Source organism: Neptunicella marina, from assembly GCF_014270035.1.
Taxonomy (GTDB): domain Bacteria; phylum Pseudomonadota; class Gammaproteobacteria; order Enterobacterales; family Alteromonadaceae; genus Neptunicella; species Neptunicella marina.
This window is the reverse complement of record NZ_JACNEP010000004.1, coordinates 57,672-173,014: the sequence shown is the minus strand read 5'-3', so window position 1 is coordinate 173,014 and position 115,343 is coordinate 57,672. Positions and strand designations below refer to the sequence as shown.

The following is a 115,343-nucleotide window of genomic DNA, read 5'->3' as shown; positions in this document are numbered from 1 at the left end:
TAGGTACTTACCGCTGTTACACCGATAAAAGTAGACCATACTAATGCCGTCCAGATTCGGGGTAGCGCATCGTCTGCCGCACGTTTGTTAAACCAGATTTTCATGCCAGATGTACACAGCAGGGTCAGCATAATACCTAATACAAAATAAAGGACTTTGCCCGCCATGCCGGCAAACTGGCCGAAGTGTAAACGGTAGAGTGAATACACCAACTGTTTGCCCCAGGCTCCTTTTTTATAACCACCGGTACTAATAAAGTTTCCTGCGGCATCAAATCGGAAATTTTCTGAGTACAGCATTCTGCCCGGAATTTCGGTATAGATTTCAATAAACTGCCCTTCCGTACCCGGCTCATGCACCGTCATAAAAATCGGTTTGCCATTGGGCTCCATGGTTAACGCTTGTTCGAAGGCTTTACCCACATTAACCGGCTCTATAGTTTGATGCAGTTCAGGCTCAGGGGTAAAAACCGTATCCATCACCGCCTGACGATCACCGTTATAAAACAGCTGCGCGACAATAACGATCATCACACCGGCAAGGCCAAAATAGGTCCCGGTAATACCGATAATTAAATGAAATGGTGCCGCCCAGACGCCAAAGCGGTTATGCAAATCAATTTGATATTGCTGGCCTGTGCTGCCGGTTCTCAGGCGAAAGGCATCTTTTAAAATACGTTTATGCGCAATAATGCCGCTAATAACCAAGGCACAAATAATCGCACCCAACGCACTGACCAGGATCATGCCCCAGCTCATCGGCAGATGCAGATATAAGTGCCAGTTGACCAGCATTTTGGTGAGTGGTGATTGTTCTTTTTCCAGCAGATTTCCCTGCTGATCGGCAAAATAAGCAACATGATCGTTTTCTACCACTAAGCGGGGAATGCCCGATGTAGGAAACACCACAAAGAAATGTTCGGTGTCTTCCTTGTGTTTAGCGGTAAAATTATCAAACGCCTTTTGCACAGTTTCCGCATTGGTATCTGCCATTTCGAGCACGGCGGGTTGTTCCCAACGCTCCATTTCCTGATGGAATACCACCAAGGTACCGGATAAACATACCCAAAATAACAACGCACCTAAAAACACGCCCATCCAACTGTGAGCAGATAAAGCCTGCTTGGCCAGATTCGTTTTATTGCTCATATCAGGCCTCCTTGTACAGCTAAACCACCGGCGGAAAGCAATCCCACCACCATTTGAATACTAAGGGAGCGCCAGTAAAAACGGCTTTGCAATAACTGATAACTCAATAACGCCCACACCAGCGGCAACAACACTATGCCAAGTGCCATGCGGTTTACGTCTTCAAGTGGTAACAAGTAACAAAAAACTAAGGTTAGCAATAAACTAATTAAGGCCTGAATAATCAGTACAACCAATAATCTTCCCATATGAGAAGCGGCCAGTTTTGCACTGACCTTAGCAGCAGGTGAATGGGGAATGGCTTTGTTTACGCCCAGTGATTTACGTTGTTGCCAAATAAACAGCCACACCAACATGCTCGGAATACACAACGCATAAACCAGACCATATTCCCAACCCGCCGCATACGACCAGCCGATACAGCTCACTACTAATAAGCCAATCGATAACCATAACGCCCGGCTGGCTTGCTGTTTCCAACTTAAATAAAAACCACTTACCGTTGCTAATGACAACAGCGTGGCCAACAGATACATCATAAATTTACCTGAGAACTTAGCTAAATTTGTCCACTTACCGCCAACAATATAAGTACAACAGAACAAAATTAAATACGAATCATTTTTATTAATAGTAACGAAATAATTTCATGTTGCATAGTCAGGCCACAGGCAATAATTGCAATAAATTCAAAAACTTTAGGGAATCTGAGACTTATTAACTTTTTGCAGTGAAAGTTCAGAAAAGTAAGTTTATATACTTTAAAAAGTAATGGATAAATAGAACCAGCTATACCGTTTAATGCGTGTTAATTTTGAACAGAACTCATCCCCCTAAAAATCAACTCGCTGTAAACTCTGCACACTAAAACTTTCGCTGAAGCCAGATAAATAATACGTAAAAATAGTCTGTAACTTACTAATTTATATAAGTTTTGATCTGGGATACAAAAACCGATACATTAGGTTAAAAAATAAGCGAAGATTGTAAGATGACGGACAAAAATCGCATCAATTCCACTGACTTTATACTCGAACTAATTGAAGAAACCTATTCCGCTTCACGCACTGGTCAATGGCAAGGGTTACTGGATAAATTACTGCAGGTCACAGCATCAAACAAAGCCTTCTTTTATTTAACCGAACTGGCTTCAGAAACACCGGCCATACTTGAATACAGCACCACCATTAACGTGCCAGCTAAACTGATACAGGACTATCAGGCACGTCCTTTTGAAGATCCTTATTATTCTGTCAGCAAGGACATGAGCGAAGGTGATGTATTGGTACTGAATCACTATCTGGATTTAACCGAATACCAACACACTGATTTTTACCAAAATGTTATTGTGCCAATGGATTCGGCTCAGGTGATTACCTCCTGCTTGTGTCGGGATGGGAAACACGAAGCTATGCTGGCACTCAACAGAGGTTTTAATGATCCGGATTACACGGTAGATGAAATTAATCTGCTTAAAAAACTGGCACCTCATTTATCGCGAGCAATGCATATATTCAAAGAAATCAATCTGCTAAAACAATATTCGGCTTTGACTAAGCATGTGATTGATCAGTCAACCCAGGCCGTTATCGTTACCGATGAACACGGCAAGATCATTTTAAGCAACGACTTTGCTAATAAACACCTGACACAAGGCATGCCAGTTAGTATTCAGGCTAACCATTTGCTGATTGATACACCGGTTTACCAGCAAATGTTGCTAAACAACATTCAGCAATGTGCACACCAGCAGTTTAGTAGTATTGGTGAGCAGCAAACCTTAATAGTGACTAATGACAATTATCAGGAAGCGCGCATTCGCGTATCTCCACTTCAGCGTGAAAATGGAATTGTCGAAATCAGCACCCCGTGCGCTCTGGTTACCATTAAACTGCAACACACGATTGATTGGGTGCAATTTAATAATGAATACAACCTCACCCCTAAAGAGTTGGAGTTACTACAAGCCTTAAACAATAAACAAACACTCAAAGATATCGCCACGAGCAAAGAAGTCGCCTACAACACCTTGCGGGTGCATCTGCAAAATATTTACCGCAAGATGAATATCAATTCACAAATTGAGTTAATGGCGACGTTGGCGGCATTTAGCCAATAAGCATTTTCACATTATGACCAATTCACACCATTGCCGGTTCACACCGGCTTTTTACTGTTTTTTTATTCAAAAGCGTGAATGGCATGACCGCCTTTATCGCTGTCCCAGGTGACAGAAATCACACACCAGCGACGACCATCATTAAGCAACTGAAAGGAGTTGATACCTTGTGAGTAAGGCGCAGCATTTAAATCATCACGTGATGCATAGTGACTTAATACGGTAGCCATATGCCCCACCTGGAAAATCTGTTTACTGACTTCCGTTTCGTAAAAATTGATGTCTTTAAAAATTTGTTTATTCAGTTCAACAAACTTTTCCACGCTTAACACATCAATTTGAGGTTGCTGTTTTTTATCATGAAACACCGGCACAATCTGACCATTAGGCGCAAACAGCTCAGACATCAGCTGCCAGTTTTTTGTTTCGCCAGCAGCGCCGGACACTATGCCGTACAACGCAGGAATAATGCTGTCTAACTTTAAAGCTGCTTTGGGCACAGTTGGTCCGCAAAAATGCGTGGAAGCCTCATCAGCATTTACCTGAAACTGAGTCAACAAAATAGCTATTGTCGATATTGCTGTAAATATGCCTTTTTTAATTCTCAAACCTTGCTTTATCATTATAAAACCCTTAATCCAATAAATTCACTGGATACAGAATACGCTTTCAGGCACAGTATAAAAATTGACAAATTTAGACATTTAGTTGAATTAATATCAAGTATGAACACAGCTAATCATCTGTCATTTAAACAACTACAACTACTGGTGAGCTTAAACCGTCATCAGCAGCACAGTCGTGTGGCCGATGAGTTAAATATTTCAATTAGTGCCGTTAGCCATCAGTTAAAACGCATTGAACAGCAATGTGGTTTTGCGATTACCGAAAAACACGGGCGACAGTTATTTTTAACTGACAGCGCGAAAAAATTCGCCAGTGAATTAGCACAGCACTTCACCGCCATTGAACAACTAAGTAACCAGTTTACCCAATCTGAACCCGATACCATTCAAATTGGAGTGGACAGTGCACTGGCGATGAATCGTTTTACTCAGGCGCTTAGTTTGCGTGATATTGACGGCAGCCATAGCGACATCAGAGTCAGAATGCTGCAATGTAACGATGATCCTGTGGCTCTGGGTCTGGATATGGTGTTAGGTCAGCGCATTGTTAATCCGCATTACCAAAGTGAGCTGTTACAGCGGGAACAGTATATTGCGGTGTGCAGTCCCGAATACGAGCAAGGACTGCAACAAAACCAACACTGGCTGCCACAAGCAACCTTGCTCACGCTGGAAGATGTGAATGAATGGGATTTTTGGCTTAATCAGTTTTCACCTAACAGCCAGGGTGGCAAACAACGTTATTTCAGCCACACGATTTTATTATTGCAGGCGGTGTTAAATCATCAGGGCGTTGCACTGCTGGAGCAAGCGCTGGTAAAAGAGCAGCTGGCACAAAACCAACTAATCAAAATTGATCCTAACGCCTTAATTGTGCCGGAGCGGGCTTATTATTTATCGGTGCGTAAACCCTTATTGCAGCACAGCGCAGTTAAACAGGAATGCAGCTGGATAAAACGCTGGTTATAACCCCTATTCATTTAAGCCATAAAAAAGCCTGCAAATGCAGGCTTTTACAAAATATTTTGTATTCAATTACTTATAGAATTCCTGATAGGTTTGCCACGCTACATCCTGCAGTTCCCTGGCCGTCTCCACTGGTAACTTCGCAGTGTATGTCAGTCCTGCCGGAGACTGTTGATAAAAGGCAGCATAAAACATGCAGGCAGCCAAATAAGTACCGGCCATTGACGGGTGTTTTTCTACCGGGTGGTATTGCACCTCACCTTTGTCATCAAAGCCTTCTACATCAGCATGATATAACTCAAGCTGTGGTAATGTTTGGTTAGCCTTAGCAAACGCCAATCCCACAGGCACCACGAGTGCATTTAACTGATTGGCTGTTTTTAAATACCCCTGGCGTATTTTAGCGGTCATTTTGGGTTCGCCTTTATATGGCCAGGTCATAAAAAACACCGGTTCAACCTTATGCTCACGTGCTTTTTTAACTAATATTTTGGCTGCTTCATCAAACGCCGGATAACGCTTTTTAGTTGCAGCTTCGTTTGAATGTCCTTGCAATACCACTATGTCCCAGCCTTTACCTTGCGGCTGATCCATTAAATAACTAAAACCTTTGATATGTTCATATAATTTACCGCCTGACAGAGTTTTAAGACGGTAACGATTCTCGCCCTGCGTCCATTTACCTGCTGACTTAATCAGGCTGATAACATGGTTCTGAACACCATTGTTGTAATAACTGAAACTGTTACCGACAAACAACACTTTTTGTGGCTGCAAAGTCGGTTTCACTTTGGGTTGTAACTCGGCATAGGCAGTTGAAAACCCAGCCCATAACACAATCAGTAACACTAATTTTTTCATTTACTTTAATCCTTACAACAAGATGTAGGGCGCCCACCACACGGCAACCAGAGATAATAAAATCATGCCAATAATATTCAGCATTACGCCACTTCTGACCATTTGCGGAATGGTTAAATAACCGGATGCAAATACAATTGCGTTAGGTGGTGTAGCGACCGGTAACATAAAGGCACAACTGGCGGCGAGCGTCACAGGAACAGTCAATAACAGAGGAGATAAATCGGATTGCATGGCAATTGCAGCAACCACAGGTAACAAGGTGGCAGCGGTGGCCAGGTTGCTGGTCAGCTCGGTTAAGAAAATCACCAGACCAGTAGCAGCAATAATTAATACGGCGATGCCAAAAATCGTCAATGGCTGTAAAGATTCACCCAGGAACATTGCCAGACCACTGGACGACACAGCCGATGCCAGACTTAAACCACCACCAAACAGAATTAATACACCCCAGGGCACCATACTCGCATCATGCCAGTTAAGTAACCGGCACTGGCTATTACCGCCTTTAGGCACCAAAAACAACATTAATGCCGCCAGCATCGCAATGCCCGCATCTGTTACACCTGTGATTCCAATCCATTCAGTTAACGGGCGACGTAAAATCCACAGACTAATCACCACTAAAAAGATGATACCAACGCGCTTTTCAGCACTTGACATAACACCCAGTTCTTTACGTAACTGGGCAAAATGTTCACTCACCGAATCATCAACTTTGATATCAACCTTAAACAGTACACGTGTCAGCAACAACCACGCTAACGGCAACATAATTAAACTGATTGGCACACCCACTTTCATCCAGGAGATAAAATCAATTTGCATATGATAGTTTTCGGCTAAAAACGCTGCGAGTAAGGCATTGGGAGGCGTACCAATTAAAGTCGATAAACCACCAATAGTGGTGGAATAGGCCAGACCTAATAACATGGCTATTTGGAAGTGTGTTTTTTGTCTGTCCGTTGCGCTGGTGGAATTGTCGGTGATGACTTTCACCACCGAGATACAAATTGGCATCAACATTAAAGTGGTTGAAGTATTACTCATCCACATCGACAAAAACGCACCCACCAGCATAAAACCGCCGATCAATCGGGTACTTTGAGTGCCTGTCACGCCCAAAATCGCCAGCGCGATGCGTTTGTGCAAATTGCATTTCTCTACAGCAATTGCCAGTAAAAACGCGCCTAAAAACAAAAAGATAATCGGATTTGAGAAGGGCATCGCCGCTTCTTTAAAACTCGCGACCTTTAAAATGTCAAAGGCAACTAAAGGAATAAATGCGGTGACTGGCACCGGTATTGCTTCGGTCGCCCACCATACCGCCATCCATAATCCAACAGCAGCTACCCGCCACGCTTCCTGCGGCATAATCGATTGCGAGCCGTCAAAAAACATAAACAAGGCAAAAACAAGTGGGCCAAGTAATAAACCCACATCCTGATAACGGGCGCGTGTTGCGTCCTCAATATAATTGGTATTTTGTTGCATAATCAGTAAAGCGTCCTGCCGCCGGTAATCAGTTGATTACCGGCAAGCATAGATGATTAGAAATAAGCTTTTAAGTCGAGATAATAATTACGACCCAGATCGGAATGTGCATCCGAGAAATAACCAAAGTAGTCATCGGCTAACGGAGCACGCTCATCGGTGAGGTTTTTGATACCAAAACGTACACGGGTGCGTACATCGCTGATATCAAAACGATAATCTACAGTGGCATCGTAAGTACTCATAGCCGGGATAACATATTTCGTGCCATCTTCCAGCGTTAAATCACTTTGATAGAAACTGCCAATTCGGTTACCGGATAACGAGGCCCCCCAGTCACCATCACGCCACGATAATTTAAAGTGATGACGTTGTTTCTGGTTTCCGTCTTTACCGATTAAATCAGCAAAACCAACCACCGGATAATCCTCGGTAATTTCACCCTGTTGCTGTGCTTCCACTAGCAATAAGGCATCTCCCCCCGCTTTCTGCTCAAATTTTTGCAGGAATGAACCATTGTAATCAAAACGGACCGTACCGAAGGAGAAGTCCTCGTTGTAATACACCCCAACGTCATAACCACTTACCGTACGCTTATCCAGGTTGGTGTAGTTATCGTCAATATACTTGATATCACCAGCAGGACAAATACCTGCCGCATCGTAGATAGCGATTTGGTCATCTGTTGCTTCCACACGGTTAACCGCTGGATTGGTATCACAATTACTGCCACTACGAAGACGATAAACCAAATCCAGAATCGTATGATTTTCCTCTCCCAATAAACCAATGGTATTGTTTTTATCTATGGTCCAGTAATCCACCGTAAAGGTCAGGTTTTTAGTTGGTGTTAACACCACACCCAATGAGGTATTGGTCGAATCTTCCGGTTTTAATTTATCACTACCCTGCGCGATACGTTGAGTAGAGTTAGTACAATCCAGAATATCCTGATCCGGATCGCCACCGTTTTCTGCGGCATAAACACAGGTCCAGTCGGTACGGGTATTGTTACGCGCAACCATATCTTCGTTAATAGTGACCAGATTTGGCGCTCTGAAAGCTTGCGACCATGAACCTCTTAACAAAAACAAATCACTGGGATGCCAGCCAAATGCAACCTTGCCGACAGTGGTATTTTCTACGTCAGAAAAATTCTCGTAACGCACAGCAGCCTGAACATCAAAATCATCCATTAACGGTAACTGCAATTCGGTGAACAAGGCCGTGACTTTACGCTCACCCGAGTTATCCGGTGTAGGGCTTGAGTTAACCACATCGGAAACATACGGATAGGTATCGCCTTCCCAGTCGGTAAACACGATAGTGCCATCTAAACGAGGATCACGATCATCCTTGAAGGTTTCACGACGATAATCCACGCCCACCAGGAAGCTGGCGCTACCACCGGGCAGAGTGAATAAATCGGTATTTGAAAATTTTGCATCCAGCGTGGTTAAGGTGGTTTCGCTATCACGACGCACATCCACTAACGCACGTTCAATATTGCTGTTCACGCCTGCGCTAAATGGATTGTAAGCGGCCGCTGTTGAATCATTTAACGCTTCCTGCATCAGAATGTTTGATACGCGGTTATGTGTTACGTCTTCACGGCTGGCTTTCGAATAGGAAAATGCCGATTCCCAGTCCCAGTCACCTAACTGACCGCGGAAACCTTGTAACACCCTGTAAGTATCAGCATCAACATCAACCACACGTGGCTTTTCAGCAAAACGATAATTATCAATGGTTAACGCCAGACCTTCACAGGGTACATCCGGGATCAAGGCATCAGGCAAACGATTAGGCGAACCACAGGGTCCAAATGGGTTGTAGTAGTTTTCTGCACCAACACGTAGTTTAGAGGTACTGAATGAATATGAGGGATGACGGGTAATATTGGATGACGACTGATAATACGACAATTCGGTAAAGGACTGCATACCATTTTCAAAATCGTGATTAACAAACACAAACAGATTATTACGGGTTAAATCTGAAATCAGGTCACGACCTACCGCATTAAAATCAAAGCGTTCTGTTCCATTACCATCAATGGCACCACAAATTTGCTCGTTAATCGCATATGTACAACGCGCATCACCTGCAGGGAAGGTTTCAAATTCCCCACTACTGTCAGTTAAATGATCTTTTAAACCACTGCTGGTAGCACTTTTGACTAAATCAAACTGACCATATAATGAGTTGGCGCTGTCATTACGAAAGGCTGTATCGCCTTCCCACGGGGAGCCTGCCGGAATGCGGTCACGGAAATCGGAACTTGACCAGCGCGGATCATCCAGTGAACTGACACGTCCACGATCGTAAAAATTATAGTAAGCACTAACATTGGTTCTACCGCCGTTAAAATCCTTACCCCATTCCAGTTTAAGGGTTTTGTCATCTCTTGGCAGATTCTCAAAACCTTTGTAACGCATGCTGACGTTAAACCCGACAAAATCGGTTTTCAGTACGTTGTTCACTACGCCTGCTACCGCATCTGCACCATAAATAGCTGAAGCACCATCGCGTAAGACTTCCACTCGCTCTAAACCAGAAACCGGAATGGTATTAGAGTTAACCGAGTTTACCGGGACAAAACTACCGCCCACTTCTTCGGTTTGATAGGTTGCGGCGTTCACCAGACGACGGCCATTCAAAAGTACCAGCGTGTTGCCCGTGCCCAGATTACGTAAATTATAGGCACCCACGTCACCACGCGCGGCATTGACACCACCACCAATATTGCCGGCTTCATTAAAAAAGTTCTGGCCGTTTTCCGGGATGAGATCCAGTAATTCGTCACCCGAATCAATCCCCAGTTCTGCGATATCCGCAGCACTGATAACGGAAACAGCCAGGGCTTCGCTAACCTGACCCCCACGAATTTGTGACCCCACCACCGAGATTTTTTCTACTGATTCTTCTTCCGGGGTAGTTTGTTTTTCCTGTGCACTGGCGTGTGAGGCAAATGCAACCAGCGCGACAGCAACAGAAATTGAATAGCTGTACTGGTTTGATATGACCTTTGTTATTTTATTAAGCATAAAGGGCTCCAGAGTTGAATTCGTTATTTTTATGGTCCTTATGAATACAAAGACGCCTAAGTCAGAATTTCCCCCTACATCAAATTAACAATTAATTTACATAAAAAGCCTTACCTAATGATTTTATTAGTATTTTTAAGGAAAAATTTTTAAATAGAATAGCCTGGAAAGATGAGATTGTGTTGAATTTTTCGCCATAAAAATGCGATAGATATCAGTTATGCATTACCCTAACAAACCAATAATTAAACCAATGCTCATTAATGCGATAGCGATACCAAAATATCCCCGGGAAGAAGCTGATTGTTGTGAAAGAGATTGATTGGGTATTTGCTCTCCGGGTAGGGATTTATCTTCCTTCAGTGTGGATGTTTTCGCCCAGACCGCAGATAACTCTTCAAACGCCCAACGATGCTCAGGCTGGCTGTCTAGCCACTGAGAGAACTGACGGTATTCACTTTCTTCCATCTCACCGGATTCCAGTTTCACCAACCAGGCAACTGCCTGATCCATGGTATGCTCAGGCAGGCCATAACCCACCCATTCATCTACATTCATCGGTGTTACTTATCCGCTTTCATCCGGTTAAGCGATGTATCGCTTGCAGCAGGCCGGAAGGCAAACAGACAGGCTTTCATGCCTTTAGCTAAATGATTTTCAACTGTTTTGACTGAAATCTGCATCTGCTCTGCTATTTCTTTATGGCTGTAACCATGTATTTTTTTTAACACAAAAACCTGACGGCATACTGGCGGCAGTTGATCTATCGCTGCGAGTAATTTTGCCTTGTGTTGATCATCCGCCATTGAATCCTGCAAATTTTCCTGCGGTTCAATCACGTCAATCTGGTTGATTTCTTTATCCAGAAAACGACGACGTACAGCCTGATTACGTAGACGGCTGATGGCAATATTACGCGCGACTCTGAACACAAACGCCTGGGGATTATCTGGTTTTTGTTGCTTACATTGTTCCAGTAAAGTGACAAAACTTTCCTGAATCACCTCTTCGGCATCGGAGGGAGAGAGAAAACGGCTCAGTGCTTTTTTCAGCTTCCAGTGAGAACTGGAGAACAATTCTTTATAACCATCATCGCTGATGGATTGAGTTAAAGAATCAGGCTGATTATTGTTATGCATTACTGGCCTGCCGCATTTACTGGTGAATAAAAAGTGAATATTTTTCATACAAAATGTTATTACAACGGCGCAACATTACCGCTTTTTTTTTTAATAATCTATTACCGAAGGTGTGAGACAGGTGTGAATATTTAAACACTTCATTGTCCCTAAAAGGATAAAAGCTTTTAAATTCACGCCCTTAGCTTTACTCTACTTGGTGTGAAATTAATCAAAGGAGCGATTTGTGACGCTGGGTAAATGCCGCTTGTGTAACAACAAGCTTAAACACAGTTTTGTTGACTTAGGCATGTCGCCTTTGTGCGAAACCTTTATCCCCCCGTCGCAGCTCAACCAACCGGAAGTGTTTTACCCGCTGCATGCTTATGTATGTGAGCAATGCTTACTGGTACAAGTGCATGAGTTTGTCTCACCGGATGAGATTTATCAGGATTATCCTTATTTTTCATCTTACTCAGATAGCTGGGTTGAACATGCGCACCGATATTGCGAGAACATTGTTCAGCGTCTGGGATTAGATGCTAATTCACAGGTCGTGGAAATCGCCAGTAACGATGGTTATTTGCTGCAGCATTTTGTAACACAGGATATTCCTTGCTTTGGTATCGAACCTGCAACAAATGTCGCCGAAGTTGCACGCAAAAAGGGCATAAATACCGAAAATCTGTTTTTTGGTGCAGATACCGCCCAACAATTAGCCGACAAACACGGCAAAGCCGATTTATTAATTGGCAACAATGTGCTGGCTCATGTGCCCAACCTGCTTGATTTTATTCAGGGTCTGCACGCTATGTTAAGTGATGATGGCGTGCTGACCATGGAGTTCCCGCATCTGCAGCAACTTATTGAACAAAGCCAGTTTGATACCATCTACCACGAGCATTTTTGTTATTTGTCATTGTTGGTAGTAGAAAAAGCCTTTGCCAAACATGGCCTGCGCATTTTTGATGTTGAACAACTTGCCACACACGGTGGTTCACTGCGTATTTACGCCTGTCATAACAATGCTCAACAGCAAACAACAGCAGCGCTGGACGCCTTGCGTAAACAGGAAAAACTAGCCGGATTAACTGAACTCAGCACCTACTTAACCTTTGCCGAACAGGTACAGCAATGCAAAAACCAGTTGCTGAGTTTTTTAATTAACGCAAAAGCACAGGGCAAAAAAGTGGTGGGTTATGGCGCGCCGGGCAAAGGTAATACCCTGCTCAATTATTGTGGAATCGGACCTGATTTACTCAGTTACACGGTGGACAGAAGCCCGCATAAACAGGGCAAATATACGCCCGGCACACGAATTCCCATTTATGCACCGGATAAGATTTTTGCCACACAACCCGATTATGTACTGATTTTACCGTGGAATCTGGCCACAGAAATTACTCAGCAGATGCAGGATATTAAACAATGGGGCGCTAAGTTTGTGCTGCCTGTGCCCACTGCCACCGTGCTGGATTAAGGATTGAAAATGAAAGTCTTTGTTACTGGCACTGAAGGTTACATTGGCACGCGCATGGCGGCGTGGCTCATACAACATGGCCATCAGGTCACCGGACTCGATACCGGCTTTTATCGCGATGGCACCTTGTATCTGGATAACCAGCAACAACCAACTTTGCCTTTTACCTTGTGCAAAGATTTACGCCATATCAGTGCCGATGATCTTGAAGGTTTTGATGCGGTGATCCATTTAGCTGAGTTATCTAATGATCCACTCGGTGAACAAAACCCGGATATCACTTTTGAGATTAATCACCAGGGCTCCATTCAACTGGCACAAGCCGCCAAACAAGCCGGGGTGGAGCGTTTTGTGTATGCGTCGTCCTGCAGCGTGTATGGCGCTGCCGTCACCGACATCGTTGATGAACACTCACCGGTCAATCCACAAACCGCCTATGCCAAATGCAAAACATTAGTGGAGCGCGATTTACAACCGCTGGCTGATAATGACTTTAGCGTGGTGTGTTTACGCAATGCCACCGCCTATGGTCCCTCGCCGCGCATGCGTTTTGATATTGTATTAAACGATTTATGTGCACTGGCCTTTACCACCCAAAAAATCGCCATGATCAGCGACGGCAGCCCGTGGCGACCAATAGTACATATTGAAGATATTTGTGAAGCATTTCGCTGCGCTTTAGAAGCACCGGCACAAAGCATTAATGGTCAGATTTTTAATGTGGGCAACAGCGATGAAAATTATCGTATTCGTGAGATTGCCGCGATTATTGCTGAGGTATTCACTGGCTGTGAATTATCTACCGGCAAACCGAGCGGTGATAACCGCAGCTACAAAGTCAGTTTTGATAAAATCGCCACACAATTACCCGGATATAAAACACGCTGGACCACCAAAGCCGGGGCAGAGGAATTAAAACAACGCTTTGAACGCATACAGATGTCAGCAGATACCTACCAGTTCCGCGCATTTACCCGCTTAAAGCAACTTAACTATTTACGCCAGAGCGGACAACTGGATGACAGACTGTTCTGGAGCCAGTCATGAAAATCATCCCCACCGCACTGGCCGGTGCCGTTGAAATTCAGATTGATCCCATCAGTGACGAACGAGGTTTTTTCGCGCGCACTTGGTGTAGCCAAACCTTTCAACAACATGGCCTACCCAGTGAGTTTGTACAAACCAGCGTTTGTCATAATAAGCTGGCGGGTACTTTGCGTGGCATGCATTTTCAACGCTCGCCCTCTACAGAAGGCAAACTGATCCGCTGCGAACATGGCAAAGTGCTGGATGTAGTTATTGATTGTCGCCCTAGCTCCAACACCTTTTGTCAACACATCAGCATTGAGCTCGATAGCCAACAATTTAACGCGCTGTATGTACCGCCGGGATTTGCTCATGGTTATCAAACCCTCACGGATAATGCGGTGATGCATTACATGATGACCGATGTATTTTCACCTGAATTAGCCGGCGGTTTTCGTTATAACGATCCCGCTTTTGCGATTAACTGGCCGCTGCCAGTAAGCCAGATTGCCGGGCGCGATAGCCAATATGCTGATTTTGATGCGGTGTTGTGCCAACAGTTATTTAACGAGGAAAACTAATGCTGTCATTACTCTCCACTCAATCGGTTAAACAACTGCTGTGTATTGGCGCGCATCCTGATGACATCGAGATTGGCGCAGGCTGTACCATTCGTCAGCTGATAAAACAGCAACCTGAGTTACACATTCACTGGGTAGTATTAACCGGCAAAGGCAGCGCACGCGAGCAAGAAGCCATTAATGGCGCAGAGCGTTTTACCCAGGGCGCCACAAAGGTCACGCTCGAGATAATGGATTTTCGTGATGCCTATTTACCCTGGCAAGGTGAAGCGGTGAAAGCCTATTTTGATGAGTTAAAACAGCGCGTGAATCCCGATCTCATTCTTACCCACTGCGCTAACGATAAACATCAGGATCATCAGTTTATTAATCAGTTATGCTGGAACAGCTGGCGCAACAACAATATCTGGGAATACGAAATTGTGAAATGGGATGGTGATTTAGGACAACCGCAATTGCTGGTGCCGGTAAGCGAAGAGGACGCCAGTCAAAAAGCCGACGACATTTACCAAACCTTTGTCACCCAGCAAAGCAAAAGCTGGTTTAAACCACAAACCTTGCTGGCATTAATGCGTATCCGTGGGGTGGAATGTCACAGCGACTGCGCTGAAGCCTTTTATGTGCGAAAAATGGTGTTTAATCCTTAAGCCAAACCTGCCACGGCATATCCTGCTGACGACAACGCTCATCAAAGGCAAATTTATCTTTAGGTGTGTCCATGCACGCCCAAAAACCCTCATGCGCAAAAGCCAGTAATTGCTGCTTTTCAATTAAGCGGTCAAAGGGCTCATCCACCAGCTCTTCACCGGCCTGCATATAATCAAATATGGCTTGTTTAAAAACAAAAAAACCGCCGTTAATCCAAAATCCCGCCTTGCTCGCTGGTTTTATATGCTTAACCACACCATCGGCAGTAAACGACACCGCATGAAAACTACTGGTCGGTTTGACACTTACAAATGCCGCAGTTTTGTTTTGTGATTGCACATAATCGATATAACGATCTAAGGGTAAATCGGCCAGTCCATCACTATAGTTAGCCAAAAATACCGGAGAATCCGCCAGATAAGACTTAACCGCTAACAGTCGCTGAGCAATGTTGGCGTTTTCCCCCGTTTCCACCAAATTTACCTGCAATGTCGTCCCATCTTCGCAGCAAATATCGACAGTTTCACCCTGGCGGGTCAGTTCAACAAAATCGTCCTCCACCCCCTGAGTAAAATAGTCACGGATCACATCGCCTTTGTAACCCAGACATAAGATAAACCGGTTGTGACCAAAGTGCGCGTAGTAGCGCATTAAATGCCATAACATCGGTTTTTCGCAAACAGGCACCATAGATTTGGGCACTGTATCGGTATATTCACGCAATCGTGTACCTAACCCACCGCAAAATAAAACCACCTTCATTGTTTTATCCTTCTCACCTGTTTGTTACTCCTTTAACAATCCAACCTGTTTTAGCTTATCTGCGGCATGCTCAATATCATGCAAGGCTAAACCACTTTGTTCTGCCATCTCAGCCAGATCATGCTGACCATCGGCTAAATTCAGTACCCAAAGCAAAGCCATTCGCACCGCTTGCGATAAAGGCTTGCCTTTGTCATCATCATACAATCCATATTTAGATAAACAGGGTTCGGCGTAAGGCTGTGAATTAATGTAATAAGGTTGCGACTCCAGTTGCTGCAAGCCTTTAATCACAGCTTGTAACGCGCCTCCAAGTTGTTGTGGTTTTACAAATTGTAAGTCGTCTGCAGATGTGTGGTATTCAGGATAGGTGCCAAATGGCGTGCGCGACAAACGTCCCACCGGCAAGTTAAAACCCGGTGAACAATACTGTCGTTCATCATAGCCATAAGGTGAAAAAGGCTCAGTATTCCCCTGATAATCGTGCACAACTTTCGCCATCACTTTATCAATAGCGGTTTCAGCACTGCGGCTGTTTTTATAGGTTAAAGTTCCGCTGTCACCTAAGCCGGACAATACCAGTCCATGCTGAATACGCCGGAGGTTATCCCCTTGTTGTGCTAACCAGCAAATTGCTCCGATTGTGCCGGGAACAAACACAAACCGGTAGCTATAATGCAACTTATTTATTTTTTGTAAGTAACTGGCTAATGCGGTTGCGACCACGACGCCAGACAAGTTGTCATTGGCCATTGACGGATGACAAATATGAGTGGAAATCAGGATTTCCTGCGTCGATTTTCCTTTTATCAGCAACTCAGCATAATTTAAAACTCCGGGTTTAAGACTGCTATCAATGCAAACCTCATATTGACCCGGTTTAAGCTTTTGCCGCTGCTTATGTGTTAAACAAAATCCCCAGTCAGTTTGGTAATAGCTGGTTTTATAAGGGATCCAATCTGGCTGCCCGGGTATTGAGTGTAAATGAGGCTGCAATTCGTCCAGGGACATGACCCTGTTAACTGGCTGGCTGTAACTCATCACATGCAAATTATGCTGCGTAAAATCGACCACCCGCTTGCCACTAGCATCTTTTATATAGGCATCATTAATTTGCCATTCGTCGGGCACAATCCAATCCAGCACTTTGGTGCCACTGGCAACCGACTTTATCTCAAGTGGAATATGTTGTTGCAACAACGCCAGAGATTCCCGAACACCCGGCCCGGTAATACTGCGGCAAATCGGGTAAAGCTGTAGCATAAGCTGCTGCATTTTCTGCTGCGCAGCAGCTAAATCGGCGTGGGCAAATGGTGGGTTATCATTCATTGCCATAACCCCCACTAAGTTGTTGGCGATAAAAACCGACCGTGTTAGCCAGCCCTTGTGACAGAGTTGTCTGTGGTTGCCAATGTAACCACTGTGCGGTGTGTTTAATATCAGCTACCGGTTCAACTTCATGTTTACGCCCGGCACCTGCGCCAAATTCAGCCGTGATCTCAGTATCTGCTACTGCAATTAACTGCTCGATCACCCCGCGAATAGACTGGCTTTCACCACTGCCTAAATCAAGAGTTTTACCCTCAATGCCATGTTGCAGGCCCATGGTCAGCAACCCGGTTACCACATCCTCCACATAAATCCAGTCCACCAAACGTGTACCGCTGCTGATTAGAGGTGATTTCCCTTTCAACAAACACAAGATGCTGTATGGCACCAGCTTACTCAGATCTTTTTGCCCCGGTCCATACACCATAAAAATGCGCGCCATCACCACTGGTAACTGGTATAGCTGGTAAAACATGTTGCCATAAGCAGTGGCCGCTACTTTTGAAGCGGCATAAGGAGAACAAGGAATAACAGGCTGTGAACCATTAGTCTCACCTGACGAGGAAATCTCCTCTTGTGATTGCGCCAGAATAATTCGCTGACAACCTCCGGCCAGCTCAAGTGCGGTAAGTAAATTAACCGTCGCGACTAAATTATTATGCAGGGTCGAAGTCACATACTGCACATCACGTTTACCATGCACTTCACTGGCCAGATGAAATACAAATTCAGGTTTCACCTCTTCAACCAGATTGTGAACCTGACTCTCATTAGTTAAATCCGTCCGGACACCTTTCACCCCGGCGATATCAATCATATTAGTGCGGTAAACACCGATTACCTGCGCGCCTTGTTCAACCAGATAGCGGCACAGATGTTCACCAATAAAACCACTGGCCCCGGTGACCAAAACCCGTTTATTTTTGTATCGCGCCATAGAATTCATGGCTATCTTCCCGGGATGGCACTGCGTACCAGTTGTTGCATCACTTTATGCCGCAACCAGGTAACCCGTCTAAGTAAATACAGACACACACGGATTTTTTCAGTAACAGAAATCGGAGATGTCAGCGCGCTATAAAAACGATAACTGTGCAAATCAAGCCGCTGACGAATGCTATTACCAAGCGGCACATCTTTTTTAGCCGCGGTTTTCTTACTCATTAGCATGCTTGAGGTTTCATCATCAAAGCGTCTTACAAACAAACGCTCATGCACTTCCACAAACTTACCTAATAAGCTGAGCTCGGCTACCATGCTGATATCCGAGCCTGGCAAAGGCCGGATTAAACTGGTTTGTTTTAACGCAGAGACGCGAATAATGCCGTGCATGACATTATTAATTTTTTCGCGGTTAAGATATTTGATAAAACGCTCGGAGGGGCGCTCATCTTCCAGATTAAAGTCATCAAAATACTCATAAGCGACCTCTTCACCCATTTGATCACGTATCAGCAAAAATGCCTGAGGGTATGCCAGCACCACATCCGGCCGTTGTTCCAGTACCTCAATACATTTCTCAAAAAAGCCCGGTAAACAAAAATCACTATCCGCAGCCCATTTAAAGTACTGACCACAAGACAATTCAAAAGCACGATCAAAATTACGATACAAACCGATATTATGCGGATTACAGTGATATTTAACCCGCTTATCCTTTGCGGCGTAATGCCGGGCAATATCAGCGGTGTTATCAGTAGAAGCGTTGTCCACAATCAGCAATTCAAAATCACTAAAGCTCTGATCCAGCATCGACTCCACGGCACCGGCCAGCCATTTTCCGCCGTTATAAACCGGCAGACCAATGCTGAGTAGTGGTTGACTTGTACTTTGACCTTGGCTCACGTTAAGGGCCCGTTATCCATAACCTTAATTATTGTTATGCTCTAAATAGTAAACAGCCTGCAGGACACTGGCAAGCATTGCTGAAAACCTTCAATATCAAGCAGTTGGCTATTCAAACAATTTCGCCACAAATCGGTTGCATGCTAGTCTATGCAAAATATGCAATCGGCCGCTAATCCATCAATTTAGTACCATAAACAAGGCGTGATAAGGACGATCCATGACTGCGGATATTCGCCCAGTTGAACAGCACCAACTCACAAGGTTAAACCAGACAGCGCAGACTGATGAATGCTTTATTGCCCTGTTTGCACACAATGAAGCGCGTAATATTCACAGTGCGTTACGCAGCATTGAACGAGCGACCCAAAACCTCAATGCGAAGGTGTTTATACTGGCCAACGGCTGTACCGACCAGACTGTTCAGCAGGTACACAATTTTAAAGGAAATATCGGCAATCTGTATTTAATGGAAACCGCGGTTGGTGATAAAGCCAACACCTGGAATATTTTTGTGCACCAATTGCTGGCAGATAAATCGATTCCTGAAAACAGTGCAATTATTTTTATGGATGGTGATGTGACGGTTTCATCATCAACCTTTGATTTGTTGCAGGAAATGCTTAACAAAAACCCTTACGCAGAAGCAGCCGGAGCGATGCCCGCCACCGGCCGGGATCGTGATGCATGGCGTCAGCGTATGGTATTTAACGGTATGCTGGCTGGCAATTGTTATGCACTTCGAGGCAGTTTTGTTAGCTATCTTCAGCAACGCCAAATGCGTATTCCGGTCGGATTTATTGGTGAGGATTTTTTTGTTTCCTGGCTGATTGCGACCAACCTGTGGCGTAATGCCTATTATGAAAATATGGGGCGACGTTGTGTATTTCATGGACGCGCCGAGTTTTCTTTCCGCTCCTTGTCACCTTTTCGCTGGCGCGATTGTATAACCTATCTGCGGCGAAAATGGCGTTACACCTTGCGCGAATTACAAATGCAAATGCTATTGAATTTGATCAATCGCGGCTTATTGTATATTCCCCCAACCGTAGAAGAACTTTACAAAATGGCGCCTATGCCTTCACGTTTTGTGTGGCGCGGACGGGAAACACCAATGCGCACTCTGGCTGTATATCAGATACGTAAAATGCGTTCCTCAAAAAGCCAGTAAGATACAAGCTCTATGATTACTACCTTGCAAAGGCAAAGTATCGATACACAATGGCAGACCAGCCTATCGCTTCTCCAGCCGACTTGATTAAAACTAGTTGTAGTTCATCACAGGAGATACCTATTTATGCAGCCGTCGGACCTTTTACCAGACAACCAGAATTTTGCGCAAATCAATGGCGTTAATGTGCGAAAAGGCACCATAGGTGCATTTATGCTCAATTGTAACAACTGGCTGGATCCCACTATGTCACAGTACCAACGAGCGGAACTTGAACAAGAAATTCGTGACAGCATTCCAGCTTTAAAAGCATTAGGCATATTTGATTTTTTCCAACTGAAGGATCTCAAATTACAGCAATGGCTATACAACGAATTTCACATTCAGTAACCCCAGTATTACTGAATCGTGACAGAGATTTGTGCGTGGTTAATGTCCAGCAAGATTCGCCGCGTAATACCCCACCTCATCATCATAAACTAGGACAGCTTTTTGCGTCCCGAACGGGAGCATTAGCGATTACCAGCGAGCAACAGCAATGGGTTATGCCAGCCGGTTATGCGGTTTGGGTTCCGCCTAATTGTACACATGGTGTTAGTTCTGTTGGTGTTTTTAACGGCTGGAGCCTTTATGTCAGTTATCAGGCAAGCACCGGACTAAGTGATAAAATCCGGGTTATTAAGGTGAGTGAATTATTACTAGCAATTGTTAACAAACTACAAGACGCCTATCACACACTGCCCTTAGCGCACTATCAACCGCTGGCACAGGTGGCAATCAATGAAATAACCCAAGCCGACACTCAAAAATTTCATTTAGCCATGCCACAATCGCCCGCAATGCAGCAACTGACGGATGAGATTCTGAACCATCCGGCCATACGCTATCCGATAGAGCATTGGGCTGCAAAGCTGGCCATGTCTGCGCGCAGCTTTGCTCGCCACTTTCATAAACAAACCGGTTTACCTTTTGCGACCTGGTGTCATCAGGCCAGAATGTTGCTGGCCTTGCAGCTGCTGCCCCATCACAGCGTCAAACAGGTGGCACTCGAACTGGGATACGACAACAACAGTTCTTTCAGCCACAGTTTCAACAAACAATTCGGCATCTCGCCGAGCGCTTATCAGCAGCAGAGCTAAATTTGCAATAAAAATCAAATAGGATTGCGGATGGAGATCCGCTACTTAGGCGAGTAAACTGTTCTTCCTATCTCGCCGTTGTCCCTCGTGAGGAGCCAGTTTGTGAAAACCCTCTGCCAATTACTTAATATTACCTATCCTATTATTCAAGCACCGATGGTGGGCGTATCGACCCCAACGCTGGCGGCCGCAGTCAGTAATGCAGGCGCCCTCGGCTCAATTGGCATTGGCGCAAGTTCGCTAACACAAGCACGCGAGATGATATTGGCCACCCGCCAATTAACCTCACGCCCGTTTAACGTTAATTTGTTTTGTCATCGCCCCGCGGTAGCCAATAGAGAGCAAGAAGCCAACTGGTTGGCCTATTTGGCCCCTCATTTTGCTCGTTTAAATTTGCCAGTTCCAAGCACCATCAATGCGGCTTATGCTAGTTTTGTTGAGTCTCCAGCTATGTTGGAACTGCTGCTTGAATTAAAACCCTCAGTAGTCAGTTTTCATTTTGGTTTAGCCTCCGTCGCCAATATTCAGCAACTACAACAAGCTGGCATTGTGGTACTGGCCTGCGTAACTAATATCAACGAGCTGAGCGCCGCTGAACAGGCTGGCGTAGATGCAGTGGTAGCGCAAGGTGCCGAAGCCGGAGGCCACCGAGGCATGTTTGATCCTAGCGAGCCAGATACCATGCAGCCGCTTAATGAGCTACTTACCCAACTATTACCCGCTAGTTCAATCCCGGTTATCGCCGCAGGTGGCATTATGCAAGGCCAACAGATTACGCGTTTAATGCAAATGGGCGTAGCGGGCGCACAACTAGGCACCGCTTTTATTTTGTGCCCTGAATCAGCTGCTAATTCTGCTTATCGGCAAAAACTGCAAAGCCCGGCGGCGGCAAATACGCAATTTACCAGCTGCATATCTGGCCGCCCGGCACGCGGAATGGTTAATCGTTTGTATCTGGATGATGACCTAAACCGCCCCGACATTGCCGATTATCCAATTGCCTACAGCGCAGCCAAAAAACTCGCAGCCACAGCGATTCAACACAATGACGATAGTTATTCGGCACAATGGGCAGGCCAAGGCGCACCACTGGCACAAGCTATGCCTGCGGCCGAATTGGTTAAACAACTGGTAGCACAAATGGCACGAGCAGATTAAACCGCTTCAAGGCACGAACAATGCCTTATGGTTTTAACATTAGCGAGGTAGCGATAACTTAATTTAAATCCCTAAAGCGTGTTGCCACGTAGGCCGCTGCCGGAGATAGTAGCAATAAAAAAATGGCCACTACGTAGTCACGAACCACAAACAACATGATGCCGCCTGACAAACTCAACACCGCAATAGCTGCCCAGCCCATACACACCATAAACACGGCTTCGCTATTCACCGGATTTTTCCATCTGCGGAAAGACACCAATGAGAAAGCCAACAACATAATTAAAGGATTAAGCGTAAGCAAATCCATTTGCACCTACTTAAATGCTCATAAGGTTAAAACAGGACTAAACAATCAGTACCTTGACATGTTTTTACAATAAAAACAGCAAATTAGCGGATGAAAGGCCATAATAACTACAGGTGTTTGCAATCCGCTTTTTAACAAAGACTCATGTTCTAGTGGTAAGTCTGAACCCGCCAGTTAAGTAATTCACCCACGTAAACAGTACCACTTTTATCTACCGCCAAACCATGTGGGAAACCAAACTCAGACAAACCTTTACCCCAGCGGCCAAACTTTTCTATCACCTTACCTTGCAAATTAATTTTATTGATTTCACCACTACGAGCATCGGTGATAATAAAAGTTTTATCATCGTAGCGCTCCAGCTCGTAGGGGTAACCAATATCGTTCCACTGGGTTAAAAACTGACCATCGGTATTAAAAATCTGGATCCTGCCATTTTGACGATCGGTAACATACAAACGATCTTCCGCATCAAACAGCAAGGAGTGCGGGAAATTAAATTTACCTGCGGTCTCCCCTTTTTCGCCCCAGCTCGATAGCAAATTACCGCTTGGATCAAATTTCACAATGCGATAGTTATCACCATCGGCCACATAAATATTGCCCTTACTGTCCAGAGCCACGTCACTGGGGGCATTGAATAAATTAAGCTGATAGCCGTTATCAAACCAGCCTGAACCGGGGGAGTCTTTTCGCCCTAAAATCAGTTTAATTTTGCCCTGTTGGTCAAATTTAAGCACCTGATGGGTTTCCTGATCTGTGGTCCAGATATAATCCTGTTTATCCACAAATAAGCCATGGGGCACCTTAAATAATCCTAAGCCTAATTCACGCTTAAATTTCCCTTCTTTGCTGAACACCAGTAACGGATGCAAGCCCCGGTTGAATACCACCATGTCACCATTGCGGGTAAATTCCAGCCCGGCTACTTCTCCTAAATACCAGTTGTCAGGCAAAGTCAGGTTAATAATTTTAGCGCGGTTGGTGTCTACCACACCGGCCTGGGATATTGCGCTAACGCCAAGCAATAACAAACTGAGCAATAGATACAGCAACGAATGTCGCACCGATATGAGCGTAAGTGTTGATTTATTGAATTGCATAATACTTTCCTCGATAGTTGAGGCGAGCATTGTGACTGCATTATACTTTCCAAATAACAGCATTTATGGAAAGTTATATTTTCCCAAAAAGAAACAATGGATAAAGAACTCATTTATTTGCTTAGAGTATTTTGTACCGTGGTTGAACAGGGCAGTTTTACGCAGGCAGCAGAAAAATTACATGTACAAACACCCGCTATCAGCAAAGCAGTATCGCGTTTGGAATCTCTGCTGAATAAGCGTTTGTTAAATCGTTCCACACGCTTGATGGAAACATCCGATGCAGGCCTGAAACTATATAAACAGGCCACAGAGCAACTTGCCAGCATCGATGCAATGCTGGCGACGATACGCAATGATCAGGCCGAACCTGAGGGTACACTGCACATTACCGCCACACCGGCAGTGGGCGAGTATCTAAGTAATCAGCATATAGCCGCTTTTTGCCAACAATACCCAAAACTGAATATAGACATGTTGCTCACTAATGATCTGGTCCCTCTGCCATCCCAACAAATCGATATTGCGCTGCGCAGCAGCCACCATCTGGAAGATTCAAACCTGACCAGCAAGTTATTAATGTCAGCTAAACGTATTCTGGTTGCCTCACCGGATTTTATTTGCAACCTGCCGCAACCAATTAATCCCGAACAACTTGAACAACTGCCTTGCTTGCATTTTCAGCACAATAAACGCTTAAGTAACTGGGATTGCACAAAGGGAAAACACCACCTGTCCGTCACCACCACAGGTAATATTGCCTGCAACAGTTACAGCAGTTTAAAACAACTATGTATGCAAGGCATGGGCATTGCGCGTTTGTTTGATTACCAGATTGAGAAGGAACTCAAAAACCATAAACTGGTTCAGGTGCTGCCGGAATATAACTGGGGTGAGCAACATATTTACGCGGTTTATCACGGCAAAATGCAACATACCCCAAAGGTGAAAGCATTTATTGAGTTTATAAAAACGGTCTGAATCAAACCTGAATCAGCTCAAGTTTTGTTGCAGATATAACAGTGCTGAACTTTTAAGGGTGTAACAAACAATATGACCAGGTTTGTTGCGTCTTAGTAAACAATTCTCTTACGTGAAGCCGCGATTTTTTAAAGGTTAAAAACTCGACCTTAACAGGTTCAATTAAATACCCGCCCCAGTTATCCGGCCTTGCTAGTTCCCGCCCGGGATTCGATGCCAGTTCGTTGTCCACTTGCTCATACAACGCGTGTGGATCATCTAAAACATGGCTTTGTTTCGACAATATACTGATAACTCTGGCGCTTTGGCTGCGGCTATTCCAGTATTGGTCAGATGCTTGTACCGAGGTTTTGTGCGCAACACCACTCACCCGAATTTGTATGCCGATATGGTCCCACCACGCAGTAAGCGCAACTTTGTTATTGAGTTCAATGTCTTTGCCCTTGCTGGAATCAAAACGGGTACAAAATACCAGCCCTTGTTTATGCACTTCTTTTAAATCAACAAACCGGCTTTGTGGGAAACCCTGTGGATCAACAGTGCTAATATTGACGGCACTTTTCTGAGATAACGGAGAGTGTTGTTTCGCTTTGTCCCAATAATGGTTAAATTTTTCCAATGGATTTTCAGTTACGGTTTTACTCATTAACCTTCCTTCAGGTGAGTTATAAATTTATTAAGATCAATTGTTTCACCACGTGAATTAACGTAGCTCCCGGGCAATATGCACTCGAATTTAAAACCGAGTTTTTGCGCCAACGCCAGGCTGCGTTGATTGGATTCATGTATCCGACAATAAATGTGTTTTAAGCTGGTATGCTGGCTTAACCATAAAAAAACTTGCTGCACCGCCTGAACCATCAAACCTGCACCTTCGGCCTTACCATCAATAAAATAACCAACTTCTGCGGTATTTGTGTGCCAATCAATGTTTTTTATATCGATAAAACCAATAAATTCACCACTATCGGGCCGTTGTAACATAAACGGGAAATAGCTCTGTTGCTGTATTTTGTATTTTATCTCCACGCAATATTGCTCGGTGTCTTCCAAACTGTTTGTGCGCTTACAGGTACCAGCAAAAAAATCCAGCAGCCTGTCGCGGTTACTGTCAATCAAATCAAAAAACGCCCGATAATCACTCAAGTCCAAAAGTTTAATAACAGGGTTTAACAAGGGAGCAGTCATAAGCAGTTATGTCCTTAAATTCACTGAAATCATGTTAAAACTTGAAAATAATTTTATAAATAGACAATATCGAAATGCTTTTTTTCCAAAATGGAATTAATTGTGGATTTTCTGGACTGTACCAAAGCCTTTTTACTGGTCGCTCAACATAATAGTTTTAGTGCAGCTGCGTCTAAAATGGGGGTATCAGCGTCCAATATCAGTAAAAAAGTGCGTTTTCTGGAATCTCAGTTGAATAGCAGCCTGCTGGTACGAACAACACGTAATGTAAATTTAACCACCAGTGGAAAAATGTACGCGCAAAAAATGCGGCATTTATTAACTGAAATTGATGACACCATTCAGTCGCTTCAGCAATTAACCGATCAACCTAAAGGCTGGCTTCGAATAGGCGCAAATACTTTAATTGGCTCTAAAGTCGTCAGTGGCTGTTTGCCTGCATTTCTTGCCACCTATCCCGATGTTCAGGTTGAACTGGACGTGCTTCCCATTGGTGCGCCGCCCAACTCGAATAATGACATCACCATTACCACCAGTAATTATGAAATTGACTCGCTAAGTTTTCGGCGGGTTCGCCTGGCAAGTTATGAGATAGGCTTTTACGCAGCTCCCGCTTTTATAAAACGTTTTGGTCAGGTTGAAACCATGACGCAACTGGAAGCCTGCCCTTTTGTATTGTCGCTTGCCATGTACCGCAAGGGTTATTTCACCTTATCCGATGGTCAAAAGGTCAAGCTGAAAAAAGCCGTTTTTATATCGGACAATACTGAAGCGCTGTTTCAAAACGCGATTTCAGGAACGGGCATGTTCTTCGCACCCAATATCTTTATGAAAACCTACCTGGAACAGGGATTATTACAACGGGTTGTCCCCCAGTTCAGTGGACCAAGAGCAGACCTGGTGGCCCTGTATACCAATCTGGATTTTATTCCCGAAAAAACAAGATTGTTTTTAGATCATCTAAAACACAATATTGCTGATACAGGCATGTTTTAGTCCTTTCACGCCGTCACGTTGTTAATCGGTAACTTCGGTAACGGTGAAAGAAACCGAGGTAATTTTCCACTCAGTATCCACCTTTACCAAACTCCATGACTCAGTACCAAAGGCTTTCTTTTTACCGTTTTCATGGTCGCTGTAATCAAAGTGCACGCTGGCAAGGTAACCATCGGTTTGCACCTTAATATTCCACATTTTTTCTTCCTGCTCTGCATCGTCGGACAACATTTTGACCGGCGGGCCAAACTTGCCAAAATCGACCACCGCCGGATAATTTGGTTTTTGCTGACGCTTTTGACTTAGCATTTCATCGCTAAAAACCGCGACAAAGGGAATGTTGTCGCTAAAAAATAACGAGCTAAACACCGCCTTATCTTTGTTGATAATACTAATTCGGAATGTCTCGACCAGTTCACGTATTTCTGCTCCAGAATCCACAACATTAGCCATAGCAAACTGACTGGTTAAAAGCGCTGACACAGCAAACAACGCATGTCCCTTTTTCATGTTAACCCTTTTAATTGATGGCGATTTTTAATAATAAAAACAGCAGTATACGGTGTTTAGTTTTTGAAGATATAGCAACATGTAGCAGACTGGTTTTGGCAAAAAAATGGCATGAGTATTTAAAGAACTAAAGCTATTTCGCTTAGTAGATTACAAACCCTGTGTTTCCAGCACATTGCAGTGATTCACAGCTTCAATAAACGCGTTTAAAAACGCCGATATTTGCGACTCACTCTCAGGTAAGTGCAGCAAGGTTTCAATATCTGCTGGTGACTTGCCAACTAACGGTATTTTCAGAAAAATCTGCTCCTGAAACTGTTCACTGACGGTTGATAGCACCAGCCTCAGCGACGCCAGCATATCATCACCACGATGAGATGCATGAGCCAACACCACTGGTTTTCCGATAACTTCAAAGCGCGAGACCAGCCAGTCAATCGCATTTTTCAGACCGCCTGGAATAGCCCGCACATATTCAGGACTGCAGATAATAATGCCATCAGCTTGTGCAACGAGCGCAACGAAATCCTCAACCGAGGCGGGTGTTTCCGCGCCTTCCAAATCAGGTGAGAAAACCGGCAGTAAATGTAATTGCTGAAAAACCTGCAATTCAACGCCTTCGGGAGCCCGCTTTTTCAGTCCCTGTAACAAAGCAGTATTGGTCGAGGCTAGTCTTGCACTTCCGGAAATCGCGAGTAATTTCATAATGATCTTTTACTTATCCTTTAACTGCAATTTAATTTCCATGGCACAGCAAAACGGTCTGTCACAATCGCATAACAAGGTGACCAGAATGTTTTCTGCGGCGGTAAAATGACTTCACCGTGCTCTGCCAGCTTATTATATATATCCTTAACCGCCGACTCCGAAGTTAATCCAAGTAACAAATAAAACCCGCGTGGTTTGTGATATTGCTTAGGCTTTACATCAGCACCGGCCAACTCAATATTGTGAATATTTATATTGGCATGCACAATTTTATCCTGCCATTCACTCGATTCCTGCTGCGCTAAGGGTGAGTCTTTTACCTGCAACATAGTGCCGATTTTTCCCTGCAAATTCGCAGCATAGAATTCAAACGCCTGCTGACAATTTCCATTAAAATCGATATGCAATGACAGGCTCATTTATTTTCTTTCATTTGATTGACACAGACTCCAATTGTTCTCTTGATCAGGACATACGTGTGTTTGTTAGGCAACACTTTCACTATTAGAGATTTCATTAGGCAAACTCTGAGACACCTTAGAGATAGCTTTTTGAAATAATTGAGCGTTACCACAGGAAGAAAGCTGAATTAATTCGTTGAGCCCACTATTACTAGTGAACGCAATGTTTTCGTATAGACACACTGGAATTTGATGATTATCTCTAAATCGGCGGTCTGGCCCCCCGGACTTATTGACATATTTCCAAGTTTGACCCACAACGTCTGCATCTCGAGGCACACTACCATCTTCAATAAACTGCTGCCTTTCTACGTTCAAATTTAAATCGTTGTAGTTAACTGCGCCGACGCCATTGGAATCAAAAACAAATACTCTATCAGGAAAAAAATGTAATGTTTGGCGACCAACTCCAATAGCAACAGACTTGATATTTGTCTTGAGTAAAGGAGGCTCAGAAATAGAAATAGTTGTCTCATTTCTGTTTACTAAGTCACTGGCCCCTGCATGATATTTTTTATCCAAAACACGACCAGAGGCGGCGATATGCCACTTCTTTGAGCATGATTGTAATTTTTCTGCGGCAGACAGAAATGAAGAGTAAGCAGACTCCATTTCTGAGTCAAAATCGTAAAACAATACTGTGGTTTTATTTAGTAGGTCTCGACTATATGTAACGCCAGTTAATAGTGAGCCAACTACACAGATGCTAATACTGGCCCATAAAGGCCATGGTACGCGAAATGAAACAATAACTAAAAATAGGAACAATGCTAAGACAAAAGGCCAAAAGCTGTTTTTTTTCTTTTTGCTATTTAGCTCCTGTAATAGTTCTTCAGAAGATGAATCCACAATTTGGCTAACATCAGCCGACTCAATATCTTCTAAAACCTCATGTGTAGAACTGTTCGAAACAACATGATCACTGTCGAGACTATATTTATTTGTGTTCTGAGAACCTTTACGTTGACTTGGGCTAGTTATGGTTGTTCTATAGTAAAGTCCTTTAGCTCCGATATGAACATAATTTCCTCTAGGACCAGTTCCGACTCTGAATCCTTTAACACCAGCAGAAACACCTACTCCTGATTTAGATAGGTTGAATCGAAACGGACCAACGCTAATGCTTTTCCTTAAATAAAACCCCATATTGCCTCCTGCAAAGAAATTTCAGATTCTTGGCCTAACACTTGAGTACCAAAAGGGTCAGAGTAATTGATTTGGTATAATATCAACAACTCTGACCCCTTTGATTCCTGTTGTCCGGTGTATTTTGCCTGGCTCTCGTACTGCTGTTTGTTAGGCATGGCTATGGATTACACCTAATTCTGAGTTCTTTACGATTGAACCCAGCGTTTTCAGATAACGTTGTATAGCCACTTGGGCATTCCTGCTTGGCTCGATCATGGCACACAGAGAATGACACTGCTGCGCCACATTCAATTAGTATCGCTTGTTTGCCGTCCCTTTCATAAACTGTATTTGCAGTTGTACATCCAACTAAAAATACTAATGGCAATAAATTAGTCCACGGCTTCATATGCTTAATCCTTGTATGCCTACAAATTTAATAGTGAGCAATTGGGTCATTTTTCTACCGCAACCTGTCTCAGACCTAATCCTTTGAACTATAAGTAACAAATTAAAATATTAATTGCTATCCCTAGCTTTTTCTCCCCGCTTCCTTGCGGGGCGAGCCCCTTTCTTATGGATAAGAAAGAGGCGAAAGAATCCTGTACTCCGCCAATTTGCTGATCTTGTTCCGGTATCACTTGTTTTATCGAACCGGTGCGAGGCAGCTATCCGTGCAAAGCACGCACCTCGGGAAAACGTCCTGTTTTCCCGTTCGAACAAGTTTCACCTGCACAAGGCAAATTGGAGTCGCGATTAGCCAAGCTAAAGCTTGTCTGCTATCGCCTTGAAGTTTGACAGTGTTGGTTTTCCTAGTCAGCCAACGGCTGACTTATTTCCCCATCACTGTGACCAATTTAAAATTCAGATTAGCGAACTGCCAGACGAGGCAGGGATGCCGAGTCAGTCGCAACTGAAGGGATGTGGATTTGCGACGCTGGCAGTTTGCCTGAATTTGAAATTGAACTGGCACAGTGTGGGTGCCGGGTGAGTCCAGAGAGGTTGCGGCAGCACAACCTCTCTGGTTGCTGTCGCCAACGCGACGCCCAAACTTTACTTTAATGACAAAAGGTTGGTGCGCAGCAATATTTCCGTATTTTCTAAGCAAACCAATCAGTTATGCAGTTCAGACATTGTTCACTATTAGCAATTAGGTACTGAAATCACCCCAGCTGCTCCAACTTTTGCAGTATTGTTTCTTCCGTTTCAGGTTGGGCAGGATCGGGTTTGACGCAGTCAATCGGGCAACAAGCCACGCATTGTGGCTCGTCGTAGTGACCAATACATTCGGTGCATTTATCCGGGTTTATTTCATAGACCTTTTTGCCCATAAAAATCGCCTGATTAGGGCATTCCGGTTCGCACATATCGCAGTTAATACAACTATTTAAAATTTGTAATGCCATGATTAACCTGCGTATTAATCAACCTGGGTAGCCAGTGGAATCTGGCTGACAAACTGGCTGCGTGTGGTCTGGCTGTGGGGTAAATGGCGCACCACAATGCAAAATTCAGGTTTTACTTCTACAGGCAGTTCAAGCCATACATGATGACCCGAGCCTTTGGCATCGGTAATCACATTGCCCTGTTTGTCCCACATTTGTGTAATGGTCCAGCTGTGGTTACCTGCCGGGCTAATCAGTTCCAGCGTATCGCCAACCACAAACTTGTTTTTGACCTCAACCAGATAGCGGTTGTTTTGCTTTTCGATCACTTCGCCCACCAGTTGTTGGGTATCGCTGACAGAGCTGGCGTAATCGTAGTTTTGTAAATCACCGTGCTGTTTGTGGCGCTTTAAAAAACCATCGGTATAACCACGGTTGGCCAGATGCTCCAGCTCATGCATAAGTGACGGATTAAAGGTTTTGCCTGCCAGTGCATCGTCCATGGCCTGACGGTAAATTTGCGCGGTACGTGCACAGTAATAAAACGATTTGGTACGCCCTTCGATTTTAAGTGAATCCACGCCGATTTTGAGCAGGCGCTCCACATGCTGCACCGCACGTAAATCGCGCGAGTTAAAAATATAAGTGCCGTGTTCATCTTCAAAGGCGGGCATTAGTTCACCGGGGCGACCGGATTCCTGCATCACAAATAATGGCGATGCGCTTTGCTCACCACAACCACCGGCATAATTGCCCGTTGCCAGCACATCACCCGGTTGCAGATTACCCATTTCATCCTGTTCGGCGCTGTTAATTTGATACTGCCAGCGACAGGCATTGGTACAGGTGCCCTGATTAGGGTCACGTTTATTGATATAACCGGATAACAAACAACGGCCAGAATAGGCCATGCACAACGCACCGTGTACAAACACTTCCAGCTCCATATCCGGGCATTGCTGGCGGATTTCTTCAATCTCTTCAATGGATAATTCGCGCGATAAAATCACCCGTGAAATGCCCTGCCGTTGCCAGAATTTTACCGACGCCCAGTTCACCGCATTGGCCTGCACCGACAGGTGAATATTCAAATCTGGATAGGCATCTTTGGCCAGCATAATTAAGCCGGGGTCGGACATAATAAAGGCATCGGGCTGCATTGCGACCACAGGCGCTAAATCATTTAAAAAGGTTTTGAGTTTGCCATTATGTGGCGCGATGTTATTGACCACATAAAACTGTTTGCCCAGCTGGTGTGCCTCGTTAATCGCCAGTGCCAGATTGTCGTGATCAAACTCGTTATTACGTACCCGCAACGAATAGCGCGGCTGACCGGCATAAACCGCATCCGCACCGTACGCGAAGGCATAACGCATATTTTTAAGCGACCCAGCCGGGGACAATAATTCTGGCGATTTCATCACAACCTCATTAGCACAGCAAAAAAGCGCGGCAGGGTAACAAAATGCTGAAAGGGGTTATTTGATCTGGATTAAGTTTTGATAAAAAAAGCCCGGCACAGGCCGGGCACAAGGTTGCAGGACGGTTGTCCTTATCACGCTAATTCGGTTTATTCACTTGCTGTTGATAGTTATACGCGTAATACACCACAGGGATCACTACCAGCGTTAAAATAGTTGAAACCAGTAATCCGAATATCAGCGATACTGCTAATCCACCAAAAATCGGATCATCCAGAATAAAGAACCCGCCCATCATGGCGGCGATGGCGGTTAAGGCAATCGGCGTGGAGCGCACTGCGGCCGCTTCGATAGTGGCTTGTTGTAAATCTTTACCGGCCGCCACCTGCTGCTGAATAAAATCCACCAACAAAATGGAGTTGCGCACAATAATGCCCGCCAGCGCGATCATGCCGATCATCGAGGGCGCAGTGAACTGCTGCCCCAGCAAGGCATGGCCGGGCAAAATACCGATAATGGTCAGCGGGATTGGCGCCATAATAATCAGCGGTACCGAATAAGAACGGAACTGCGCCACCACCAGCAAATAAATCATAATTAGCCCCACCGAATAGGCAATGCCCATATCGCGGAAGGTTTCATAGGTAATCTGCCACTCACCATCCCATTTCAGACTCCACTGGTAAGGGTTAGCAGGCTGCGCGGTATAAAATTGTTCAATGCCGTTGTTGCCAGCTTCAAGCTCAGCTTTATCCAGTGCTGCGGCAATCTCAAACAAACCATATAACGGGCTGTCGGCTTCACCAGCTGCATCACCGGTAACGTACACCACCGGCAATAAATCTTTGTGATAAATCGCCTGCTCACGCTCTGCTTTGACCAGACTGGTCACTTCCGATAACGCAATCAACTCGCCACTGGCAGCACGGATTTTAAGGTTTTGCAGTGCCTGCAAATCACTTTTACTACTGGCGGGCAAAGTTAAACGCACCGGCAGCGGATTTTTGCGCGTTTGGCTATGCAGATAAGAGCTGTCTTCGCCGGCAATTGCCGCCTGCACATCGGCCACAATACTGGCCTGATCCACACCCAGTTTTGCGGCTTTGGCTCGGTCCACCACCAGTGTCCATTTAGCTTGCGCCGCTTCGACGCTGTCATCCACATCCACCACATCCGTGGTTTGGGCAAATACCGTTTTTATTTTCGCCGCGATGGCTTGTTGTCTGGCGTAATCCAGCCCGTAAATTTCAGCCACCAGTGGCGCCATTACCGGCGGGCCGGGCGGCATTTCCACCACTTTAACATTGGCATGGTATTTTTTAGCCGTTGCTGCAATTAACTGACGTGCTTCAAGAGCGATGTCGTGGCTTTTACGCGAGCGCTCAGATTTGTGCACCAGATTCACCTGAATTTCGCCCATATTGGCGCCGCTGCGTAAATAATACTGACGCACCAAACCGTTAAAGTTAATCGGCGCGGCCGTGCCTGCGTATAACTGATAATTTTTCAGCTCGGGCAATACACTTAAATCAGCCGCCAGTTGCTGCATGGCCGCATAGGTTTGTTCCAGCGAGGTGCCTTCCGGCATATCCACCACCAGTTCAAACTCGCTTTTGTTATCAAATGGCAGCATTTTCATGATCACATCTTTGCTCACCACCAGTGCCACCGACACCCCAATCAGTAACAAAATACTCAGCAATAACCCCACACGTTTGCCACGCCCGGCGCGGGCATTTAAAAACGGGCTGAGGATTTTAGTGAATAAAGCCTGATAACGCGGCCCTTTTGCCTGAGACTCTGCGGCCTGATGTTCTTCTGCATGCAGCTTAGCGTTTTTAAATAAACGCAGGAATAACCAGGGAGTAAAAATAAAGGCCACCGCCAGTGAAATTAACATGCCAGTCGATGCATTAATCGGGATAGGGCGCATATAAGGCCCCATTAAACCAGACACAAACGCCATAGGTAATAAGGCGGCAATAACAGTAAAGGTCGCCAGAATAGTCGGCCCGCCCACTTCATCTACCGCTAGTGGAATAGCTTGTTTAAGCGTTCGTCCGCCCATGGTCATATGGCGGTGAATGTTTTCCACCACCACAATCGCATCATCCACCAAAATACCAATGGAAAATATCAGCGCAAACAACGACACGCGGTTAAGGGTAAAACCCCACGCCCACGAAGCAAACAAGGTAATTGCCAGGGTAACAACCACTGCCAGCCCCACCACAAAGGCCTCGCGGCGACCTAAGGCAAACAGCACCAGTACAATCACCGACAGTGTGGCGAAAATCAGTTTTTTAATCAGGGTCTGTGCTTTTTCTTCGGCGGTCTGACCGTAATTCCGGGTAATGCTGATATTGATATCATCCGGGATCACCACGCCTTTTAATTGCTCGATGCGCTCAATCACACCGGCAGCCACATCCACTGCATTTTCACCGGGCTTTTTAGCCACGGTCAGGGTGACTGCCGGATATTGCTGCGCCGGATTTGCGCCCTTATCAGCATGACCAAAAGCCACATATTGCGCAGGTGTGTTGGTGGTGAGTTGTACCCCGGCTACATCACGCAAATACACGGGGGCGCCCTGATAAACGCCAATAACCAGCGACGACACATCATCCACTGAGGTTAAAAACGTGCCGACCTGCAACTGCACGCTTTGGTTGTTTTTGACCAGTTCACCGGCATTGGCCGAGGCGTTGGCACTGGCCAGTGCATGGCGCACATCATCTAAGCTCAGCTGATAAGAACTTAAACGTGCTGGATCAAAATTGACTTTGACCACCGATGATAAACCACCAATCGATTTAATCTCGCGGGTACCTGCCACCCGTTGTAATCCGGCTTCGACGCTGTGCGCCACATTGAGTAAATCGGCAGCCGTCAGACCCGGATTTTCGCTCCACAAGGTCGCACTGACGACAGGCACATCATCAATACCTTTGGGTTTAATCAATGGCTGCATCACCCCAAGGTTGTATGGCAATCTGTCCTGATTGGAATAAAACGCATTGTACAAACGCACGATGGCATCGTTACGCGCTTCACCCACTTTAAAACGCACGGTGAGTACACTGAGCCCGGGATACGTAATGGAATAGACATGCTTAACCCCCACCAGCTCCGAGACAATTTGCTCAGACGGCGTGGTAACCAGCGATTCCACTTCCTGCGCGGTGGCGCCGGGATAAGCGATAAATACGTTAGCGAACGTCACATTAATTTGTGGCTCTTCTTCACGCGGGGTAACAAAGATGGCAAACAAACCGAGCAATAATCCCACCAGTGCCAGCAATGGCGTGATTTCAGTGGTGAGAAAGGTTTTGGCGATGCGACCCGAAATTCCCAATGGCTTTTCAACAGACATAATGGCTCCCTACTGCGCTGCCACAGACGATTGCTTGTAGATGGCTGCTGCCTGAATCACATCGCTGGCGATTTGATCGTTTTCAGCAAGGCCACTTTGCACCACCACCTTATCACCCATGGTTTTACCCAAACGAATATAACGAAACACCAGTTGCTGCTGATTGATGACATATACTGCGCTGACTTCACCGCGCTGTGCCACGGCATTTTTGGGGATCACAAGCTGTTGTTCCGTGCCGGTCACAAACGCCACTTTGGTTAATGAACCAGGTAATAACGACACATTGCTGGCATTTTGCGGGATCTCCACCAGCGTTAAAAAGCTGTGTGAACTGGCATCAGCACTGGGTGAAATACGCAAATCGGTAGATTCAAGCATGCTGCCATCGGCCAGCATAATCTGTGCTTTACGGTATTTACGCACCGCCTGAATACTGTTTTGTGGCACATTAACCCGAATACGCACGTCAGCTAAAGACACACCTTCCAGCAAAGGGGTGCCAGGGGCAACCGTTGCGCCCACATCCACCAGGCGACGCACTAAAATACCACTGTAAGGAGCAATAACCTGGGTATATTGCAAACGCTGTTTTGCATCGCTTAACGCCGCTTCAGCTGAAGTGACTCTGGCCTCTGCACTTTGCTGCGCCGCTTTTACCTGATCAAATTCCGCTTTAGATACCACACCCTTTTTAAACACATCGGCAATACGGGTTAACTGTGCATCGGCTTCGGCAAAACGTGCCCTGGCTTCGTTAACTTGTGCCATTGCAGAATTAACCGCAGCTTGTTGTTCTTCACTGGTGATTTGTGCAATCACATCCCCGGCGTTGACCTGATCACCCACATCAAAAGGCAAAGCGGTTACCCTGCCACTGGTTTGTGCCGATACCACAGCGCGGTTAACCGCTTCTACTGTGCCATCCAGTTCAATTTGCTGTTCTGTGTTTTGGCTGGTGACCGCAACACCAGACAGTCCCGTTAAGTCCATCGGCGTACTTTGCCGGGCTGGAGTTTGTTCACCACAGCCAGTAATTAACAGCAAACTACTTAAAACCAGTGCCAGAGATTTCATTCCAGTTCCTTATTTTTTGTCAGTTGCACAAAATGCCATACCCGGTTTTACCCCGAGTTTACTCAGGATAGTTGCCAGCGGACAGAAACCGGTAAAAGAGGCCTGCAATAAATTCACACCAACAAAGGCGGTAAACCACAGCCAGTTCGCTGAATGCAGTTGTGCCAAAATTAAACTCGCCAGCACAAAAGTACCAGCAAAACGAAACACCAATTTATCAACGTTAGCAGACATAAGATTACTCCTTAATATTGCAATAATGCTGGCGCAGCACATCAATTACCGCAAGCGCAGGTCCAGGCTGAATACGATAAAAAATATTCTGCGCATCACGGCGCGACAGCACTAAGCCATCTTCTCGCATGCGCGCCAGATGTTGTGACAGTGCCGACGCAGATAAAGGCACGGCGTCCAGTAATTCAGTCACCGACATTTCTCCGTCGAAACTTGCCAGAGTGCAAAGCACTGACAAGCGATGCTGATTAGCCAGGTTCTTTAGCAAGCGCACAGCATCGTACGATTGCTTATCAAAAGTGGAAAAATCAGTTTGAACGCCACTTGCCATAATTCACCTGCACACTACTAATAAATATATTAGCAAATACTTAATTAAGATAAATATTAATTAGATTTTACTAAAATACAAATATTATTTTGCTGAAGACTTACCCAAATGCTTAGATCTTTGATAATTATAGAAATTTAATTACAAATTGATTTGAATGTTTAATGCGTAAAAATCTGGTTTAGATAAACTAAACCGTTATTCTGCTTTAGGACTCAATAAATACTCGATGGATATCAGTAGTCAGCTACTTTTCTTTTTCAGTGCACTGGGCGTTTTTAACGGCTTACTTTTGTCTGCTTACCTGTTTTTTAAACCGCAAGCGACTGTATCTAATCGCCTGTTGTCCTTGCTGCTCTTGATGGTGAGCCTGCGTATTGGCAAATCGGTGTTTTTCTATTTTTATCCGGATCTGTCAAAAGCTTATCTGCAAGCAGGGTTGTCAGCCTGTTTTCTGATCGGGCCTTTTCTGTATCTGTATTGCCGATGTGTGCAGGCTCAGGGACATGTTAGTCGTACCACTTACCTGCTGCACCTGATAACACCTGTCGTTGCTGTTGTTGGTTTAGGTATCGCTTTTCCTTACCAAAGTTATCCGCAGCAATGGGGTGATATTGCCTACAAATTCATCAATTACTTTTGGCTGTTTTATATCGTTATGAGCACGGTGAGCTTATGGCCTTTATTACGTGCACGGGTGACAACACAAACCAGGTTGAATCACCAACAAATCCTATTGGTGACGGTATGGGCCGGAACCAGTCTGATTTGGCTAAGCTATTTCACTTCGTCATTTACCTCCTATATTGCCGGTGCACTGAGTTTTTCTTTTGTGTTTTATCTGACGCTAATCATCACATTGTTTAATTTTAAGCAGCCTAAAACAGCAAAATACCAGCATAAGAAAATCGAGATGTCCGACGCGCAAAATATGCTGGAAAAAATGGACAATCTGATGCAACAGCAGACGCTTTATTGTGATGCCAATTTCACCTTGCCCAAACTTGCAAGCTTACTGGGTTTATCTGTGCCCAAAGTGTCGCAGTTGTTAAATGATAATAAACAGGTGAGTTTTAATGACTATATCAATGCCTTGCGCATTGATGCAGCTAAACAGCAATTGTTAGTCAAACCCGCTCTGGGAATGGAGCACATTTACGAAGCCTGTGGATATAACTCGCAATCGACATTCTATACTGCGTTCAAAAAATTCACGGGCACCACACCGGCGCAATTTCGTAAAAATACGCTTAATAACAAGAGTTCAGAGTCTGTAAAAACTTCGGAATTATAATTTCGTAATACGAAAATATAGTGTGATAAAAGCTTTAAAATAAAAGGTTGTAGCCTGTTTTTCTCTTTTTATGATGAGGAAAACACAATGAAAACCTTCACTTTAATTTTGGCTTTTTTTATCAGTCTGTTTAGCCATATTTGTATGGCGCAATCTGACCAGCAAGCCATTAGCGACACACTTAACGATTACATTCAGGGCACCTCTTTTAATGACCAGTCACGGATAAAAAATGCCTTTCAGTCTGATGCCCTATTGCACCTGCAAAAAACCGATCAGGCAAACTGGGTGGTCAAAGCCAGTGACTATATCGGTTGGTTTAAGGAAGAGAACAAAGGCAAATTTAACGGACGTATTGGCGAAATACTCGATATCGATATTGCAGGTAATATCGCCACAGCCAAAGTGGAAATACTGGTTCCGGCAAAATCGTTGCGTTATACCGATTTATTTTTGTTAAAGAAACTGGATAAACGCTGGCAGATCATTAGTAAATCCGCCAGCAGCGATACCAGCAACCGTAACGGTAAACGTATTTTATTTATTGCTTCCAGCGCTTACTTTCACGGTGAAACGCAATTACCCGCTGGCGTGAGTTTTTCTGAAATAGTGATCGCTTACCATACCTTCAAACAAGCCGGTTACACGGTGGATTTTGTTAGCCCCGATGGCGGTGCTTTGCCACTGGCTTATATCAACACCTCAATGCCACTGCATAAACAGTATTTATACGATAGCGACTTTATGTTTGCGATTGGCAACAGCAAAACACCACAACAAATCAATCCGGCAGATTATGTGGCGGTACACTATTTAGGCGGCACTAATGCCATGTATGGCGTCGCCGACAATCAGCAGATTCAGGCAATCAGTATGGCGATTTATGAACGGCACGGCGGCATTATTTCATCGGTGTGTCATGGCACGGCAGGCATAGTGAATTTGCGCACGCAAGATGGGCAATATCTGGTGTCGGGCAAACGCATTAGTGGCTACCCCGAAGACTATGAAAATCAGTCCAAAGCTTATTTTGCCCAGTTTCCGTTTTTAATCAAACAAAGCGTTGAGCTACATGGCGGTACCTTTTTGTATTCCCCCAGAAATACTCCGCATGTGGAAGTGGATGGTCGCATCGTTACCGGGCAAAACTATCTGTCATCACAGGCCGTGGCTGAGCAGATTATTCAACTTCTGGAAAAATAGCCTTTTTCCGGTTCACTCACTGAGCCTGCAATCAACGGCAGATTCAGCAGGTGTCAAAATACGCCGGCCACCAGGTCGGCGAACTCAGGCCAGTAAGCTGATGGTTCTACGAAAACGGGTCAGCGCAATGACAAAAAAGGCCGAGGCAATCAGCAACAGTGCCACCAGCTGTGGCCACACTACATCAATGCCAGCACCGCGGTACAAAATAGCCTGGGATGCCATCACAAAATGAGTATTGGGTGCCGCCAGCATAATGATCTGAATTAATTCCGGCATACTTTCTCTGGGAGTCATACCGCCTGATAACATCTGCAATGGCAGCAATACCAAAATCATCAGCAAGCCAAATTGCGGCATTGAACGCGCAATGGTGGCCATAAAAATACCCATAGCAGTGGTAGCAAATAACTGCAATGCCACACACAATACAAACAACAATTTGGAACCCTCAATCGGTACCTGCAACCATGTTTCAATCACCCCCACCAGGGACAAGCTGGTCGCTAACGTAACAATCAAACCGGTTGACCAGATTTTTGAAATCATGATTTCGCCCGCTGTCACCGGCATCACCAACAGGTGTTCTACCGTGCCATGTTCCTTTTCGCGGATTAATGCCGCCCCGGCCAAAATGATAGAAATCATGGTCACTGCATCAATCAGTTCCATCACCGAACCAAACCAGAATTGCTCTAATCCCGGATTAAAGCGCGCGCGTAACACCAACTCAACCGGCAGAGGCTCATTGCTGCGGTATCCCGCCAGATATTCACTAACCTGCGAACTAATAATTTGGCTGATATAACCATTGCCGGTAAATGCCTGACTCACACGCGTGGCATCCACACTTACCTGCACTGTGGGTTTCCTGCCTGCCATTGCGTCTTTTTCAAAGTCCGGTGGAATATTCACCACAAAAGTATATTCACCGGCATCCAGCACCTTATCCATATCCTGTAATTCAATTAACCTGGGCGGCATAAAATAAGGCGGGTAAAAACCATCAATAATGCGCCCCGAAAGCTGTGAGTGGTCTTCATCCACAAACGCAATCGGTGCTTTGTGCAATGTCTCGGGCAACGCCTTGGCCGAGGTATAAATGTTAAGGGTGAATACAAACAGGATCAGCACCAACATAGTTGGATCGCGCCACAGGCTCCAGATTTCCTTAATACCAAGGTAATAAATATTTTTAAGTTTACGCACCTTAACGTTCCTGTTTAGGTAAAAAGAGTACCGCACAATACATAACCACCGGCACTGAAATCAGAATGGGCACTATTGCAAAGCTGAGATCCTCAAACCCCAGACCTTTGCTGAATACTCCACGACTAACCAACAGGAAATAACTGACCGGGTGAATTTCACCAATCAGTTTACCTGCGCCCTCCAGTGCCGAAACAGGTGTGATCATGCCTGCAAACTGCACCGCCGGTATCATGGTGCCTATAGTCGATAGCAAAATCGCAGCTATCTGACTTTTGGTAAACACTGAGGCCAGCAAACCAAAGCCGGTAGCGAACAAAATAAATACCAGCGCAGTGAGTGATAAAGTGAAAAAGCTGCCAACCACCGGCACTTTAAACAACAATATGGCCATGGCCACCAGAATAAAAAAGCTGATAAACGAGGTAAAAATATAGGGCAGCTGTTTACCCAGTAAAAATTCCAGCCGTTTTACCGGCGTCACATACAGGTTAACAATGGAGCCAAGCTCTTTTTCACGCACAACCGACAAGGCGGTTAACAGCGCCGGAATCATCAGCATCAACATAGGCATCATGGCAGGAACCATGGCTATCAGGCTGACCACATCCGGGTTATAACGATAACGGGTATCGATATTCACCGCGCCAGCTAACGACACCCCGCTATTCATCTGACGTACCTGCTGAGCTAACCATGAACCATGAATACCCTGCACATAGCCCTTGATAGTTTCGGCGCGGGAAGGCATCGAACCGTCAATCCAGGCTGCTACATCAACCTGCAAACCTTTGGATAAGTCGCGGCCAAAACCGGGCGGGATTTCAATCACTAACGACAGCTCACCACTGCGCATACGCTGGTCGAGTTCGTCGTAACTGTGCACTTGGGGATGCTCAATAAAGTAGCGTGAGCCAGACATATTCAGGCTGTAGTTTTGGCTGAGAATGGATTGGTCACGATCAAATACCGCAAAGGACAAATCCTCCACATCCATGGTGATGCCGTAGCCAATAAACACCATCAGTAGCATACTACCGAGAAATGCCATGGTCAGGCGAATTGGGTCACGCAATAACTCCAGTGATTCACGCTTAGCAAAGCTAAGCATGCGCCGCCCACTGAAAAAACGCGATACTCCTGGGCTTCGCTGCGTTTCACTATTTGTCAGAACAGGATTTTGCTCACTGACCGTTTCGTCCTGATGACAAGTGGCATCCTGCAAAAACCCGATAAAAGCCTCTTCCAGGGAATCGGTTTGTTTTTGTTGTTTAATTTCCTCTGGTTCAGCACTGATCAACACCTTACCTTCATGCATTAATGAAATACGGTCACAGCGCGACGCTTCGTTCATAAAGTGGGTGGAAATAAAAATAGTGACGTGATCATTTCTGGCCAAATCCACCATCAATTGCCAAAAGTTATCCCTTGCTACCGGATCGACACCGGATGTAGGTTCATCCAGTATCAGTAGCTCGGGTTTATGCACCATGGCGACCGCCAGTGATAAACGCTGGCGGATACCCAGTGGCAAGTCGGCAGGTAAGGCATGTAAAACATCAGTGAGAGCAAAACGCTGCGCCATCTCATCCACACGCCCGGCGATGGCATGTTCAGCCACGCCAAATAAACGTGCATGCAGCACCAGATTTTGTATCACCGTTAGCTCGCTGTACAGCGAAAATGCCTGCGACATATACCCCACCCGCTTACGGGTATCCACATCATCGGGGTCGAGCTCATTACCAAATAACCACGCCCGGCCCGCTGTTGCCGGTAACAGCCCGGTCAGCATTTTCATGGTGGTGGATTTACCACAACCGTTTGAGCCCAGAAAACCAAATATCTCGCCACGACGAATGCTAAAACTGACATTATCCACCGCGGTAAAATCGCCAAACTTCATGGTTAAACCATCAGCCGCAATAGCAATATCCTGCTCATTTTGCGGATTAAATGGCGGCACCACCACGGGTTTGTAATTAGCACGCAAATTCTGCGGCAACAAATGAATAAACGCAGCTTCCAGTGACTCAGTGCCAGTTTGAACCAACATTTCGTCAGGCGTAGTTGTAGCCAAAATCTGTCCGGCGTTCATGGCAATTAAATAATCAAATTGCTGTGCTTCATCCATATACGCGGTGGCCACCAGCACACTCATTTGAGGCTGTTGCTGACGAATACGGCCAATAAGCTGCCAAAACTGACTGCGCGCCAGCGGATCAACCCCGGTGGTGGGTTCATCCAAAATCAACAGCTTGGGGTCGTGAATAAGTGCGCAGCACAAACCGAGCTTTTGTTTCATACCACCGGATAACTTACCTGCCGGGCGTGACAAAAAACGATACAAACCGGTTGCCTGGGTCAGCTCGTCAATACGTCTGCGTCGCTCAGCTTTATTATGTCCAAACAGTTGCGCAAAGAACTGCAGGTTTTCTTCCACCGACAAGGTAGGATACAAATTTTTACCCAGCCCCTGAGGCATATAGGCGATATCAGAACAGATTTTTTCACGGTGTTTTTTATCACGCATATCACCTTGCAACACCATTAACTGTCCGTGGGAAACCGCACGTGCACCGGCAATTAACGACAACAAGGTGGATTTGCCCACGCCATCAGGCCCAATCAAGCCAACCATTTGGCCGCTGGGTATATCCAGCGAAATATTATCCAGCGCCTGTGTCTGACCGTAGGTCACAACCAAATCACTGGCACAAATGACACTATTCATGGGGCAACCGGGGCAGGAACATCATCTGGCCAGATAGCATTGTCAGCTAACTTGACCCAGGCACGTCCCGGCAAGCCGGTTTTGACTTTCTCGATATGTTTTTTTAGCAAGGCCGGAGATATTTTGGCTTTGACCCGGAACATCAGTTTTTCGCGTTCGCTGGCGGTTTCCACTGTTTTGGGAGTAAATTGCGCCACATCGGCCACATAGGAAATTTCTGCCGGAACCGACACACCCGGCAATGCATCCAGCATAATACGCACTTCCGAACCTATGGTTAACTTACCCGCATCGGCGGCGGGCAGAAAAAAGGTCATATACACATCGGTTAAATCCACCAGACTTAATACCCGGCCACCGGCTGCAACCACTTCACCCGGCTGAACAACGCGGTATTGGATACGACCATCACGTGGGGCGATCAGAGTTAAATCCTGCAGTTCAGAATCGATTTGCGCGACTAGCGCCTCTGCCGCATCCACTGCTGATTCAGCCGACGTAACTTGCGCTTTAGACGATGCAATGGTGGCATCGGCAGCCGTTAATCTGGCTTGCGATGCTACCACCGCAGCTTCAGCACTGGCCACGGCTGTTTCATTATCTTCTGCGATTTGCTGTGAGACAGACCCACTTTCAACCAGAGATTCAGTGCGATTAGCGCGACTTTTTGCCGCTTTTAACTCAGCTTTTGCCTGGGCTAACGCAGCGGCTAGTGCCGCCTTTTCACTCTCGCGCTGGGTCACCAATGTTTGTGCGGTGGCCACCGAACTTTGTGCCTGACGTAACTGGGCGTTGGCCTGTTTAAGCTGGCTATCTAACGTGGCTGAGTCCAGAAACGCCACTTGCTGACCGGCGTTAACAAAATCGCCCTCATTCACCAGAATTTGTTTAACCCGCCCCGCGGTTTTAGCCGCAATGCCGATTTCAGTAGCCTCAATCCGGCCGTTGCCACTGGCCACGTCCGTTTGCTCAGGTTGTTCCAGAAAAACCTTGTATCCCACTATCGCAACCAATGCGACGATAGCTAACCCCAACAACCATTGTTTCATCGGACAATTTCCTTGTAAAAAGATTACGTCAGTAAACTGTTTTTATTTACTTACCAACATATAAAATTTATACGCATTATCTCACCACAATAAAAAACAATTACTGAACTGGATCAATAGCGACTGCACTTTTCAACAGATTGAATTTGCTGTTGCAATCAGAGCGCGATGATATTAGCAGTATATTTTTACAACAGTATGTAGGGGTTTTATACAAAACAGTGTCAATAGATCTACAAAAATTCCAACTAGCGCTGGCCTGTATGGGCGCTTTTTGTTATTAGTGCCGCATACTTTCACCATTTTCATGGATGTCATGCACAGCATTTTAATCATTGATGACAGAGCGGATGTCAGGGCTTCATTGCGTTTTTTACTTGAACAGCATCAGTATCAGGTCAGCGAGGCAGATAACCCGTTTGCAGCGCAATCGACAATGAAACAACAACTCCCCGAACTGATTTTGCTGGATATGAACTATTCGCTGGATACAGTCTCCGGGCAGGAAGGGATTGGCTTTTTAGAGTGGTTACAACAGCAGGAACACAGCATCCCGGTGATCCCGATGACGGCCTGGAGCAATACCGCGTTAGTGGTTAAAGCCATGCAACTGGGCGCCAGAGACTTTATTGAAAAACCGTGGAATAACGCCCAGCTGATTAATCTGATAGAGCGTCAGTTAGAGCTATCTGCGCTTAATCAGCAAAACAATAAACTGACACAGCAGCTGGAAGCCAGCCATCAAAGCGGTTATCAGTGGCAATCACCTGTGATGCAAACCTTGCTTACTCAGCTTGCTACCGTGGCACAAACCAATGCTAATATTTTACTCACCGGCCCCAATGGTTGTGGTAAAAGCGAACTGGCAGTATTTATCCACCAACAATCAGGCAAACCACTGAGTTCACTGGTGCAGGTGAATATGGGCGCAATTGTCGAATCGCTGTTTGAAAGTGAAATGTTTGGTCATGTTAAAGGTGCTTTTACCGATGCCAAACAGCAGCGCATAGGCCGCTTTGAACTGGCTGAAAACGGCTCGCTGTTTTTAGATGAAATTGCCAATATGACTTTATCGCAGCAAGCCAAGCTATTGCGGGTACTGGAATCTGGACAATATGAATCAGTAGGTTCCAACCAAACAAAACGAAGCAACGCGCGAATTATTTCTGCGACCAACTGTGATTTAGCCAGAGCAATTAGTGAGGGGCAGTTCCGACAGGATTTGTTTTACCGCTTAAATACCATGACATTTGCCATTCCACCGCTATCGGAACGCACAGAGGATATTGTTCCGCTGGCACAATATTTTATAAAAACGCACGGGCAAAAATATCAACGCGCTGATTTGCAGTTAACAGAGGCGGCAATCCAATCCCTGCAAAACTATAACTGGCCGGGTAACATTCGTGAAATGAGCCACAGTATTGAGCGCGCGGTGTTACTCAATACCAGCGGTATGATTGATGCGACTGATTTAGCTCTGGTTCCTGACCAGAGCAGTAATGCAATTAACGTGATGCCACTGGATCAGGCCGAGCAAATGTTAATTCGCAATGCACTTAAACAAACAGGTAATAACGTCGCAGAAGCTGCTGAATTACTGGATTTGAGTACCTCTGCGCTGTATCGACGAATGGAAAAATATGCGCTCGGAAAAAGCTAGTTCACTGGAGCACTATCTTGCCTGGCGACTGGGAATTCTTTCGCTGCTCATGGTAATCGCTGTCAGCACCATGGTTTATTTGCTATCCCACAACCTGGGATTAAGTGTGACAACCTTTATTTTCAGTGCACTGCTGGCGTTGTTGATCAGTCTGCAAATAACCAGCACCGTAAAAAGTGGTTTTAAACGCGCTACCATCCAGTTAGACGCGATTAGTGAAGATAACTTTGCCCACGTCGTAAAACAGCAATTTGAACATGGTATTGTCGGGCAGTTTCATAGCCAGTTGCAGTTACTAAGTGAACAATTACAAACCCAGAAAAGCCGTTATGATCAGCATGTATTTTTGGTGTATCAGCTGATTTCACAACTGGGTATTCCGGTGCTGGTGTTTAATCATCAGCAACAACTGACCTTTGCTAACGAATCCTCACATCTGCTATTTAACCAGCCGTGGCAAAGTCTTGTTTATTCAACGGCTAATGCACTCGGGCTGAATAAAACCGACCAATGGCGTTTTAAGCAAGGCGATAATGGCTGGAAAATCCGCTCCAGTCAGTTTATCGAAGAGGGTGAAACTCAGGAGTTGCTGATATTTATCGATATCCAGGCCGAACTTAAACAGCAACAAATGCTGGCGTGGCAACAAATTGTGCGGGTGTTGTCCCACGAAATTGGTAACAGTCTGGCGCCGGTTTCCTCGTTGGCACAATCACTCTCCAGCGAAATAAATGAGCAACGACAATTGAGTGCACTAGCGCTGATTATCGAACGCTGTGAACATTTACAACAGTTTGTAGGCAACTATGCCAGCCTGAGCAAGGGCATACAGTTGCAACCAGACACCTTTAAAAGCCAGGCTTTTTTCAGTGGCTTAGCCGAACTCTACCCTGAAGTTAAACTGGGTTTAAATATTCAGCTTGAAAACATCTACGCTGACCAGACCTTATTGCAACAGGTGTTTATTAATTTGATCAAAAATGCCATTGAAGCTGGCGCCAGCCAGCTTACGCTAACGGTTGACATGCAAAATCAGCAACAACAGTTTGAGCTTATTGATAATGGCAATGGCATACTCAATGACGAAAACCTGTTTGTCCCTCTTTACACCACCAAAGTCAGCGGTCAGGGCATTGGTCTGAGCTTTTGCCAGAACGTCATTGAGCAACAAGGCGGGTCAATCAGCTTAAAAAACCACCCTGATGGTGGTGCGGTCGCCACTATCGGCTTACCACTCAAACCGCAATAACATTCCCATAATCGCAAAAACTCTTTTTCGAAATCGAAAACTCACTGCGAATGAATATTCCCGCAAAATCATAACTTATTGATATTTATCGTCTTATTTAGTTGGCACACTATTCGCTATAGAAGCATATACCGCTTCACCAAATGACCGAATAGTAACCCAAGCACTATGGATAAACTGAAAATACATGCTGCACCGTCCATTCATAGCAAACTACGCCTGTTGCTGCTTAGCACGCTGGTGATCAGTGTATTTGTAATACTCACGGTTATGTTCAGATCCAGCTTGCATACAGTGGAAATTAAGCGGACAGACATTCTGATTGGCGAAGTAAAACAAGGCACCATGCAGCTGAATATTGATGGTTTTGGTGGTTTGTATTCACCCGAGCGTCAGTTATTAACCGCAGTGAATTCAGGAGTGGTCACTGAAATATTGCATCAGCCAGGTGACCGTTTAAAAGCTGACGATATTATTCTGCGCTTACGTAATCCGGCATTAGAGCAGCAACTGAAAACAGATCAGCAAAATCTGGCTTCTGAGCAGGCCAATCTGCGTAAACTGATGGTTGAGCAAAAGCGCGAAATGCTCACCGAAACCTCAAAACTAACGGAATTAAAATCACAACTTGAGATCGCCAGTTTAAAACGTCAGTCCAAGCAACAACTGCAAAAACAGGGCATCATTTCCAAACTGGAATTTATTGAAACCCAGCTCGAAGAAAAACAACTCATCAACAACATTGCCCTGAGCCAGTCCAAAATCAGCCAGCTAAAAGATATTCATAACGAATCAATTAACATTCAACAACTGAAAATCAGTCAGCAACAAGACAAGGTTAATACCAGTCAAACGCTGCTGGAGGACATGAATGTAAAAGCCACTCAAGCAGGCATATTACAAACATTACCGGTGGAACTCGGTCAGCGCATCGACACTGGCATGGAAGTGGCGTCTGTTGGTCGCACCGATAATTTAATCGCCCGAATCAATATTTCACAGGTGCAGGCTGCGCAAATTAAACTCGGTAATCCGGCTGTGGTCAGTATCTGGCCGGACACTTTCAGCGGCAAGGTTCTGCGGGTTGATCCTTTAGTGAAAGACAAAATGGTGATGGTGGAAATCGGTTTCGACCAGCCTCTGCCTGACAGTGTTAAACCCAATCAGGATGTGAACGCACAAATTACCACACAGACTATTGAAAACACCCTGTTTGTGAAACGTCCGGCTAATTTGCAAAGTGGTGAGACTGTGTACTTATATCGACTCAATGACAACTACCAACAAGCCCGTCGCCAACGCCTGACCCTGGGTGAAATGAGCAGTAATCTGGTCCAGATCGTCAGCGGTGCCAGCGCAGGCGAACGATTTATTATTTCTGACCTGAATTACCTCGATAACGACGTGATTTCAGTACATTAACAGGGAGTGATTATGACAACCGCACAAATTCGACTTCGTCATGTAAGCAAAGTGTTTGAAACCCAAACCATGGAAACTCATGCTCTGCGCGATATTTCACTAACGATTTATCAGGGTGACTATGTGGCTATCACCGGGCCTTCCGGCTGCGGAAAATCCACTTTGCTGTCAGTACTGGGATTACTCGATTCTGTCACCAGCGGCGACTATGAACTGGATGGGGTAAATCTGGCACAGGTTTCACTCGACCAGATGGCACAAATGCGTAATCTAAAGCTGGGCTTTATCTTTCAGTCATTTAATTTGATCGATGAATTAAGTGTACTGGATAACGTCATACTGCCATTGCGTTACGCCGCCAAACCGCTGAGCAAAGATGAAATGTACCAGCAGGCCAAAGCCTGTTTAAACAAAGTCGGTTTGTCACATCGTGAAGATCATAAACCCAATCAATTGTCAGGCGGACAACAGCAACGCGTAGCCATTGCTCGTGCATTAGTGACTAACCCGGAGGTGCTGTTGGTGGATGAACCTACCGGTAATCTGGATTCCAAATCAGGCAATCAGGTAATGCAGTTACTCGGTGAGCTGAATCAGCAAGGTACCACTATTTGTCTGGTCACCCACGATTACCGTTATGCGGATATGGCAAAACGTAAATTGCAGATGCTGGATGGCGCCATTCTGACCCATCCAGTGGAGGAAACCGCATGAGATTATTCCTCTATCAGTTGTATCAGGCAGCACTCACCCTGAAACGTAAACCAGGCCTGGTAACCAGCGTAGTAATCACCATGGGGCTCGCCCTTGGTGCACTGCTCACCACTTTAACCTTGTATTATGTGTTAGTGCTTAAACCCCTGCCCTATCCGGATCAGGAACGGTTAGTATTCGTGGATATGCAGGGCAGTATCGAAGTGCCACAGCGTGACTTTACCTACGAGTTCAATAATGTGGGCGCATTAATGAGCTTGTACAAAAACAAGCAGCAGTTTGAGCAAACCGCCATGGCGACCTTTGGCAGCGATATTCTGGTTAATTCCACCAATGCACACATGACAGAGCTTGCCTATGTTTCGCCTGAATGGCTGGATATCTGGGGAGCCAAAATAATCCGCGGGCGCAACTTCAGTGAAAGCGAAGCGATCAACCTGCAAAATCCAGTTGCGGTGATTAGTTACGACTTATGGCAACGTGAATTTGCAGGCAGTGAAGATATTCTGTCGAAATCAGTTACCTTTAGTGGTTCTAGTTTTCGCATTGTTGGCGTGGTTGAACAAAACCATATTGCCCCTCAATTGAATAAATACGGGCAAACGCCCGAATTGTGGTTGCCCTGGGGATTTAACTTTCTAGCCACCAAATACATTGGCATGAATCTCTCCCCCTGGAACAACAATTACACTGAACACAAAGTATTTGTGGTAGGAAAAATCAAAAAAGGCAGCAGCGCAAAACAAACCAGCAATGAAATAACCAGACAACTCAAAATTGACTGGCTGGAAAAAGCACCACGCCAACTGGCACCGGCAGATATAGCTGTACCACTGATCGCAATGAAAACCTTTATCACCGGCGACCAGCAACAAACCTTATACATGCTGTTGGCAGGGGCACTGGGTTTGTTAGCCATTGCAATTACCAATATCACTAATTTGTTTTATTCACGGTTATCCGAGTTGCAGTTTAATTTAGCGGTACAGGCGGCCGTGGGTGCTCAAAAACGCCATATTTTCAGCGCAGTATTATCCGAAATGGTTGTGCTAATGGCAGCATCGTTACTGCTGGCGATTGGTTTATCACAGATGGGCATGCTGGCAATCAAATATTTTCTATCATCTGAGCTGCCCAGAACCACCGAGTTTAGCATCAACTGGTTTACCTATTTAACCGCGATAGGATTACTGGTGATGACGTCATTTTTGTTTGCCTATCTTGGTACACGCAAAATCAATTATGCCGAGCTCAACCGGTCACTGATTGCCAGTGGTAAAGGGAGTGGAGTACAAGTCACCAAACGTAGCAGATTGGTTTTAACCTCAGTACAGGTTGCCTGCGTTACTACATTACTGGTGATTACCCTTAACCTGTTCTATAACAGCTATCAGGTGATCACTGAACCAGTGGATATTCAGCTCGAAGACCGATATTCGCTTACCCTGTCCTTTGATGGACGGCAGCGTCCGAATGAAACGGAAGTAGCGCCATTTAATCAGGAATTGGTGCAGCTATTTAGTCAACAACCTCAAGTGCAACTGGTTACTCAATCAACCTCCTATTTATGGCAATACGGTGCAGAGACGCAGTTTAAATATAATGGGCTGGAATTCCGCACCTCCATACTGGCTGCAGGCAAGGACTATTTCAAAATATTGGGCCAGCCTCTTTTAGCTGGAGAACCATTTTCACGCACAAACTATATATTTGTATCAGCACCTTCCGATCAGGACCTTATTCCTAATTTTGACAATCGACAAATCATTATTAACGATGTTCTGGCTCGACAATTATCGCCCGAAGGTGAGTCTCTGGTAGGAAAAATACTGCCTATTGGCACAGTCAAAGGTGTGGTTAAAGCGGTACGTTTACCCGGTGAACATACTACTCAACCAAGGTTTTATCAGACGATATTGGCACAACGAACCCATTTTCTATTTCAGTTTAAACCGGGGCAGACCTTAAGCAGAGCACAGCTGGTGTCGCTAATTAGCAGTAAAGATCCGCGTTGGACCGTACAAAAGTATTTTTCATTGCAGCAAAAAAAGGATGAATTGGTCTTTACCGATACCGCAATTGCCTGTGTTACCGCCATTATTGCAGCATTTACCGTCTTTTTAGGCGCCGTGGGTATGTACGGCATGTTCAGTTACAGCGCCCGATTACGTAAACGTGAAATTGGTACACATAGCGCCATGGGAGCAACCAGCAAACGCATTATAGGCATGATGCTATCAGACAATCTGATGGCAGTATGCATTGGTGGGGCCGTAGGTACTTTTCTATTGTTACTCGGCAGCTATTTAGTGTTTGCTGATTTAGACAGTTTGTTAACCTGGCAGTCGCTTTTCTCGATTGTCATTAGTGCAGGCGTAATTGCGCTAATAACCTGGCTCGCAACTTATTTACCTTTGCGTGAATACATTACTCGTCCGCCCATTTATTGCTTGCGAATCGCCGATGAATAACAGCCTGAAATACTGGGAGGATTGACATAATCGGCGCACCTTTTAGCAATGAAGTACGCCGACCCGCCATTTTTAGTTTTGGTTGCCGTTGTAGCTCTTATTGGACCGTTCCACCCCGATAAAGAGCTGGCAACCTTTTTTTATTTTTATCAGTACCACACGCTATTGCAAGTAATATCAATTAAATACATTGCATCTAATAAACATATAGCAATGAACAGAATTCAGATTCAACTCTGATTTAGTGCTGAAACGACGGGCCAGAGTAATATCCGGCTTCCTGCATGATATGTTCAACAATATTTTGTGAGTCCATCAATCCTTGCTCAACCGAGATTTGTCCTTTTAAAATTTGCTGGACCTTAAGCCCAACCTGATAACCAATAGCCGGAAACTCTGGGATGGCAACAAACTGATCGGCAATGTCGTTTTCATTCCCAAAAGGCAGGGTTTGAATCGCACTGGCAATAAAATCATTAACCGGTAAGCGGCGCATGGTATTAGTTTGATAAGTTGATTTGCGGGTTCCAGAGGGAATGGTTACATCATTTCCTTTAGCGACGGCCAGCTCGACAAACTGCCTGGAAGTCATCCATGCAATAAAGTCTTTAGCTGCAGTTTGATGTGTTGACGATTGTGGAATAGCCATTGCCCATGTCCAAAACCAGTGACTAGGATGTGATGCAGATACAAACGGAGCTGGAGCATAGCCTATTTGTTCACTATCGATTGCAGTATTTGTCGCAAAAACTTTACCTGCAAGCGAAGTTGCGTCGATAAATATACCCAGCTTCCCCTGTGCAAACAAAGATTGGTTTTGTTGCCAGCCATTATCAGCAGCATCTGGCGGACCATATTTTTTTACAATATCGACATAATAAGTCAGTGCATTTTTCCATGCTTTGGTGGTCAGTGTCGGTTTCCAGTTTTGATCAAACCAATGTCCACCAAATGCATTAACCAAAACCGAAACAAACGCCATATTCTGCCCCCAACCGGGTTTACCTCTTAAACCTATACCGTAAACGCCGTTGGCAGGATCATGGATGGCTTTGGCGTAAGTTAAAATATCCTGATAGGTCGGCCTGGCCGCCATCTGAATTCCGGCTTTTTTAAACAAATCCTTTCGGTAAAACGTCATATCCGTTTCTGCAATAAAAGGTAAAGCAAATTGCTGGCCTTTATAAGTCAGAGAATGCCTTACACTGGGGAAAACGTCCTGCCAGTCATAATTATCCGGAAGATTGTTTATCGGAGACAACCAGTGTTTTTTACTCCATACCGACGTTTCATATGCCCCCAGCATAGCCACATCAAACTGGCCGTCCGAAATCGCAAAGTCAGACAACAACCTTTTTCTTAAGGTATTTTCCTCTAATATTCTCCATTCAATATCAATGTCGGCATGTTGCTTTTCATATTCTCGGGATAGCGCCTGCGCCAAATCAATATCATTAATGTCTGCTGCTGCAATAACGATACGCTGTTTGTCCTTGTTTACCGGAGGGTGGCGATAAAAACCATGCTTTTCCATAATTCGCTTTAAGCCACCATTATTAATCAGCGAAACCAAACCCTGATTAAAGCTGTTAACCAACTGCTGATGGTCAGGTTTTTTATTTGAAAAACCAAGATAGAACGACAGATCAAATAACGGAGGACGAATAAATTCCAATTGGCCGATTAAATGAGGCCGGTAGTTAACCATTAAATCAGCAGCATTGTATTTATCAATAACCGCGATATCGATTCTGCCATGAGCCAGCAAATCAAGATTTCGCAGTTCTTCGGTCACATAAACCTTTTTTAAGTCGGTCGAATGGTCAAATTCGGGGCTTACTGCGACTTTTCGCACCACCCCAAAAATATATGGGGATAACTGCTGTAAAATATCGTCAAGTGAATCCTGTGCGGTAAATGAGTTTGGGATGTCACGCTGTTTCTTTTTCAGAAAACCCAACTGCGCCCCGGGAAATGGTGAAGAATAAGATAAAATATCTTTATCCTGGCCATCAAATCGCACTGGAGCCACTGCATCTACTTCCCCGACTTCTGCCAGATATTTGGCTCTGGCGGGTGGATAAAACCCAATATCAACCTGATAGCCTTTTTCAGCAAAGGCGGCCCTTATCAGTTCGTTAACATATCCCTTGTCCGGTAAGTTAATCCCTGTATAGGGTTCCTTTTCCATAGAGGCGATTTTAACAGGTCGTGAAACCCCGCTTTCGGTTTGGGCTATGGTTGTAAAGGTAACCAGTAATCCCATTAAAACCAAACACTTGAATTTTGACTGCATCAGTTTATTTTCTGAAATATTGACCGCGTAAGGTTCAGATTACCCCAGCCCGGACAGGGGGAAAAGCATAACTTTTAATCAGAAAATAATAATAAAAAAGGCCGGAGTGCATGACACAGCCGGCCAACAAGGTACCACACTTGAAAACGTGATTTAGAACTTAGCAGAAATACCACTGAAGATACGGCGACCATAGTTGTAGTCAGATAGCAGTGCACGCTGGCCTGTTTCTGACTGCACAAATGATTGCTGGTTTTCATCAGTAAGATTAAGAATTTGCAAACTTAGTGAGATATTTTCATTCAGGTTATAACTGAAGTTAGCATCCCACTGGCCGTAATCATCGGTATAGCGATCAATATCACGCGATAAGCCAGCAAAATACTCACTGCGATAGCTATAGGATACCCGAGCTAAAATGCCGTCTTTTTCGTAATAACCACTCAGGTTAAACGTATCTTCCGAATTATTCGGCAGCACCGCACCTTCTTCATCTAATTCAGCATCCTGATAGGTATAGTTGGCCTGTGCACCAAAGCCATTGCCAAAATCATGCTGAACATTAATCTCGAAACCTTTATTTGTGCCACCTTCACCGTTGATGGGCGTGCGTAGTTCCATTTGTTCGATGTGATACCCCACGCCTTCTTCATCCAGGACGTTAGTTGAATCATCATTTGGAAGTAACACATTGGCCAGTACCATATCTTCTGTCACATAGGACTTAATATTTTTAACGAAATAAGCCAGTGAAATAATCGATGCATCGGTAAAGTAGTATTCAACCGAAATATCGTATTGGTCAGCTTTGGTTGGATCCAGTTCGGGGTTCCCCTGAATTCCGCCGGTACGTGAATAAATTTTACGGTGTGCCAGTAAGTCGTAATCAGGACGCGACATAACACTCGCCGCGGCAAATCTGACAATAACGTCATCATTTACCGAGTACGACACGTTCAAGCTGGGTAATACATCAGTGTAGTCACGGTCTGTAGTAACCGGTGACTGGGCATCGGCCAGTTTATCACCAGGGAAAAATCCGTCAGGCTTGAGAATATCAAAACCAATACTTTTTTGTTTGGTCTGTGCCACACGCACACCTAAATTACCACGCCATTTATCGGCTTCGAAGTTAGCCTGCACATAAGCACTGGTGACTTTTTCATTCAAAGTCAAAGAATAAGATGGATGCCAGTAACTACGTAAAAGCCCAACTTCGGTAAATGCATTATCCAGTTTGCCAAAGTCAAAATCATATAAATAAGGTTGGGAGCCACCACCCATAAAGTCACTAACCGGGGCACCGGCCCAGCCACTTAAATCAATGGCCTGTACACCAAATCCCGGATACAGACTTTCAAGATACGCTGAGCCACTGTATTCCTCATTATAGGAAAACCACGGATAGTGCTCGTTCAGTTGCACACGGGACGACTTGTCGTGGTCACTGTAACGCGCACCAAAATCAACAGAGGTAAAGATACCAGCATCCAGAGGCATATGAATATCAGTCTGGTAATAGGTTTCCTTTTCGTCATTTACATAGTTTTTATCGGCAATATAAACCCCAACATAGTCCTGCGGTGAGGTTGCCTGAGACAAGGTGAAATCAATCTGCTCATTGCTTACATCAAAAGTGGCTTCAGTTGGCGCTTCAAAATCCAGTGCCCGAATCGAGATCTGACCATCGGCTTTGGTCACACCGGCTTGTGCAGTCAGGCTAAACGCATCGGCATCCCACTCCAGCTTGAGATCGTGCACACGGGTTTTATAGGCACCAGCTTCACGGGTAGTGGTATAACGGGATTCAAGATAGTTACCATAATGATGCCAGCGCGGGTCACTGTTCAGGTCATTGGGGTTAGATGCCAGATTACCCGACGTCATGATATCGCCCTGTAAACTGCCAGTTAAATCAGCGAAGCTGTTTTCACCAACCCAAACACCATTGGCGAATGACGTATTTTCTTTATCTGCTTTTGAGTAAAGATTATGAAATGTCAGCAACATATTGCTGGCTGGCGCATATTGCAGAGTACCGGAAACAGTATTTAAGTCTTTTTCAGCGTTAAAACGCGAGGCATTCACGTTACGCGGTGTGTAATAGGTCAGCGAATCGTTTGAGGCAATATGGTTAAATCCACCAGCACTTAAGCCATCACGTTGCGTGGTGGTTTCTTTCAGTACTGCACCAATATTAAATCCAAACTTGCTGTCGTCATCTTTCCAGCTATAAAAACCTGACAGCGTTGGGCTGTGTTTGCCGGTTGTTTCCTGATACACATCCTTTAACGAAAATGCCATGGTGTTGGCTTCAGAATCAAAAGGATTACGAGTTTTAACAATAACCGTCCCACCTAACGAACCTTCTACCACCTTAGCCTGGGCAGATTTATGCACTTCAAGGGTGTCGATCAATTCTGTGGGTAACAATGAATAATTAAAACCACGGGAGGCGGTGACAATCGAACTACTGGCAGTAGCCGATGCAACATTTTGACCATTTAGCAGTGTTAGGTTCAAGTGAGGTGCAGTACCACGAATACTTACACGATCACTTTCACCTTCTGATTTTTGAACCTGTACACCGGCAACACGTTGTAATGCATCGGCTACAGTCTGATCAGGGAATTTACCAATATCTTCTGCCGATACGGCATCAACAATCACATTTGAGAAACGCTTAATGTTAAGGCTTTTCTGGATTGAACCACGGAAACCTTTTACCTCAATGCGCTCAGTACCTTCCTGCTGTTCTTTTTTATCCTGATCTTGCTCCTGTGCCAGTGCATTACTATTCAGCACCAAGCTGCCACTGAGCACTAAAGCCAGATTAACTGCAACTGCTACTTTCTTCTTTGTAAAGTCAAACATCGCCATCTCTTTTGGAATAATTAATTTATAAATGTAGGTTATTTTTGTAATTTTTTACCCCTTTAGTGATGATAGTGTCAACAACTTTGTAAAATTTTCGTAAAATTAAAGACAAATAAAAACAACAAAACATTTACTTACCACGCGCCATTAAAGGCATTCATAAGTGAATATTTTATTTGTAATAAATAATTAACAGGTAATAAAATCTGAAGGGTTTATTAATCAAAATGCCAAAGATTAGTCATATAATCGAGTAGCGCCTGAATACGCGCAGTCAAAAAACGATTAGCTGGGTACAAGGCAAATACACCAAAATCAGTGCGCTCATATTCGCGCAAGATACGCACCAGTGAACCTTCCGCCAGTGCGTCATTCACCATATAGGCCGGAACCTGTGTTATGCCAAAACCACTTTTTGCCAACTGCGCGGCAGGTAAAGGTGCGTTAGCGCGAAATCGCCCTTTAACGGATACATTCAGCCCCTGTCCTTTTTCAGCAAAGCGCCAGGTGTGAGGTGTATCAAGTGTCGTTGCAATTAAACATTCATGGGTAGATAAAGCGGACGGATGACTGGGAATACCATGCTGAGACAAATAAGCGGGTGATGCACAGGTAATAAAGGGCATGTCCGCCAGTCGCCGATACATTAACCCTGAATCCTGCAGGGTTCCCAGACGAATCGCAATGTCGAAACCTTCCTCAACGATCGACACCCGTCTGTCACTGAGTGACAGCTCCACTGAAACCTGGGTATTGTCAGTTAAAAACTGTCCCAGTGCGGGGGATAGAAACAGCGAGCCAAAAGCGGTTGGGGCGGTTATACGAATGGGGCCCGCTAACACCGATTGTGTTGCCTGCACCGACGACTCCAGCTCATCCAGATCCAGCAACAGTTGCTGGCATCTTTCAAGATAGGCTTTACCCGCATCAGTCAGCCTGACTTTTCTTGTCGTACGGTTCATTAGTTTTGCACCTAAACGTGATTCCAGTGTTTTAACTGCGGCACTGGCAACCCGGGTACTGGTATTAAGCCGTTTGGCTCCCTGAGTAAAAGACTCTGCGCGTGCCACTTCCGCAAACAGTTTCATGCAATCAAGTAGATCCATCAATTGTTACCATTTTGGTAATAGTTATTTCCATTATAAGACGATTATTAATTAAAAATTAAGTAGTAATGTTTCTCTACCTTGCGTCACCAGCCTCAACGCACAGGCAATTTATTCGATTATTAGGAGAAATATTATGCAAAACTCAGTATTACTTTATCGCCACCCTTTATCTGGTCACAGCCACAGAGTTCAGTTGTTTGCCAGCCTTGCAGGCATTAATCACACATTAGTTGATGTTGATTTAGTCAATGCCGAACATAAACAGGATGCATTTTTAGCACTGAATCCATTAGGTCAGGTTCCCGTTATTAAGGACGGTGACTTTGTACTGGCTGATTCCAATGCAATTTTGCTTTATCTTGCCCGACGTTATGCGCCTGACTATTTGGCTGATAATGCGCTGGAGGAAGCACAAATTCAGCGTTACCTTTCCATCGCCGCTAATGAAATTGCTAACGGTCCAGCCGCAGCAAGATTGATCACTGTGTTTGGTGCACCTTTTGATGCCGAAGCCACTATTGCTAAAGCGAACGCTATTTTGAGCGTGCTGAATGACGAATTAGAAGGAAAAACCTGGTTGGTTGGCAACAAACTGACAATCGCTGATATTGCGATTTATTCATATCTTGCACACGCTCCTGAAGGTAATGTTTCTCTTGAACCCTACCCAAATGTGCGTGCTCACCTGGCAAGTATAGAATCCCTGCCTGGTTTTGTGGCGATGCAAGCAACGGCTGCAGGTTTAGCTGCGTAATAAAACAGGCCAGCTATGCTGGCCTTGTCATTTAATGCTCTGGAATGGACGTATGATCAAAACCGACAATTTACCCAAACGCCCTGACTCACCTCTTCATGTGGGGGAGCGTGCTATTCAGGCACATCTTGGTGTCGAGCAGGACATGGATCAATTGGCGCGAAGAATTATTCGATCCTACATGCCACAGCAACACCGGGATTTTTACCAGCAACTCCCATTTATTGTGCTGGGTGGTATTGATGATAATCAGGATATCTGGGCTTCCCTGCGTTTTGGTAAACCCGGCTTTATTACCACACCAAATGATAAAACCATTCTTATCAAACACCATGCGCTAATGGGTGACCCGCTGGAAAACGCCCTGCAGACCGACCGGCCAGTTGGCATGCTCGGCATTGAGTTGCATACCCGTCGCCGAAACCGTTTAACCACCCGACTTATCAGTAAGAATGACACCCATATTTCGTTACAGGTCGACCAATCCTTTGGCAACTGTCCGCAGTATATTCAGTTACGCGACTATGAATTTGTGCGCGATCCGGCTGTATCAACGACCAATAACGATGTCGTGCATTTTAATCAGTTTTCTGATGAAGATTTTCAACACATTAGCAGCGCAGACACTTTTTTTGTTGCCAGTGTAGCCCCTGTCTCAGACAACCAGATTACTCAGGGAGCCGATGTATCGCATCGTGGTGGACGAGCTGGTTTTGTTAAGGTTGACGGCAATACACTGCTTATCCCCGATTATGCCGGCAACAATCTATACAATACGTTGGGCAACTTTTTACTTAATCCCAAAGCCGGGTTGTGTTTTCCTGATTTTAACACTGGTGACCTGCTGCTTCTGACTGGCTCTGTTGAGATTCTGTGGGAAAAAGATCCACTAATCTCAGCGTTTAAAGGAGCAGAACGAGCCTGGAAATTCACCCTGAACAAAGGCGTAAGGCTAAAAAATAGCATGCCCTTACGGTGGGAGTTTCGCCAGTATTCACCTAATTCGTTATTGGCTGGTGACTGGCAACGGGCAACTGAATTACTTAAGCAACAACAAAATAAACAAGGACAACGTGCGTTTCAGATAACCAAAATTGCGCAGGAAACACCAGACATCCGTTCTTATTACTTAACACCAAACGACGGACTGGGGCTACCCAACTACCACCCTGGCCAGTATTTATCGGTGGAAATTACGTCACCGATGTATAAAAAAACGCGTCGTACTTATACCTTATCCTCCACGCCACATGACCCCTATTTACGTATAACCGTCAAAGCGAAATCTGGTGGTGCATCAGGATGGCTGCATCAAAACTGGCATATTGGGCAAACAATTAATGCGCTAATACCAAGTGGTAAATTTTATTTACCCGCAGAACAACAGCAGCCACTCATTTTATTAGCCGCCGGCGTTGGTATTACACCGATGATATCAATGTTCAAACAGGTTTTTACTGAGAACTTTCGATTAAGAACAACACGCCTTGTGACCTTGTTTTACGCAGCACGCAGCGAGCAGGATCTGGCGTTTCATCAGGAACTCACCGAATTGGCCGAGGCATCAAATGGTGCTTTACGCTACTTGCCGTTTGTTAGTCAGTCTAATGCTAATCCGGCGAATAATATCACCGCAGGCATGCGTATAGATGCAGATATTTTCAGACAGGTTTTGCATCAGGATAACTATCAGGCGTATTTATGTGGGCCCGCGGATTTTATGCAACACATGTACGATTCACTGCGGGAGGTGGGAGTCAGTGACAGTCAGATTCACGCCGAATCTTTTGGGCCTTCAAGCTTAAAACGCGACAATAGTACCGCGCCCCCAGGCGAGACAAATGAATCAGATGAAGCTGAAGTGGCAGACATTGAATTTATTGAATCTTCTAAGACGTTGCACTGGAACAAAGGCGATGCAACCTTACTGGAAATAGCCGAAAATAGTGGGTTATCACCCGATTTTAGTTGCCGCTCGGGAAGTTGTGGCAGATGTGCCACGCGCATAACTCAGGGAAAAGTTCACTATCGAACCGCAATTTCGGCGCGGGTGGAAGATGACCAGGTATTGCTGTGTTGCGCGGTGCCAGCTAAAGATACTCAAACAATCAAGCTGGCACTTTAACGTACCAGCCTATTTTACGAGGGTCTGTTGATCTTTGCTGTATGAATTTTGTTCTAACTAAACGCTTTCTAATCGCGGCGCTTATTTGCAGGCCTAATGGATTAAGTCAAAAATAAGCAACAAAGAGTAAAAAGTGTTTAGGACGAACCCTTCGGGCAACGTTTGCGCGGCATTTCTACTGCTTCAGCACTCATTCATGTAGAACAACTACACCACAATCGCGCTTCATTGTTCAAATGCCGTGCAACTCGTTGCAAAAGTATACAGCAGAGATCAACAGACCCTAGAGTTTACGCACCCACATATTGCGGAAGCTAACCGGATTACCATGATCCTGTAACATTATCGGTGCGCAACCATGGGGTTCATTGGTAGGCGGTCCAATCCAGGCTGATGCGCCCTGAATTTCAACATGGTTTTGAACTAAAACCCCATTATGCAAAACGGTGACATAACCGGGTCTGACTCTTTTTTCGTCTTTAAACTCAGGTGAGGAAAAAATAATATCATAGGTTTGCCATTGGCCCGGTGGGCGCGATGCATTCACCAAAGGGATGCTTTGTTTGTACAAGGCTGCCGCCTGACCATTTGAGTAAGTGCGGTTGTTATAGGAATCAAGCACCTGAATTTCGTAGCGCTGCTGCAGGAAAACCCCACTATTGTTGCGTTCCTGTCCTTCTTTACCTTCAATATTATCCGCAGGTGTTTTCCATTCCACATGCAATTGCACATCACAGAAGGACTGTTTGGTTTTGATACTGCCAGTACCGGGCTTAACCGTCATCTCACCGTTATTCAGCACCCACTGAGCGGCACCTCCTTTAGCGCCCTCCCACTGAGATAAATCACCATTTCCCACTAATACAACAGCATCAGAGGGCACACCGCCTGCAGGTGCTGATACCATGGCTGGTTCTGGTTCCCAGACTTCCGTTTTTTGCGCCTGTTGCCAGGGTTCAAGTTTTTCATCAGCAGCCACCGCAACACCACACAGACTCAGGGCTAAGGTGCTGGCTAAAATGCTTTTAGTTAAATTCATCGGGCTTCCTTATATTTGTGATTTTTAAAGACTCGCTTAAGGTGATGGAATACTGATAATCAGCCTGTCGCCCAGGCCCGGTCACCTTTTTTATAGGGTAAATCACCGTCATATTTGCCGGGTATAGCGACATAACGCAGCACCTTAGTAGCGCCGACTTCCGAGGTAAAAAAACTATACAAAGTCAGCTGTTTCATCAGGGTAAAATAATGTGGTAACGGACTCTTATCCCGTGGAGAACGCGAGTTAGGTTTTTTGCTTTCCATGCCCCACAAACCAGCTTCACTATTTTGGGTTTTTGCCTGCTGATCCAGTTCCGATAAACAGGCATGCTTCTGAGCGCTATCCAGCAACAAGAAGGGCTTAGCATATTGTTGAGTTGTCAGTTTGTTAAGCTCGAGCAACCCTTGTTTAAACAATTGCTGCTGGTCAGCGGTATAACAATCGGCAACAAATATCGCCATCATCTGGCCTACTTGTGCATCCTTTGCTCCCGGCGTATTGGTTTTTGGCAAAATCGTTTCAGCGACGTCATTCATTAACAATAAATCATCGCTGGAAAAACCCGTTTTTGCGAGCGCGGTTGCTTGTGGTGGTTTATCCCATGCCAGAGCATCAGCACATACAAAAGCGGCCCCTGTGGAGACAGCAATTAGTTTAAGTAACTCACGTCTTTCCATTACAGATTCCCCCTTTTCAGCTCCTGCACCGCAAAATCAGCAGCACGTGCAGTTAATGCCATATAAGTTAATGAAGGATTTACACACGAGCTGGATGTCATACAGGCACCATCGGTCACAAACACGTTAGGTGCATCCCACACCTGATTATGAGCATTGAGCACCGATGTTTTAGGATCACGCCCCATGCGTGCGCCACCCATTTCGTGAATCCCCATACCGGGAGCATAGTCGCCGTCATAGCCATACACATTTTTAAGTCCAACACGCTCAAACATTTCTGCCAGATCATCTTTCATATCTTTGCGCATCTTAAGCTCGTTTTCTTTGATTTCGACATCCATTTCCAGAGCAGCCAAACCCCATTTGTCTTTAACGGTTTTACTCAAATAAACACGGTTACTGTGATCTGGCAGCATTTCACCAAAGGCGGATGCACCTATGCTCCAGGTGCCGGGTTCGCTGATAGCTTGTTTTAAATCTGCCCCAATCCCCAACTCGGCAATATTACGATTCCAGCCAGAACGGCTGGCCGCCCCCTGATAACCAAAACCACGCAAATAATCACGCTTGTCATTGCCCCAGTTACGGTAACGCGGAATATAGAAACCAGACGGACGACGACCGAAATAATATTTATCGTCAAAACCTTCAACGGTAGCAACCGCCCCCACCCGAAAGTGATGATCCATGATGTTGTGTCCCAGCTCGTTTGAGCTGCTACCCAAACCACCTTCCCAGACATCTGTGGCGGAATTCATCAATACTGATACCGAATTTAATGCCGAGGCATTCAGGAACACAATTTTGCTGTTGAATACGTAGGTTTGGTTATTTTCCGCATCGATAATTTCCACGCCGGTGGCACGTTTTTTATCTTTGTCGTAAAGCACACGATGCACAATAGAGAATGGTCGCACGGTCAGATTACCGGTGGCCATCGCCACTGGCAACGTTGCCGATTGTGTACTGAAGTAACCACCAAACGGACACCCCAGCCAGCACTTATTACGGTACTGACAATTCACCCGGTTATTCTCAGGTTTTGGTTGGGTCATATTGGCACTGCGACCGTTTAATATATGACGGCTTCCTTTGTAGGCTTTTTTCACCCGGGCCGCGATATCCTTTTCCACTACATTCAGTGGAATAGGCGGCTGATAAATACCATCGGGTAATACATCCAGTCCATCGCGGTTACCACTGATGCCGGCAAATTTTTCCACATAGTCATACCAGGATGCTAAATCCTGATAACGAATAGGCCAGTCAACGGCAATCCCCTCTTTGGCGTTGGCTTCAAAATCTTCAACATTCCAGCGGTAACTTTGACGCCCCCACAATAAAGAACGCCCACCAACATGGTATCCGCGATACCAGTCAAAACGCTTTTTCTCCACATAAGGCGAATCCTGATGACTCGCCCACATACCAAAAGTCGATTCATTTAACGGATAATCGCGACGCAGCACTGGCTCAAGCACTTTCATTTCCTGAGTAGCAACATCACGGTGTGGGTAATCCCAGGCTTCTTTGTGTGCGTTCACATAATCTTTTATATGTTCAATGTTACGTCCACGTTCCAGCATTAAAACCTTAAGACCTTTTTCCGCCAGCTCTTTGGCAGCCCAGCCACCACTGATTCCCGAGCCAACGATAATCGCATCATAATTGTTGTCAGACATACTTTCCTCGCTAAAGTAATCACCTGAATTGCGCGCGGAGAACGATTAACGAAACAATGCAAAACAAGTGTGAAAATGCTGCGCCAAGTGTGTACCTGATCTGCATCGTTTAAGACACAATCAAATAATGGCTTATTTACATACGATTTCACAAATCATTAACAATGCCAACAACTGCTTGCCTGTAAACACAACTATGCTGAAAATCTACCAAAATTATCAGAAAAAATAACAATAAGAGTGGCTGAAACTAAGGGGTTGTGGTTAAAAGTAAATTAAGGAAGAAAAAATATGAAGTTGAGAGTACAAACTACCGGCTGACTTTTTGTCCCCTTGACTATCAGTTTCATGTTGGTTTGAAAGCCGTTAAAGATCCGTTCAACGGCAATACACTCAAACAGCAACACAAAGATTAAATAACAATGCACATCAAAACTTACAACAAAGGTGACTGATCAATCAGTAGTCTGGCACCAGGCCCCTCTTCACTTAACGAGTCGTCAGGGTTTCGAAGCGGACAATCCTTCAATGACAAACAGCCACAACCAATACAGCTGTCCAGTTGATCACGCAACTGCAACAAACTGGTAATGCGTTCATTCAACATATCACGCCATTCCCGACTCATATCCTGCCAGTTTTCACGCGATACCTCTCTGGTGGGAAATTTATCCAGATGAGACTTTATAATTCGTAAAGAAATACCGGCACTTTTAGCGATGCGAATAATCGCCACCCGACGCAGCACACTGCGATGATAACGTCGTTGGTTACCCTCAGTACGCCAACTTGTGATTAAACCCTTTTCTTCGTAGTAATGCAGGGTGGAGACTTTTATACCGCTTCGTTGTGCAACTTCTCCAATTGCCAGAGTGTTATCAAGCATACGTAAATTTTCCTGATTTTTATTCTTGACCTCAAGTATACCCGAGGTTTTAGTATTCGTGTCGGCTTGACGTCCAAGCAAGTTATTTTTTAGTCGAAATTGATCCTGGAGCCGACATGAATAAATCAGCAATCACTGCGAAATCAAAAAATCAGTACTCGAACAGACGCATACAAAAATATTGGTCATTTTTGTCATTCAAATAGCCACACTCTTTTTGTCAGAGTCACTTCAACCCGTTTTAAACTAAAATATGGAGAAAATAATGCCATTTGAATTACCTAAATTGCCGTATGCAACGTCATCGTTGCACCCGTTCATGTCTGAAGAAACCTTCAACTTTCACTATTTGAAACATCATGCAACTTATGTAGATAAGCTCAATGCACTAATCAAGCAAACGGCAATGGAATCTCTTTTTCTCGAACAAATAATCCGTCAGTCATCCGGGGCGATTTTCAACAACGCCGCACAAGTATGGAACCATACTTTTTTCTGGCACTGTTTATCACCGGATGGCGGGAATTTGCCACAAGGTATATTGCTCGACGCTATCGTTCAAAACTGGGGAGCATTTGAAGAATTCAAACGCCAGTTCACTGAGCAGGCAATTAACAACTTTGGTTCAGGCTGGACCTGGTTGGTAGCCACAAAGGATGGAAAGCTTGAAATCATCAATACCAGCAATGCTGCAACACCGGTTACCCAGCATGGAGTAAAACCGTTATTAACGGTGGATGTATGGGAACATGCTTATTACATTGACCACAGAAATGCACGACCGGCTTATTTAGACGCGTTCTGGAATATCGTTAACTGGTCTTTTGCTGAAGCAAATTTTGAGCACGAAGAGCTGGAAAGCCTGTTTGCACATTTAAGCAACAGTTAGCAATACAACCAAACGTCATGCCATACGGCATGACGTTTATCTTAATCATTACGTAGAATGAGTTCTGCTGTGTATTCGTTAGTAATCAGTTTATTGATTAGGCCACTGCGCATCGCGCCCATAATAGCGTGCACCTTCAATTCACCCGCAGCAATGGCAACCACAGGTTTATCTGAATTTTGGTTTAACTTTTTACTCGAAACCCGACGATTTAAGTCACAATCGATAATAGTGCCCTGACGGTCAAACACCCAACTGAGCATTTCACCCACACCGCCCATATCATGCAGGCTTTGCATTTCTTTTTCGTTAACGAAGCCATCTAAAAATAACGGCGAAGATATACCCAGATTACCAATACCAACAAAGGTCGCGTCCGCCTTATCGCCCAAATCAAATATTGGCTGAATATGCGGCTGGGTTAATAACAAGCTTTTATTTTCTGCGGTAGGACAGAATACCGGTAGTGGCATTGGGTAATATTTGGCTTTCACTCTGTCGGCAACACGCACAACTACATCGTAGGCTGAGGCCGAGCCGTCTTCCATAATATTGCCAATCAAGGACACGATACTGTGTTGTTGACAATCCATAGGCGGCAATTCTTCGGCACAAGCTCTGAGTACACGTCCGGTTCCCATCGCCACGATTTGCGGTTCAGGCGCTTTTAGATAACGTTCCATCTCGGCTGCACCAGCTTGCGCTAAACCGATAATCGATGATGGATCAGCCGGTTCACTTGGCACCACTTCACAATTAAGCAAACCAAAGCGATCCATAATACGGTGGCTTAGTTCCATGCAACGTGCAATGGGATGATCTAACCGCACTTTGATTAAACCAGCGCTCACAGCTAGTGCCACTAAACGTTGTACTGACTGGCGCGATACCCCTAACTTTTTAGCGATATCATCCTGAGTATTCCCGGCCACGTGATATAACCAGCCAGCGCGGGCGACATCATCTAATCGTCGTGAATCATTTGTGGGTAACGTACTCATAATCCCTCTACTTATGTAATTCCGGATGCACATTAAAGAACTGTGACCAGTGACTTATCACCCGGCTAATTCCTTGCGGTAAGGAAAAATCAGCAATTGATGATGGCATATGTGAGCCACCCTGAAAATGCCAGACCTGCATACCTGCAGCAATTCCGGCCTGTAGGCCCGACATACTGTCTTCAATCACCAGACAGTTTTGTGCCTGCACCTGATGCTGGTTAGCAGCAAATAAAAATAAATCGGGTTCGGGTTTGCCGCGTTTTACTTGTGAAGCAGTGTAAATATGTCTGCCAAAGTAGTCAGTTAAACCGGTGGCTTTAAGCGCTCTGTCAGTGCGTTCACGGTGGCTGGATGTCGCCACACAAAAAGGAATATTTAACTGACTAAGAACCTGTTTGATACCATCTACTGGCGCCAGTTGCTGATCAAATACCTGAATTAATTTATTTAAATACTGCTGTTCAAACTCATCTGGCAGTATCACATTAAAATCGTCTTTTACTGCTTGTTTTACTCTGGAAAAACTGCGGCCAAGAAACTCCCGGGTAAAATAGGCGTTATCCAGCTCTACCCCCAAATCTGCAAGCAAGCCTTTTAACACTTTTAAACTGATGATTTCGCTATCGATTAGCACACCATCACAGTCAAAAATAACTAATTTTACCGGCGGGTCGCCATATTCAGAATCATACACCGCTGAATGGCTGGACACAGCTTTCTCCTCTGGACTAAAGAAACAATAGCGGCCATTTGCACAGCATATACAAATGGCCGCTTTACTTTACCCAATTATCCTTACTCACACTACAAAGATAAGTCCCGTGCGTAGGCCGATAGGCACCAGGATTTTATCGACCATGCTCCTGGCTTCAACCTGATCGTGGGTTATATAAATCATAACTGTGTTGAGAGTTTTATGGCTGTGAGGGGTAAATTAACCTGTTTTCAATTCGACTCAGCGACAAGCATTTGTTGTCGATTAAACTGTTAATACACAAAAACATCTGTTTTTTACGCTAAATTCACATCGATTGATTTAAGTTTTCGAATCAAACAATCAGATAGCAAAATGAATATTATACAATTTGTAGTGTGCCTGCTGGCCATCGTCAGCTTAAGTAGTCAGGGTAAAAATTTCACCGTTAACAGCGAAACGTTCGAGGTTACAAAACTAAATAAACAGCTTTATGTTGCCAGTCAGAGTTATGGCAATACCAGGATAAACTTTGGCATTGTTGTTGGTGAACACAAAATTGCTTTAATAAGCTCAATGATGCGCAACTACGCCCCTACCATAGAACAACTGATTAAACATATCAGCCGTAAACCGATTGGCTATGTCATCAGCATTGACTCAGACCCTTTTCATCATCACGCCAATCAATACTTTGCTGAAGCGGGTGCCATCACAATTGGGCATCAGGGTTTGCAAAGTGAATATCCTTTAATGCTGACATATAAGGATGAAATGATCATAAATTTAGGTAATGAGACACTGCGTTTAGTACACACCTCCGCGCACACAGCCGGCCATTCGGCAGTGATGGTTTCCAACAGCAATGCGATATTTGTGGGTGATGGCATTCGCAACGACTGGCTAATGTATTCGGGTGAAAATGGCCCTAAAGCACAGTTAAAAGGATTGCAAACCATGTTGTCACTGGCTGACGACAATACACACTTCTATCCGGGAAACCGTGGCCAAAAGATTAGTAGCAGCAAAGCGGAATTAACCCAGCTTAAAGACAGGTATCAAGAATTTGTGCAGCTAGTAACAGAGCTTTACCAACAAGGACTCAGTGCGGAGCAAATATGTGCAGCACCAGAGATGTTCAAAATAGTGAGACACTATGAACGTTATGAAGAATTGCATCCTTATCTCATCCACCACGTGAATGAAGTATTAGATTCACTTAAATAAGTTTTTATTCAGCGCTTAACCTGAATTTACTTACGAAGAACAGGCCAGAACATTAGATATACTGGCCTGTCTAATTTGAGTTTAGTTTTTAACACTCAGCATATACTTGGCGACTGCCAGTCGGGTTTCTTCATCCAGATAATTCTGTGCTGGCATTTCAGGGTAATCATCACGTTTTTTGACAGGTGCGGCGATGTAGTCGGCCAACCCCTGCGGGTTATCCATATACATGGCCTGGATCACCTGCACCGGTGGCCCAATCATGCGGCCGGTATAAGTGTGGCAACCAGTACAGATACCCAGATAGGCCATTTTGCCGCGCTCACTGCCATGGATTTCGCGCGGTGCGACAGGTTCATCCAGAATATAACTGTCGATATTATCGGTACTGGTAAAATTACATTCGGCCCAGTCACTGACGCCTACCGTGACATATTGGTGACGATTGATAATACAACTGCCGGTGTTGTCACCTACCCGTACAATATCCGGATTGCCCTGTTTAAACTCTGACAACATCAGCACTTTAGCTTCATCAATGGTGTCATAACCGTTATTCACCATGACGTTATTAAGGATCATAGTACGTTCTGGTGTGGGATCGGATTCAGGATCGATGGTGATATTAGGTGCATTGGCGTGGTCAGTGATAATAATACCCGCGACTTTATTGTCCGACACTATGTTGTTTTCGATAATCACATCATCGGCAGCCATGATTAACATACCAGTACCTGACGGTATTCCGGATACCGTCGAACCCGGCGCGCCAAAATTAACGTGATTGTTTTGGTGGATAAAATTATCGCGAATAATCACATCGTAAGTGGTTTTGACCGGCAGGCCCGGTGTGACAAAGGCCAGAATGCCGCCCGCGTTATCATACACAAAGTTGTTTTCCACAATGGCATGACGGCTGTTTTCAATTTCAATGCCCGCCACACTGGCAAACACGTGGTTATGTGCCACATGAATATTGTCACTCATGCCCACATAAATCGCCGCGTCCTCAATGCCGGACACTATGTTGTACTCGACGATTCCGTTTTTACCCAACTGCGGGAAAATACCGTATACACCGGTATCCACAATAATGTTATTGCGAATTTCGAAGTTGTTACCGGCCTGCCCCATGATGCCATTACCTTTGTACTGGGTAATTTTGAGGTTTTCCACCACTATGTTATTACCTGAGTAGAGGATGGCATCATTTAGCTTTTTCTGGCCATCCAGCACCGCCCGTTTACCTTGTTCAATCACGCCGATAATACGAATATCGTCTTTATCGATATACACGGTTTCATGATAAGTGCCCGGCATAATCTGAATGGTATCGCCCGGCGAGGCACTTTTTACCGCATCCATAATTAATGAACCCGGCTTTACCACTAAGGTTTGTCCTTCAACCTCTCGGGCCTTTACTGCGCTTTTAGACATGCTGGCTGGCTCAGCGTCTTTTTTAAATCCGCCCTGATAACCAATTTTCTGCGCGCTGTCGGTAATGGTCGGCGCTGGTTGCTGACCTTTGCCCAGATACATGCCGCCAACAAAGGCACCGGCAATCAGCAGGGTGACAAAAACTTTATTCGATTTCATGTTGCTCTCCATTGTCATTCTTATCGTTATTGTTCTACTTCAAGCCGGAAGGCAGCCGCTGCGGGATTGCTGGAGTCAGGCTTTCATCGGTTAATGCCCCCAGAAAATCAACGATGCGGTCGATTTCCTGCTCAGTTAAATTGGGCTCCCAGATATGCCAGTGAATATACATTTTCACCCCCTCTGGCACGGCATGGCCGCGTCCCTTGTTATAAAAATCTACCGCTTCACGTAAGGTAGGAAATACGCCGGAATGCATATAAGGCGCGGTTTTTACGATATTGCGCAAGGTTGGCACCTTAAAGCCGCCTTTGAGTTTTTCGCTGTGAAACGGGGTTTCAGCACCAACATCCAGCGGCAATCCCGCTGGCTCCGGGGTACCTATCACGGCAATTTGCTGATTGGTAAACAAAGGCGGGGTATGACATTCAGAACAACGCGCCACAAAAGAACGGAAAATATTCATACCCTCAATTTCAGGCTCGGTTAACGCCTGATGGTAACCATGGGCATAATGATCATAACGGCTGTTGAGGCTAATCAAACTACTCTGGAATGCCGCCAGTGCGCGATATATCTGGGCTAATTCAATTTTCTGACTGGCCGGAAAAGCCTGCTTAAACATATCCGGGTAATAGGTGTTGTTTTGCAATGAATTTAATAACTGCTCTGGGGTATTGCCCATTTCGTCGGCAGCAAACAGTGGTCCGGCAGCTTGTTGCTCTAACGTGGTTGCCCGCCCGTCCCAGAATAAGCGCTGTAGAAAGGCCGCATTCCATAAAGTTGGCGCAGCACGTTTGACCTTTTCCCCCAATATGCCAATGCTGCGATCAAGCCCGTCAGCAAAACCCTTTTGTGGTTGATGGCAACTGGCACAGGATAAGGTCTGATTTGGCGACAACAAGGGATCGAAAAACAGATAACGCCCTAAGTCAATTTGTTGTGGGGTAAAGCCATCACGGTAAGGTGGCAAGGAGGTTTGTGTGCCACCCATGCCCTTATTTTCAATCGAGTCATACATCTGGTACATGTTGACCAGCTTGCACTGCCCCTGCGCATTTTTTTCAAAACTCGGCGGGCAATGTTCACTTAAAACAAAAGACTCAGATGCTGAAGACAAGTTGGCACAAACCAGCATGGCAACAGCACTGAGTAACAGGGTAAAACTACGCAGCGACATATCAGTTTTCCTGCCGGGTCTGCAGATAACTAAGAATGTCCGGGATATCTTTTTCAATATTAAGACTGGTCGCCATCATCGCCATCTGACGCCCATATTTATCAGCCTGTTCAGTTCCGCGTTTACCTTGTTTAAAGGCCCGTAGTTGACGAACCAGATAATCAGTATGCTGATTCGCCAGCCGCGGAGCATGCAAAGCAGGATTACCCTGACCGCTGGCACCATGACAGGCACCACAACTACCGTTGTAGAGGTTTTGACCACGTTTGGCATCGCCTTCAAGGCTGGGTTCAATTTTTGGAACATCAAGCGTCGCGAGGTAATCGGCCACCTGTTTAATCGCCTGTTCATCCGCCAGTACCTTTACCGATTGCAACATCTGCGCAGCAAAAGGATCGTCATTATTACCACGTATCCGGGTTTTAAAATGTATTAGCTGACGGGTGATATAGTCGGCATTTAATCCGGCAAGCGCAGGTGATTTTAGAGCAGGAATACCTTGTGCCTGCGGGCCATGACAGGCCGCGCAGCTTTGATAAAGTTGTTCACCCTCTGTTTGCTCGGCAACAGCAGGTACAACAAACAGCAATGCACACAACAGCAGGCTCAATATTCCACTACAGCTTTTCATAAACAAATTCCACCAAACACAACAGCCATTTAACAGATGGCTTTATTAAGGAATTAATCTAAAGACTGTGCGGATTAATAGCTTACTGATTTTCACAAAACAGCTGACGAATTCTGAAATAGTCAGTAAAAACGGGCGCTACAGCCCGTTTTATTTATTACATAAATTTAACAAAAGTCAGCTTCTATTCCTGCCCGATGCAACGTTTACGGTATTCACTAGGTGTTACATGATGAGTGTTTTTAAATGCTTTATTAAATGAACTTAAACTACGAAAGCCACTGTCCAGCGCCAGATTTAAAATGGCAACAGAACTGTACCCGGGATCGTTTAATTTGGCGGTGACTTCGTTAATACGGTAATAATTTAAAAAGTCGTTAAAGTTGCGATAACCAAGTTCACCATTGATCACATTGCGCAATTTGTATTCATACATATTGAGTTTTTTGGCCAGTTCGGCAATCGTAATGCCTTCCTGCTGGTAGAGTAAATCCTGACTCATGGCAGATAAAATCCGTTCCACCTCCGGCGATTGTTTATGCCGCAGTGACGTTTTTGCTTGTGCTAAGCGTGATGCAAACAGCGACGCTTCGCGCAATCTCAGCAGTAGCGTATTGAGAAACAGACTCAGCGCGGCAAGGGTAATGCTCTCTATCTGGCTTAACCATTCACCATGAAAATTAAGTACCTGCTCCACAAAAATCACCAGAAACAGATAAATGCCACCAAAACAAATCAGCGAAGCCCGCAGTAAACGACGCTGCTCAATCAGATCGTCACGCCAGTAACGAATGGTCACGCCCAATGCGTGGCATATCAGTGATAGCTCTACCAGTAACGCAGTATTGGCAATCAGGGTTTGAATGTTGGGAGGTGGAGAGCCGACAGCCAGCCATAACTTAACCAGTGTTGGTAAAATCAGTGGCACGCTGGCAATAACATAATGTTTGTAATTCACCTTAATATGGTCACTGAACAAACACAAACTCACCAGCCAAAACAAACCCAGTACACAGTTGCCACCGATAAAGGCAACCACCTGAGATAAAACACTCTGATGACCACTGGCAATGTAGCCAAGTAAATAACAGCTGGCTGCCAGCATAAGCCCGGTGTACAAATAGGTTAACTGGCTGCGTTGGCGGTTGATGCCTAACGACAAGGCACTTAGCAACATCTGCGCGATGGCAAAGGTGTAAAAAAAGGTGGAAACAGCATCCATATGCGATAAAAGACTATGTAAAAACATCGTTAAGGTTATCTGTTGACTACCTTACCCTAAAAATCGCTGCTGTTAACAGTCAAATCCGTAGCAAGGTTAATAATGTAAAAAAGCCAGTGAATACTCACTGGCCTGGGATAAAACATCATTACTACTGCATAACAGCAGTAAAAGGTTAAAAGTGGTAGGTCAGATCGATACCCACTTCACGTCCACGATTGATGGTGGCGACCGGTGTGCCTAAAATACTGGCAGTCAACCCTCCCAATCCGGTTACATAACGTTTATCCAGCAGATTTTTCGACCACAGTGCAACTTCGAACTGATCATCACTGCTTTCCCATGAAATTCGCGCATTTAAGTCCTGGGTATCTTTAAAGTAGGCCGTCACCGCTTTTTTGTATTCTTCCAGCCCCACTTCATCGGCATTGGTATTTTCCACAAAGGTGTAATCCACATGAATGGTTGTTGTGCCACTGCCTATGTCCGGGATCCAGTCAGCACGTAATGTATAATTATTACTGGCTTTTCTGCTGTTTTTCTCGGATGGAACAAAGGTCCCTTCCTCATTGTAAAACTCTTCCCACTCTTCATCTGAATCACGGTATTCGGTGACTAATCCAAGATTCAGACTACTGGTCACAGCCCACTCCAGTCCCAGTTCCAGACCATTAATGGTGGTATCACCGTTGATGATTGTGGGTACTGCGGTACTGCTATCCGGTGCTTTAGAACTGATGGAGCGCTGACGGTTATCTAACTGCAAATGATAAATACTGGCGGTGGTACGCAAGGAATTAAAAGCAATACCTTTGTAACCCAGCTCAAAGTTAGTGGTATCTTCCGGTTTAAAAGGCTGCTGTGCCGAAGAAACTACCAGCGAATCATAACCACCCGCTTTATAGCCAGTAGAAAATGAAGCAAATAGCATGTGGTCGTTATTGACCTGATATTCGGCCACCAGACGTCCGGTAATTTTGTCCCACGAATCTGATGCCAGAATCGGCGCACTGTTACCCTTGTCATCTTTGGTCATCGGAAACAGGATATTATCCACCCCTGGACGAAGTTTTGCGAAACTAGTCATGGGGATATACCAGGAAAAGTCTTTAGCATCGCGGGAATAGCGCAATCCGGCCAGAATGTTCCATTTATCATTCAATGACCAGTCAGCATCCAGATACACACCCCAGTTGGTAAAATCACCGGTGTTGTTAATACTCTCCTCCCAGAACTGCCCCGAATAACTCGGGCCAAAAATTTCAGCGATGCCCATTTGTTGCGCAACAATATCGTAAGTCACGTTGCCGGTTGCCGTCACCACATCGCCGGTTAAAGGCATACCTCCCATGCCGATTAATCCCATAATGGCATCACCAAAGCCTAGTGCATTTAACGCACCGGCCCAGGCATTAGCATCCCATAAATGATCGATAGGAAACCCTGCGCTCTGGTAATAATTGTCGACCACTCCCGCAAAGGTTGCGCCGGGACCAAAGGCATTCTGTGCTGCGGCATCGGCATCACCGCCAAAGGCATCCACCTGGATCATGTCAGCAATTTGCGCAGCAATGGTGCCTTTAATTTCTTCATTCAATGAGCCGGTAACAAATCGCGCAGCAGAATCGGCGGTTAAATTAAGCTCCGATGTTTGCGTGACCTCTTCATTTGAATAAGAAAATCCACCCACCACGTTCACTTTGTCGCTGACGTAATTAAGCTGTAACTCCTGATAGAAAATACTCGAATCTTCATTATTAGAGGTATCGAAATAGCGGGTAATATCTTTGGTGCCGTCTTCATCTTCGCGATTAACGGTTTTCCAGTCACGATAGCTAATGGTATAGGCCAACGACAATTGATCATCAAACTGATGATTTAATTTAGCGGTATAGGCATACATGTCGCGCGATTCAACGCCGTTGCGCACATCGTTTTCTACTTTGCCGGAGAATAAATCTTTACCGCCACCGTATGCCCACTGGCTGACCCCTATTTCAATCGGAGGCGCCTGTTCCAGATCGTCATAGTCATAAGATAATTGCAGATCGGTATCGTCACTCAGCAACCATTTAATGCTGATACGTGCCGCATTGTGATCTTTAGCTCCCGGATCCCACTCTTTGGTGCCGCTATTCCACGGCGCCTGATAAATATTTTCCGCCAGCCCATCCTGCGTATTGACCAGTGCATTAACCCTGACAAAAAAAGTATCGGTTAGCGCCTTATTAGCCATCAGCTCATAACGACGCAGATTATCGGTTCCCAATACCGCCTTAACAAATCCTCTGTCATCATTTTCCGGGGCATTGGGCATGATATTCACTACCCCCATGGCGGCATTACGCCCAAACAAGGTTCCCTGCGGGCCCTTTAACACTTCAATTCGCGCAATATCCGAAAACAAAACATTTTGCGCAGCGCGTGGCATATACACACCATCAAAAAAAGTCGCTGAAGAAGGATCACCACCCACGCTAATGTTGGGACTGCTAATACCGCGCATGCTGATACCGGCCTGAGTCATGTTGCTGTCGGAAAAATCAAACCCGGGTACAAACTTATCGATATCACTTAGTAAAATGGAATTGGTCTTTTTTAAGGTGTCGGCTGACACAGAATCAACCACCACCGGCACTTTCATAATGTTTTGCTGACGCTTTTGCGCAGTAACCATAATCACTTCGGTATCGTCCTGCTCAGCCGCTTGCTGTGCATAAGCAGCAGAACTAACGCTAAACAATATACTGCTGAGCGCGGCGGCAAGAAGAGTCTTTGATGTGTTCAACTTTTGCGGAGTGATAATCTGACAACGCTGCATAGGGATCCCTTAATCAATGTTATTATTTTGTTAAGTCACCATATGATTGTTTATTTAAATAAGCTTACGGAAAATGAAAAAAACCTGACGCATTTTAAAAAAATGCCCGAAATAACAGTGTTTCGGGCGAGTTAATCTGAATTATTCAACTGTAGATCCGTTTACACAAATACATCAGAAGCACAGAGAAAATTCGTCATTATAATTGGGAAAAACACATGTTTGCTGCATCAGGTTATGATGATTTAGTCGATTTTCATTCGCTGTCTGACCTGATGTGCATGCCATGCAGCTGGCACTATCACCACAAAAGATACAATGGCCAAAATCCACTGATAACTGAGATGAAAAGCATTCAAATTAGATATTTCAGCAGCCAGTTGGTTATTGATTTCGGTCGCATACGCCAGTGGTGCAATTGACGCATCTTTAGCAATAGCAAATCCGCCACTAAAAGCACTTTCCCACCCTAAAGAAGACAAGGAAGAATACGCTTTATATGCGATGGCTGAGGCACCAAAACCAATCAGGCCAACGGCCACTGTGCCAAAGCTCAGTACACCGAATCCCACAGCTCCCAGACTAATTACGCCAAATGAAACAATACCGACACTCACAGGGGCGAAGGTAACTCCACCCCACGCAAATAATAAACCTCTGGCCTGGCTGCCTCCGGCTATCCAGCCAAATGCAGGAGGATCACCGGCTTCATGCATAGCAAACTGGAAATGTACCAGCGGTACTCCCCATAAGCGCCAACGGCTAACATATTCACGCTGTTTAGCACCGCTTTGATCGACGGCAGAGCTAAAGGCCTGCGGATGAAAAATACGTTCCTGTTTTCTTAACTTGTGCATGGCAGCAAACATGCGATGAGTCAGCAATAAATAACTGATAGCAAATGCCAGCATTAACGCGATTGCGATCAGGGTTAGTGCCCCTTTGCTGTCAGCATGATGCAAGGCAGCATATTTACAGCCAAGCGTACCCGCAACATAAATAGCGGCAAACAACATATACAGGCTGATACATTTAATCGCCAGAATGCGCTCTCGGCGGGTACGTGATTGATCAAGACTGGCACGTAAACCAAAAAATGAACTAATAAATCCGGATAATACCGCCAGTATGCTCAGCATACCGACACCAGAAAGAGACGAACCGCCTTTGGCCGCACCAGCCCCCAAAGCAGCCGCTTTAGCGGGTGGTGAAATGCCACTGATTGCCGCCAGTACACCGGCGGTAAAAGCCACTCCCGGTTTGGATTTGTGTAACGCCTCTTCCACAAAACCAGACATAGCGCGTTTTAGTAATTTTCGTCCACGCGATAATCGTTGTTTAACCGTGTCCTCGGACAGATCCAGCGCAGCAGCAACTTTCTCCACCGATTGCTCTTCACGATAAAACAACACCAGAGGTTCACGATAGTTATCTTCCATACTATCCAGCACTTTCCACAATAAACTTTGTTGTTGCTGGTCAATCGCCTGCTGGTCCAGTTCAGTCTTATCTTCTGCCAGTGAGTCATGTTGTTGCACATCATCGGCATGTTGTAACGGCTGATGTTGTTCACTACGACGATAATGACTGACCTTAAAGCGCAGGATCCCACATAACCACGATTTGAGTTTTTCCGGATCACGCAAGGTATCAAGCTTTTTCCACGCTTCAACAAAGGCTTCCTGGGCAATATCCTCACTGTGTTTTACATCACCTACCGACGAATACGCCAAAGAACATAACAAACTTTGGTAACGGGTAACGATGGAACAAAAGGCATCGCGATCGCCGCCTAATGAATACATCACCAGGGTTGCATCATTGGTTTTATTTAAACGGCTTGCTGATTTAAACAGTTTCATGCGTATCTGATTTTTTGGGTTCGATAACTCTAAGTGCCGGGATTTGCATAAAAGGTGACAGATTATTTTTCCATCATGGCATTTTTTACTGCTGAAAAAAATTTCAAATTTTTTGTCACCTTTATTTATTCGCTAACCACTTAATAACCAGAACAATCTGAAAGCCATGTAACAGCCAACCAAATACAAATGAATCCCGGAGAGAAAAAATGAAAAACCTTAACAACCCTTTACAAGCCTCAGTTAAAACACTGGCTTTTTTACCCCTGCTGGCGTTTTCCTGTAACGTTCTCAGCGCCACCTTACCGGCTATAGTTGACGATTTTAGTCATGCGCAGCAGACACAATCCGGTTTACAACGCCAGTTTATGAATGACAGCGTGGCCGGAGGCAACACCCACACCAATAACAAAATCAGCTCTGGTATCATGTATTTAAAAGGTGATATTACCCCTCCCCGCGGTCAACCGGGCTGGGCCAGCTCGATACTGCCTCTGGCAGAAATGGGCATGCCTCAGGATGCCAGTCAGTACACAGGTCTTCGTTTACTGGTCAAAATTAACAGTGGCACTATGTCTGTCTCTGCCAACAGTACTGAAGTGACCAATTATGACTATCACGCCTCCCCCGTATCGGTTGTAGCAGATGGGCAATTCCATGAAGTAAAAATTCCCTTTACCTCCATGAAACGCGGCTGGTCGGAACAAACGCCATTAAATGCAGCGACCTTAAACAGCATCAGTATCACCGCCTTTGCTATGCAAAAAGCCTCATTTGATTTTGAAATCGACGAAATCGGCTTCTATTGATTCAACATCGCACCAAAACGGGATGCATAAGAGCGCATCCCATTTCCAATAACCTGCACAGGCGAAATGACATGACAACTCAATCACACCGACTTGATTATCTGGATGCAGCGCGAGCACTGGCACTATTGCTCGGCATTGTGTTTCATGCCAGTTTATCGTTTATGCCAATCTTTATTGGCTGGGCGGTAATGGATGTATCCACCAGTAAGCTGGTTCCTTATTTTGTGCTAATCAGTCACAGTTTTCGCATGGAACTGTTTTTTCTTATCGCAGGCTTTTTTAGTCATATGACGTTCCACCGTGCTGGTTGGCGGACATTTGTTAAATCACGCGCTGTCAAAATTGCGGTTCCTCTGGTTGTTGGCTGGTTCCTGCTAAGACCTTTACTGGTATCAGGCTGGATAATGGGGGCGCAAAGTATGCGGGGGGATGCAGACATAACAGGGGCACTGCAACAAGGGTTTGCTGGTCTTCGCAATTTTACGCAGGAATTTTTAACCGGCACACACCTGTGGTTTTTGTATTATTTGTTACTTGTTACCACTATTGTCCTGCTGCTTCGCACTCTGATATCACTGAATACAGAGCTTAAAGCCCGCCTTGGAAGGCTGGCAGACAAGTTTGTAAAAAAACTATGCAACTCGCCTTTGGGTTTGTACATGCTGGCTTTGCCTTTGGTTGCCGGACTTTGGTATATGCAACACTGGGGAGTGGATACACCGGATAAATCATTAATTCCCAGCTGGCCGGTCACTGTTATTTATACGGTCTTTTTTGCACTGGGATGGTTACTCCATCGCCAGTCGGCTTTAATCACTGCCTTTGCCCGATTAAGTATTAGTAAGGTATTGTTATGCATCGCAGCATCTGTCAGTTGTGTACAGCTGTCGGCTTACGAGATGCAAACCAGCCATGGTTATTACCTGCTAATAAAAACAGCTTATTTGCTCAGTTATGCGTTAATGATGTGCAGTCTTATTGCGCTCACGCTTGGGCTTTGTCACAAATTATTCCATCGCGCCAGTCCGGTGGTCCGTTATCTGGCCGATGCCTCTTACTGGCTATATTTAATTCACCTGCCGTTAGTCATCTGGTTACAAATCGCCTTTGCGGAGTTACCTTTTCACTGGTCTTTAAAACTATTGGCGGTGTGTGGGATTACCATAGGTTTGTCACTACTAATTTACGATTTGTTTATTCGCTCAACCTTTATCGGTGCGGTATTAAACGGCAAACGCAAAAGCCGCAAATTGTTTTCTCGCAGGCATTCAGGTACCACTAAAACCATTATTATCTGAATAAAAACCGGGGCTTTCCCTGCCCCTTTTACACTACGCCCACTAGTAAAAACACCGTCAGCAACAGCGCAAGCCAGGTCACCATGCCTGCAGTTGACTGCGAGAAAACCATGACTTTACTCACTTGTCGGTTATGTTCCAGCGCCCCAAGCTGACAATAAAGTTTATAGCCCCCCTGATAGACAAGCTGTTGCACAGCTTTAAGCCGCTGTAGCACAACTAACGCTCCAACCGGCAATGCACGACGATATAACCAGTCAAACTCCAGATTTACCGAGGGTAACTCCGGCGGGTACAGGCCTTTTTGATTAAGCCATACAAACGCCAGTGCCGAGAAACATAAAAGTTGCAGCTGAGTCAGCACGTGGGTGACATCATATGCGGTATAAGATGCCTGATAAGGCAATAATTGATACAAGGTCTGCGGGAACATGCCAAGCCCCACACACAAGGTGGCAGCAATAAACATCGCAAACAACATGTTTTTAGGTGGTTCCGTGGTACGAATACCGGAGTCGTGGGCAAAAAAGGCGAAATAAGGAATTTTAATGCCTGCATGGTGAAACACCCCGGCGGATGCAAACAACAATATCAGCCACACGCCATTATATTTTTCTTGCAGGGCCGCGGTCATGATCATCGATTTACTAATAAACCCGCTAAATAAAGGGAATGCCGAAATCGACGCCGCGCCAATAATGCACAGCAAGGTGGTTTTGGGCATCGATTTATATAAACCGCCCAATTCGGAGCCATTGATGCGCCCTGTCATATGCAACACTGCGCCCATCGACATAAACAGCAAGCCTTTAAAAATCACGTCGGTAAACGCATGCGCCACCGCACCATTTAACGACAACGCAGTGCCTATACCGATGCCAACCACCATAAAACCGAGTTGGTTAACCAGGCTGTACGCCAGCACTCTGCGCAAGTCATTTTCAATCACTGCATAAAAAATCGGGAAGCAGGCCATGACCGCACCGATATATACCAGCAGTTCCGTTCCCGGAAATCCGCGAGCCAGCGAATACACCGCCACTTTAGTGGTAAACGCACTTAAAAATACGGTACCAATGGGCGTGGATTCAGGGTAAGCATCCGTCAGCCAGTTATGTACAAAGGGAAACGCGCACTTAATACCAAACGCAATAAATATCAGCCAGCCAGCGACTGAGTTCAGGCCAATATAATCAAAACTCAGATTACCCTGCTGCACAAAATAGAAAATGGCACCGGCAAGTAAAATGACCCCGGATAACACCTGAATAATCAGGTAACGCATGCCCGCATGAAACGCGGTATCGGTCTGGCGCGCCCATATAAGAAAAGCCGAGCTGACCGCCAGCACCTCCCAGAATAAAAACAGGGTCAGTAAATCACCAGCAAATACCGCTCCCAATGCACTACCGGCATATAACAAACTCATGGACTGCTGCACGGCATCTTTAACGTGGATGGCGTAAATCACCCCGATTAACGCGGCAATATGAAACAAATAACCAAACAACAGACTGAGCTGATCAACACGCACAGGGGTAAGCTCAAATGACATAAATTGCAGCTGCCAGTTATCTCCGGCACTTAGCCCCAGTAAATTCAGCGCACTTAATACGATGCCCGCCAACATAAAGACAGTGCGGGTGCGGCCTTCCAATACAAAGGCAAAAACGGCCGTGATATAAAACACAACAAAGGGTGGCACGCTATTGAACAGATGCTCCATTACTGGCCCCCGTTGTGTTGCTCTGCTTCAGATTCTGCAGGCTGATAATAATTTTCATCTCGCATTACCAGTTTGCGCATCCACTTGGCTACCACTACCAGAATCACACAGCCGACAAAGCCATATACAGGATAAAATCCCCAGATCCATTCCCACGGATGTTTGCTGTAGCGGTTCACGATAAAATCCAGCGCAAACAACACGCCACAACAGATATAAAGTGCGCGAATGACCCATTTGACGTTTTTTTCAGAATCAAAAAAATGTGTTTTATTTGTCATTACATTGCCCTCTTCACTGCTGGATCAGATCAAGTAACCATTGCGGCTGCACAAACAACCAGATGCATCCCAGTGATGTCACCACAATCGCTCCGAGAGAAAATAACGGTGCTTCTTTTATGCCTTGCACCGGGTTATTTTTAACCGGCATAAACGCCTGTACAGGAATCGACAGCAGATAAACAATATTCAGCAGCGAACTTAACATTAGCGCCACCAACAAAAACCACTGACTGGCGTCGATAGTCGACATCACTAAATACCACTTACTCCAGGTACCACCGGCAGGAGGTAAGCCAATAATGCTTAAACTGCCGATAAAAAATGCCACCATGGTCACCGGCATTTGTTTGCCTAAACCGCGCAACTCGCTGACCTGAGTTTTATGGCAAGCCACATAAATAGCGCCGGCACAAAAAAACAGAGTAATTTTGCCAAAAGCGTGCATGGCGATATGCATCGCGCCGCCGGTCAGGCTTAAAGACGTTGCCAGCAATGCGCCAAGCGTGATGTAACTCAGCTGGCTTACGGTTGAATAGGCCAGTCTGGCTTTAAGGTTATCCTGACGCATGGCAATCAATGAGGAGATAATGATGGTTACACCCGCCAGATAAAGTAACCACTGAGTGACATCAAGCGATGCCAGTAAGTCACCGCCAAAGATAAATCCACACACTTTTAATAATGAAAAGACCCCGGCTTTTACCACAGCCACTGCATGCAATAACGCACTGACAGGTGTTGGCGCCACCATAGCAGCGGGCAGCCAGCGATGAACCGGCATCAACGCTGCTTTGCCGATACCAAACACAAATAACACTAACAACACCGATGTCAGCACAGGGGAATCCAACTGACTCAAAATCCCCCCCTGCTGAAATGACAGCGTGCCGGTTAGCGACCAGGTAATGATGATGGCGGGCAGCAGCAATAATATTGAGGTCCCCAGCAAAATACTCAGGTAAATCCGCCCACCCGTTTTTGCCTTATCATTGCCAGCGTGCGTGACCAGCGGATAAGTACTTAAGGTTAATAATTCATAGAACAAAAACAGGGTGAACAGGTTTTCCGCCATGGCCACCCCCATCACACCCGTAATGGCAATGGCAAAACAGGCATAAAAACGGGTTTGGTTACTTTCGTTATGGCCGCGCATATAACCAATAGCGTACAAGGTGGTGACTATCCACAAAAAGCTGGCGACCAGCGCAAATAACACCCCATAAGGCTCAATCAGAAATGACAGACTCAACCCGGGCAAAATCTCCAGCCAGGTAACTTGTGTTGGCTGTTCACTGGCTAATGACTGATAACAGAATATCGCCAGACATAGCAGCACAACACCACCGGCGAGTGACACAGCCTCACGCATATTCGGTGAGTTTTTAGTTAAAACGATAGCGGGCACCAGCAACACAGGTAACAAAATCAGTATTTGCAGTGCTAATGAATATTCCATTACGACGCTCCGCTTAACAACTGTGCGCCCATCTCACTGAGTGTGACCGGCAGGCGGGTATCAATACCAAAATAAACATTGGCGATTATCAGTAACCACATCGCAATACTCATGGTAACGGGTACTTGCGGTTGCGACAGATGCCGGGTGTTGGAGGCGGTGTTTTTATCCGTAAACCAGAAGACTTCCACCACTTTCCAAACATAAATCGCGGCCAGAGCTGAGCCTGCTAACACCACAGCAACCAGCAACCAGCTTTGTTGTTCTATCGCGGCCTGTACTAAATACCACTTGCTAATAAACCCGGCGGTAGCAGGCATACCAATAAGACTAAGACCGCCAATCACAAATGCCCAAAAGGTTAACGGCATACGTTGCGCCAGCCCGCGTAGCTGAGAGGTGTCCACACTGCCCAGCCTTAAAGCAATCGTAGCTAATACCAAAAACAAACCACCTTTCATCAGGGCATGGTTAAACAAATGCAATAAGCTGGCTTGCAGTGACAGTAACGAACTCATGCCGATCCCCATCACCATATAACCGATTTGCGCCACACTGGAATAAGCCAGTAATCGTTTAATGTCAGTTTGGCGAATGGCAATCCAGGAAGCCCATAACACAGCCACACTGCCCAGAATCAACAGAACATGATTGCCAAGTTGGATAAAGTCGGCCCAGCTGGGAGAAAACACAAAAAAGTTGAAGCGTATCACCAGATACACCGCAACTTTGGTGGCAGTTGCGGCTAAAAATGCAGTAACCAGATTGGGCGCATGGGTATAGGCATTAGGTAACCAGTAATGTAACGGGAAAAGCGCTAATTTGAGGCCTACACCCACCATAATAAAGGCATAAGCACTGATAACCGCATTATTATCAGCAATGGCAGGTAAACGCTGTGCCAGATCCTGCATATTTAGAGTACCTGTCATCATGTACAGATAACCGATACCAATTAAAATAAAGGTCGCCCCAATGGTGCCCACGATTAAGTAACGAAACGCAGCCCATAAAGCACGGCGATCCTTATTTAGCGCGATAAGGCAGTACATGGATAACGACGAGATTTCCAGAAACACAAATACATTAAATGCATCACCGGTGGCAGCAATGCCCAGCAAACCGGCTAAACATAATAAATAGGCCACATAAAATAACGGGCGGCGATGTTCATCAATGTCGGTTAACGCAGTATCTTTGGCGGCAAGCAAAACCAGCGCGCCCATGGCAGACACAATAAGCAACATATAGGCATTAATAATATCGATACGATATTCAATGCCCCACGGCGCCTGCCAGCCTCCCAGTGCGTAACTAATTGGGCCTTGCTGATAAACCTGCAGTAACAACCCGATACTAATGGCACATGTCACCACCGAAATAAGTAACGACATCAGCCAGGTCAGGCGTGCTTTGCCTAACATGAAACATGCAGGGGCGCCCATCAGTGGCACCACAACCTGTAAAATTGCCAGATGACTAAACACTATTTGTCCTGCCCGTTAATGTCGCTTTCTTCCACACTGCCGTAACTGGCTTTAATGCGAATCACCAGTGCCAGCGCTAATGCCGTCGTGGCAATACCCACCACAATCGCGGTTAAGATAAGTACATGAGGTAAAGGATTGGAATACTGGCTATAACTGTCGTCCAGAATCGGCGCGGTGCCGCCAGCCACCTTGCCAACACTGATGTAAAAAATGAAAACCGCAGTCTGGAAAATGCTCAGCCCCACCAGTTTTTTTATCAGGTTTCCCTGCCACACCACGATGCCCAGACCTATCAGCAATAATGCGGCTACCGCCCAGTAATTAAACAGACCTGACATAAGGCTCATGATACCGCTCCTCTGCCGCCGAAGTTTCTGGCAAAGGTGTAGAAGAATAGAATCATCACGCTGGCAACCGTAATGCCGACACCCAGTTCAATCACCAAAATACCGAGATGCTGGCCAGTTTTTGGGTTAGCCGCGAGTGCATAATAATCCAGATAGTTGTGTCCTTTGAGTAAAGACACCAATCCCACGCAGCCATAAAGAAGCACACCCAGTGCGGCCAGCACTCTGACACTCATTTCGCTGATAACCTGCTGCACCACTTTCAAACCAAAAAACAGCGTATACAGCACCACACCAGCGGCAAAAATCACCCCGGCCTGAAAGCCGCCACCCGGACCATAGTCACCGTGAAACTGCACATACAAGGCAAATAACAAAATCGGCGGAATCAGAATTTTGCTGACAACACGTAATATCTTGTGCTCTTCGCGATCGATAATGCGATCAATCAAAAAACGCTTTTGATAAGAGCCACCTCCCAGTAGCGATAATACCCCCACACCGGCGGTAAAAATCACCACCACTTCGCCAAGCGTATCAAAAGCCCGGTAACTGGCTAAAACCGAGGTCACGATATTAGGAACACCAACTTCCACACCCGACTCTTCAATATATCTGGGAGCAACATGCTGGTGAACCGGTGCCAGCGCATCGCCGAACATGGGCATACCCAAGGTTGCCCAAACCAACAAACCACCCAAAACAGCACCGATAAAACCAATCAGCACAACCGGATAACGTCCGGCTTGTTGAAAACGCCCAACACTGGCCAGTGTAATCAGCATCAATAAAGGAGATATGCCGGCACCAACCGCGGCTTCAGTAAACGCCACATCCACCGCATCCATCAGCATAAAAAAGCTGGCACATAACAATCCATAAATACTGAACAGGATAACTGTCACCATTAAATCCTTGCTGCGCGCAATAAAACAGGCCACAACAATCAGCATGGATAACAGCACCACATTAATTATCAGTTCGATGATTTACCCCTCCTGTATCAATCTGCACCACAACAGCCTTTATCATTGCCCGGGTTTATCGTTGCTGGTATCCGGTTTGAGACCAGCTTTCCACGCCGCTTTTGCCAGTGCATGACTGGCGGTGGGGCTGGTTAGCAGCACAAATAACAGAATTAAGATCAGCTTGAGTAAAATCCCGCTGTGCTCAGACAACAGCATCAGCCCAAACAGAATCAGACTTGCCGCCAGCGTATCGGTGACACCCGCCGCATGAAGACGGTTATAGAAGTCAGAAAAGCGCAATACCCCCACCGCACCGGAAATAAGCAAAATACCACCCAACGCCATGCAAACACCGCTTAAAATGCTGATAAACAAATCCATCAGGTTTCATCCTCCGCTTTACCACCATGGGTAAATTCGAAGTAACGTAAAATACCAATCACACTGATGAAATTGATCAGGGCATAGATCATCGCGATATCCAAAAACTCGGGACGTCCGAATAAAAAACCCATCACCGCGATAAGCAGGACGGTTTTGGTCCCAAACACATTGGCCGCCAGCACGCGGTCAAAAACGGATGGCCCCTTAAAGGCACGGATTAGCGCCAGAACCATAACCAGCAACAAGGTAACAGTGATCACAGTTAACATGGCTTAGCCCTCCAGCTCAGTCACTTTGCGACTCATTTCGCCTTGTTGTAATTCGGTGATACTTTCCTGCGTTAATGCATGCACCAGCATTTGTGTGTTAGACAGCTCAACCACCAAAGTACCGGGAGTCAGGTTAACCGAATTGGCGTAAATGACCCGCCCCACGTCCGTCGACTGTTCAACAGGTAACCTTGCCAAAACTGCCGAGCTGGAACTATCTGATCGCCAGACACGCTTAACCACATCAATATTGCTCAGCACAATTTGTTTAATCAGCCACGCATAATAAGCAGGCAAACGCAGGGTGAGATGAAAGGGTTGTGACTCATGATCAATCACATCCATACGGTGACATATCCACGCCACCAGTAAGACCGAGAGCACGCCAAACGCAATAAGTAAAGGATCCCAGTTCCAGGAGTTTGCCCCCCAGATCACAGCAAGGGTAAAAATAACGCTAACGGTATGACGCGCAAAAATCTGTTTAGCCATATTTCACCTTATTCAGGACAACTGAAGTGACTATCCAGTACATTCTTAAGCAAAGTTTCCGGTAACTCGTTACCTGTCACTAAATCCAGTTCAGCAACTTTTATTTCAATTTCGGTGACAGCCTTATCCAGTGGAAAGGCCACACAATATTGTGCCTGTTTAATGCTTTTTATTGCCGAATTGCGACTGGGGGCACGGGTTTCAAAGGCACGTAAACCTATGCCCTCGGGCATGGTTCGGTGGGATACAACGTAGGGACTGGCACTTAAATAACCATAAATAAATGTGGCACAAGGCGACAATTCATCGTTATCCGATGCGACAGATTGTTTACACGACTCAATAAATCGTTGACCATTCATTAAAGATGCAGCCTGAGCCGACAATGAAAATCCCATTACAAACAATGTAATTAACAAACTTTTGACGATAAATGTGGCAGCCATGACAAATACACCCACCCTGTGAAAAGCCTGAAATAACTCTGCCACCAAAAATGTTAAAAATATTGTCAAAAGTATGAAAAAGTGTGCAGGTAAATCACATTTTGAGATACAGGCCCAAGTGTGAATAATGAAAGTGCAACAGGGTCAAATAACGGTTAGCTAAGGTCAGGTAATTAATGAATGAAAATAAAACCAGTATTCTGATAACCGATGATGATGAAGATATTTGTGAACTGGTGTCACAGTTATTAATCAGGAACAACTTTAACTGCACCACAGCCAGAAACGGTACCGAAATGTTTGCACGGCTGGCAGAAAAACAAATTGACCTGATCCTGCTGGATGTGATGTTACCCGGCAGAGATGGCATCGATTTATGTCGTCAGTTGCGCTCAGACCCCGGTATGCCCCCTGTGATTATGCTTACCGCCAGGGATGAAGAAATAGACCGGGTTGTAGGGCTGGAAGTGGGTGCCGATGATTATGTGGTAAAACCCTTTGGCAGCCGTGAGCTGATCGCCCGCATCAAAACCGTATTACGCCGTGTTCGTTATCAGCCCTCCGGCGCCAGTATTGGTACTTATTGTTTTGGCCAGTGGCAATACAATCCTGCACGTATGGAACTGATTGATCAGGAGCTAACCGTTACTGTGTTGTCCTCCAGCGAAAACGATATTCTGCTGGCACTGGTACAAAACCCAATGATCCCCCTGTCACGCGATCGGCTGTTAAGCCTGACCAAAGGCCGAAACAGCAGCGCCTTTGATCGCAGCATTGATTCACATATCAGTCGTTTACGCAGAAAGCTTAAAGATGACGCCAAAAGTCCGGAGATTATCCGCACTGCCTGGGGCGCGGGTTATATTTTTTCGCATAATGTCGATGTGCAATGACAAAATTCATCCCGGGCAATATTAAAAGCCGTGCCATATTGCTGTTATGCGGCACTTTTATACTGGCGCAATTTGTCAGTTTGCTGATTTATGAAAAGGCCCGCGACGACACCATATTGATGACAGAAGCCCACGATCTGGCGGAACGTATTACCGGCATAGTGGCACTGGCGGAAAAAATGCCGGATGCCAATCGCCGTGAGATTCTGCAGGCGGCACAAACCCAGTTTTTGTCTATGTATCCGGCGGTCAGGTCTACCAGTGAAATATCCTGTGAACAAAGCACGCTGGCCGAGGAGATGCTGGAAGATATGCATGCGGTTTTTAGCCAGCTAAAAGATCATCAACTGGATATATGCATACGTCAGTTATCATCACTGAACATGCTGCCTGCCAGTGATAACAACAAAGGGCTGGATGTGATTATCACCATTCAGTTTCCCGACCAGTCACAATCCATGTTTCACGCTGAATTACCAGTAAAAAGTACGCTGTTTGGCGATGTTGTGTTGTTCTATATCCTGATATTAACCGCCATTGCCTTGCTAACAGCCTGGTATTTTATTGTGCGTTTGTTACGCCCGATTGAAACGCTGGCAAGCGCAGCAGAAGAAATTGGTATTAATATCGATGCGCCCCCCATGCAGGAGAAAGGCGCGCGTGAAATACAAATTGCCGCACGTACATTTAATACCATGCAGGGCCGGATCCAGCGTTTAATTCATAGCCAGACTGAAATGCTGGCGGCGATCTCACACGACTTAAAATCAGCACTGACCCGTCTGCAATTACGCTGTGATCTATTAAACGATGATAAGGAACGCGAGGGATTAACCCGGGTTGTTGACGACATGAAACAAATGGTCAATTCGAGTATTGAGTTTATTCGTGGCAATAACTCCACCGAACAATACCGTAATACCAACTTTACCACGCTGCTGGATACCCTGTGTCAGGATTTAATCGATGAAGGCCTGCCGGTTATCTGGCATAACCATAACAACGAAATCGTGCTCAAATGCAGGCCGGTTGCTATACGTCGTGGTATTCACAATATTATCGACAATGCGATTAAATACGGCCAACAAGCACAAGTTTCCCTCAGCGCAGATGATAAACAGGTGAAGATCCGGGTACAGGACAAAGGCAATGGCATCGAGCCGGATAAGCAAGATTACGTATTAATGCCTTTTAGCCGCCTGGATAAGTCACGAAATAAAAAAACCGGCGGTTTGGGGTTAGGTTTATCCATCACCAAAAACATTGTGCTGGCACATGGCGGCCAGCTTACACTGCAAAATGCCGAGCAAGGTGGCCTGCTCGTTACTATCGTTTTGCCCTTGCCAGACCAATAAACCGATACAACCAACATACCACTTTACAACCGGGTGAAAACAAACCACACTGGAGCGCAATCGAAATATAACAATGATAAATACATGTTCGACACTCTTTCTTTTGCGCAAAAACAGCGTCTGGCTTACATCGACTTTTGCCTGTTATTTAAAGGCTCAATTTACCGTCAGGATCTGATTAACCGATTTGAAATTGGCTTATCGGCCGGCTCTCGCGATTTTGCTTTATATAAAGAGCTGGCGCCAGCCAACCTCAGCTACGACACCATTGAGCGCCGCTACTGCCAGACGGCCGAATTTAAACCGCTGTTTGAGCACGATGCGCGCCGCACCCTAACCAAATTAGCCAATGATATTTCCGATGGGTTTGATGCCATCGGTGATGTGCATTTTCCGGTGGAAGCGCCATCAAGTTTAAATGTGCCGGATATTTTTATTGTGGCCAGACTGGTACAAGCCATACTCAATAACAAAGCCGTAAGCATTATTTATACCTCCTTATCCAGTGGCTCAGCCGCGCGCGAACTGGTGCCTCACGCCATTGTAGATAATGGCCTGCGCTGGCACGTGCGCGCCTTTGATCGCAAAAGTAACAGCTTCCGTGATTTTGTGTTAACCCGCATTAGTAAGGTCACCCTTAAAAGCGCGCCCGGGCAACATGAACAGGCCGCAGCCGATACTGAATGGCAACGTTTAATCCCGCTGCAACTGGTGCCCCATCCCAAAAACGTTAAACACCCCACCGCGATTGAAATGGATTACGGCATGGAAAACAGCCAGTTATTAATTGAAGTACGCGCCGCCATGGCCGGTTATTTATTAAGACGCTGGAATGTGGATTGCACCGAACGCGGCACCTTAAGTGGCGCCGAATATCAGCTATGGCTGCAAAACCGTTTTACCCTGCGCAATGTGGATAATCTGGCCATTGCACCAGGATATAAGGACTAACCCTCAAATTTAAACGCAATACCTGGACTTTCAATAACGCAGTACTTTTAAACCAGCAGTAGGAGAAGTTATGAGCATAGCAGCCAGCCCCAAATGGACGGCAGTACCACAGCAAGGTTATCAGATTAATTCAACCGCCATCAGTGCCGATGGCAGCCGTTGTATTCTGGGTACATCACAGGAATATGACAGCGGTAATTTCAGTGTATTTTGTTATAACTCAGACAGTAATCAACCTGTCTGGCAGGATCCGATTGGCGATGAGTCCTATCAGGGTGTGTATTGGGTTGCCATTAGCGGTAACAGTCAATATGCCGCCGCCGGTGGGTCTGTGGGTGAAAAAGACAGCAGTAAAGGTTTTTTGCGCGCCTACGATGCCAGCAATGGCACTATTTTGCTGGATGAATCGTTAGACAGCCGGGTTAATCAGGTGGCAATGTCCGATTCGGGCGAGGTTATCAGTGCTATCAGCGGCAATTTTCTGAATGTGTATTGTTTGGTATCGGGTCGTTTTCAACTAACCGCCAGCCACACCTTCGACACTCAGTATTGTCAGTCGGGCGTTATGTCTGCAGATGGCCGCATTATGGTAGTAGGCACCACTCGCAGTTACGACGGCACCGAGGGCGCTGCGGGTCAGGTAGTGATGTTGGAATTTGCCAATAATAGTCTTAGCGTTAAAACCAGTTACGATGCCGATGTCGGTATTCAGCGGGTTGCGATTACCAGCGATGGTAGCTGGTGGGGTGCGTCCCGACATGATGGCCAGGCCATGGCGTTTAATAGTTCAGTATCGATTCCATCCGGCACACCGGTCTGGACTTATGCACCGGATAATCTGGATTTGGGCGTGGCCTATGCGTTTTCAATAGCTAAAGGCACCGACGGCAACGTCTATGCAGTATGTGGCGCCAACTTATACGGCAAAGCCTATGGCTGTTTGTACGCAGTACAAAGTCCAGCTAACACCACCAGCGCAACCAGCCCAACCCTGCAATGGCAATATACGCTGGATTACGATCCTAACCCCGGATTAAATATGGACAGCAATGCCACATTGGTGACGGCTACCGATGGCCAGCCCGAATCAGGTGGAAAAGAAAGTGCCGGTAACTTTTATCTGTTTGATCGCGCCACTGGCGATTTAGAATGGAAATTCGACACCACACTGATGAACTGGCCAATGGCAATCAGTGCCAATGGTAATGCCATTTTTGGCGCCAGTGATAATGGCACCGCTTACTATTGGGACAGTTAACTTTCGGTTGAGACACAACCTGGTTTGTGTCTCATTTTCTATCTTTATTTAAATATTGCATTTCACTCGCTCAGTAAATTAAATGGCATAGCTCTTGAATAATAGGTGTTTATCTATCTTGGATAACAATTTTTTGACAGCAGGAGCCAGCATGAATACACAGGCATTAATCCGTAATATTGAAGACCTTTCCGCCACCTTAAATCAAAAACAGTTAATCGCATTTCTGGATATTATGGATGCTCTGGCAGCTATGACTGCCGAAGCACAACAACTGGCTAAGCAACCTAACGTACCAAGCCTGACATCAGCCACCCCCGTAACAGGTGGCATGCATTAATCCGGATTGACTGGCGTTTTTTATATCCATAGTAAACGCCAGTAAATTTATCAGTATATTCACTTCATCTTATTTCACACGCGTTTTACCTGAATGGCATAGGATTGTTTTTACAGTTTTTTTATGCTGGTTTTAGACAAAAGAAAATCAGCCAACGTCAGGGAAACCCAATGTTAAAAATTCCAGTTAATCTGTGTTTATTGTTGTTCTGTTTTAACTGTGCAGCAGCTGATAAGAGTGAGCTTGATCTCTTTATTGACAAGGTTGTTGCACAATATGGCGGCGACAAACTGCACAACGCGCAAAGCCTGGAATTGGTGGAGCACTACAACGGTTTTCGTATGGGGCAAAGTTACAGCTTCGACCGAATTGACAAAGTTAACTATTCCGCGCAAACCACCATATTATTGCCCACTCAGCAGGTGGATTTTCGTTGGATAAGAAGTGCGGGCGCTGACTTTAGTATCCAACATCAACAATTTGATGGCGAGCTGGGCTATCAGGTTGATCATAAGAAACAGCAGGTTTCACAAGGCGGTATTTCTCTTGGCAATGTTGACCGTAATCACCTGATTAACCTCGATGCATATCTGGTATGGCTGCTCGATCGTAACCGCAGTAATGCAACAGATGAAGGTGAATTGCGTTCGCCTGATGGTCAGTTACATAAGATTACCTTTAAAGCGGGTAACTATCCTGAAATGACACTTTTCATCCAGTCCAAAAGTGGCACAGTATTAAAAATGCAGCGTAAACACTGGTTACCCAATACTTACTTTGTGCATGAGTTTAGCCAGCATAAACGTGATAAGGGCGTATTATACGCAGCAAGCAGCTATATTACCCGCGGAGGTCAGCCGTTTTCAGCCTCCAGTTCACGTCGTCTGACAATAAATAATCAACAAACCAAAAACCTTACTTTCCCGGCTTTTGCTATTCTCCCTTCAACTAAGGAAAGTGGCACTAGTAACGCAGTAGATAGCGCCACTTTTATTAGCAGAAAAGTAGCGGACAACTTGTATCAGGCAGGCAGTGGCTGGGGGTATTCACTGTTCTATGATGCGGGTGATTATTTTGTGGGCATTGGCGGCTATAAAGATTTAACCAAACGTTTTAATGCCATTCAGACCTTAACCAAAAAATCTAACCCACTGAAATACCAGATTTTTACCCATCATCATGCTGATCACTTAGGTGGGGTCAATGAAGCTGTCACCCTCGGTGCGCAATTGGTTACCGCACAAGAGCTGATCCCGGCCATACGTGATGCGGCGGCAACCCCAATTGCCGATAATCAGTTTGTTTTGGTCGATGGTGTACTTCATCTTGCTGATAATAAAATTAGTGTATTTCCCTTTAACAGTGATCATGCAAAAATGCACTTGGTTGCGCACTTCACTCCCGGCAATACCTTGTTCTCAGAGGATGTATATTACTCAAGACAACAGCAAGGCAGCCCACAAGGTTATGCCGATTTAGTCCGGTTAAACAGCGCGATGCAAAATGCCGGGGTCAGGGTGCAACACTATGCAGCCGCACACAGTCCAAGGGTGCTGGATCAACAAGATTTTGAGTATTCGCTTGCCAATATGGCACCAGAGAGTGACAAGCACTGTCCTGAAACCTGGTCGATTTGTCAAAGCTATTCTTTTTAAACTGCACCTTACAACTCAGGTCAATTCAATATACAACGCCGGCTTGATGCTGGCGTTTTTGTTGAAGTTAACATTATTAATTTATTGAATAACTTCACTGGTAATACTAAAGCGTTGCATATAAATGAATGCCGATTTAACGTTTAATAAAAATGGTTGCGGAAGCCTGACATCATCCACTGATGCACGTGTATCGCTTCACTCACTTCTGTCAATTCGGCATTATTGCGACGAAGTCTGCTTAGGTAACAATAGTTTTTCACCCGGTAAATGAGTTGCTACCAGATTTTATTTGTTATGAAACATTGGAATTCATCCCAAATCACGCTTTAATTGTTCAAAATTTATTCTATAAGGATGTAGAACATGTTTGAATTTGTACCTGCCAAATCTATCTCTTGTGTATGTTTACTTATATTTAGCCTCTGTTCTCACTCTGCGCTAAGTGCAGAATTGACGGCTAAAAGTTTTATTCATAAAGGCTTAAATCTGGAGTCTGAACTCACCGCGATTTATCTGGGAGATTTTGAACACGCCAAACTGGAACCCGGTGGCGCCGCCTTCAATACCTTATTTGGAAATTATTTATATGCCTTTGGCAGGCAGTGCGCTGCACATTTACCCGCAAATAAAGTAGAAATGACAGAAAGTAAATGCGTGAGAGAGCAATACGAAGTAAATGGCTACGGGATGCGTACCGGCTCAAGTCAGTGTATTGAATATAGAGACTTCGGTACCGGCGTGTATGCAGATCCCGCTCTTTATGCGACGTCTAAAAAGATTGCAAGTAAGTTAGGCAATAAAATGCTGGGTCAGATATTTACTAATCGCGATCCGTTTGCCACTCGCAGAATACTCGATGAAGCGGTCAGCGCTGCCGGAGATATGAGCAGGCTGGTTACACAAAATGCATGTAACAGCGCTGCGCTAAAACGCTTTGAAATGAATATGCATCTATTTGCTAAAGGTGAGCCAGGGTTACGGTTAGACTCTGGCGAACGTTTAAGTGATGTGATTGCCAGCAAAGCGTCAAATCTTAAAGCCAAAGACATTAATCTGACAAAACTAATAGACGATTTGATCGTAGAAAACTCAAAAGGCTGGATGATGAATCGCTACTCACCGGGCAATGTGTATGCGGTGAAAGTAGTGTCAAAAGACAATGCAGGCAGACCTCGGCGCGTTGATGCAAATTACAATTTCTTGTCATTTGGTAAAACAGCAAGAGGTGCGGTAAAACTTATTTTTCAAGACCATGTACCTAAATGCCTTTACTTTGCTGATGCGCCACAAACCTGTCGTGTACCCAGCCGGGGTATCGTAAATGCATTTGATCAGGGCAAATATTAAGCCCTGTAATAAAGCAAAATTGAGCCTCTGATTGCCGGGCTTATTGTCGACATAACCGGATGTGATTGATGAGCCACAGACTGGCTCATCAGATAAAAGCTATGGATGGTCTGAGTACCTGAACCGGCACAGGTTCTCTACCCCCTCAAGTTAATTCAATCTGAATTTCAGGCACAAAAAAACCGACTTTCGTCGGTTTGTGTTCACTCTCTCTTAAGCAAGAAAGAATGGTACCAGAGGCCGGACTTGAACCGGCACAGTATTGCTACCGGCGGATTTTGAATCCGCTGCGTCTACCAATTTCGCCACTCTGGCACTGAGAGCTTTATTTTACATTGCCTTTTATGCGATCCGAAAGTGCTAAGCACTTTTCGCTGCGGTCGTTCTCAGCATCCTGCTTTCACGACACTCGGACTCCTGTCCTTCTTCTACGATTCGCCACTCTGGCACTGAGTGATTGCCTGTTTACCCCATAGGCTAAACAGGCTGTGCATTATAGCGATACAGCAACGTCATGCAAGCATTTTGTCATCACTTCGTCATCAACTGCTCAAAGAGTATGCGTTACAGTAAAAACGCTTTTTATTGAGCAGCTTAGAAGCGGCTCTTATCCCTTAATCATTCACTTATCGTGCGCTTGAATGGCACTCAGTTCGCCATCAAAGCGTTGACCATTTATCACCATATTTTGCAATTTTAAGCCCGTTACATTTTCCAGTACAAAGGGTGTTTCGGCTTGTTTAACTCTGACATTTTTAACGGTGACATTACTTAAAGGCGCGGCTTTGTAGGCATGAATTTCAAATACACGCTGCGTTTTTTCCACTTCAATATTGTCAAATACAATATCGCGATAAGTGGATGGATGACCGCCTTCAATCACACCGGGATAATTAAGCTGGAACCAGAATAAATCTTCAAACTCAGCGATATGCATATTGGTCACGCGAATATGCTCCACTAACCCACCACGATCAAGTGAGCCTTTAAAACGAATCGCCGCTTTACCCTTGCGCAAAATATTCTGGTCAAAGTACACATGGCTAATACCGGCTGACATTTCACTGCCCAGACCGATGCCATCTTCACCGCCCATGTCATTATTGCGCACCACAATATAACGACTTGGTTTATTGATGTCGCGACCATCTTTATCACGACCCGACTTGATCACTACCGAATCATCGCCGGTACGAAAATGCGAGTTTTCCACCAGTCCATAAGAGACCGAATCCAAATCAACCCCATCGTTATTGGCAAAATGACTATCTACTTTTACATTACGCACGGTAACGTGGTCGGTATACACCAGATGATTAACCCAAAACGGTGAATTCAGACTGGTGTAATTTTCCAAAAGAACACGTTTTGCACCAAAAAACTGAATCAAACTGGGACGCAAAAAGTGCCCTTCACCAAACTGACGTTGTTCCACCGGCACACCTTTAATACCCATAGTGCGCAGCACCTGCATATCGTCATTAGCTTTTTTATGCCAGGCATGGAATTCGCTGTTTGCATTACCATTAATGGTGCCGCTACCGGTAATGGCTACATCATGCACATCTTTGGCATAAATTAATGGTGAATAAGCAAATACTTCGGTACCTTCCCAGCGGGTTTTGACCACAGGCAAATAATCGCGGGCGTGAGCAGAGAATAATAAATGTGCACCTTCGCTTAAATGCAGTTCAATATTGCTTTTAAGCACAATGGGCCCGTTACTCAGCCACTTGCCCTTTGGAACAACAAGCTTACCACCGCCATTATTAGCCAATTGATTAATTGCTTTTAAAATGGCATCCCGGTCGTCTTTATTGTCATCGGCTTTGGCACCAAACTGCCTAATATCGGCACTATTGTTGGGAATATCAGGTAGCTGTATTTGTTTGATAATGTCATCAATTTCACTGGCATACTGGGTAGATAACACTTCTTTAGCGCTTGCTAAACCGCTGGTTAAAACTGCGGTAATACCGATTAAATTTAACCACTTATTTTGCATAAAATTCTCTTTATGGCAGATACAAAAAGGCCCTGTTAGCACGTCTGCCAACAGGGCCGGGTTTAATTACATAGAGTAACGGGCGCCGAGGAAATACTGCGTGCCTGTATGGTTATATTCACGCATTAAATCTAAGTTGCCATCACCTGTGGTGTACAGGCGTTCATACTCATCAGTCAGGTTAATCACTTCAAAGGTAACGGTTAGTTCATCACTTACGTTGTAAAAGGCTGACAAATCAACGTGAGTCGGGCCAGTCGTACCGTGCTCTTTGTTACCATTGCTACCCGTATAATCAGTAATGTAATCATCACGTTTGTTTACTGACACACGGATACCGTAATCATCCTGTTCGTAATACAAAGTACCGTTGTATGAATTTTTCGACAGACCGGTAATTTCACCTGAAGAAACCTTGGTGTAGTTAGCCACAACACCAAAGCCATTAAATGGCTCAGGCAGGAAGCTAAACGGCTGCTGATAAATAATCTCGAAACCATTTAAATCGGTACCTTCACCATTAACCGGAGAGTTATGAATATAAGGCACAGTGCGTGGATCTAAAGCGATTTGCGGATCGTACTGTGGATCACTGTCGATAAACGGATAATACGCCGGATCAACTAAACGCTCTTCCGATGCACTCTCGATAAAGGTTTCAATATCTTTATAGAAAATGGTTGCTGCCACCAGGGCTTCATTATCAAAGTACCATTCAAACCCTAAATCCACGTTATTTGCAGTGAACGGATCCAGGAATGGATTACCTGCGCTTACCGTACCGTTAATGTATGAGAACGAAGGATTCCCCGGGTTTAACGAACTTAAACTTGGACGTGTCATTGAACGGGAAATGCCTAGACGCAACACCATATCATCAGTCATATCCAGTGCCAGGTTCATTGCAGGCAGGAAGTTGTCATAGTCGTTGGTAATACTTACCGTATCCTGCTGAATGTAACCGGTAGACGTGGTTTCCGTGTCAACATAACGGAAACCAAAGTTACTGCGCAGTGTCATACCAGCTAAATCAAATTCTGAGTCCATTTGCAGATAAACCGCACGGGTTTTCTCCTGAACTTCCCAGGTTTGAGCAGTTCTTGGTACCCAGGTTTTATCCAGTAATCCTGATTCAATCGCATCAAAATCAGCCACAATAAAACGTTCTAACGGCCCGTCAAAACCAGTACCAAAATCATCATATGGCAGCATTTCACTGTAACCTACTGCTGAATCCTGATCCGGGAAACCATTAATTTGTTCTTCACCGTAACCAACCTTGCGATCATTCACAGCTAAACCGGCCCGGATAGTAACCATATCCGCACTGTAGGTTAAATCCAGTTTCCCTGTATTGTTTTTGCGATATACGTCAGTAGCACGTAAACGGCCATCACTTAAATCATAAAAGCTGGCATCGTTAGTGTCATAACTATGACTCACTTCTGGCACATTAGGATTGTTACTGAAATCAAAGCTAAACGTATGCGGCGTATTATTGGTCATGTTATAGCGATACTGCTCAGAACGTGCGTCCGATTTGGCTGTACCTAACATTGCATTGATTTTCAGGTTATCCGAAGCGAAATACTCACCCGAAAATACATACTGGCTGAAATCAGTTGATGAAATTTGCTGACGGCTTTCAATACGCGATTTAATGCCATCGTAAGTACCGGCCAGTACCTGTTTACCGTTTGGATGAACAGTAATTGCTACCGGAGTAATTTCATCAAACGTACTGCGGAACATTTCGAAGAAGTTGTACATGGTACGCTTGTTATCCAGCGTCGAATGCAAGGTATCTAAGGTCAGGACTAAATTGTCACTTGGTGCCCATTGCAAAGAGCCGGTAAAACCTAAACGCTCTTGTTCGTTACCAAAGAAGTCGGGGCGCGGTAAACGTGGCGTCCATAAACAGTTGATTGGATCAACCGCAACACCGTCATCTTCACAACTTCCCACATCGGGTGTACCCGTCACTGTGGTATTGCTGGTATCAGCAAATAAACCGCCACCGTCTTTCACCGGTGTGGTCCAGCGAACTGTGCCATAACCTTCCTGACGAACATTACGATCCGATTTGGCCACAGAGAACAATACACCAAACGTATCATCAGCGAAGGTATTGCTCACCATCACTGCCAGACGAGGATCGACTTTCCCCGTCACATCGTTATAGCCGCCCTGAGCAGACGCGGCAACGTGCATGCCCGGATTATCAAAAGGTTTGGCTGAATACATGTCTACCGTACCAGCAATGCCACCTTCTTCCATGGCTGCAGTAGGTGCTTTTTGAATATCCACGCGATTAAATAATTCTGATGCAAACACGTTAAAGTCGAACGCACGACCTCCGTTTACACCACCACCGGAATCGGTACCATCGGTACTGGCCGGTACTTCCATACCATTTAAGGTCGTACGGGTAAACGAGGGGCCTAAACCACGTAATGTAATCTGACGTCCCTCACCGCCTTCACGTGAAATTGCCACCCCAGGTACACGCTGTAATGATTCAGCAATGTTTAAATCCGGAAATTTACCAATATCTTCCGCCACAATAGATTCTTTGGCGTTTACCGACTGACGCTTGGTATTTAGAGCTTTGTTTAAAGAACCACGAAAACCAGAAACTTCGATAACTTCCAGTTCAGTGCCTTCGGCTGACTGATCCTGCTGGGCTTCCTGAGCAAATGCCTGTGGCATTGAATATAAACCAAGTATCATTCCGATACTGGCCACTAACTTTTTACGCTGAAATACAGTTTGCATTGTACATTCTCCGTTATGGATTTTATTGTCATCGCCAGCCAACAACGTAGTTACTGTAGGAGTTGACGATGTGAACAAATACGGTCGCTACATCTTGTTGTTATTTATTCCCTCGCACCCGGTCTTTTTTTTGGTTTGTTATTTAACCTGACTAAACCCGCCAACTTGCCACCGGTGGCAAATTATAGTTAAAAAAACACAAAACTTGTTAACCTGATGTTGCGAAGAGATTAAAAAATATTAGAGACAAGCTCAAAAAGTCTTTGAAAAAAACTTCATATTTGAATAAATCTTTTTCACTTTTTGAATATGCGCCCTTAAATCAAGGTGCCGGAATTAAGATATATCGCCTTTATCAGCTGATTCTTGGTACACTGAGTTCCAGTTAATTTTGTAGCCATTACCAGCAGTATCCATGACAGATTCACAAACAAATTATCCACGCGCAGGTATTTTCAGACGACTGGCCGCTATGGTTTACGACACGCTAGTAGCGGTTGCTGTAGCTATGTGTGCCGCAATGGTGATGATTTTGCCAATGGTAATCATGCTCAATAATGGCGTAATAGATATGCAGGGTTATGCGTTTCCGAGTGACTTTATTGGCCACTCAATGTGGGCCAGAGCGCTTATCCAAATCTGGGTTATATTGTGGGTTGCCGGATTTTTTCTGTGGTTTTGGAAACACGGTGGTCAAACCCTGGGCATGAGAGCATGGCGACTTAGAATTCTGTCTACCAATGAACAGCCACTCACCTACCCCCGGCTGATGCTAAGAATGATCAGTTCATTATTGGGTGCTGGCACATTACTCGCCATTATCGATTTTAAAAGCAAATTATCACTGCAAGATCGCATCGCAAAAACCGAAGTGGTCAGCCTGACCAAAGAGCAAAACCACCACCGCAGCTGGAAAGGTTATAGCGCTTAAATCTGCGATTGGTCAGCGCGTTGAATTGCGCTGAAATTAACGCAAAAAATGGATAGTATTAACGGTTCCAATAACTTAAATGAAATGGCTGCTTTTAAGTAGCAAGTCAGGCTAAATGCGTAAAAATATAACCATTCAGGATGTTGCTGAGCATGCTGGCGTTTCCATGATGACGGTTTCGCGAGTATTAAATAAAGGCGGCAACGTTAAGGACAGTACGCGCCAAAAAATCGAACAGGCAGTACAGGATCTCGGATACCGCCCTAATTTTGCCGCTAAAAACCTATCCAGTGGCCGTAAAAACTTTATTGGCGTGTTATGTTTTGAGCCAAATAGCCCCTACGTTTCACAATTTTTGTTTGGCTGTTTACGTTATTGCAGTGAAGTGGGTTATCACCTGATAGTGGAAGAAAATAATGCCGACCGGTTGCTGGACAGCAAACTGCAAGCCCTTTGCAGCGGCGTTGACGGCGTCATTGTTTTACCGCCCTTAAGCGAAGATAAAAGTCTTTTAGAGCGTATTAGTGCGTTTAACATTCCCTATGTTTGCGTGGGTCAGCAACATATGGCACTACAGGATAAATTCCACTCAACCGTGAGTATTGATGAACAGCAAGCTGCAGCAGACTTAACCTCAAGTTTGATTGAACAAGGCCATACACGCATTGGCTTTATCAGCGGCGATAAATCGCAGGGTGTTACGCAACTGCGTTTAGCCGGTTATCAGCAAGCACTGCAACAACATAAACTGTCGATTCAACCTGAACTCATCGCAGAGGGAGATTTTAGTTATAAATCGGCACTCAGCGCCACTGAGCAATTATTAAGTTTAAAAGATAAGCCCAGTGCGATTTTTGCCAGTAATGACGAAATGGCTGCGGCAGTGATGGCGGTCGTGCACAAACATCAGTTTGCGATCCCAAAAGACATTTCTGTTGTAGGGTTTGACGATACATCGATTGCGACCATGGTATGGCCGCAACTCACCACTGTACGTCAGCCCTTTGTTGAAATGGCCAAAGCGGCGATTGATCGTATTTCCGGGCAAAATCCGGATGCCAAAACACTGCTACCCAGCAGTATTACTTGCCGCGAATCTCACGGCCAGGCTGCCAACTAACCGGTTTTAACGTCTAATCTGGTACAGGGCAAAAACGGCAAACACCAGACTGGGTAACGCCGCCCCCACAATCGGTGGCAGCTGATACACCATACTCAGAGGGCCGAAAATCTCGTTGGCAATAAAAAAGCCAAAACCGGTCAGCACACCCATGATAATGCGCGCCCCCATGGTCACACTGCGCAGCGGCCCAAAGATAAAAGACAACGCCATTAACAACATAACCGCCACCGATAAGGGCTGCAAAATTTTGCGCCACAACGCCAGTTCATAACGATTAGCGTCCTGACTGTTGGCACGCAAATAATTGACGTAATCCTGTAACCCCCGAATGGATAATGCTTCCGGTTTAATGGTTACCACACCTAATTTGTCCGGCGTCAGGGACGACTGCCAGCGCGCTTGGGCTACCTTGGTTGTAACGATTTTTTTATCGCTAAAATCGGTGTAACTCACGCCAGTCAAACGCCAGCTATTGCCTGCGTAACTGGCTTTATTAGCGGCTGTGATTTTGATTAGATTTAGCTCCTGATCAAACTGATAAATATTAACGTCAGTAAGTGCATCCTTACTAATTACCTCACCAATACTGACAAAGTTATCGCCGTCTTTAGCCCAGGTGAGTTGATCACCAGAAAATAAACTACCACCAGATATGGCCTGAGTACGGATTTCTTTAGCTTTGGTTTCAGTAACGGGCGCAACCCACTCACCAAGCGCCATCACAAATACCACCATCAGCAAAGCTGTTTTCATGGCAGAAGCAATAATATTGCCGCGGCTTAATCCCGCCGCCTGCATCACCACCAACTCGCTATTACTGGCAAGTAGCCCTAAACCAATTAATCCCCCTAGTAAGGTTGCCATGGGGAAAAACTGTTCAATCTCTCTTGGCATACTGAGCAACACATAAATGCCAGCCGCCATCATGTCATAGCTTCCACGACCAATTTGCTTAAGCTGATCGACAAACTTTAACAGGCTGCTAAGGCCAACCAGAATAAACAAACTAATAAAGGTGGTGCTGAGCAATACACGGGCAAGATAAACATCCAGAATACGGATCATGCGCGGCCTCCAAGTAACCCTGCACGGATTTTAACCCCGAGCGAACGCCCACGAACCAGTAATACAAATCCAATCAATAACACCACGCCATGCACCCACCACAAACCAAATTGCGGCGGAATTTTACCATCTTCCAGCACTTTACGGCCTGCCATCAACAACAGGAAATAACCCAAATACATCAGTAACGCCGGAAAAATTTTGCCAAAGCGCCCCTGCCTTGGGTCAACTGAGCTAAGCGGTACCGCAATCAAAACTAAAAACATGATGGATAAAGGAATGGAGATACGCCATTGCAACTCAGCGATAGCATCGATGGAGTTATCATCCAGCAACTGCATGGTAGGATATGCCGTCAGTTTGCGGCGTTTTTGTTCTGCCTGTTGCTCGGCTATCTGAATTTGATACTGATCAAACGATACTATCTGGTAATCACGTTGTCCGCGCATGCCTTCATATTGTTTGCCTTGTTGCAAAATTAATTGCTGCGAGCCATCGGCCTCTTCGGTGACATTACCGATTTTCGCATACACCAGATGTACCGATTTATCTTCTTCCTGATTTTTGTGCTGGGCAACAAATACGCCTTCAAGTTGGTTGTTGTCGGTGCCAATATCATGCACAAACATCACCGCCTGTTCGTTCGCCGTTTCCTGGAAACGCCCGGGGATTAGCGTAGTTAAACCCGATTCCGCCCCGGCCTGTTCTTCTAACTGGTATTCACGCTCCACTGCCGCAGGCGCCAACCACAAGGTCAAACTGGCTGTGACTATCGCCACCATTAAACCTAAAAACAACATCACCCGGGTGACATACCATTCGCTGATACCGCAGGCGCGCAACACCGCCATTTCACTGTCGGCATACAATCGCCCGTGAGCCAGCATAATGCCTAAAAACAGACTTAATGGCAGGATTAACGCCGCCAATACAGGCAACTGCAAAGACAAAAAGCCCATGATTAAACCAGCAGGGATATCACCATTGGTGGCATCTGCCAGAACACGGACAAATTTCTGAGTAATAAAAATTGCCATTAATACCATAAACACCGCGATCTGCGATTTCATGGTTTCTGACAGTAAATATCTAAATAACAGCAAATCTCTACCTAAGGAAAAGTGGGTTTTTTAGTGGAATGCTGTGAAATTTTAAGTAAACTTAGTGTTTTCACAAGTTTTAATTTTTACTGAGTGTTTCAATAAGGTCAATTTCGTGGCCTTTTTTTATCTCAGTCAGACAAATTACAGCCTATATCTGTTAACTTCAAGGGGGCAGTTTTAGCCATGGAATTCAGCGTAAAAAGTGGCAGTCCGGAAAAGCAACGCAGCGCCTGTATCGTGGTGGGTGTTTTTGAGCCTCGCCGGTTAACACCGGTTGCCGAGCAACTGGATGAAATTAGTGGCGGTTACATCAGCAATTTAATCCGCCGCGGCGATTTGGAAGGCAAAGCCGGACAAATGCTGTTGTTACATCACTTGCCGAATATTTTAAGCGAACGTGTTTTATTGGTAGGTTGTGGCAAAGAACGTGAGTTAGATGAGCGTCAGTTCAAGCAAATTGTAGCGAAAACCATCAGTAATCTGAATGAAACAGGTTCAATGGAAGCGGTATGCTTTTTAACTGAATTACACGTTAAAGGTCGTGATACTTACTGGAAAGTACGTCAGGCTGTAGAAACCACCCTTGATTCACTTTACAGTTTTGATCAATTAAAAAGTAAAAAATCAGATCAACGTCGCCCACTACGCAAGTTAGTGTTCAATGTGCCTACACGCCGTGAATTACCTATTGGTGAACGTGCGATTGAACATGGCATGGCGGTATCAGAAGGCATGAAAAGTTGTAAAGATGTGGCGAATATGCCGCCAAACATCTGTAATCCTGCTTATTTACTTGAATCGGCTCAAAAGCTGGCACAGCAATACAGTTCGCTGAGTGTTGAATCAGTTAACGAACAAAAAATGGCTGAGTTGGGTATGAATTCATACTTAGCAGTAGGCCGTGGTTCTGCCAACGAATCCATCATGACCATTATTCGCCACAACGGCGGCGCAGAATCGCAGGCGCCAGTGGTGTTAGTGGGTAAAGGCTTAACCTTTGATTCCGGCGGTATTTCAATTAAACCATCCGAAGCCATGGATGAAATGAAATACGACATGGGCGGCGCAGCAGGTGTATTAGGTACCATGCATGCGTTGACGGCACTTAATTTGCCAATCAATGTTATTGGCGTATTAGCTGGCTGTGAAAACATGCCCGATGCCAATGCCTATCGTCCGGGTGATATTCTTACCACCATGTCTGGCCAAACCGTTGAAGTATTAAATACCGACGCTGAAGGCCGTTTAGTATTGTGTGATGTATTAACTTACGTTGAGCGCTTTAACCCGGATACGGTTATTGACGTTGCAACGCTAACCGGTGCCTGCGTTGTTGCTTTAGGTAAACACGCCAGCGGTTTGATGAGCTCACACAATCCGTTAGCTCACGAATTATTAAACGCGTCTGAACAAAGCAGCGACAAAGCCTGGCGCTTACCTTTATGGGATGAGTATCAGGAACAACTGGAATCCAGTTTTGCTGATTTCACCAACTTAGGTGGCCGCTACGGTGGTGCTATCACCGCTGGTTGTTTCCTGGCGCGTTTCACTAAAAAGTACAATTGGGCACACCTTGATGTAGCCGGAACAGCCTGGATGAGTGGTGGTAAAAACAAAGGTTCAACTGGCCGTCCAGTACCTATGTTAACCCAATTCTTATTAAACCGAGTGGGCGAAACAGCGGAAGACTAGTGGCCAGTATCCTTTTTCACCTGCTTGAGCAGGAACAACATCTAAATCAACCGGCCAGCTTTATGCTGGCCTGTCAGTTAGCGACCGACTGTTATCGTCAGCGTCAACGCTGCGTTATTTTAACTGGCAGCAAAGCGGATGCAGAAGCGATTGACGATTTGTTATGGCAACAACCTGTTGATGCCTTTGTACCACATAATTTAGCTGGCGAAGGTCCGGCTAATGGCGCCCCGGTAGAAATCAACTGGCAGCAGGCAAACGTCAATAATCGCGCAGTACTGATTAACCTCAGTAATAATATGCCTGACTATGCGCAACGCTTCAGACAGATTTACGACTTTGTTCCGGCCGAAGAACAGGCCAAACAACAGGCCAGAGAAAGATACAAACACTATCGCGCAGCCGGGCATCAACTGGCGACCACTCCCGCAAAATTTAATCACGAGACACACAATGGATAAGACGTTTAATCCGCAAAATATCGAACAATCCCGTTATCAGCAATGGGAAGAACAAGGCTATTTCAAAGCCAGTGGTGAAGGCGAGCCTTACTGTATTTTATTACCACCACCGAATGTGACCGGTAGCCTGCACATGGGTCACGGTTTCCAGCAAACCATTATGGATATTTTAACCCGCTACCACCGCATGAAAGGTGATAACACCTTATGGCAAGTGGGCACCGATCACGCCGGTATCGCCACTCAAATGGTAGTCGAGCGTCAGTTAAACGCAGCAGGTCAGACACGTCATGATTTAGGTCGCGATAAATTTATTGAAAAAGTGTGGGACTGGAAAGCACATTCCGGCGGCACTATTACCTCACAAATGCGCCGTTTAGGCACCTCTGCCGACTGGGAGCGTGAAGTATTCACCATGGATGACAATTTATCTGCCGCGGTGCAGGAAGTGTTTATTCAGCTGTATGACGAGGGTTTAATTTACCGTGGTCAGCGTTTGGTGAACTGGGATCCGGTATTGCACACTGCGGTATCCGATTTAGAAGTACTGAACGAAGAAGAAGACGGCCACATGTGGCACATGCGTTATCCGCTGGCCGATGGCAGTGGTGAGTTAGTGGTAGCCACTACCCGCCCGGAAACCATGTTAGGCGATACCGCGGTTGCGATTAACCCGGATGATGAACGCTATCAGCATTTGGTTGGCAAACAAATCAAACTGCCGATTACCGGTCGTTTAATTAACATAGTAGCGGATGATTACGTGGATGCCGGGTTTGGTACTGGCTGCGTAAAAATCACCCCGGCACACGATTTTAACGATTACGAGTTAGGTAAACGTCACGATCTGGAAATGATCAACATCTTCACCCCGGATGCCAAAATCAATGACAACGCGCCAGAGCAATACCGTGGTTTAGATCGTTATGATGCGCGTAAGCAAATTGTGGCCGATTTAGAAGAGCAAGGTCTGCTGGTAAAAGTTGAACCACACAAATTAAAAGTACCACGTGGTGATCGCAGCGGTGCAGTTATCGAACCTTACCTAACTAACCAGTGGTATGTGGCTGTTGAATCTCTGGCCAAACCGGCGATTGAAGCGGTGGAAAAAGGCGAGATTAAATTCGTTCCGGAAAACTGGAACAAAACTTACTACCAGTGGATGTACAACATTCAGGATTGGTGTATCAGCCGTCAGTTGTGGTGGGGACACCGCATTCCGGCCTGGTTTGACGATGCCGACAATATCTATGTAGGCACAGACGAAGCGGCAGTGCGCGCCAAATACAAACTGGATGACAGTTTAACCCTGCGTCAGGACGAAGACGTTTTAGATACCTGGTTCTCATCGGCATTGTGGCCATTCGCCACCATGGGCTGGCCACAGAAAACCCCTGAACTGGAAACCTTTGTACCCTCATCGGTACTGGTGACGGGTTTTGACATTATCTTCTTCTGGGTAGCCAGAATGATCATGATGACTCAGAAATTCACCGGCAAAATTCCGTTTAAAGAAATTTATATCACCGGCCTTATCCGTGACGAGCAGGGCAATAAAATGTCCAAGTCTAAGGGTAACGTACTTGATCCCATCGATTTGATTGACGGTATCGATTTAGAAAGCCTGGTAGAAAAACGTACCGCTGGCATGATGCAGCCAAAACTGGCAGAGAAAATCGCCAAACGTACCCGTCAGCAATTCCCGGATGGAATTGCCGCTTACGGTACTGATGCACTGCGCTTTACCTTTACCGCCATGGCATCCACCAGTCGTGATATCAACTTCGATATGGGCCGTGTGGAAGGTTACCGTAACTTCTGTAACAAACTGTGGAACGCATCCCGTTTTGTACTGATGAATACCGAAGAGCAGGATACCGGTAAAAACGGTGGCGAACTGGAACTGAGTCTGGCCGATCGCTGGATTTGGGCGCGTTTCCAACAAACACTTATTGCGTTTGAAGCAGCATTAAAAGATTACCGTTTCGACTTAGCTGCCCAGGCGGTATATGAGTTCACCTGGAACCAGTTCTGTGACTGGTATCTGGAATTATCCAAACCGGTATTGAACAGCGATGCCAGCACCGATGCGCAAAAACGCGGTACCCGCCATACGCTGGTTAACGTACTGGAAAGCCTGCTGCGTTTAATGCACCCGGTTATGCCGTTTATCACTGAAGAAATCTGGCAACGTGTGGCGCCATTATGCTCACTGGATGATACCCGCAGCATTATGTTGCAGCCCTATCCACAAGTAGATGCAGGCCTGCAGGATGAACAAGTGGTTGCTGATATCGAATGGCTCAAACAAGTGATTGTTGGTGTACGTAACATCCGTGGTGAAATGGATATCGCGCCTAGCAAGCCATTATCAGTACTGCTGAAAAACGCCAGCAGTGAAGACAAACGTCGTTTACAAGCAACCGATTTACTGTTAACCAAAATGGCACGTTTAGAACAAGTGACCATTTTAGCCGACGGTGAAAAGGGCCCGGCATCTGCTACCGCGATTGTGGGTGAGATGGAAGTGATGATCCCAATGGCAGGCTTGATTGATAAAGAAGCCGAACTGGCGCGTATCAATAAAGCGCTGGAAAAAGTCAAAGCCGACTTTGCCCGCACCGAAGCCAAACTGAGTAACGAAACCTTTGTTAGCAAAGCACCGGAAGCGGTTATCGCCAAAGAGCGCGCTAAGCTGGATGAGTTCAGCACTCAAATGCAAAAACTCAACGAGCAGAAAGAAACCATCGAAAATCTGTAATTCAGTTTATTGTTAATGCTAAAAGCCGCCTTTATGGCGGTTTTTTATTGTCTGTGAACAACCAACAAACCGGAAAAAAGCCCCTGACGCATAATCAATCAGAGGCTTTAACGGACAACAATCTGTAAAACTATTTACCACAAAATACTTATAACGAAGATACTGGCTTACCATTGACAGCTACATTATCCAGTATCAATTGTTGGGTGTTTTTCACTATGCTGGCTTGTGTCACACCATTAAACTGGCAATCTGTTAAACGTATCCCGCGAATCGGTGCATTGTCTAAGCCCTGTGAATCCAGCACTCTGATGGCATGTTTAACCTTGAGGTTATCAACCTGTAAGTTATTAAGTTGTGGCGTAAATTCACCATTGGCACCTTCTTCATAATTAAAATCGCAGGTGATCGCAGCAAATTTAACCTGTCCTACTGTCACATCCCTCACATAAATATCTTCTATGACTCCACCACGCATGGCATTGTTTTTAAATCTAAGTGCATACCAAAGCTCTGGGCTGTCCATCTGACAATGCTCAACAAACACATTACGTACACCACCCGATATTTCACTGCCAATCACCACACCGCCGTGACCGGCACGCATTCGACAGTGCCTAATCACAATATTTTCGCTGGCTATCATTAAACGCCGACCATCGGCATTACGCCCGGATTTAATTGCAATGCAGTCGTCACCAGTGTCAAACAGACAATTTTCTATCAACATCCCGTTGACCGACTCCGGATTACAACCATCATTATTAGGGCCATGACCGGTTACCGTGACGCCCCGTACAGTCACATTTCGACTAAGTACAGGATGGATATTCCAAAAGGGCGAATCTTTGAGGGTGACATCTTCTATCAGTACATTTTCACACTGGTAGAATTCCACCATGCTGGGACGCAGAAAATGTCCATGTCCAAACTGACGCTTTTCAACCGCCACACCTGCTTCTGCCATGTCGAACAAAGCATTACGATCTTCTGTTTGTCTTGGCATACCGGGTTGCCAGCCAAATTTAGGCGAACCACACCATGACCACCAGTTTTCGTCAGCTGCCTGCCCATTGATCAGCCCCCGACCGGTTAAGGCAATATTTTGTGCTTTGTATGCATATATCAGTGGTGAGTAGTTATATAACTCCACGCCTTCGTAACGGCTCAAAACCTTTGGGTAATCGTTTGGCTCTGTACTAAATAGCAGTTCCGCCTCAGCCTGCAAATGCAACTCCACATTCGATGTAAGTTCAATTGCTCCGGTAAGATATCGCCCCTTTGGCACAATAACCCGGCCCCCTCCGGCAGCGGCACAAGCTTTAATTGCGGCCTCAAACACCTGAGTATTTTTGAATAGCCCGTCACCTTTTGCACCGTATTCGTCCAGATTAAATTCTCGCCTTGGAATAGTTGGCGCGCCCAACTGGTGCTGAATTTTTTCCGCCTTTGCCCAATATGTTTTTTGTAATACACAGGACGGTATAAAAGGTAAAACCCCCATTGCAGAAGTTAATTTAAGAAATTGACGCCGATTGAGATGCTCTATCATTTTCAGTCCCGGAAACAGGTTCTTCCGGAGCAAGCCCGGAATGATTAACCTTACAATTTAGCCGATACCAGACCTCCAAAACGTTGCAGATACATTATCCCCGGCATCAGCCGGAGATATTGCCCACATGCAATCTGGCAATAAAAAAGGTGCAGCATTAACGCTGCACCTTTTACATATCAGACACGATTAGAAGTGCGCATTAATTCCAACAAACAATGTACGTCCCTGTACATCATAGGTTGACGGAATCGTGTTAGCACCACCGAGCGTCAGGCTGCCCATAATAGGTGCTTTTTTATCGAAAATGTTACGCATCCCCACGGTTAAATCAGTATCTTCGGATAATTGATAACCACCTGTCAGATCAAAATAAGCATATGAATCAATGGTTGGATGAACATAGGAATCAGGCGAAGGTGCCGATTCACCTCTGGCCTCAGGCACCACAATATTATCGGTAGTCACTTCACCCAGATAACGCATGCGTAATGACACCAGTGCCGGTCCATTTTCCCATGTAATACGCGAACTCCCCTTCCACTCAGGCAAAGGCTGACCACAGGTATTACCAAAGGCACCTACACATTCATTGGTAATATCCGGTAATTCCTGAATAGGTGTTACGGTAAATTCATCGGTATAAGTCCAGGATGTATTCAGGCTCCATTTACTACCACCGTCAAACAAGCCCCAATCAACATCAAAGGTATAGCTGGCGTTTATATCAATGCCCGATGTTTTAATACCACCTATATTGGCATTGGTTGTATAAACATATTTGGGTGCCGCTATTTGCCCCGTACTATCGCGGTTGATTGCCTGACAATAAACACTGTTAGCGTCCTGAAGTGTGCTGTAGCACAAATCCAGAACATTCTGCAATCCACCACCACCTAACGGCGCAATCGCGTCTTCAAGCTCAATATCAAAATAATCTATTGCTACCGCTAACCCACGAACTTGTTGCGGCTGAACAATCACACCTAAAGTGGTGGTATCAGACTCTTCCGGGGTTAATTCAGGATTACCGCCACGAATCTGAGTTAAGAAAGGTGACGTCTGAACACCGACAGTAAACACGGCATCAGCGGGTACACCGGTGGCAATACATAAGTCACGTACGGTTTGAGTTTGCCCTTCCGCAGGTTGTCCTGCTGAACAGGGGTCAATCGCGGTGGGTCCATCCGATCCCTGCCCACCAAATAGCTCACCGATATTCGGAGCCCGAATAGCATGCTGGAACTGGCCGCGGAAAGACAAGTCAGAGTTAACAGCCCATTCAACACCAGTTGAATACGTCCATACGGAATCGTCGCTGCCAACATCATAGTCCGAATAACGGAATGCACCATTTACATCAAGACGTTTGATCCCCGGCATATCTGCCAGTACCGGAACACGAATTTCACCAAAAACTTCTTTAACAGACTGACTACCGCTGGTGGCTTTAGCCGAGTTCCATCCCGAAACGTCACCTGATGCAAGATAAGAGTCTGGGGTGTAGGAACCCGACGCATCTCGCCACTCCAAACCAAAAGCGAAATCAACCGGGCCAGCTGGCATATCAAATGCAACACCGGTTAACGCTGCAACGGCAACTTTTTGTTCGGCTTCAATTTTAGATACTGCACCAATAGAAATGGCCTGGGCAGCTGCTTCGCTAATATTACCGTTACCAAAAAGATTAAGGACTGGCGCTTCACCATTTTGGGATAACAACAACCTTTGCACTGCACTTTTAGACACAGATCCAGTTTGCAAATCGGTTTCAGTGGTTTTTGCATAACTGTAATAAATGTCATAGGTCAGGTCATACAGAACATCACTGGAAACACTGGGCAAAAAGCCTTTTACACCAACAACGGTGCGAAAGACATTGTGATCAGCTTCTGCATAACGACCACCTAAATCATTAAAACGGCGACCATAATTCAATAACGCCAATCCATCATTAGCCACAGTGGTCATAGTTAAATTACCAGGATTCACAGTAGATGAACCGGTTTCCCGGGCATCCAGCAACGTCAAAAGGTTTTGCATTTCCTGGCTTAAGTAAGGGTTATCCACATCAAATAAAAAGTTTTCACCCACATTAGGTGGTGCAATTTGTACACTGGTAACGTTGCCACTGTAGTGCAACTCCATATATGCCTGAGTATCGTCACTCAAATCATAGTTAGCAAAAACATTGCCCATCCAGCGCTCTTGTGGCGCAAGAACAAAAGAATTGTCATTAAAATCAAAACGATCATCAGGACTAATAAAAGGTCTGACCGAGCTACCTTGTTTGTCAAAGATAGCGCCTAGACCCGTCATATCCTGTAAGCCTGCCGCAACTAAAGCAGCATCCAGTTCAGGATCAGACTGAGCAGAACCTACCGTTGGCAGGTTGCCAATACGTCCATTAGGTACGCTGGATGAACCGCCTGTCACAAAACCAAGGCGCCCCCCGGCAGCTTCACAACTTTGTCCGCCTGTATCTAATGGTATTCCCGCATGTTTATTGCTCCAGGAGTCTGCCGTTACACAACCATCAGAAAGTCCGGGAAAGGCAATATCTGAGATCTGGTTAGTAGTGAACCCTTTACGACTTAAATACCCCAACGACGCTGTAATATTGCCTTTACCATTATCTAAATTACCACCAAAAGTAAGATCAATATTATAGGTTGGTGCACTTGAAGGTTGGTCCCACGAACTTTGTGCGTTGACTTCGACACCTTCAAAGTCGTCCTTCATCACAAAGTTAACCACCCCTGTAATAGCATCTGAACCATACACTGCGG

97 protein-coding genes and 1 tRNA gene (2 of these 98 cut by a window edge) are annotated in these 115,343 nt (G+C 45.4%); 37 read left to right on the top strand and 61 right to left on the bottom strand.

Translation table 11 applies throughout. From position 1 onward, the window contains the following. A protein-coding gene (locus H8B19_RS06840) for a PepSY-associated TM helix domain-containing protein (protein ID WP_186506057.1) crosses the window boundary here: on the bottom strand, positions 1-1,148 show its 5' portion. Its footprint begins 256 nt before the window's first position; 1,148 of the gene's 1,404 nt are visible here — the first part of the coding sequence; its start codon is at positions 1,146-1,148; its stop codon lies beyond the left edge, outside the window. Further along, the gene (locus tag H8B19_RS06835; RefSeq protein WP_186506056.1) at positions 1,145-1,687 is read right to left on the bottom strand and encodes a hypothetical protein; all 543 of its coding nucleotides are present in this window, start codon (positions 1,685-1,687) and stop codon (positions 1,145-1,147) included. Before H8B19_RS06835 ends, H8B19_RS06840 begins: the two co-directional genes overlap by 4 nt. Positions 1,688-2,139: 452 nt before the next feature. Here H8B19_RS06835 and H8B19_RS06830 point away from each other — a divergent pair, with 452 nt between their 5' ends. Then, positions 2,140-3,267 carry a LuxR C-terminal-related transcriptional regulator gene (locus H8B19_RS06830; RefSeq protein ID WP_186506055.1) on the top strand — a complete coding sequence of 376 codons (1,128 nt, stop codon included), beginning with the start codon at positions 2,140-2,142 and terminating at the stop codon, positions 3,265-3,267. A 62-nt stretch (positions 3,268-3,329) separates the two neighbouring features. Here the strand turns inward: H8B19_RS06830 and H8B19_RS06825 are convergent, their stop codons facing one another. Further along, positions 3,330-3,890 carry a hypothetical protein gene (locus H8B19_RS06825; RefSeq protein ID WP_186506054.1) on the bottom strand — a complete coding sequence of 187 codons (561 nt, stop codon included), beginning with the start codon at positions 3,888-3,890 and terminating at the stop codon, positions 3,330-3,332. Positions 3,891-3,992: 102 nt separating this feature from the next. On the opposite strand from H8B19_RS06825, the gene H8B19_RS06820 reads away from it, so the two are divergent. Continuing rightward, positions 3,993-4,862 carry a LysR family transcriptional regulator gene (locus H8B19_RS06820; protein ID WP_186506053.1) on the top strand — a complete coding sequence of 290 codons (870 nt, stop codon included), beginning with the start codon at positions 3,993-3,995 and terminating at the stop codon, positions 4,860-4,862. Between the two features lie 66 nt (positions 4,863-4,928). Here the strand turns inward: H8B19_RS06820 and H8B19_RS06815 are convergent, their stop codons facing one another. From H8B19_RS06815 to H8B19_RS06795, 5 genes are all read right to left on the bottom strand, one after another. Beyond that, complete coding sequence (locus tag H8B19_RS06815; protein WP_186506052.1) at positions 4,929-5,720, bottom strand: DUF4886 domain-containing protein; 792 nt, start codon at positions 5,718-5,720, stop codon at positions 4,929-4,931. 12 nt (positions 5,721-5,732) lie between these two features. Then, complete coding sequence (locus H8B19_RS06810) at positions 5,733-7,214, bottom strand: SLC13 family permease (protein WP_186506051.1); 1,482 nt, start codon at positions 7,212-7,214, stop codon at positions 5,733-5,735. 56 nt (positions 7,215-7,270) lie between these two features. Further along, on the bottom strand, positions 7,271-10,261 hold the full coding sequence (locus H8B19_RS06805; RefSeq protein ID WP_186506050.1) for a TonB-dependent receptor domain-containing protein: 2,991 nt from the start codon (positions 10,259-10,261) through the stop codon (positions 7,271-7,273). 225 nt (positions 10,262-10,486) lie between these two features. Further along, entirely contained in the window at positions 10,487-10,819 is a 333-nt protein-coding gene (locus H8B19_RS06800) for a FecR/PupR family sigma factor regulator (RefSeq protein ID WP_186506049.1), read from the bottom strand. A 5-nt stretch (positions 10,820-10,824) separates the two neighbouring features. After that, entirely contained in the window at positions 10,825-11,400 is a 576-nt protein-coding gene (locus tag H8B19_RS06795) for an RNA polymerase sigma factor (protein WP_186506048.1), read from the bottom strand. Positions 11,401-11,626: 226 nt separating this feature from the next. On the opposite strand from H8B19_RS06795, the gene H8B19_RS06790 reads away from it, so the two are divergent. The 4 genes from H8B19_RS06790 to H8B19_RS06775 are packed head-to-tail and all read left to right on the top strand — an operon-like array spanning position 11,627 to position 15,113. Continuing rightward, positions 11,627-12,859 (top strand): methyltransferase domain-containing protein, encoded by a 1,233-nt coding sequence (locus tag H8B19_RS06790; protein ID WP_338401506.1) that lies wholly within the window; start codon positions 11,627-11,629, stop codon positions 12,857-12,859. A 9-nt stretch (positions 12,860-12,868) separates the two neighbouring features. After that, a complete protein-coding gene (locus tag H8B19_RS06785; protein WP_186506047.1) occupies positions 12,869-13,906 on the top strand; it encodes an NAD-dependent epimerase/dehydratase family protein in 1,038 nt (345 codons plus the stop codon). Next, entirely contained in the window at positions 13,903-14,466 is a 564-nt protein-coding gene (locus H8B19_RS06780) for a dTDP-4-dehydrorhamnose 3,5-epimerase family protein (RefSeq protein ID WP_186506046.1), read from the top strand. Before H8B19_RS06785 ends, H8B19_RS06780 begins: the two co-directional genes overlap by 4 nt. After that, positions 14,466-15,113, top strand: a complete 648-nt coding sequence (locus H8B19_RS06775; protein WP_186506045.1) for a PIG-L deacetylase family protein — start codon at positions 14,466-14,468, stop codon at positions 15,111-15,113. The genes H8B19_RS06780 and H8B19_RS06775 overlap by 1 nt, the downstream gene beginning before the upstream one ends. Here H8B19_RS06775 and H8B19_RS06770 read toward each other — a convergent pair. The 4 genes from H8B19_RS06770 to H8B19_RS06755 are packed head-to-tail and all read right to left on the bottom strand — an operon-like array spanning position 15,103 to position 19,050. Beyond that, complete coding sequence (locus H8B19_RS06770; protein WP_186506044.1) at positions 15,103-15,876, bottom strand: sugar phosphate nucleotidyltransferase; 774 nt, start codon at positions 15,874-15,876, stop codon at positions 15,103-15,105. The genes H8B19_RS06775 and H8B19_RS06770 overlap by 11 nt on opposite strands. A 24-nt stretch (positions 15,877-15,900) precedes the next feature. Then, the gene (locus tag H8B19_RS06765; protein WP_186506043.1) at positions 15,901-17,205 is read right to left on the bottom strand and encodes a DUF4910 domain-containing protein; all 1,305 of its coding nucleotides are present in this window, start codon (positions 17,203-17,205) and stop codon (positions 15,901-15,903) included. Then, complete coding sequence (locus H8B19_RS06760; protein WP_186506042.1) at positions 17,198-18,151, bottom strand: NAD-dependent epimerase/dehydratase family protein; 954 nt, start codon at positions 18,149-18,151, stop codon at positions 17,198-17,200. Before H8B19_RS06760 ends, H8B19_RS06765 begins: the two co-directional genes overlap by 8 nt. Before the next feature lie 2 nt (positions 18,152-18,153). After that, the gene (locus H8B19_RS06755; RefSeq protein ID WP_186506041.1) at positions 18,154-19,050 is read right to left on the bottom strand and encodes a glycosyltransferase; all 897 of its coding nucleotides are present in this window, start codon (positions 19,048-19,050) and stop codon (positions 18,154-18,156) included. Between the two features lie 220 nt (positions 19,051-19,270). Here H8B19_RS06755 and H8B19_RS06750 point away from each other — a divergent pair, with 220 nt between their 5' ends. The 4 genes from H8B19_RS06750 (at position 19,271) to H8B19_RS06735 (ending at position 22,518) form a co-directional block, all read left to right on the top strand. Next, on the top strand, positions 19,271-20,221 hold the full coding sequence (locus H8B19_RS06750; protein ID WP_186506040.1) for a glycosyltransferase family A protein: 951 nt from the start codon (positions 19,271-19,273) through the stop codon (positions 20,219-20,221). Positions 20,222-20,347: 126 nt separating this feature from the next. Further along, positions 20,348-20,611, top strand: coding sequence for a DUF7709 family protein (locus H8B19_RS06745; protein WP_186506039.1), 264 nt, complete (start codon positions 20,348-20,350; stop codon positions 20,609-20,611). Continuing rightward, complete coding sequence (locus H8B19_RS06740) at positions 20,581-21,360, top strand: AraC family transcriptional regulator (RefSeq protein ID WP_186506038.1); 780 nt, start codon at positions 20,581-20,583, stop codon at positions 21,358-21,360. The genes H8B19_RS06745 and H8B19_RS06740 overlap by 31 nt, the downstream gene beginning before the upstream one ends. Before the next feature lie 102 nt (positions 21,361-21,462). Then, positions 21,463-22,518, top strand: a complete 1,056-nt coding sequence (locus H8B19_RS06735) for an NAD(P)H-dependent flavin oxidoreductase (protein WP_338401504.1) — start codon at positions 21,463-21,465, stop codon at positions 22,516-22,518. Positions 22,519-22,576: 58 nt separating this feature from the next. Here the strand turns inward: H8B19_RS06735 and H8B19_RS06730 are convergent, their stop codons facing one another. Together H8B19_RS06730 and H8B19_RS06725 are read right to left on the bottom strand one after the other, a co-directional pair. Further along, the gene (locus tag H8B19_RS06730; RefSeq protein ID WP_186506037.1) at positions 22,577-22,828 is read right to left on the bottom strand and encodes a hypothetical protein; all 252 of its coding nucleotides are present in this window, start codon (positions 22,826-22,828) and stop codon (positions 22,577-22,579) included. Positions 22,829-22,977: 149 nt separating this feature from the next. Further along, positions 22,978-23,931: a peptidyl-alpha-hydroxyglycine alpha-amidating lyase family protein gene (locus tag H8B19_RS06725; protein ID WP_186506036.1), complete on the bottom strand. Its 954-nt coding sequence runs from the start codon at positions 23,929-23,931 to the stop codon at positions 22,978-22,980. A gap of 96 nt (positions 23,932-24,027) precedes the next feature. Here H8B19_RS06725 and H8B19_RS06720 point away from each other — a divergent pair, with 96 nt between their 5' ends. After that, the gene (locus H8B19_RS06720; protein WP_186506035.1) at positions 24,028-24,912 is read left to right on the top strand and encodes a LysR family transcriptional regulator; all 885 of its coding nucleotides are present in this window, start codon (positions 24,028-24,030) and stop codon (positions 24,910-24,912) included. A 52-nt stretch (positions 24,913-24,964) separates the two neighbouring features. Here the strand turns inward: H8B19_RS06720 and H8B19_RS06715 are convergent, their stop codons facing one another. Both H8B19_RS06715 and H8B19_RS06710 read right to left on the bottom strand, forming a co-directional pair. Continuing rightward, the gene (locus H8B19_RS06715; protein WP_186506034.1) at positions 24,965-25,558 is read right to left on the bottom strand and encodes a pyridoxine/pyridoxamine 5'-phosphate oxidase; all 594 of its coding nucleotides are present in this window, start codon (positions 25,556-25,558) and stop codon (positions 24,965-24,967) included. After that, complete coding sequence (locus tag H8B19_RS06710) at positions 25,558-26,100, bottom strand: GNAT family N-acetyltransferase (protein ID WP_186506033.1); 543 nt, start codon at positions 26,098-26,100, stop codon at positions 25,558-25,560. The genes H8B19_RS06715 and H8B19_RS06710 overlap by 1 nt, the downstream gene beginning before the upstream one ends. A 102-nt stretch (positions 26,101-26,202) precedes the next feature. Between H8B19_RS06710 and H8B19_RS06705 the strand changes: the two genes are divergently transcribed. Continuing rightward, positions 26,203-27,096, top strand: a complete 894-nt coding sequence (locus H8B19_RS06705) for a LysR substrate-binding domain-containing protein (RefSeq protein ID WP_186506032.1) — start codon at positions 26,203-26,205, stop codon at positions 27,094-27,096. A gap of 21 nt (positions 27,097-27,117) precedes the next feature. Here H8B19_RS06705 and H8B19_RS06700 read toward each other — a convergent pair whose 3' ends face one another. The 10 genes from H8B19_RS06700 to H8B19_RS06655 form a co-directional block, all read right to left on the bottom strand. Then, positions 27,118-27,606: a hypothetical protein gene (locus H8B19_RS06700; RefSeq protein WP_186506031.1), complete on the bottom strand. Its 489-nt coding sequence runs from the start codon at positions 27,604-27,606 to the stop codon at positions 27,118-27,120. 150 nt (positions 27,607-27,756) lie between these two features. Continuing rightward, positions 27,757-28,311, bottom strand: a complete 555-nt coding sequence (locus H8B19_RS06695) for an NADPH-dependent FMN reductase (RefSeq protein ID WP_186506030.1) — start codon at positions 28,309-28,311, stop codon at positions 27,757-27,759. A 20-nt stretch (positions 28,312-28,331) separates the two neighbouring features. Then, complete coding sequence (locus tag H8B19_RS06690) at positions 28,332-28,733, bottom strand: VOC family protein (protein ID WP_186506029.1); 402 nt, start codon at positions 28,731-28,733, stop codon at positions 28,332-28,334. 66 nt (positions 28,734-28,799) lie between these two features. Beyond that, entirely contained in the window at positions 28,800-29,921 is a 1,122-nt protein-coding gene (locus tag H8B19_RS06685; RefSeq protein WP_186506028.1) for a DUF4236 domain-containing protein, read from the bottom strand. A gap of 1,145 nt (positions 29,922-31,066) precedes the next feature. Further along, positions 31,067-31,309, bottom strand: coding sequence for a YfhL family 4Fe-4S dicluster ferredoxin (locus tag H8B19_RS06680; RefSeq protein ID WP_186506027.1), 243 nt, complete (start codon positions 31,307-31,309; stop codon positions 31,067-31,069). 14 nt (positions 31,310-31,323) lie between these two features. Continuing rightward, a complete protein-coding gene (gene trhP, locus H8B19_RS06675; protein WP_186506026.1) occupies positions 31,324-32,709 on the bottom strand; it encodes a prephenate-dependent tRNA uridine(34) hydroxylase TrhP in 1,386 nt (461 codons plus the stop codon). A 139-nt stretch (positions 32,710-32,848) separates the two neighbouring features. Beyond that, positions 32,849-36,085, bottom strand: a complete 3,237-nt coding sequence (locus H8B19_RS06670) for an efflux RND transporter permease subunit (RefSeq protein ID WP_186506025.1) — start codon at positions 36,083-36,085, stop codon at positions 32,849-32,851. A 9-nt stretch (positions 36,086-36,094) separates the two neighbouring features. After that, positions 36,095-37,162, bottom strand: a complete 1,068-nt coding sequence (locus tag H8B19_RS06665) for an efflux RND transporter periplasmic adaptor subunit (protein ID WP_186506024.1) — start codon at positions 37,160-37,162, stop codon at positions 36,095-36,097. A 9-nt stretch (positions 37,163-37,171) separates the two neighbouring features. Next, positions 37,172-37,396 carry a YgaP family membrane protein gene (locus H8B19_RS06660; protein ID WP_186506023.1) on the bottom strand — a complete coding sequence of 75 codons (225 nt, stop codon included), beginning with the start codon at positions 37,394-37,396 and terminating at the stop codon, positions 37,172-37,174. A 4-nt stretch (positions 37,397-37,400) separates the two neighbouring features. Then, complete coding sequence (locus H8B19_RS06655) at positions 37,401-37,727, bottom strand: ArsR/SmtB family transcription factor (RefSeq protein ID WP_186506022.1); 327 nt, start codon at positions 37,725-37,727, stop codon at positions 37,401-37,403. 229 nt (positions 37,728-37,956) lie between these two features. Between H8B19_RS06655 and H8B19_RS06650 the strand changes: the two genes are divergently transcribed. After that, on the top strand, positions 37,957-39,021 hold the full coding sequence (locus H8B19_RS06650; protein ID WP_186506021.1) for an AraC family transcriptional regulator: 1,065 nt from the start codon (positions 37,957-37,959) through the stop codon (positions 39,019-39,021). Between the two features lie 87 nt (positions 39,022-39,108). Continuing rightward, the gene (locus tag H8B19_RS06645; protein WP_186506020.1) at positions 39,109-40,224 is read left to right on the top strand and encodes a nuclear transport factor 2 family protein; all 1,116 of its coding nucleotides are present in this window, start codon (positions 39,109-39,111) and stop codon (positions 40,222-40,224) included. Positions 40,225-40,308: 84 nt separating this feature from the next. Here H8B19_RS06645 and H8B19_RS06640 read toward each other — a convergent pair whose 3' ends face one another. Genes H8B19_RS06640 through H8B19_RS06630 form a run of 3 tightly spaced genes read right to left on the bottom strand, consistent with a single transcriptional unit; the run spans position 40,309 to position 45,216 of the window. Next, complete coding sequence (locus H8B19_RS06640; protein ID WP_338401503.1) at positions 40,309-41,433, bottom strand: ABC transporter permease; 1,125 nt, start codon at positions 41,431-41,433, stop codon at positions 40,309-40,311. 1 nt (position 41,434) lies between these two features. Then, complete coding sequence (gene rbbA / locus H8B19_RS06635) at positions 41,435-44,167, bottom strand: ribosome-associated ATPase/putative transporter RbbA (RefSeq protein WP_186506019.1); 2,733 nt, start codon at positions 44,165-44,167, stop codon at positions 41,435-41,437. Beyond that, entirely contained in the window at positions 44,164-45,216 is a 1,053-nt protein-coding gene (locus tag H8B19_RS06630) for an HlyD family secretion protein (protein WP_186506018.1), read from the bottom strand. Before H8B19_RS06630 ends, rbbA begins: the two co-directional genes overlap by 4 nt. Positions 45,217-45,532: 316 nt before the next feature. On the opposite strand from H8B19_RS06630, the gene H8B19_RS06625 reads away from it, so the two are divergent. The 5 genes from H8B19_RS06625 to H8B19_RS06605 all read left to right on the top strand — a co-directional run bounded on the left by H8B19_RS06625 (position 45,533) and on the right by H8B19_RS06605 (position 52,735). After that, positions 45,533-46,879 (top strand): sigma-54-dependent transcriptional regulator, encoded by a 1,347-nt coding sequence (locus tag H8B19_RS06625; protein WP_241737512.1) that lies wholly within the window; start codon positions 45,533-45,535, stop codon positions 46,877-46,879. Beyond that, entirely contained in the window at positions 46,860-48,128 is a 1,269-nt protein-coding gene (locus tag H8B19_RS06620) for a sensor histidine kinase (RefSeq protein ID WP_186506017.1), read from the top strand. The genes H8B19_RS06625 and H8B19_RS06620 overlap by 20 nt, the downstream gene beginning before the upstream one ends. A gap of 168 nt (positions 48,129-48,296) precedes the next feature. Next, positions 48,297-49,550, top strand: a complete 1,254-nt coding sequence (locus H8B19_RS06615) for an efflux RND transporter periplasmic adaptor subunit (RefSeq protein ID WP_186506016.1) — start codon at positions 48,297-48,299, stop codon at positions 49,548-49,550. A gap of 12 nt (positions 49,551-49,562) precedes the next feature. After that, a complete protein-coding gene (locus H8B19_RS06610; RefSeq protein WP_186506015.1) occupies positions 49,563-50,264 on the top strand; it encodes an ABC transporter ATP-binding protein in 702 nt (233 codons plus the stop codon). Beyond that, a complete protein-coding gene (locus H8B19_RS06605) occupies positions 50,261-52,735 on the top strand; it encodes an FtsX-like permease family protein (protein ID WP_186506014.1) in 2,475 nt (824 codons plus the stop codon). Before H8B19_RS06610 ends, H8B19_RS06605 begins: the two co-directional genes overlap by 4 nt. Before the next feature lie 241 nt (positions 52,736-52,976). On the opposite strand, the gene H8B19_RS06600 is transcribed toward H8B19_RS06605, so the two are convergent. The 3 genes from H8B19_RS06600 to H8B19_RS06590 form a co-directional block, all read right to left on the bottom strand. Then, positions 52,977-55,031 (bottom strand): extracellular solute-binding protein, encoded by a 2,055-nt coding sequence (locus tag H8B19_RS06600; RefSeq protein ID WP_186506013.1) that lies wholly within the window; start codon positions 55,029-55,031, stop codon positions 52,977-52,979. Positions 55,032-55,184: 153 nt separating this feature from the next. Then, on the bottom strand, positions 55,185-57,905 hold the full coding sequence (locus H8B19_RS06595) for a TonB-dependent receptor (protein ID WP_186506012.1): 2,721 nt from the start codon (positions 57,903-57,905) through the stop codon (positions 55,185-55,187). Between the two features lie 221 nt (positions 57,906-58,126). Next, entirely contained in the window at positions 58,127-58,996 is an 870-nt protein-coding gene (locus H8B19_RS06590) for a LysR family transcriptional regulator (RefSeq protein ID WP_206683166.1), read from the bottom strand. 154 nt (positions 58,997-59,150) lie between these two features. Here H8B19_RS06590 and H8B19_RS06585 point away from each other — a divergent pair, with 154 nt between their 5' ends. Together H8B19_RS06585 and H8B19_RS06580 are read left to right on the top strand one after the other, a co-directional pair. Further along, on the top strand, positions 59,151-59,771 hold the full coding sequence (locus tag H8B19_RS06585) for a glutathione S-transferase family protein (RefSeq protein WP_186506010.1): 621 nt from the start codon (positions 59,151-59,153) through the stop codon (positions 59,769-59,771). 52 nt (positions 59,772-59,823) lie between these two features. Next, entirely contained in the window at positions 59,824-61,896 is a 2,073-nt protein-coding gene (locus H8B19_RS06580; RefSeq protein ID WP_186506009.1) for a 2Fe-2S iron-sulfur cluster-binding protein, read from the top strand. Between the two features lie 283 nt (positions 61,897-62,179). Here H8B19_RS06580 and H8B19_RS06575 read toward each other — a convergent pair whose 3' ends face one another. From H8B19_RS06575 to soxR, 4 genes are all read right to left on the bottom strand, one after another. After that, entirely contained in the window at positions 62,180-62,935 is a 756-nt protein-coding gene (locus H8B19_RS06575; protein ID WP_186506008.1) for a 3-keto-disaccharide hydrolase, read from the bottom strand. Between the two features lie 59 nt (positions 62,936-62,994). After that, positions 62,995-63,615, bottom strand: a complete 621-nt coding sequence (locus H8B19_RS06570) for a gluconate 2-dehydrogenase subunit 3 family protein (protein WP_186506007.1) — start codon at positions 63,613-63,615, stop codon at positions 62,995-62,997. Continuing rightward, positions 63,615-65,300: a GMC oxidoreductase gene (locus H8B19_RS06565; protein ID WP_186506006.1), complete on the bottom strand. Its 1,686-nt coding sequence runs from the start codon at positions 65,298-65,300 to the stop codon at positions 63,615-63,617. Before H8B19_RS06565 ends, H8B19_RS06570 begins: the two co-directional genes overlap by 1 nt. A gap of 436 nt (positions 65,301-65,736) precedes the next feature. Then, entirely contained in the window at positions 65,737-66,186 is a 450-nt protein-coding gene (gene soxR / locus H8B19_RS06560; protein ID WP_186506005.1) for a redox-sensitive transcriptional activator SoxR, read from the bottom strand. A 265-nt stretch (positions 66,187-66,451) separates the two neighbouring features. On the opposite strand from soxR, the gene H8B19_RS06555 reads away from it, so the two are divergent. Further along, entirely contained in the window at positions 66,452-67,075 is a 624-nt protein-coding gene (locus H8B19_RS06555; protein ID WP_186506004.1) for a superoxide dismutase, read from the top strand. A gap of 41 nt (positions 67,076-67,116) precedes the next feature. Here the strand turns inward: H8B19_RS06555 and H8B19_RS06550 are convergent, their stop codons facing one another. Together H8B19_RS06550 and H8B19_RS06545 are read right to left on the bottom strand one after the other, a co-directional pair. After that, entirely contained in the window at positions 67,117-68,076 is a 960-nt protein-coding gene (locus H8B19_RS06550) for a sugar-binding transcriptional regulator (RefSeq protein ID WP_186506003.1), read from the bottom strand. A 7-nt stretch (positions 68,077-68,083) separates the two neighbouring features. Continuing rightward, the gene (locus tag H8B19_RS06545) at positions 68,084-68,791 is read right to left on the bottom strand and encodes an HAD-IA family hydrolase (protein WP_186506002.1); all 708 of its coding nucleotides are present in this window, start codon (positions 68,789-68,791) and stop codon (positions 68,084-68,086) included. A gap of 357 nt (positions 68,792-69,148) precedes the next feature. Between H8B19_RS06545 and H8B19_RS06540 the strand changes: the two genes are divergently transcribed. Next, complete coding sequence (locus H8B19_RS06540; protein ID WP_186506001.1) at positions 69,149-70,000, top strand: MBL fold metallo-hydrolase; 852 nt, start codon at positions 69,149-69,151, stop codon at positions 69,998-70,000. Between the two features lie 81 nt (positions 70,001-70,081). Here H8B19_RS06540 and H8B19_RS06535 read toward each other — a convergent pair whose 3' ends face one another. The 6 genes from H8B19_RS06535 to H8B19_RS06510 form a co-directional block, all read right to left on the bottom strand. After that, a complete protein-coding gene (locus H8B19_RS06535; RefSeq protein ID WP_186506000.1) occupies positions 70,082-71,596 on the bottom strand; it encodes a parallel beta-helix domain-containing protein in 1,515 nt (504 codons plus the stop codon). A 34-nt stretch (positions 71,597-71,630) separates the two neighbouring features. Then, entirely contained in the window at positions 71,631-72,776 is a 1,146-nt protein-coding gene (locus H8B19_RS06530; protein ID WP_186505999.1) for a cytochrome-c peroxidase, read from the bottom strand. Position 72,777: 1 nt separating this feature from the next. Next, the gene (locus tag H8B19_RS06525) at positions 72,778-73,407 is read right to left on the bottom strand and encodes a c-type cytochrome (RefSeq protein ID WP_186505998.1); all 630 of its coding nucleotides are present in this window, start codon (positions 73,405-73,407) and stop codon (positions 72,778-72,780) included. Between the two features lie 184 nt (positions 73,408-73,591). Continuing rightward, entirely contained in the window at positions 73,592-74,656 is a 1,065-nt protein-coding gene (locus H8B19_RS06520) for a helix-turn-helix domain-containing protein (RefSeq protein WP_186505997.1), read from the bottom strand. Positions 74,657-74,804: 148 nt separating this feature from the next. After that, positions 74,805-77,450 carry a TonB-dependent receptor gene (locus H8B19_RS06515; protein WP_186505996.1) on the bottom strand — a complete coding sequence of 882 codons (2,646 nt, stop codon included), beginning with the start codon at positions 77,448-77,450 and terminating at the stop codon, positions 74,805-74,807. Between the two features lie 245 nt (positions 77,451-77,695). Further along, complete coding sequence (locus tag H8B19_RS06510; protein ID WP_186505995.1) at positions 77,696-79,312, bottom strand: RNA polymerase sigma factor; 1,617 nt, start codon at positions 79,310-79,312, stop codon at positions 77,696-77,698. Between the two features lie 209 nt (positions 79,313-79,521). Here H8B19_RS06510 and H8B19_RS06505 point away from each other — a divergent pair, with 209 nt between their 5' ends. Both H8B19_RS06505 and H8B19_RS06500 read left to right on the top strand, forming a co-directional pair. Further along, positions 79,522-80,121, top strand: coding sequence for a CIA30 family protein (locus H8B19_RS06505; RefSeq protein WP_186505994.1), 600 nt, complete (start codon positions 79,522-79,524; stop codon positions 80,119-80,121). Positions 80,122-80,192: 71 nt separating this feature from the next. Beyond that, positions 80,193-81,422, top strand: a complete 1,230-nt coding sequence (locus H8B19_RS06500; protein ID WP_186505993.1) for an acyltransferase family protein — start codon at positions 80,193-80,195, stop codon at positions 81,420-81,422. A gap of 28 nt (positions 81,423-81,450) precedes the next feature. Here H8B19_RS06500 and H8B19_RS06495 read toward each other — a convergent pair whose 3' ends face one another. The 10 genes from H8B19_RS06495 to H8B19_RS06450 form a co-directional block, all read right to left on the bottom strand. Further along, a complete protein-coding gene (locus H8B19_RS06495) occupies positions 81,451-83,148 on the bottom strand; it encodes a Na(+)/H(+) antiporter subunit D (protein ID WP_186505992.1) in 1,698 nt (565 codons plus the stop codon). Then, the gene (locus H8B19_RS06490) at positions 83,148-83,429 is read right to left on the bottom strand and encodes a hypothetical protein (RefSeq protein WP_186505991.1); all 282 of its coding nucleotides are present in this window, start codon (positions 83,427-83,429) and stop codon (positions 83,148-83,150) included. The genes H8B19_RS06495 and H8B19_RS06490 overlap by 1 nt, the downstream gene beginning before the upstream one ends. 13 nt (positions 83,430-83,442) lie before the next feature. Continuing rightward, positions 83,443-84,888, bottom strand: coding sequence for a proton-conducting transporter transmembrane domain-containing protein (locus H8B19_RS06485; protein WP_186505990.1), 1,446 nt, complete (start codon positions 84,886-84,888; stop codon positions 83,443-83,445). Beyond that, positions 84,888-86,375 (bottom strand): monovalent cation/H+ antiporter subunit D family protein, encoded by a 1,488-nt coding sequence (locus tag H8B19_RS06480; RefSeq protein ID WP_186505989.1) that lies wholly within the window; start codon positions 86,373-86,375, stop codon positions 84,888-84,890. The genes H8B19_RS06485 and H8B19_RS06480 overlap by 1 nt, the downstream gene beginning before the upstream one ends. Then, positions 86,375-86,725 carry a cation:proton antiporter subunit C gene (locus tag H8B19_RS06475; RefSeq protein ID WP_186505988.1) on the bottom strand — a complete coding sequence of 117 codons (351 nt, stop codon included), beginning with the start codon at positions 86,723-86,725 and terminating at the stop codon, positions 86,375-86,377. The genes H8B19_RS06480 and H8B19_RS06475 overlap by 1 nt, the downstream gene beginning before the upstream one ends. Next, on the bottom strand, positions 86,722-87,678 hold the full coding sequence (locus H8B19_RS06470; RefSeq protein ID WP_241737511.1) for a Na(+)/H(+) antiporter subunit B: 957 nt from the start codon (positions 87,676-87,678) through the stop codon (positions 86,722-86,724). The genes H8B19_RS06475 and H8B19_RS06470 overlap by 4 nt, the downstream gene beginning before the upstream one ends. A gap of 75 nt (positions 87,679-87,753) precedes the next feature. Beyond that, on the bottom strand, positions 87,754-88,074 hold the full coding sequence (gene mnhG / locus H8B19_RS06465) for a monovalent cation/H(+) antiporter subunit G (protein WP_186505987.1): 321 nt from the start codon (positions 88,072-88,074) through the stop codon (positions 87,754-87,756). Further along, positions 88,074-88,346: an MrpF/PhaF family protein gene (locus tag H8B19_RS06460; protein WP_186505986.1), complete on the bottom strand. Its 273-nt coding sequence runs from the start codon at positions 88,344-88,346 to the stop codon at positions 88,074-88,076. Before H8B19_RS06460 ends, mnhG begins: the two co-directional genes overlap by 1 nt. A 3-nt stretch (positions 88,347-88,349) precedes the next feature. Further along, positions 88,350-88,838 carry a Na+/H+ antiporter subunit E gene (locus H8B19_RS06455; protein ID WP_186505985.1) on the bottom strand — a complete coding sequence of 163 codons (489 nt, stop codon included), beginning with the start codon at positions 88,836-88,838 and terminating at the stop codon, positions 88,350-88,352. An 8-nt stretch (positions 88,839-88,846) separates the two neighbouring features. After that, positions 88,847-89,284, bottom strand: a complete 438-nt coding sequence (locus H8B19_RS06450; RefSeq protein WP_186505984.1) for a hypothetical protein — start codon at positions 89,282-89,284, stop codon at positions 88,847-88,849. A gap of 176 nt (positions 89,285-89,460) precedes the next feature. Between H8B19_RS06450 and H8B19_RS06445 the strand changes: the two genes are divergently transcribed. The 7 genes from H8B19_RS06445 to H8B19_RS06415 all read left to right on the top strand — a co-directional run bounded on the left by H8B19_RS06445 (position 89,461) and on the right by H8B19_RS06415 (position 97,086). Then, positions 89,461-90,177, top strand: coding sequence for a response regulator (locus H8B19_RS06445; protein ID WP_186505983.1), 717 nt, complete (start codon positions 89,461-89,463; stop codon positions 90,175-90,177). After that, entirely contained in the window at positions 90,174-91,532 is a 1,359-nt protein-coding gene (locus H8B19_RS06440; RefSeq protein ID WP_186505982.1) for an ATP-binding protein, read from the top strand. Before H8B19_RS06445 ends, H8B19_RS06440 begins: the two co-directional genes overlap by 4 nt. 84 nt (positions 91,533-91,616) lie before the next feature. Further along, on the top strand, positions 91,617-92,483 hold the full coding sequence (locus H8B19_RS06435) for a WYL domain-containing protein (RefSeq protein WP_186505981.1): 867 nt from the start codon (positions 91,617-91,619) through the stop codon (positions 92,481-92,483). 70 nt (positions 92,484-92,553) lie between these two features. Continuing rightward, positions 92,554-93,741, top strand: coding sequence for a PQQ-like beta-propeller repeat protein (locus tag H8B19_RS06430; RefSeq protein ID WP_186505980.1), 1,188 nt, complete (start codon positions 92,554-92,556; stop codon positions 93,739-93,741). 151 nt (positions 93,742-93,892) lie between these two features. Continuing rightward, positions 93,893-94,081, top strand: a complete 189-nt coding sequence (locus H8B19_RS06425) for a hypothetical protein (protein WP_186505979.1) — start codon at positions 93,893-93,895, stop codon at positions 94,079-94,081. Between the two features lie 170 nt (positions 94,082-94,251). Then, positions 94,252-95,736: an MBL fold metallo-hydrolase gene (locus tag H8B19_RS06420; RefSeq protein WP_186505978.1), complete on the top strand. Its 1,485-nt coding sequence runs from the start codon at positions 94,252-94,254 to the stop codon at positions 95,734-95,736. Positions 95,737-96,102: 366 nt separating this feature from the next. Then, positions 96,103-97,086: a hypothetical protein gene (locus H8B19_RS06415; RefSeq protein ID WP_186505977.1), complete on the top strand. Its 984-nt coding sequence runs from the start codon at positions 96,103-96,105 to the stop codon at positions 97,084-97,086. A 228-nt stretch (positions 97,087-97,314) separates the two neighbouring features. Here the strand turns inward: H8B19_RS06415 and H8B19_RS06410 are convergent. The 3 genes from H8B19_RS06410 to H8B19_RS06400 all read right to left on the bottom strand — a co-directional run bounded on the left by H8B19_RS06410 (position 97,315) and on the right by H8B19_RS06400 (position 101,800). Further along, positions 97,315-97,401, bottom strand: a tRNA-Leu gene (locus tag H8B19_RS06410). A 307-nt stretch (positions 97,402-97,708) separates the two neighbouring features. Further along, a complete protein-coding gene (locus tag H8B19_RS06405) occupies positions 97,709-99,091 on the bottom strand; it encodes a glycoside hydrolase family 28 protein (RefSeq protein ID WP_186505976.1) in 1,383 nt (460 codons plus the stop codon). A 66-nt stretch (positions 99,092-99,157) separates the two neighbouring features. Then, positions 99,158-101,800, bottom strand: a complete 2,643-nt coding sequence (locus H8B19_RS06400) for a TonB-dependent receptor (protein WP_241737522.1) — start codon at positions 101,798-101,800, stop codon at positions 99,158-99,160. A gap of 481 nt (positions 101,801-102,281) precedes the next feature. Between H8B19_RS06400 and H8B19_RS06395 the strand changes: the two genes are divergently transcribed. Continuing rightward, positions 102,282-102,797 carry an RDD family protein gene (locus tag H8B19_RS06395; protein ID WP_186505974.1) on the top strand — a complete coding sequence of 172 codons (516 nt, stop codon included), beginning with the start codon at positions 102,282-102,284 and terminating at the stop codon, positions 102,795-102,797. Positions 102,798-102,912: 115 nt separating this feature from the next. Further along, positions 102,913-103,917, top strand: a complete 1,005-nt coding sequence (locus tag H8B19_RS06390; protein WP_186505973.1) for a LacI family DNA-binding transcriptional regulator — start codon at positions 102,913-102,915, stop codon at positions 103,915-103,917. Positions 103,918-103,923: 6 nt separating this feature from the next. Here the strand turns inward: H8B19_RS06390 and lptG are convergent, their stop codons facing one another. Then, positions 103,924-104,985 carry an LPS export ABC transporter permease LptG gene (lptG, locus tag H8B19_RS06385; RefSeq protein ID WP_186505972.1) on the bottom strand — a complete coding sequence of 354 codons (1,062 nt, stop codon included), beginning with the start codon at positions 104,983-104,985 and terminating at the stop codon, positions 103,924-103,926. Further along, on the bottom strand, positions 104,982-106,088 hold the full coding sequence (gene lptF / locus H8B19_RS06380) for an LPS export ABC transporter permease LptF (protein WP_186505971.1): 1,107 nt from the start codon (positions 106,086-106,088) through the stop codon (positions 104,982-104,984). Before lptF ends, lptG begins: the two co-directional genes overlap by 4 nt. 183 nt (positions 106,089-106,271) lie before the next feature. Between lptF and pepA the strand changes: the two genes are divergently transcribed. Genes pepA through H8B19_RS06365 form a run of 3 tightly spaced genes read left to right on the top strand, consistent with a single transcriptional unit; the run spans position 106,272 to position 111,002 of the window. Continuing rightward, positions 106,272-107,780 (top strand): leucyl aminopeptidase, encoded by a 1,509-nt coding sequence (gene pepA, locus H8B19_RS06375; protein ID WP_186505970.1) that lies wholly within the window; start codon positions 106,272-106,274, stop codon positions 107,778-107,780. Continuing rightward, positions 107,780-108,241: a DNA polymerase III subunit chi gene (locus H8B19_RS06370; protein WP_186505969.1), complete on the top strand. Its 462-nt coding sequence runs from the start codon at positions 107,780-107,782 to the stop codon at positions 108,239-108,241. The genes pepA and H8B19_RS06370 overlap by 1 nt, the downstream gene beginning before the upstream one ends. Beyond that, positions 108,234-111,002, top strand: coding sequence for a valine--tRNA ligase (locus H8B19_RS06365; protein ID WP_186505968.1), 2,769 nt, complete (start codon positions 108,234-108,236; stop codon positions 111,000-111,002). The genes H8B19_RS06370 and H8B19_RS06365 overlap by 8 nt, the downstream gene beginning before the upstream one ends. A gap of 148 nt (positions 111,003-111,150) precedes the next feature. Here H8B19_RS06365 and H8B19_RS06360 read toward each other — a convergent pair whose 3' ends face one another. Further along, the gene (locus H8B19_RS06360; protein ID WP_186505967.1) at positions 111,151-112,554 is read right to left on the bottom strand and encodes a glycoside hydrolase family 28 protein; all 1,404 of its coding nucleotides are present in this window, start codon (positions 112,552-112,554) and stop codon (positions 111,151-111,153) included. A 189-nt stretch (positions 112,555-112,743) separates the two neighbouring features. Continuing rightward, positions 112,744-115,343, bottom strand: partial view of a TonB-dependent receptor domain-containing protein gene (locus H8B19_RS06355; RefSeq protein WP_186505966.1) — the 3' portion only. It continues 490 nt past the right edge of the window; the window shows 2,600 of its 3,090 coding nt (coding positions 491-3,090); its start codon lies beyond the right edge, outside the window; the stop codon is at positions 112,744-112,746.

Coding starts and splice junctions, on each gene's coding strand:
- H8B19_RS06835 (WP_186506056.1), bottom strand. CDS start 1,687: ATGATGTATCTGTTGGCCACGCTGTTGTCATTAGCAACGGTAAGTGGT.
- H8B19_RS06830 (WP_186506055.1), top strand. CDS start 2,140: ATGACGGACAAAAATCGCATCAATTCCACTGACTTTATACTCGAACTA.
- H8B19_RS06825 (WP_186506054.1), bottom strand. CDS start 3,890: ATGATAAAGCAAGGTTTGAGAATTAAAAAAGGCATATTTACAGCAATA.
- H8B19_RS06820 (WP_186506053.1), top strand. CDS start 3,993: ATGAACACAGCTAATCATCTGTCATTTAAACAACTACAACTACTGGTG.
- H8B19_RS06815 (WP_186506052.1), bottom strand. CDS start 5,720: ATGAAAAAATTAGTGTTACTGATTGTGTTATGGGCTGGGTTTTCAACT.
- H8B19_RS06810 (WP_186506051.1), bottom strand. CDS start 7,214: ATGCAACAAAATACCAATTATATTGAGGACGCAACACGCGCCCGTTAT.
- H8B19_RS06805 (WP_186506050.1), bottom strand. CDS start 10,261: ATGCTTAATAAAATAACAAAGGTCATATCAAACCAGTACAGCTATTCA.
- H8B19_RS06800 (WP_186506049.1), bottom strand. CDS start 10,819: ATGAATGTAGATGAATGGGTGGGTTATGGCCTGCCTGAGCATACCATG.
- H8B19_RS06795 (WP_186506048.1), bottom strand. CDS start 11,400: ATGCATAACAATAATCAGCCTGATTCTTTAACTCAATCCATCAGCGAT.
- H8B19_RS06785 (WP_186506047.1), top strand. CDS start 12,869: ATGAAAGTCTTTGTTACTGGCACTGAAGGTTACATTGGCACGCGCATG.
- H8B19_RS06780 (WP_186506046.1), top strand. CDS start 13,903: ATGAAAATCATCCCCACCGCACTGGCCGGTGCCGTTGAAATTCAGATT.
- H8B19_RS06775 (WP_186506045.1), top strand. CDS start 14,466: ATGCTGTCATTACTCTCCACTCAATCGGTTAAACAACTGCTGTGTATT.
- H8B19_RS06770 (WP_186506044.1), bottom strand. CDS start 15,876: ATGAAGGTGGTTTTATTTTGCGGTGGGTTAGGTACACGATTGCGTGAA.
- H8B19_RS06765 (WP_186506043.1), bottom strand. CDS start 17,205: ATGAATGATAACCCACCATTTGCCCACGCCGATTTAGCTGCTGCGCAG.
- H8B19_RS06760 (WP_186506042.1), bottom strand. CDS start 18,151: ATGAATTCTATGGCGCGATACAAAAATAAACGGGTTTTGGTCACCGGG.
- H8B19_RS06750 (WP_186506040.1), top strand. CDS start 19,271: ATGACTGCGGATATTCGCCCAGTTGAACAGCACCAACTCACAAGGTTA.
- H8B19_RS06745 (WP_186506039.1), top strand. CDS start 20,348: ATGCAGCCGTCGGACCTTTTACCAGACAACCAGAATTTTGCGCAAATC.
- H8B19_RS06740 (WP_186506038.1), top strand. CDS start 20,581: ATGGCTATACAACGAATTTCACATTCAGTAACCCCAGTATTACTGAAT.
- H8B19_RS06730 (WP_186506037.1), bottom strand. CDS start 22,828: ATGGATTTGCTTACGCTTAATCCTTTAATTATGTTGTTGGCTTTCTCA.
- H8B19_RS06725 (WP_186506036.1), bottom strand. CDS start 23,931: ATGCAATTCAATAAATCAACACTTACGCTCATATCGGTGCGACATTCG.
- H8B19_RS06720 (WP_186506035.1), top strand. CDS start 24,028: ATGGATAAAGAACTCATTTATTTGCTTAGAGTATTTTGTACCGTGGTT.
- H8B19_RS06715 (WP_186506034.1), bottom strand. CDS start 25,558: ATGAGTAAAACCGTAACTGAAAATCCATTGGAAAAATTTAACCATTAT.
- H8B19_RS06710 (WP_186506033.1), bottom strand. CDS start 26,100: ATGACTGCTCCCTTGTTAAACCCTGTTATTAAACTTTTGGACTTGAGT.
- H8B19_RS06700 (WP_186506031.1), bottom strand. CDS start 27,606: ATGAAAAAGGGACATGCGTTGTTTGCTGTGTCAGCGCTTTTAACCAGT.
- H8B19_RS06695 (WP_186506030.1), bottom strand. CDS start 28,311: ATGAAATTACTCGCGATTTCCGGAAGTGCAAGACTAGCCTCGACCAAT.
- H8B19_RS06690 (WP_186506029.1), bottom strand. CDS start 28,733: ATGAGCCTGTCATTGCATATCGATTTTAATGGAAATTGTCAGCAGGCG.
- H8B19_RS06685 (WP_186506028.1), bottom strand. CDS start 29,921: ATGGGGTTTTATTTAAGGAAAAGCATTAGCGTTGGTCCGTTTCGATTC.
- H8B19_RS06680 (WP_186506027.1), bottom strand. CDS start 31,309: ATGGCATTACAAATTTTAAATAGTTGTATTAACTGCGATATGTGCGAA.
- trhP (WP_186506026.1), bottom strand. CDS start 32,709: ATGAAATCGCCAGAATTATTGTCCCCGGCTGGGTCGCTTAAAAATATG.
- H8B19_RS06670 (WP_186506025.1), bottom strand. CDS start 36,085: ATGTCTGTTGAAAAGCCATTGGGAATTTCGGGTCGCATCGCCAAAACC.
- H8B19_RS06665 (WP_186506024.1), bottom strand. CDS start 37,162: ATGAAATCTCTGGCACTGGTTTTAAGTAGTTTGCTGTTAATTACTGGC.
- H8B19_RS06660 (WP_186506023.1), bottom strand. CDS start 37,396: ATGTCTGCTAACGTTGATAAATTGGTGTTTCGTTTTGCTGGTACTTTT.
- H8B19_RS06655 (WP_186506022.1), bottom strand. CDS start 37,727: ATGGCAAGTGGCGTTCAAACTGATTTTTCCACTTTTGATAAGCAATCG.
- H8B19_RS06650 (WP_186506021.1), top strand. CDS start 37,957: ATGGATATCAGTAGTCAGCTACTTTTCTTTTTCAGTGCACTGGGCGTT.
- H8B19_RS06645 (WP_186506020.1), top strand. CDS start 39,109: ATGAAAACCTTCACTTTAATTTTGGCTTTTTTTATCAGTCTGTTTAGC.
- rbbA (WP_186506019.1), bottom strand. CDS start 44,167: ATGAATAGTGTCATTTGTGCCAGTGATTTGGTTGTGACCTACGGTCAG.
- H8B19_RS06630 (WP_186506018.1), bottom strand. CDS start 45,216: ATGAAACAATGGTTGTTGGGGTTAGCTATCGTCGCATTGGTTGCGATA.
- H8B19_RS06625 (WP_241737512.1), top strand. CDS start 45,533: ATGCACAGCATTTTAATCATTGATGACAGAGCGGATGTCAGGGCTTCA.
- H8B19_RS06620 (WP_186506017.1), top strand. CDS start 46,860: ATGCGCTCGGAAAAAGCTAGTTCACTGGAGCACTATCTTGCCTGGCGA.
- H8B19_RS06615 (WP_186506016.1), top strand. CDS start 48,297: ATGGATAAACTGAAAATACATGCTGCACCGTCCATTCATAGCAAACTA.
- H8B19_RS06610 (WP_186506015.1), top strand. CDS start 49,563: ATGACAACCGCACAAATTCGACTTCGTCATGTAAGCAAAGTGTTTGAA.
- H8B19_RS06605 (WP_186506014.1), top strand. CDS start 50,261: ATGAGATTATTCCTCTATCAGTTGTATCAGGCAGCACTCACCCTGAAA.
- H8B19_RS06600 (WP_186506013.1), bottom strand. CDS start 55,031: ATGCAGTCAAAATTCAAGTGTTTGGTTTTAATGGGATTACTGGTTACC.
- H8B19_RS06595 (WP_186506012.1), bottom strand. CDS start 57,905: ATGTTTGACTTTACAAAGAAGAAAGTAGCAGTTGCAGTTAATCTGGCT.
- H8B19_RS06590 (WP_206683166.1), bottom strand. CDS start 58,996: ATGAAACTGTTTGCGGAAGTGGCACGCGCAGAGTCTTTTACTCAGGGA.
- H8B19_RS06585 (WP_186506010.1), top strand. CDS start 59,151: ATGCAAAACTCAGTATTACTTTATCGCCACCCTTTATCTGGTCACAGC.
- H8B19_RS06580 (WP_186506009.1), top strand. CDS start 59,824: ATGATCAAAACCGACAATTTACCCAAACGCCCTGACTCACCTCTTCAT.
- H8B19_RS06575 (WP_186506008.1), bottom strand. CDS start 62,935: ATGAATTTAACTAAAAGCATTTTAGCCAGCACCTTAGCCCTGAGTCTG.
- H8B19_RS06570 (WP_186506007.1), bottom strand. CDS start 63,615: ATGGAAAGACGTGAGTTACTTAAACTAATTGCTGTCTCCACAGGGGCC.
- H8B19_RS06565 (WP_186506006.1), bottom strand. CDS start 65,300: ATGTCTGACAACAATTATGATGCGATTATCGTTGGCTCGGGAATCAGT.
- soxR (WP_186506005.1), bottom strand. CDS start 66,186: ATGCTTGATAACACTCTGGCAATTGGAGAAGTTGCACAACGAAGCGGT.
- H8B19_RS06555 (WP_186506004.1), top strand. CDS start 66,452: ATGCCATTTGAATTACCTAAATTGCCGTATGCAACGTCATCGTTGCAC.
- H8B19_RS06550 (WP_186506003.1), bottom strand. CDS start 68,076: ATGAGTACGTTACCCACAAATGATTCACGACGATTAGATGATGTCGCC.
- H8B19_RS06540 (WP_186506001.1), top strand. CDS start 69,149: ATGAATATTATACAATTTGTAGTGTGCCTGCTGGCCATCGTCAGCTTA.
- H8B19_RS06535 (WP_186506000.1), bottom strand. CDS start 71,596: ATGAAATCGAATAAAGTTTTTGTCACCCTGCTGATTGCCGGTGCCTTT.
- H8B19_RS06530 (WP_186505999.1), bottom strand. CDS start 72,776: ATGTCGCTGCGTAGTTTTACCCTGTTACTCAGTGCTGTTGCCATGCTG.
- H8B19_RS06525 (WP_186505998.1), bottom strand. CDS start 73,407: ATGAAAAGCTGTAGTGGAATATTGAGCCTGCTGTTGTGTGCATTGCTG.
- H8B19_RS06520 (WP_186505997.1), bottom strand. CDS start 74,656: ATGTTTTTACATAGTCTTTTATCGCATATGGATGCTGTTTCCACCTTT.
- H8B19_RS06515 (WP_186505996.1), bottom strand. CDS start 77,450: ATGCAGCGTTGTCAGATTATCACTCCGCAAAAGTTGAACACATCAAAG.
- H8B19_RS06510 (WP_186505995.1), bottom strand. CDS start 79,312: ATGAAACTGTTTAAATCAGCAAGCCGTTTAAATAAAACCAATGATGCA.
- H8B19_RS06505 (WP_186505994.1), top strand. CDS start 79,522: ATGAAAAACCTTAACAACCCTTTACAAGCCTCAGTTAAAACACTGGCT.
- H8B19_RS06500 (WP_186505993.1), top strand. CDS start 80,193: ATGACAACTCAATCACACCGACTTGATTATCTGGATGCAGCGCGAGCA.
- H8B19_RS06495 (WP_186505992.1), bottom strand. CDS start 83,148: ATGGAGCATCTGTTCAATAGCGTGCCACCCTTTGTTGTGTTTTATATC.
- H8B19_RS06490 (WP_186505991.1), bottom strand. CDS start 83,429: ATGACAAATAAAACACATTTTTTTGATTCTGAAAAAAACGTCAAATGG.
- H8B19_RS06485 (WP_186505990.1), bottom strand. CDS start 84,888: ATGGAATATTCATTAGCACTGCAAATACTGATTTTGTTACCTGTGTTG.
- H8B19_RS06475 (WP_186505988.1), bottom strand. CDS start 86,725: ATGAGCCTTATGTCAGGTCTGTTTAATTACTGGGCGGTAGCCGCATTA.
- H8B19_RS06470 (WP_241737511.1), bottom strand. CDS start 87,678: ATGCTGATTGTTGTGGCCTGTTTTATTGCGCGCAGCAAGGATTTAATG.
- mnhG (WP_186505987.1), bottom strand. CDS start 88,074: ATGGATTTGTTTATCAGCATTTTAAGCGGTGTTTGCATGGCGTTGGGT.
- H8B19_RS06460 (WP_186505986.1), bottom strand. CDS start 88,346: ATGTTAACTGTGATCACTGTTACCTTGTTGCTGGTTATGGTTCTGGCG.
- H8B19_RS06455 (WP_186505985.1), bottom strand. CDS start 88,838: ATGGCTAAACAGATTTTTGCGCGTCATACCGTTAGCGTTATTTTTACC.
- H8B19_RS06450 (WP_186505984.1), bottom strand. CDS start 89,284: ATGGCTGCCACATTTATCGTCAAAAGTTTGTTAATTACATTGTTTGTA.
- H8B19_RS06445 (WP_186505983.1), top strand. CDS start 89,461: ATGAATGAAAATAAAACCAGTATTCTGATAACCGATGATGATGAAGAT.
- H8B19_RS06440 (WP_186505982.1), top strand. CDS start 90,174: ATGACAAAATTCATCCCGGGCAATATTAAAAGCCGTGCCATATTGCTG.
- H8B19_RS06435 (WP_186505981.1), top strand. CDS start 91,617: ATGTTCGACACTCTTTCTTTTGCGCAAAAACAGCGTCTGGCTTACATC.
- H8B19_RS06430 (WP_186505980.1), top strand. CDS start 92,554: ATGAGCATAGCAGCCAGCCCCAAATGGACGGCAGTACCACAGCAAGGT.
- H8B19_RS06425 (WP_186505979.1), top strand. CDS start 93,893: ATGAATACACAGGCATTAATCCGTAATATTGAAGACCTTTCCGCCACC.
- H8B19_RS06420 (WP_186505978.1), top strand. CDS start 94,252: ATGTTAAAAATTCCAGTTAATCTGTGTTTATTGTTGTTCTGTTTTAAC.
- H8B19_RS06415 (WP_186505977.1), top strand. CDS start 96,103: ATGTTTGAATTTGTACCTGCCAAATCTATCTCTTGTGTATGTTTACTT.
- H8B19_RS06405 (WP_186505976.1), bottom strand. CDS start 99,091: ATGCAAAATAAGTGGTTAAATTTAATCGGTATTACCGCAGTTTTAACC.
- H8B19_RS06400 (WP_241737522.1), bottom strand. CDS start 101,800: ATGCCACAGGCATTTGCTCAGGAAGCCCAGCAGGATCAGTCAGCCGAA.
- H8B19_RS06395 (WP_186505974.1), top strand. CDS start 102,282: ATGACAGATTCACAAACAAATTATCCACGCGCAGGTATTTTCAGACGA.
- H8B19_RS06390 (WP_186505973.1), top strand. CDS start 102,913: ATGCGTAAAAATATAACCATTCAGGATGTTGCTGAGCATGCTGGCGTT.
- lptG (WP_186505972.1), bottom strand. CDS start 104,985: ATGATCCGTATTCTGGATGTTTATCTTGCCCGTGTATTGCTCAGCACC.
- pepA (WP_186505970.1), top strand. CDS start 106,272: ATGGAATTCAGCGTAAAAAGTGGCAGTCCGGAAAAGCAACGCAGCGCC.
- H8B19_RS06365 (WP_186505968.1), top strand. CDS start 108,234: ATGGATAAGACGTTTAATCCGCAAAATATCGAACAATCCCGTTATCAG.
- H8B19_RS06360 (WP_186505967.1), bottom strand. CDS start 112,554: ATGATAGAGCATCTCAATCGGCGTCAATTTCTTAAATTAACTTCTGCA.